General features: G+C 33.7%; 108 protein-coding genes, 1 other RNA gene and 3 pseudogenes (1 of these 112 running past the window's edge). 59 read left to right on the top strand and 53 right to left on the bottom strand.

Translation table 11 applies throughout. From position 1 onward, the window contains the following. The 4 genes in view from LY01_RS13690 to LY01_RS13675 are tightly spaced (at most 38 nt apart) and all read right to left on the bottom strand, a layout consistent with a single transcriptional unit that may run on beyond the window. A protein-coding gene (locus LY01_RS13690) for an RHS repeat domain-containing protein (protein ID WP_104516561.1) crosses the window boundary here: on the bottom strand, positions 1-3,705 show its 5' portion. The gene continues 6,894 nt to the left of window position 1, outside the view; only the first 3,705 of its 10,599 coding nucleotides appear in the window; its start codon is at positions 3,703-3,705; its stop codon lies off the left edge, out of view. Then, complete coding sequence (locus LY01_RS13685) at positions 3,695-4,351, bottom strand: hypothetical protein (RefSeq protein WP_146080440.1); 657 nt, start codon at positions 4,349-4,351, stop codon at positions 3,695-3,697. The genes LY01_RS13690 and LY01_RS13685 overlap by 11 nt, the downstream gene beginning before the upstream one ends. Further along, positions 4,351-11,070: a hypothetical protein gene (locus tag LY01_RS13680; protein WP_146080439.1), complete on the bottom strand. Its 6,720-nt coding sequence runs from the start codon at positions 11,068-11,070 to the stop codon at positions 4,351-4,353. The genes LY01_RS13685 and LY01_RS13680 overlap by 1 nt, the downstream gene beginning before the upstream one ends. A 38-nt stretch (positions 11,071-11,108) precedes the next feature. Continuing rightward, on the bottom strand, positions 11,109-11,666 hold the full coding sequence (locus tag LY01_RS13675) for a hypothetical protein (protein WP_146080438.1): 558 nt from the start codon (positions 11,664-11,666) through the stop codon (positions 11,109-11,111). A gap of 638 nt (positions 11,667-12,304) precedes the next feature. Here LY01_RS13675 and LY01_RS13670 point away from each other — a divergent pair. Then, positions 12,305-13,206 (top strand): annotated as a pseudogene (locus LY01_RS13670) (IS982 family transposase). Here LY01_RS13670 and LY01_RS13665 read toward each other — a convergent pair. The 9 genes from LY01_RS13665 to LY01_RS13630 all read right to left on the bottom strand — a co-directional run bounded on the left by LY01_RS13665 (position 13,203) and on the right by LY01_RS13630 (position 19,539). Further along, entirely contained in the window at positions 13,203-13,856 is a 654-nt protein-coding gene (locus LY01_RS13665; RefSeq protein ID WP_104516553.1) for a P-loop NTPase family protein, read from the bottom strand. The pseudogene LY01_RS13670 and the gene LY01_RS13665 overlap by 4 nt on opposite strands. Before the next feature lie 2 nt (positions 13,857-13,858). Further along, on the bottom strand, positions 13,859-14,026 hold the full coding sequence (locus LY01_RS15185) for a hypothetical protein (protein ID WP_170034652.1): 168 nt from the start codon (positions 14,024-14,026) through the stop codon (positions 13,859-13,861). 91 nt (positions 14,027-14,117) lie between these two features. Next, a complete protein-coding gene (locus LY01_RS13660) occupies positions 14,118-14,771 on the bottom strand; it encodes a hypothetical protein (protein ID WP_104516551.1) in 654 nt (217 codons plus the stop codon). 132 nt (positions 14,772-14,903) lie between these two features. Continuing rightward, entirely contained in the window at positions 14,904-15,086 is a 183-nt protein-coding gene (locus LY01_RS13655; protein WP_104516549.1) for a hypothetical protein, read from the bottom strand. A gap of 18 nt (positions 15,087-15,104) precedes the next feature. Continuing rightward, entirely contained in the window at positions 15,105-16,268 is a 1,164-nt protein-coding gene (locus tag LY01_RS13650) for an AbiH family protein (protein WP_104516547.1), read from the bottom strand. Between the two features lie 2 nt (positions 16,269-16,270). Beyond that, positions 16,271-16,753, bottom strand: a complete 483-nt coding sequence (locus tag LY01_RS13645) for a hypothetical protein (RefSeq protein WP_104516545.1) — start codon at positions 16,751-16,753, stop codon at positions 16,271-16,273. A 256-nt stretch (positions 16,754-17,009) separates the two neighbouring features. Beyond that, positions 17,010-17,288 (bottom strand): helix-turn-helix domain-containing protein, encoded by a 279-nt coding sequence (locus tag LY01_RS13640; protein WP_104516543.1) that lies wholly within the window; start codon positions 17,286-17,288, stop codon positions 17,010-17,012. A 118-nt stretch (positions 17,289-17,406) separates the two neighbouring features. Then, a complete protein-coding gene (locus LY01_RS13635) occupies positions 17,407-18,336 on the bottom strand; it encodes a hypothetical protein (RefSeq protein ID WP_104516541.1) in 930 nt (309 codons plus the stop codon). 132 nt (positions 18,337-18,468) lie between these two features. Then, a complete protein-coding gene (locus LY01_RS13630) occupies positions 18,469-19,539 on the bottom strand; it encodes a site-specific integrase (RefSeq protein WP_262497527.1) in 1,071 nt (356 codons plus the stop codon). 804 nt (positions 19,540-20,343) lie between these two features. On the opposite strand from LY01_RS13630, the gene LY01_RS13625 reads away from it, so the two are divergent. From LY01_RS13625 to LY01_RS13595, 7 genes are read left to right on the top strand one after another with little or no spacing between them, the layout of a single operon-like run. Beyond that, on the top strand, positions 20,344-21,255 hold the full coding sequence (locus LY01_RS13625; RefSeq protein ID WP_104516537.1) for a MerR family transcriptional regulator: 912 nt from the start codon (positions 20,344-20,346) through the stop codon (positions 21,253-21,255). After that, positions 21,252-22,712, top strand: coding sequence for a phytoene desaturase family protein (locus tag LY01_RS13620; protein WP_104516535.1), 1,461 nt, complete (start codon positions 21,252-21,254; stop codon positions 22,710-22,712). Before LY01_RS13625 ends, LY01_RS13620 begins: the two co-directional genes overlap by 4 nt. Next, positions 22,712-23,551: a phytoene/squalene synthase family protein gene (locus LY01_RS13615; RefSeq protein WP_104516533.1), complete on the top strand. Its 840-nt coding sequence runs from the start codon at positions 22,712-22,714 to the stop codon at positions 23,549-23,551. The genes LY01_RS13620 and LY01_RS13615 overlap by 1 nt, the downstream gene beginning before the upstream one ends. Positions 23,552-23,553: 2 nt before the next feature. Then, complete coding sequence (locus LY01_RS13610) at positions 23,554-24,000, top strand: sterol desaturase family protein (RefSeq protein ID WP_104516531.1); 447 nt, start codon at positions 23,554-23,556, stop codon at positions 23,998-24,000. Between the two features lie 3 nt (positions 24,001-24,003). Then, entirely contained in the window at positions 24,004-25,470 is a 1,467-nt protein-coding gene (crtD, locus tag LY01_RS13605; protein WP_104516529.1) for a 1-hydroxycarotenoid 3,4-desaturase CrtD, read from the top strand. Further along, the gene (locus LY01_RS13600) at positions 25,467-26,084 is read left to right on the top strand and encodes a carotenoid biosynthesis protein (RefSeq protein ID WP_104516527.1); all 618 of its coding nucleotides are present in this window, start codon (positions 25,467-25,469) and stop codon (positions 26,082-26,084) included. The genes crtD and LY01_RS13600 overlap by 4 nt, the downstream gene beginning before the upstream one ends. Beyond that, a complete protein-coding gene (locus LY01_RS13595; protein ID WP_104516525.1) occupies positions 26,063-27,196 on the top strand; it encodes a lycopene cyclase family protein in 1,134 nt (377 codons plus the stop codon). The genes LY01_RS13600 and LY01_RS13595 overlap by 22 nt, the downstream gene beginning before the upstream one ends. Here LY01_RS13595 and LY01_RS13590 read toward each other — a convergent pair. Together LY01_RS13590 and LY01_RS13585 are read right to left on the bottom strand one after the other, a co-directional pair. Next, positions 27,188-27,895 carry a DUF3291 domain-containing protein gene (locus tag LY01_RS13590; protein WP_104516523.1) on the bottom strand — a complete coding sequence of 236 codons (708 nt, stop codon included), beginning with the start codon at positions 27,893-27,895 and terminating at the stop codon, positions 27,188-27,190. The genes LY01_RS13595 and LY01_RS13590 overlap by 9 nt on opposite strands. Before the next feature lie 105 nt (positions 27,896-28,000). Then, positions 28,001-28,561, bottom strand: coding sequence for a TlpA family protein disulfide reductase (locus LY01_RS13585; RefSeq protein WP_104516521.1), 561 nt, complete (start codon positions 28,559-28,561; stop codon positions 28,001-28,003). A 102-nt stretch (positions 28,562-28,663) separates the two neighbouring features. Here LY01_RS13585 and LY01_RS13580 point away from each other — a divergent pair, with 102 nt between their 5' ends. Together LY01_RS13580 and LY01_RS13575 are read left to right on the top strand one after the other, a co-directional pair. Then, positions 28,664-29,266, top strand: coding sequence for a M23 family metallopeptidase (locus LY01_RS13580; RefSeq protein ID WP_104516519.1), 603 nt, complete (start codon positions 28,664-28,666; stop codon positions 29,264-29,266). A 135-nt stretch (positions 29,267-29,401) separates the two neighbouring features. Then, positions 29,402-29,980, top strand: a complete 579-nt coding sequence (locus tag LY01_RS13575; protein WP_104516517.1) for an REP-associated tyrosine transposase — start codon at positions 29,402-29,404, stop codon at positions 29,978-29,980. Positions 29,981-30,189: 209 nt separating this feature from the next. Here the strand turns inward: LY01_RS13575 and LY01_RS13570 are convergent, their stop codons facing one another. The 6 genes from LY01_RS13570 to LY01_RS13545 form a co-directional block, all read right to left on the bottom strand. After that, positions 30,190-32,457 carry an aconitate hydratase gene (locus tag LY01_RS13570; RefSeq protein WP_104516515.1) on the bottom strand — a complete coding sequence of 756 codons (2,268 nt, stop codon included), beginning with the start codon at positions 32,455-32,457 and terminating at the stop codon, positions 30,190-30,192. Between the two features lie 184 nt (positions 32,458-32,641). Further along, a complete protein-coding gene (locus tag LY01_RS13565; RefSeq protein WP_104516513.1) occupies positions 32,642-35,422 on the bottom strand; it encodes a bifunctional aconitate hydratase 2/2-methylisocitrate dehydratase in 2,781 nt (926 codons plus the stop codon). A gap of 404 nt (positions 35,423-35,826) precedes the next feature. Next, entirely contained in the window at positions 35,827-36,780 is a 954-nt protein-coding gene (locus LY01_RS13560; protein ID WP_104516511.1) for an AAA family ATPase, read from the bottom strand. 25 nt (positions 36,781-36,805) lie between these two features. Beyond that, complete coding sequence (locus LY01_RS13555) at positions 36,806-38,272, bottom strand: peptidylprolyl isomerase (RefSeq protein ID WP_104516509.1); 1,467 nt, start codon at positions 38,270-38,272, stop codon at positions 36,806-36,808. Then, complete coding sequence (locus LY01_RS13550; protein WP_245890747.1) at positions 38,232-39,083, bottom strand: hypothetical protein; 852 nt, start codon at positions 39,081-39,083, stop codon at positions 38,232-38,234. The genes LY01_RS13555 and LY01_RS13550 overlap by 41 nt, the downstream gene beginning before the upstream one ends. Then, positions 39,076-41,055 (bottom strand): peptidylprolyl isomerase, encoded by a 1,980-nt coding sequence (locus tag LY01_RS13545; protein WP_104516507.1) that lies wholly within the window; start codon positions 41,053-41,055, stop codon positions 39,076-39,078. The genes LY01_RS13550 and LY01_RS13545 overlap by 8 nt, the downstream gene beginning before the upstream one ends. A 121-nt stretch (positions 41,056-41,176) precedes the next feature. On the opposite strand from LY01_RS13545, the gene LY01_RS13540 reads away from it, so the two are divergent. After that, positions 41,177-41,653, top strand: a complete 477-nt coding sequence (locus LY01_RS13540) for an SRPBCC family protein (RefSeq protein WP_245890745.1) — start codon at positions 41,177-41,179, stop codon at positions 41,651-41,653. A 3-nt stretch (positions 41,654-41,656) separates the two neighbouring features. Then, a complete protein-coding gene (locus LY01_RS13535; RefSeq protein ID WP_104516505.1) occupies positions 41,657-41,899 on the top strand; it encodes a hypothetical protein in 243 nt (80 codons plus the stop codon). Here the strand turns inward: LY01_RS13535 and LY01_RS13530 are convergent. Beyond that, entirely contained in the window at positions 41,892-42,611 is a 720-nt protein-coding gene (locus LY01_RS13530) for a hypothetical protein (RefSeq protein WP_104516503.1), read from the bottom strand. The two genes, LY01_RS13535 and LY01_RS13530, sit on opposite strands and share 8 nt — an antisense overlap. A 307-nt stretch (positions 42,612-42,918) precedes the next feature. Here LY01_RS13530 and LY01_RS13525 point away from each other — a divergent pair, with 307 nt between their 5' ends. Then, positions 42,919-44,298, top strand: coding sequence for an FAD-binding oxidoreductase (locus LY01_RS13525; protein ID WP_104516501.1), 1,380 nt, complete (start codon positions 42,919-42,921; stop codon positions 44,296-44,298). Here the strand turns inward: LY01_RS13525 and LY01_RS13520 are convergent. Together LY01_RS13520 and LY01_RS13515 are read right to left on the bottom strand one after the other, a co-directional pair. Beyond that, on the bottom strand, positions 44,264-45,022 hold the full coding sequence (locus LY01_RS13520; RefSeq protein WP_104516499.1) for a hypothetical protein: 759 nt from the start codon (positions 45,020-45,022) through the stop codon (positions 44,264-44,266). The genes LY01_RS13525 and LY01_RS13520 overlap by 35 nt on opposite strands. Before the next feature lie 290 nt (positions 45,023-45,312). Continuing rightward, positions 45,313-46,080: a 3'-5' exonuclease gene (locus LY01_RS13515; RefSeq protein ID WP_104516497.1), complete on the bottom strand. Its 768-nt coding sequence runs from the start codon at positions 46,078-46,080 to the stop codon at positions 45,313-45,315. Between the two features lie 149 nt (positions 46,081-46,229). Here LY01_RS13515 and LY01_RS13510 point away from each other — a divergent pair, with 149 nt between their 5' ends. Beyond that, positions 46,230-46,601, top strand: coding sequence for a hypothetical protein (locus LY01_RS13510; RefSeq protein ID WP_104516495.1), 372 nt, complete (start codon positions 46,230-46,232; stop codon positions 46,599-46,601). Here LY01_RS13510 and LY01_RS13505 read toward each other — a convergent pair. The 6 genes from LY01_RS13505 to LY01_RS13480 all read right to left on the bottom strand — a co-directional run bounded on the left by LY01_RS13505 (position 46,598) and on the right by LY01_RS13480 (position 51,964). After that, positions 46,598-47,902 carry an O-antigen translocase gene (locus LY01_RS13505; RefSeq protein ID WP_104516493.1) on the bottom strand — a complete coding sequence of 435 codons (1,305 nt, stop codon included), beginning with the start codon at positions 47,900-47,902 and terminating at the stop codon, positions 46,598-46,600. The genes LY01_RS13510 and LY01_RS13505 overlap by 4 nt on opposite strands. Continuing rightward, the gene (locus tag LY01_RS13500) at positions 47,903-49,012 is read right to left on the bottom strand and encodes a DegT/DnrJ/EryC1/StrS family aminotransferase (RefSeq protein WP_245890743.1); all 1,110 of its coding nucleotides are present in this window, start codon (positions 49,010-49,012) and stop codon (positions 47,903-47,905) included. Between the two features lie 34 nt (positions 49,013-49,046). Further along, positions 49,047-49,346, bottom strand: coding sequence for a hypothetical protein (locus tag LY01_RS13495; RefSeq protein ID WP_104516491.1), 300 nt, complete (start codon positions 49,344-49,346; stop codon positions 49,047-49,049). Between the two features lie 288 nt (positions 49,347-49,634). After that, positions 49,635-50,570 (bottom strand): hypothetical protein, encoded by a 936-nt coding sequence (locus tag LY01_RS13490; protein WP_146080437.1) that lies wholly within the window; start codon positions 50,568-50,570, stop codon positions 49,635-49,637. 36 nt (positions 50,571-50,606) lie between these two features. Continuing rightward, the gene (locus LY01_RS13485; RefSeq protein WP_104516487.1) at positions 50,607-51,404 is read right to left on the bottom strand and encodes a tetratricopeptide repeat protein; all 798 of its coding nucleotides are present in this window, start codon (positions 51,402-51,404) and stop codon (positions 50,607-50,609) included. Then, positions 51,401-51,964: an RNA polymerase sigma factor gene (locus tag LY01_RS13480; RefSeq protein WP_104516485.1), complete on the bottom strand. Its 564-nt coding sequence runs from the start codon at positions 51,962-51,964 to the stop codon at positions 51,401-51,403. Before LY01_RS13480 ends, LY01_RS13485 begins: the two co-directional genes overlap by 4 nt. 105 nt (positions 51,965-52,069) lie before the next feature. On the opposite strand from LY01_RS13480, the gene LY01_RS13475 reads away from it, so the two are divergent. From LY01_RS13475 to LY01_RS13465, 3 genes are all read left to right on the top strand, one after another. Continuing rightward, positions 52,070-52,456: a hypothetical protein gene (locus tag LY01_RS13475; protein WP_104516483.1), complete on the top strand. Its 387-nt coding sequence runs from the start codon at positions 52,070-52,072 to the stop codon at positions 52,454-52,456. 35 nt (positions 52,457-52,491) lie between these two features. Then, positions 52,492-55,209 (top strand): CHAT domain-containing protein, encoded by a 2,718-nt coding sequence (locus LY01_RS13470; protein ID WP_104516481.1) that lies wholly within the window; start codon positions 52,492-52,494, stop codon positions 55,207-55,209. 226 nt (positions 55,210-55,435) lie between these two features. Next, the gene (locus LY01_RS13465; protein ID WP_104516479.1) at positions 55,436-58,462 is read left to right on the top strand and encodes a T9SS type A sorting domain-containing protein; all 3,027 of its coding nucleotides are present in this window, start codon (positions 55,436-55,438) and stop codon (positions 58,460-58,462) included. A 153-nt stretch (positions 58,463-58,615) separates the two neighbouring features. Here LY01_RS13465 and typA read toward each other — a convergent pair whose 3' ends face one another. Together typA and LY01_RS13455 are read right to left on the bottom strand one after the other, a co-directional pair. Beyond that, complete coding sequence (gene typA, locus LY01_RS13460) at positions 58,616-60,421, bottom strand: translational GTPase TypA (RefSeq protein WP_104516477.1); 1,806 nt, start codon at positions 60,419-60,421, stop codon at positions 58,616-58,618. A gap of 383 nt (positions 60,422-60,804) precedes the next feature. Further along, positions 60,805-61,182: a PH domain-containing protein gene (locus LY01_RS13455; RefSeq protein ID WP_104516475.1), complete on the bottom strand. Its 378-nt coding sequence runs from the start codon at positions 61,180-61,182 to the stop codon at positions 60,805-60,807. A gap of 171 nt (positions 61,183-61,353) precedes the next feature. On the opposite strand from LY01_RS13455, the gene LY01_RS13450 reads away from it, so the two are divergent. Further along, entirely contained in the window at positions 61,354-61,785 is a 432-nt protein-coding gene (locus LY01_RS13450; protein ID WP_104516473.1) for an FKBP-type peptidyl-prolyl cis-trans isomerase, read from the top strand. A 192-nt stretch (positions 61,786-61,977) separates the two neighbouring features. Next, the gene (locus LY01_RS13445) at positions 61,978-62,409 is read left to right on the top strand and encodes a hypothetical protein (RefSeq protein ID WP_104516471.1); all 432 of its coding nucleotides are present in this window, start codon (positions 61,978-61,980) and stop codon (positions 62,407-62,409) included. A gap of 174 nt (positions 62,410-62,583) precedes the next feature. Here LY01_RS13445 and LY01_RS13440 read toward each other — a convergent pair whose 3' ends face one another. Beyond that, a complete protein-coding gene (locus LY01_RS13440; protein WP_211289302.1) occupies positions 62,584-63,948 on the bottom strand; it encodes a peptide-N-glycosidase F-related protein in 1,365 nt (454 codons plus the stop codon). Between the two features lie 277 nt (positions 63,949-64,225). Between LY01_RS13440 and ffh the strand changes: the two genes are divergently transcribed. The 11 genes from ffh (at position 64,226) to LY01_RS13385 (ending at position 73,138) form a co-directional block, all read left to right on the top strand. Beyond that, on the top strand, positions 64,226-65,554 hold the full coding sequence (gene ffh / locus LY01_RS13435; protein WP_104516469.1) for a signal recognition particle protein: 1,329 nt from the start codon (positions 64,226-64,228) through the stop codon (positions 65,552-65,554). Between the two features lie 188 nt (positions 65,555-65,742). Then, entirely contained in the window at positions 65,743-66,630 is an 888-nt protein-coding gene (locus LY01_RS13430) for a bifunctional 5,10-methylenetetrahydrofolate dehydrogenase/5,10-methenyltetrahydrofolate cyclohydrolase (protein ID WP_104516467.1), read from the top strand. Between the two features lie 244 nt (positions 66,631-66,874). After that, positions 66,875-67,438, top strand: a complete 564-nt coding sequence (locus tag LY01_RS13425; protein ID WP_104516465.1) for a DUF2059 domain-containing protein — start codon at positions 66,875-66,877, stop codon at positions 67,436-67,438. Further along, a complete protein-coding gene (locus LY01_RS13420) occupies positions 67,438-67,932 on the top strand; it encodes a YkgJ family cysteine cluster protein (RefSeq protein WP_104516463.1) in 495 nt (164 codons plus the stop codon). Before LY01_RS13425 ends, LY01_RS13420 begins: the two co-directional genes overlap by 1 nt. Before the next feature lie 105 nt (positions 67,933-68,037). Next, a complete protein-coding gene (locus LY01_RS13415; RefSeq protein ID WP_245890741.1) occupies positions 68,038-68,514 on the top strand; it encodes a TlpA family protein disulfide reductase in 477 nt (158 codons plus the stop codon). Then, complete coding sequence (locus tag LY01_RS13410; RefSeq protein WP_104516461.1) at positions 68,511-69,209, top strand: thioredoxin family protein; 699 nt, start codon at positions 68,511-68,513, stop codon at positions 69,207-69,209. Before LY01_RS13415 ends, LY01_RS13410 begins: the two co-directional genes overlap by 4 nt. Positions 69,210-69,306: 97 nt before the next feature. Continuing rightward, complete coding sequence (locus LY01_RS13405; RefSeq protein WP_104516459.1) at positions 69,307-70,722, top strand: MBL fold metallo-hydrolase; 1,416 nt, start codon at positions 69,307-69,309, stop codon at positions 70,720-70,722. A gap of 3 nt (positions 70,723-70,725) precedes the next feature. Continuing rightward, complete coding sequence (locus LY01_RS13400; RefSeq protein WP_104516457.1) at positions 70,726-71,043, top strand: rhodanese-like domain-containing protein; 318 nt, start codon at positions 70,726-70,728, stop codon at positions 71,041-71,043. Continuing rightward, the gene (locus LY01_RS13395) at positions 71,043-71,444 is read left to right on the top strand and encodes a rhodanese-like domain-containing protein (RefSeq protein ID WP_104516455.1); all 402 of its coding nucleotides are present in this window, start codon (positions 71,043-71,045) and stop codon (positions 71,442-71,444) included. The genes LY01_RS13400 and LY01_RS13395 overlap by 1 nt, the downstream gene beginning before the upstream one ends. Before the next feature lie 12 nt (positions 71,445-71,456). Beyond that, positions 71,457-72,275, top strand: a complete 819-nt coding sequence (kdsA, locus tag LY01_RS13390; protein WP_104516453.1) for a 3-deoxy-8-phosphooctulonate synthase — start codon at positions 71,457-71,459, stop codon at positions 72,273-72,275. 380 nt (positions 72,276-72,655) lie between these two features. Then, positions 72,656-73,138, top strand: coding sequence for a GIN domain-containing protein (locus tag LY01_RS13385; RefSeq protein WP_104516451.1), 483 nt, complete (start codon positions 72,656-72,658; stop codon positions 73,136-73,138). Positions 73,139-73,219: 81 nt separating this feature from the next. Here the strand turns inward: LY01_RS13385 and LY01_RS13380 are convergent, their stop codons facing one another. Then, on the bottom strand, positions 73,220-73,975 hold the full coding sequence (locus LY01_RS13380; protein ID WP_211289301.1) for a glycoside hydrolase family 25 protein: 756 nt from the start codon (positions 73,973-73,975) through the stop codon (positions 73,220-73,222). Next, on the bottom strand, positions 73,972-74,337 hold the full coding sequence (locus LY01_RS13375) for a DUF1801 domain-containing protein (RefSeq protein WP_104516447.1): 366 nt from the start codon (positions 74,335-74,337) through the stop codon (positions 73,972-73,974). The genes LY01_RS13380 and LY01_RS13375 overlap by 4 nt, the downstream gene beginning before the upstream one ends. A gap of 134 nt (positions 74,338-74,471) precedes the next feature. On the opposite strand from LY01_RS13375, the gene LY01_RS13370 reads away from it, so the two are divergent. The 15 genes from LY01_RS13370 to LY01_RS13305 all read left to right on the top strand — a co-directional run bounded on the left by LY01_RS13370 (position 74,472) and on the right by LY01_RS13305 (position 84,498). Continuing rightward, complete coding sequence (locus LY01_RS13370) at positions 74,472-75,107, top strand: hypothetical protein (protein ID WP_104516446.1); 636 nt, start codon at positions 74,472-74,474, stop codon at positions 75,105-75,107. 38 nt (positions 75,108-75,145) lie between these two features. Then, positions 75,146-75,895: a hypothetical protein gene (locus tag LY01_RS13365; RefSeq protein ID WP_146080436.1), complete on the top strand. Its 750-nt coding sequence runs from the start codon at positions 75,146-75,148 to the stop codon at positions 75,893-75,895. An 8-nt stretch (positions 75,896-75,903) separates the two neighbouring features. Beyond that, positions 75,904-76,194 carry a winged helix-turn-helix domain-containing protein gene (locus LY01_RS13360; protein ID WP_104516442.1) on the top strand — a complete coding sequence of 97 codons (291 nt, stop codon included), beginning with the start codon at positions 75,904-75,906 and terminating at the stop codon, positions 76,192-76,194. 144 nt (positions 76,195-76,338) lie between these two features. Further along, positions 76,339-76,878, top strand: coding sequence for a hypothetical protein (locus tag LY01_RS13355; protein WP_104516441.1), 540 nt, complete (start codon positions 76,339-76,341; stop codon positions 76,876-76,878). A gap of 4 nt (positions 76,879-76,882) precedes the next feature. Next, on the top strand, positions 76,883-78,295 hold the full coding sequence (locus LY01_RS13350) for a DUF4153 domain-containing protein (protein WP_104516439.1): 1,413 nt from the start codon (positions 76,883-76,885) through the stop codon (positions 78,293-78,295). After that, positions 78,279-78,590, top strand: coding sequence for a hypothetical protein (locus LY01_RS15045; RefSeq protein ID WP_105023043.1), 312 nt, complete (start codon positions 78,279-78,281; stop codon positions 78,588-78,590). Before LY01_RS13350 ends, LY01_RS15045 begins: the two co-directional genes overlap by 17 nt. Before the next feature lies 1 nt (position 78,591). Next, the gene (locus LY01_RS13345) at positions 78,592-79,263 is read left to right on the top strand and encodes a DUF1361 domain-containing protein (RefSeq protein WP_245890740.1); all 672 of its coding nucleotides are present in this window, start codon (positions 78,592-78,594) and stop codon (positions 79,261-79,263) included. After that, a complete protein-coding gene (locus tag LY01_RS13340) occupies positions 79,241-79,630 on the top strand; it encodes a ribosomal maturation YjgA family protein (RefSeq protein WP_104516437.1) in 390 nt (129 codons plus the stop codon). Before LY01_RS13345 ends, LY01_RS13340 begins: the two co-directional genes overlap by 23 nt. A 252-nt stretch (positions 79,631-79,882) precedes the next feature. Continuing rightward, positions 79,883-80,335 (top strand): YHS domain-containing (seleno)protein, encoded by a 453-nt coding sequence (locus LY01_RS13335; RefSeq protein ID WP_104516435.1) that lies wholly within the window; start codon positions 79,883-79,885, stop codon positions 80,333-80,335. 2 nt (positions 80,336-80,337) lie between these two features. Continuing rightward, complete coding sequence (locus LY01_RS13330) at positions 80,338-80,997, top strand: LysE family transporter (protein ID WP_104516433.1); 660 nt, start codon at positions 80,338-80,340, stop codon at positions 80,995-80,997. Beyond that, positions 80,990-81,475, top strand: coding sequence for a DinB family protein (locus tag LY01_RS13325; protein ID WP_104516431.1), 486 nt, complete (start codon positions 80,990-80,992; stop codon positions 81,473-81,475). Before LY01_RS13330 ends, LY01_RS13325 begins: the two co-directional genes overlap by 8 nt. Beyond that, positions 81,463-82,185 carry an NRDE family protein gene (locus LY01_RS13320; RefSeq protein ID WP_104516429.1) on the top strand — a complete coding sequence of 241 codons (723 nt, stop codon included), beginning with the start codon at positions 81,463-81,465 and terminating at the stop codon, positions 82,183-82,185. The genes LY01_RS13325 and LY01_RS13320 overlap by 13 nt, the downstream gene beginning before the upstream one ends. Positions 82,186-82,189: 4 nt before the next feature. After that, positions 82,190-83,233 (top strand): ATP-grasp domain-containing protein, encoded by a 1,044-nt coding sequence (locus LY01_RS13315; protein WP_104516427.1) that lies wholly within the window; start codon positions 82,190-82,192, stop codon positions 83,231-83,233. 2 nt (positions 83,234-83,235) lie between these two features. Then, a complete protein-coding gene (locus LY01_RS13310; protein ID WP_104516425.1) occupies positions 83,236-83,808 on the top strand; it encodes a hypothetical protein in 573 nt (190 codons plus the stop codon). 3 nt (positions 83,809-83,811) lie between these two features. Next, a complete protein-coding gene (locus LY01_RS13305; protein WP_104516423.1) occupies positions 83,812-84,498 on the top strand; it encodes a hypothetical protein in 687 nt (228 codons plus the stop codon). Between the two features lie 107 nt (positions 84,499-84,605). On the opposite strand, the gene LY01_RS13300 is transcribed toward LY01_RS13305, so the two are convergent. Next, positions 84,606-85,838: an NAD(P)-dependent oxidoreductase gene (locus LY01_RS13300; protein WP_104516421.1), complete on the bottom strand. Its 1,233-nt coding sequence runs from the start codon at positions 85,836-85,838 to the stop codon at positions 84,606-84,608. Between the two features lie 155 nt (positions 85,839-85,993). On the opposite strand from LY01_RS13300, the gene LY01_RS13295 reads away from it, so the two are divergent. From LY01_RS13295 to LY01_RS13280, 4 genes are all read left to right on the top strand, one after another. Further along, positions 85,994-86,398 (top strand): plastocyanin/azurin family copper-binding protein, encoded by a 405-nt coding sequence (locus LY01_RS13295; RefSeq protein ID WP_104516419.1) that lies wholly within the window; start codon positions 85,994-85,996, stop codon positions 86,396-86,398. 244 nt (positions 86,399-86,642) lie between these two features. Further along, positions 86,643-87,042, top strand: a transfer-messenger RNA (tmRNA) gene (gene ssrA, locus LY01_RS13290). A 140-nt stretch (positions 87,043-87,182) separates the two neighbouring features. After that, positions 87,183-87,503: a helix-turn-helix domain-containing protein gene (locus LY01_RS13285; protein ID WP_104516417.1), complete on the top strand. Its 321-nt coding sequence runs from the start codon at positions 87,183-87,185 to the stop codon at positions 87,501-87,503. After that, positions 87,503-88,765 carry a type II toxin-antitoxin system HipA family toxin gene (locus LY01_RS13280; protein WP_104516415.1) on the top strand — a complete coding sequence of 421 codons (1,263 nt, stop codon included), beginning with the start codon at positions 87,503-87,505 and terminating at the stop codon, positions 88,763-88,765. The genes LY01_RS13285 and LY01_RS13280 overlap by 1 nt, the downstream gene beginning before the upstream one ends. 379 nt (positions 88,766-89,144) lie before the next feature. On the opposite strand, the gene LY01_RS13275 is transcribed toward LY01_RS13280, so the two are convergent. From LY01_RS13275 to LY01_RS13245, 6 genes and pseudogenes are all read right to left on the bottom strand, one after another. Further along, positions 89,145-89,864: a phospholipase D family protein gene (locus LY01_RS13275; protein ID WP_104516413.1), complete on the bottom strand. Its 720-nt coding sequence runs from the start codon at positions 89,862-89,864 to the stop codon at positions 89,145-89,147. A 217-nt stretch (positions 89,865-90,081) separates the two neighbouring features. Further along, complete coding sequence (locus LY01_RS13265; RefSeq protein ID WP_104516411.1) at positions 90,082-90,534, bottom strand: hypothetical protein; 453 nt, start codon at positions 90,532-90,534, stop codon at positions 90,082-90,084. Next, positions 90,534-90,917 carry a helix-turn-helix domain-containing protein gene (locus LY01_RS13260; protein ID WP_104516409.1) on the bottom strand — a complete coding sequence of 128 codons (384 nt, stop codon included), beginning with the start codon at positions 90,915-90,917 and terminating at the stop codon, positions 90,534-90,536. Before LY01_RS13260 ends, LY01_RS13265 begins: the two co-directional genes overlap by 1 nt. Before the next feature lie 37 nt (positions 90,918-90,954). Beyond that, complete coding sequence (locus LY01_RS13255; RefSeq protein WP_104516407.1) at positions 90,955-91,491, bottom strand: hypothetical protein; 537 nt, start codon at positions 91,489-91,491, stop codon at positions 90,955-90,957. A 249-nt stretch (positions 91,492-91,740) separates the two neighbouring features. Further along, a pseudogene (locus LY01_RS15405) lies at positions 91,741-91,983 on the bottom strand (hypothetical protein); the annotation flags it as partial. A gap of 426 nt (positions 91,984-92,409) precedes the next feature. Further along, positions 92,410-93,270 (bottom strand): SdiA-regulated domain-containing protein, encoded by an 861-nt coding sequence (locus LY01_RS13245; RefSeq protein ID WP_104516405.1) that lies wholly within the window; start codon positions 93,268-93,270, stop codon positions 92,410-92,412. Between the two features lie 314 nt (positions 93,271-93,584). Between LY01_RS13245 and LY01_RS13240 the strand changes: the two genes are divergently transcribed. Next, complete coding sequence (locus LY01_RS13240; protein WP_211289299.1) at positions 93,585-93,941, top strand: hypothetical protein; 357 nt, start codon at positions 93,585-93,587, stop codon at positions 93,939-93,941. 225 nt (positions 93,942-94,166) lie between these two features. Here the strand turns inward: LY01_RS13240 and LY01_RS13235 are convergent, their stop codons facing one another. Continuing rightward, positions 94,167-94,463 (bottom strand): hypothetical protein, encoded by a 297-nt coding sequence (locus tag LY01_RS13235; RefSeq protein WP_104516403.1) that lies wholly within the window; start codon positions 94,461-94,463, stop codon positions 94,167-94,169. Between the two features lie 202 nt (positions 94,464-94,665). Between LY01_RS13235 and LY01_RS13230 the strand changes: the two genes are divergently transcribed. The 3 genes from LY01_RS13230 to LY01_RS13220 all read left to right on the top strand — a co-directional run bounded on the left by LY01_RS13230 (position 94,666) and on the right by LY01_RS13220 (position 97,549). Then, positions 94,666-95,151, top strand: coding sequence for a GbsR/MarR family transcriptional regulator (locus tag LY01_RS13230; RefSeq protein WP_104516401.1), 486 nt, complete (start codon positions 94,666-94,668; stop codon positions 95,149-95,151). 41 nt (positions 95,152-95,192) lie between these two features. Continuing rightward, positions 95,193-96,320 (top strand): mechanosensitive ion channel family protein, encoded by a 1,128-nt coding sequence (locus LY01_RS13225; RefSeq protein ID WP_104516400.1) that lies wholly within the window; start codon positions 95,193-95,195, stop codon positions 96,318-96,320. Between the two features lie 188 nt (positions 96,321-96,508). Next, the gene (locus LY01_RS13220; RefSeq protein ID WP_104516398.1) at positions 96,509-97,549 is read left to right on the top strand and encodes a flavin monoamine oxidase family protein; all 1,041 of its coding nucleotides are present in this window, start codon (positions 96,509-96,511) and stop codon (positions 97,547-97,549) included. 136 nt (positions 97,550-97,685) lie between these two features. Here LY01_RS13220 and LY01_RS13215 read toward each other — a convergent pair whose 3' ends face one another. After that, entirely contained in the window at positions 97,686-98,258 is a 573-nt protein-coding gene (locus tag LY01_RS13215; protein WP_104516396.1) for a CopD family protein, read from the bottom strand. 153 nt (positions 98,259-98,411) lie between these two features. On the opposite strand from LY01_RS13215, the gene LY01_RS13210 reads away from it, so the two are divergent. Next, a complete protein-coding gene (locus LY01_RS13210; protein WP_104516395.1) occupies positions 98,412-98,672 on the top strand; it encodes a uroporphyrinogen decarboxylase in 261 nt (86 codons plus the stop codon). A 15-nt stretch (positions 98,673-98,687) separates the two neighbouring features. Continuing rightward, positions 98,688-99,446: a patatin-like phospholipase family protein gene (locus tag LY01_RS13205; protein ID WP_104516393.1), complete on the top strand. Its 759-nt coding sequence runs from the start codon at positions 98,688-98,690 to the stop codon at positions 99,444-99,446. 61 nt (positions 99,447-99,507) lie between these two features. On the opposite strand, the gene LY01_RS13200 is transcribed toward LY01_RS13205, so the two are convergent. From LY01_RS13200 to LY01_RS13175, 6 genes are all read right to left on the bottom strand, one after another. Then, a complete protein-coding gene (locus LY01_RS13200) occupies positions 99,508-100,134 on the bottom strand; it encodes a carbonic anhydrase family protein (RefSeq protein ID WP_104516391.1) in 627 nt (208 codons plus the stop codon). 4 nt (positions 100,135-100,138) lie between these two features. Then, positions 100,139-101,767, bottom strand: a complete 1,629-nt coding sequence (locus tag LY01_RS13195; protein ID WP_104516389.1) for a SulP family inorganic anion transporter — start codon at positions 101,765-101,767, stop codon at positions 100,139-100,141. A gap of 105 nt (positions 101,768-101,872) precedes the next feature. Next, positions 101,873-102,157: a hypothetical protein gene (locus tag LY01_RS13190; protein WP_104516387.1), complete on the bottom strand. Its 285-nt coding sequence runs from the start codon at positions 102,155-102,157 to the stop codon at positions 101,873-101,875. A 199-nt stretch (positions 102,158-102,356) separates the two neighbouring features. After that, positions 102,357-102,878 (bottom strand): OmpH family outer membrane protein, encoded by a 522-nt coding sequence (locus LY01_RS13185; RefSeq protein WP_170034650.1) that lies wholly within the window; start codon positions 102,876-102,878, stop codon positions 102,357-102,359. Between the two features lie 198 nt (positions 102,879-103,076). Continuing rightward, positions 103,077-105,692: a T9SS type B sorting domain-containing protein gene (locus LY01_RS13180; protein WP_104516384.1), complete on the bottom strand. Its 2,616-nt coding sequence runs from the start codon at positions 105,690-105,692 to the stop codon at positions 103,077-103,079. 147 nt (positions 105,693-105,839) lie between these two features. Further along, positions 105,840-107,189, bottom strand: a complete 1,350-nt coding sequence (locus LY01_RS13175) for a DEAD/DEAH box helicase (protein ID WP_104516382.1) — start codon at positions 107,187-107,189, stop codon at positions 105,840-105,842. 183 nt (positions 107,190-107,372) lie between these two features. Here LY01_RS13175 and rlmF point away from each other — a divergent pair, with 183 nt between their 5' ends. From rlmF to LY01_RS13160, 3 genes are read left to right on the top strand one after another with little or no spacing between them, the layout of a single operon-like run. After that, positions 107,373-108,206: a 23S rRNA (adenine(1618)-N(6))-methyltransferase RlmF gene (gene rlmF, locus LY01_RS13170; protein ID WP_104516380.1), complete on the top strand. Its 834-nt coding sequence runs from the start codon at positions 107,373-107,375 to the stop codon at positions 108,204-108,206. Between the two features lie 36 nt (positions 108,207-108,242). Further along, on the top strand, positions 108,243-109,583 hold the full coding sequence (locus LY01_RS13165; protein ID WP_104516379.1) for an ATP-binding protein: 1,341 nt from the start codon (positions 108,243-108,245) through the stop codon (positions 109,581-109,583). Then, the gene (locus LY01_RS13160; RefSeq protein WP_104516377.1) at positions 109,583-110,836 is read left to right on the top strand and encodes a tetratricopeptide repeat protein; all 1,254 of its coding nucleotides are present in this window, start codon (positions 109,583-109,585) and stop codon (positions 110,834-110,836) included. The genes LY01_RS13165 and LY01_RS13160 overlap by 1 nt, the downstream gene beginning before the upstream one ends. A gap of 13 nt (positions 110,837-110,849) precedes the next feature. Here LY01_RS13160 and LY01_RS15355 read toward each other — a convergent pair whose 3' ends face one another. After that, the gene (locus LY01_RS15355) at positions 110,850-110,978 is read right to left on the bottom strand and encodes a hypothetical protein (RefSeq protein ID WP_262497523.1); all 129 of its coding nucleotides are present in this window, start codon (positions 110,976-110,978) and stop codon (positions 110,850-110,852) included. Between LY01_RS15355 and LY01_RS13155 the strand changes: the two genes are divergently transcribed. Then, positions 110,977-111,141, top strand: coding sequence for a Lacal_2735 family protein (locus LY01_RS13155; RefSeq protein ID WP_104516375.1), 165 nt, complete (start codon positions 110,977-110,979; stop codon positions 111,139-111,141). The genes LY01_RS15355 and LY01_RS13155 overlap by 2 nt on opposite strands. 108 nt (positions 111,142-111,249) lie before the next feature. On the opposite strand, the gene LY01_RS13150 is transcribed toward LY01_RS13155, so the two are convergent. Together LY01_RS13150 and LY01_RS15180 are read right to left on the bottom strand one after the other, a co-directional pair. Further along, a complete protein-coding gene (locus tag LY01_RS13150) occupies positions 111,250-112,146 on the bottom strand; it encodes an outer membrane beta-barrel protein (RefSeq protein WP_104516373.1) in 897 nt (298 codons plus the stop codon). A gap of 12 nt (positions 112,147-112,158) precedes the next feature. Further along, positions 112,159-115,343, bottom strand: a pseudogene (locus tag LY01_RS15180) (hypothetical protein); the annotation flags it as partial.

The following is a 115,343-nucleotide window of genomic DNA, read 5'->3' as shown; positions in this document are numbered from 1 at the left end:
TAAGAAGAACTCTGTGGTTGATGCAATAGGACATTTCCCACTTTCATAATAGTTTTGATAATTTGCTTCATCTTGATATTGATCTAAAACGTCTTGTAAATCACTTCCTGCTGGTATGATTACATCGATAGGTCTGTAAACGCGATACATGTCATTTAAAACAGAAGAAGTATTTTGATCACATACGGGAAGATTACTTCCTTGCGGGAAAGGAGGTAAATTAACTAAATTATATAATTCATTGTAAGCTGCAGCAGTAACTCCGTTATTGAATTCACTCAATAAAGCTCTATAATCATTACTTCCTATATCATCAATACAACCATTATAACAACCATTATTTACTGCGTTAATACTTGCATAAACATTAACGATTCTAGATTTCAATTCATTATAATTCATTAAAAACAATTGCCAAAATTGCTTTTTATTTTCTTCGATTTGAAATACACCACCATTAGAAAGATATGAATTTCTAACCGTATTATGATTTATTGTGTTTGCACTATAAAGCAATGGATCTACCGAAAAGAGGGTTTCATAAGAATACAACCAAAGGCTTTTACCATCGCGATAATCATAACTAATAGCGTCAAGCATAATCGTTCTTCTTGATGACAAGTCATCTACGATAGTATTAGTACTATAATCAAATTGAAAAAACGGATCATACTTCATAATGGCGGTACCACCAACACCAGTAGTAGTTGCCTCTAGTAAATCAATATCAGATCCATTTACATGAACTTCAGAATTTTCTAACATCAATAAAGATTCATCAAATGCCTTAGAACTTATGAGCCCTATAATATCAACAGCTACCTTTTTTGTGCATAAAGGATCCATAACCTCTATGTAACAGTTTTCTGGATGGTATTGTAAAAGTGATTCTGCCCATTGTGGTTCAAATAAATCTCTAAATGATTCTTCACTTAAGTCTTGAGGTTCCACAATAAAATAATTCGAATCATTTGGATCTAGAGCAGGATTTGATATATCAATGGCTGGCCTGTAAATAGGATTCCCTTGAGTATCATATGAATCGATGCTTACTCTAATTGTAGATTGTCCACCGTCACTATTCATATAACCTATACCTCCAACAATTTCAGGTTTTTTCCAAGGCGCAATATTATTCGAATCATTTGGCAAACTACTATTGGGATTGAAAATAGAGTACGCGTAGCCTGCAGATCCATCTGGCTCTGCATATTGTTCTCCTGGCATAAAGTGAGAGGTTAATAACATTCCATTTGCCACGCATTCAGCCTCGTAAAATGAATCCCATAAATCATAATCAAACTGACTAGCAGCACATAAATCATCATATGTTTCTGAATATGCTAAGTACATTTCGTTAAATAAAGACATTAAACTTGCTCGTTCAATTGCTGTCTTATCATAAAAATTTGGTATAAGACCTATCTTCTCTTGAGTAAAAATATCAGTCGTCTTTTTTTCTTTCTCACAACTCAAATCGCAATCATCTAGTAAATAGCGTACATCAAAATTCTCAATGGGCTCTATACAAGATGAAGATAAGTAAGCGGCTAAAGCCGTTTCTAGCGCCTGTTCATTAACTACTAATGTTTTTGAAATATTATATTGACCCAATTTCAAACCATTTAAGTTTAATGATTTTGGAAGTATATCGCTAGTACCTGCGTTATTAAAAGTATGAGTTCCTGATAAAGGATCTCCACTGTCGTCGACAGCAAATTCATTACCACAATCATCTGTAATACTGATCTTATAATCCACGACGGCATCATAAGTTTCTTCACAATGTTCTGGAGAAAATGGAGAGCCATCTGCAGTATAGTTCAAATTAATAACCCCTTCATTATTCTTATCTAAGATAAGTTCTTCACCATTGAATATTAATCCATTGAAGTAGGAACTACCATTTGAGTAAAACAGATTGTTTTTATCTACATTTGTGTCTACTGCTGTATCATTTACTTTACCTAAAAGATCTTTATTGAAAAGAGAAAATCTTCCTACTTCAGATAAGGTTAATAAATTTTTTGGAGCATTTTCAACTAACGCAGTCGCAATCGTCTTTCCTGAAGGATCTACATAACTGATACTTGCCTGACCATTGGGATCTATAACTACGTTACGCTTGTAATAAGTTGAATACCCCACATTAACCCCAAAGAGGCGGTTCAAATATTCTTGATCAGGAGAACCATAATAATATTTCATTTCATGACCTGAATTCAAAGCATGTTCTTTACCTACTCCGGATTTCCTTTTTACTCTACCAGTGTTATCATTTGTGTAATCTGTAACAGAGAAGGGAACCCCATCTGCGTCTGGTATGTAATTATCCTTATTAGTAGTTTTAAGAGCTGTATCATTTGAATAATAAAGTGCCGCACCCTTGGATTGAGACATTTCAGCATAAGGCATTTGAGTGTTTTCTGGATCACAATTAGCATCTAGTATGGGATCAGAAAATTCAAAATCAAGGAAACTATAACTTTCATCTTGATCATTGATATTAAATTTAGGATGATAATCTAAAGGACCCCATTGTGCTGGAGCTGGTAGAATTTCAACAGCTGGTCTTCCAACATGGTCATAAATAGCTTCACCTACTATAGCCTGTTGGTCTGTATTTATTTTGGTAACAGTTTGTCTATTACGCAGGCTACCATCCATATAACTTATTACATCTTTCTTTTTGCCTTCTTCGGCATAAGAGGTTTGAATTTGCCAGTTTTTAATTTTTTGATGTGAAAAAGTTTCAATAGCATAATAGTCAGCTGCTTTTGTAGGGTTTGTTGCTCCTGTCCACTTACCATAGACATAACTAGATCCATAATCTTGGGCCTGGTCATTGTAACCGACTCCTCTTACTCGAAATAGGAGATAACCTCTCTCGTATATAAGTGGTAACGTATAACTACTATTTTTTAATAGTAAACTCGTATTATTATTATCAAAATCTTTTGTGTTCCATTGAATATCAGCTGGAACTTTAACATCATTTGAACTTATCCCATAATTATCCACCCAAGTCCATTGTAATTCATAAAACTCGGCACCAGTAATTGGAGTCCAAGAAACTGTAACCTCTTGAGGTGCATCTTGAATGGAATTTCCGGTAACGATGGGAGTAGAAGAATTATTGGGGTATCTGTAAAAAACGCTGCTATTAAATGAAGATGGTTGTGGGCTTAATAATTGTGAGTGGTTAGAAACAAATTCTAAGTTTAAAAATACATTTTGTACATCTGAATTGGATAAAGAACTATTGTTATCCAAATTTGATATTGCTACATTTAAAATTTCGATTGTAGCTTCATATGCGTTTTCAATAACTAACACATCTCGATCATTAATGATATCAGAAATATTTCCTAAAGGGCTGTAATTAACTTCTAATGTTCTGGGAAATGCCTGATTCCAATTACCTGTTGATAAATTACGAGTTTTAATCTTAAAATCAACTGTATATTTAAATCTAAGAGGTTCAACATTAATCACATCGTCAAGTATTCCAAGAGTCAATTGCATAGATGCAAATTCCTTGTCTGAATTAGGAAGAAAGTAATCAGGATCGGTCTCTATCATATGCCTTCCTGGAACTATTTCATTTGATAATGCCGGTCGCGATGTAATGATTTGAGAAATCCCATCTTGAACAGATAAAAGTATGAGTAGTCCAATAATGTATTTAAATAACCTATTTTTCATCGTTCGGTTGTATTAGTTGATATGTTTTGTATTTACTTAATAGCTCTAATGAACCATCCGTATTGATTTTAAAAAAGTTGGAAACTTTTATTTGAGATTCTTTAATTTCTGTCCTATTAGAAATTTTATAAATGATTTTAGAAAGTCCATAAGAATTCCATTTGTCAAAAAAAACGATAACCTCTGTGACTCTTTTTTCTTTGTCTGTTTTTACAAACATCTTGTTTAAATATTGGGACATATTCTCAATAGGATCAAGTTCAAAAGAGTAGCCTGAACTCGTTTCTTTAGGCTTTTTAAGAAAATAAAAAAACTGCAAAGTTTCAAAGTCTATGGTAAGACCTGTATTTGTGTTAGGATTTTTAACTTTTGAGTATAAGACTGTTTTCTCAGGATTTACTACCTTAATCTGATGTTTGTCAAAACTAAAAAACTCAGTATCCTTTAATTTTGTGTAAACAACATCATCAGATATGATCGCTTTTCCCTTCACAACGCTTGTAACACTATCTAAACCGATAATAGTCATCTCAATATTTGATGCGTATGATTTATTTGCTTCTATAAAACTTTTATAGAAATCATTTTGTGCCTGCAAGCTCCAGCCAAACAACCAAATAATTAAAATTACAAATAGTTTATTCATTAGTTAGATAATTTGCTCATTCCCTGTCTTGATTCTTGAATCGTCATGATACCACGACTGGTTTCTTTTTTGATTCTGATCAAATTACCTTCCATATCATACTCGTAGAAAGTCGAATAATTATTATCATCTAACTCTGCACGAAGTCTAAAATTATTCTTGTCATAAACAAATGATTTCATACTTCCATTAATAGGATGAATACGTAAATCATCAAGTAAAGATGCTGAATTAAGGTTAGAATTTTCAACAATGACCTTCATTACATAAGCATCATCACCAGCTATAAATCGCCCGCTTAACTTTTGCCATCCATTAATGATTTTACCTTCCGGTTTAAACCTGAATGATTGTAGTTGGTTTTGATTTGAATCATAAAATGAAACTATTAATTTTACATCTTCATAAGTTACTGGTTGTTCATCCCTTAAACCTTCCGGAGTGGTTTCGTTTAAATAATTTCCAAATTGATTTACCCAAGCAGAAACGTAATATTCTTTGTTACTATGGGGTGAAAAAGAAGTACAATCAATGCAATAGTCATCAAGTTCTATCATTCGATGGTATAGTGAAAACTTTTCTTCCTCATCATAATTACATTCAGCATCAAAATTAAACGAAGCTTGTGAAAAATTATAAGGATCATTATTACCTAAAACAACATTTTCTAAGGGTGCATTTTCACCGCAATCAAATGGGCTAAACGATTCAAAGACAAAATTTATATCATTTTTTAACTCCAGACTATTTATACCTTGATTAAACTCTAAATTTGAATAAAAGTCAAAGAATATTCCTCTTTCCTCATCAATAATAATATTGCATATAATTGGTATTCCTCCTTCTGGATTGTTAACGATGAATGGGCGTAAATCATTAAAGCCTGGAACGGCAAAAAGATCTGAAGGTTCATCAATACATGAGCCATCTTCATAAAGCTCTCGATTCATCCATAAATAATTAAGAATTCTTCGCAGTGCATCACCTGGATTACCTTTCGGGCAGGGTTTCATGCTTTTTTCTATTCCGTAACGCTCTCCTCCTCTCAGCACCAAAGAAGTTTTTCCAGTGTGTGCTGCCTGATCAGTTAAGTGAAATTTAATATCAAAAAAATTGGAGACATCGCTAATGTATTCATCATCTGCATTCACGGTTTGGTGCAATGCATTTGTGAAATCAAAATGTTCTTCACCTGAATGTTCTATATAATCATAATCTTCAAAACTATCAAAAGCAAGTTCCCTATACTCAGTATTAGAGGCTACTGCAGTAGGAAATTTTTTATTAAATCCATACATAGCTGAGCTAAACCTAGGGGTATCCAGTGGATCCTTATTTTCCAACTCCAGACCGTAAGGACTTATTTTACTTACTTGAGAAGCAAAAGTCCATGAATTTCTCCCAGAAATTGTCGATTGATATTCTTTTCCTGTAGCTTCCCATTTACCAGTTTGATTATTTATATTATAAAAAGGCACAAAATCTGAATAAAATCCATCTGTTCTCAAAATAGGTTTCTCCTCATTATCTGAGTCTCTACCAGTTAGAAATGCATAAGATTTTATCGGGCGGTATTGCCCTTTGAGATTATTAAAATATGGATTTATAAATTGACCTGCAGGATCATTATAAATAGGCCCAATAGAATCTTCTTCAATTTCTTCAAAGCCACATTCACATGCTGGATCCCATCGATCACTCATTTCGATTGAAGATGCATTATAGACTTGATAAGATTCATTAAAGGCAAAATTGCTATTTGTATCGCTAGTAATAGGTAACTTATTAAGTAATGCTCCAGTTGTCAAATCTCTAATAGGATTTCGCGAAAGCGAAATAGAACTAATGGCTTGTGCCTGTTTATTATCGTAAGCAGATCGAACAACTTTAAACTTTTGAGTACCACCAAGCGTTGAATTGTCTATATACTCACCGGCCTTATTTATAAGATCTAAAGAGCCAGTTAGCAAATCAACACTATCTACCCAAAAAGAATCTCCATTTGAAAATGACCTTATCTCATCTCCATTTATAAGGTATTGTAATCCAGAGTCTAAATTGATTAATTTCTCGCCAAGTGTATTTGTGGCGCCGTTTTTGAAATTATATCTATTGTTTGCATAAGTTAGTTCAAAAACCATCCCATCATTAAACGAACTATTTCCCATCTCATCATGAACCCAGTGACTAGGAATATCCATATTATAAATTACATCATTAAACTCATTATTTACTTGAGTAATGATAGGTTTCCTGCTATAGTAATCATAAGCAAGATGCTCTGTGGATATTTTTGATTCTCGATCATAAAGGGTAGTACTTTTTAATATACCAGTTCTATGGACATGTTTTGCTGTAGCGACAGACCTCATTTGAGAATTGAAATTACTGATGTTAGGCATCCCAAAACCTGTTACAAACAAAAATGGAGGAAGAGGTAAAGCGGTAAAATAAATATTTGCATCCATTCCCGCAGAGAATGAAGAAGACTCAGAGTATCTAAAATCATTGATCACATCATATTCCACTCCTACCTCTTGTTGAACAATATTTCCTTTCTTATCGATTTGAAGGACTTGATTATTCAGTCCATCTTCATCTACCTGATATTTATATTCTGTTTTAGTGATAAATTGATCATCACTTGCTCCTTCTTTATAAACACTTTGAGACTTAGGTTTGCCATTCATATCATTTGTCTCCACATAAAACGCTTGAGATGCTATCAACCTTTCTGTCTGTACTATATTTGAAGGAACCCCTATTAAATCAGCTGCAAAATCAAGTGTGCTTCTAGGTGGTGTAATGATATCTAACACACTATTTTTTTGAATCGTAGGGAAATCTCTGGAAGTATAAAATTTATGAACTACTTTACCGGTAGCTTTCTCGTCAAGAGTAAATGATGATGTAGCATCAGGATTCTCTGGTTTGTGGTTTTTTACCGTGACTCTAGAATAAGTAATTGAAGGATTAGGATAATAATCCTTCATTATAGGACCATTTACATAGTTTGAAGAAGCTGGAGCTAAAAATTTATCTATTAAACTACTAAAATTATCAGAACCTAGTCCAGCTACTTTCCTACCTCTATCTTCAAAAGGAAGCATGAATGGGTTTTCCTCACTTAAATGAGGTTCAAATGTTGCCACACCACTTGAAAATAAACCATTTTCTGATACATAACTATAATCTTGACCATATTTAGGTTCTATATCGGAATTTGAAGAACCTGTCATTAAATCCCAATTACTATTTACAGAAATGCTATTTACTCTTGCTCCACCGCCTTTTTTAAATCCACTAGGCTCTCTAAGTCTTAACCAGGATTTATTGGTGTACATAATTTCACCAGACCCACCCTCTCTGAGCAACGAATTAGGTGACCTGAACATTTCTAATAAGGATTCAAAAGTATCTGCAGCGCGTCGCACAACGCTTCCAATTGAACCTAAATCTGCTGATAACTCACGACCATTAAATGCAACTTCTGGCATGTAGTGACGCCCGTATAACCATGTTGCTTTTGAAAAAGGATGTGCTGAACCTCCATTATTTCTTCCATTCAAAGTAGGTAACTTAATAGGTATAGCTACATACAATTTATTAGCTATTAAATTAAAATTTGAATTGCTAATTGAACCTGGATCTTCTAGATATATATATCCTGAAATGTACTCATTAAATCCACCGCTGTGGACATTCATTAATGTTTTAAAAAACAAAGGTTCATCCATTAAATCATCTAGATATTCTTCTCTAAATTCTTCTAAATAATCATTATTTGATAAACTACTGTCTTCAAAAGAGTTTTTGTCTAATTCAAGGTATAGGTATTGCTTTGCTCCTAGAGTATTATTGTAAAGTTGTACTGAAGTGTTACTAACATCACTATTGGCAATGGATTTGTCATAACCAGCACCAGCAATTCTAAACATTTGCATGTTTTTTTGATCTTGGACGTAAGCATAATCGTCAGACTCATAATCTATGTTAATATTTCCACCACTTGGTAGTTTAATCTTTGATAAAAGAAATTTTTGGGCTAGTTGATCGGCCTTTGTTGCTCCATCAGTCAATTGCTTATCCTGTGGTGTATATGGAAACTCTGTGTTGCTAGCAACGTCAGTAAGAGCGTTACTACCTTCAAACGGCTTGTAATTTCCCCAAACATCTTTGTTCATAGGGTGGTAATTAAAATTTGAATCTTGGTTGTATTCAAACTCATATGGAGTATATCTACCCATTTCGGAAGATCCATAAGTAAAAAACACCTTTTTTAAAGTTAATTTTCCGTTGTTACTTACAGAATTGGGTAGACCAATGTTATTTCCACTCTTAGATTGTAGACTATAGTCATAATCAAAATGCGCCGTTTTAAGTGGTTTTATACCTGGATGAGCTGCTGCAGCCGCAGCTGGATTGAAATTAGTATTATCCAGCAATCCTATTTGCTCGGCCTGTTTTAAACTGTATAAATAAATTCTTTTAAGATATCTAGATCTGGAATCACTACTATTATTTACACCACCGTTTTCGTCGATTGGAGCTAGATTATCTTCTCGCTTTTCAGTAATAGGATTATTCAATTCAAAAAAAGCCACATGCGTTTTTGTAATAATCCGATCTAAAAAGGCTTGCTCTTTCTCCCCATAATTGTAAGAGGCTTTGTTATCTCCTTTTAGAGAGTTTAATCCTTCATTAAAATTAGCTGTATTCGATTGTACGGGAGTTCTAAACTTACTAAGGGTCGTAGACTTCTTATAAGTAAATAAGGTATAAGAACCCAAATCGTCAGGAGAAGCTCCATCACCCTTTCTATCTCTATAATCACTGGATAATACACTTTTAATCAAACTTGTATGTACGTAAGCTGGTATTTCTTTGCGTTGCACAGAATGATCTTGCCCTTTATTATTTGATGTAGTGGGGTCACTGTTGTCATATCTGATCTGACTATTATCAAAAGTCAAATTTGTAGAACCTACACTGAAGCTATTATTAATATTCTTTAAATTATATAAGGGCTGGATGTAATTGTAAATAGATCCTGACTCGTCAGTAATTCTAAAACCTGCTTGATGATGGTCTTTTGAATTAGTATTCAAGAAAACCTTATTAAGATTTGCATATTCGTTATTTGCGCTCGATAAATCGGAATTGTAATCTTGAAGTTCTGAAACGCTAATAGACTGAATGCTCTTACCTGTTGGTATCCTATCTTCTTGCACAATTTTTTCTGTTAGCGCGACCGATCCTTCTGAACTAGGAGACTTTTTATACTTCCCCCAATTAATGTCCTTGTTACTTGCCAATCCAAAATTTACAGGGCTTTTTCCACCAATTTCAGTAATATATTCATCTGTAACTGTTAAATCATTTTTTAAACTGTTCTCACCTACCATTTTAAAATACAGCCTTTTAAAGTTAGGATTCAAAAGGTCGACATTAACAGGGTCTAAATGTGATTGAAAACCACTTTCTGGCCATTTTCCAGATTCAGAATTAGAAAAAGAGCCACTTGTTTCTACCGCAACACCAACACCATCTGGACCTGCAAGAAAGTCAAAGCCTCCTCGAATATCATTTGAGGCATTTCTTACAAAAGGATCAAATACATAGTCCACTTGAGACTTCATCGGTTTAAATGATCCTGATAAGCCTTGTCCAGATATATTATACATATCAAACATATGTTGTGGAACAGGTAAAACAGAAGTATTAGCATTTACAGGACGATCAAATGAGCGAGTAAAGTCTAACATACCATCTCCTGCGTTCATATAATTATTATTGTAACCGAATGCAGAAAACGATCTTTCTATATAACTGTCACGTATTTGCTGAACTGCAACACTCGCATAGACTTCTGCCTGCGCTCCAAAAATCAAATATTTAGTTCCCGAGCCTACTTCGAACCTTCCTAAAAAATTAGTTAACCCTAAATTATAAGCGGGCGTAAAACTCTTGGGAGCTCCTAAGTCTAATCTAGAAGTAAATGAACCACTTGCGTTGACGTTACGTTGTTTAAACGGAACGGAAACATTAGAAGTTATTGAAGTGTTTAAACCTTGAAAGCCTTGAAATGAATTATAATTAAATCCTGCTCCTAAGGTTAAACCAGGTATAGCAGATATCCCTAGATTACCTCCTATAGAAACGCCGTTAGCACTAGTAGGAGCAAAATTAAGAGAAGGTGAAAGTTTATTATGTATGTTTAATGCAATACCTAACGATGGCAGTACGGATAAACCCCTATAATTATTATACTCCAAGGCTAAACCCAAATTTAACTGAACAGGTATTAACGCATCATTACCCGACACGCTTGGATGTATATTAGCACCTAGTACATAGGTTTCCTCAGGTCGTTTGTTATTTTTAGTTTTGATTTTATCAGTTCCATCAAAATCATCAGGTACCACACGCATGGATCTATTAATTTGTCCAGCACTTAAATCCCATCCATGACCTACCCAACTCGATGGGCTATCAAAATTTGTAGAACTACTGTATCCTAAACTCAAAGGATAACCACCAACATCCATCACTGGTATACTGTAGTTAAAATCCCCACTAGTCAAATCTACCATGTCTGATGCACCGATAGGTGTAAAACTATTAAATTCTGGTTGTGTAGGGCCTTCTGGGAGCGCCCAAGCTGCTGATGGATAAATACCAGCAAATATTAAATTAATGGCTAAACAACTAATAATCATTTTTGTTGATTTACTAGTTCTGATAGATTCAAATCTAATCATAGTTCTATTGATTTGTTTAGTAATTGATGCGTAATAAGACCGCTATTAAATAAACGATCTGTATAATTGATTCTAACGATTGGACTATCATTAGGTCTTTTAAAATGTAGAATTAATCTTTGTTGCGGCCTTACATTAAAAGTTCTTTCATGAATAACACCTTCACAAACAACTTCTTCTCCTTTTTCATTAATCGCGATAAAATCTTGGCTTATATTTTGTGAGAAATGTTGCACTGCTTTATCGTAAGTAAGATCTGTTCGTGTTTTTAAAATATTAGTTTGATCACTTGCTAAAAACTCATATATAAAGACATCATTATTCTTTAGAGATGAAATTATCTGCTCATCCTTCTCATTCTTTAATAAAAACTCATTAGGAACTTTTATTAAAGTAAAATTAATATTATTAGAAAACTCGCTTATCGGTATAGAAGTAAAGGATTTACCTAGATAGAAGAAAGACTCCTTACTATCTGAGCATGCTAATAATAAAAAAAGAGAGATTGTAAGGAAACTTAATTTCCTTAATAACATTAAAATTGGGTGACTCAATGGTTTGGTTTGGTTTGGTTTGGCTTGGTTTGGCTTGGCTTGGCTTGGTTTGGCTTGGCTTGGCTTGGCTTGGCTTGGCTTGGCTTGGCTTGGCTTGGCTTGGCTTGGCTTGGCTTGGCTTGGCTTGGCTTAATAAAGTATTAAAGTTACTATAACACCACACTAAAAAACAATTATAATAAGTTAAATTTTTAATAAAAAAAACAGAGTTTAGCGATAATCATCTTGAATCCATTATTATAACTATGAATTATTGTCTAGCTTATTTTAAAAAACTGTTTTAACATTAACAAATTTTAATCGTTAATCTAACATTGTACAAATTCCTCTTCCACAAGCTTTGTGATATAGCTCACTGAAAATTGTACTTTAAAATGATTCTTGTTTTAACAGTTAAACTACAATCTACTTGGGAAATCCATAATTAACAGCTAAATATTAAATTACTCCTTTTTGCTTAAATATTAAGAGCATTAAATTATTCAATAGCATCATTAATATCTATGGATTTCAATGAAGTTGAGATATTAATATTAACGTGAGTTCGACGTAAGAAATATTAATTTATTATAGGAAAAAAGAGAGATAATCAGCATGTTAATATACTGAAATACAGTTGATTAACTAAAAACTCTCTTATGATTTCTGATCTTAAAATTATTGAAATTTTCTGTAAAATAGACGATTTCATGCTTGAAAATAATCAAGTTGTGGCGCAATCAGGCATTTCTACTGATAAAATCACAAAATCAAGGATAAGAAAGTTTACTATGTCCGATAGTGAGGTGATGACTATTATGATTCTATTTCATTTAAAATCTTACAGAAATCTCAAAGACTTTTACAAGACTTATGTGTGTAAGAATATGCAAGACTACTTTCCAAAACGTGTATCGTATAATCGATTTGTTGAGCTACAAAAACGTTTAGTTCAACCTTTAGCTGTTTACTTAAAACTATATGGTTTGGGCAAATGTACAGGCATATCTTTTATTGATTCTACAACATTAAAAGTATGTCACATAAAAAGAGAAAAACAGCATCAAGTTTTTGATGGCATTGCAGAAAAGACCTTTGGAACCATGGGATGGTATTATGGTTTTAAACTTCATCTTATTTCAAATGATAAAGGTAAAATCATTGATTTTCTTATTACTAAGGCTAATGTGGACGACAGACAACCACTAAAGGATAAGACTTTTCACGATAAAGTTTTTGGAAAAATATATGGTAATAAAGGCTATTTAGGAAAAGACCTATTTGATAAACTTTTTATTGATGGCATTCATTTGGTAACCAAAATGAGAAAGAATATGAAAAAAAAATGGCGTTTATGAATCGAGTCATTCTAAGAAAAAGAGCTGTAATTGAATCTATAAATGATGTGCTTAAAAATACCTGTTACATCGAACATTCCAGACATAGATCATTCGATAATTTTATAGCAAATCTTGTAACTGGATTAACTACATATTCTTTCTTAGAGTCCAAACCATTCATAAATATCCAAAGATTTTTACCTGAAGTAAGAATTCCTTAGATCGAACTCACGTTAACTATCAAAGATTCTAAATTGACACATTCAAATAATTCTGGTATTTCTAAAAAGCTAGTCAAATCACTTTTACCGATATCTAAGGCCGTTTTCTTTGAGAGTAAATTATTTTTAATTTTGGTTTTAACCGATTCTAATCTATTTGTACTAGACTTGATAATTGCATTTTCCAATATATATTGAATACCTTGATAGTCATGTTCAAGATTCCCTGAAATATAAAATACATCTCTAATGCCTTTCATTAATTTAAATAAATATGCCTTATAGCTTAAGTCTATTTTGTTTTGTATAAACAAGTAAACTATTGCATTTGGATACCTTTTCTTAATTATTCGTATACTTTCTTGATCTTCTGCTGAACTAATTACAACTAGAAAAATTTGAATTGCTTTACCTTTATAAATGCCCGTAAAATTTTCAAAAGAATTTACAGAAACTTCATCAATAGATAACTTGACAGAATGATTTCCATCTGTCACATGTTTTACAAGTACAAAATCATCTCCGTTCTTTACCTTATTATCAGTAAAAAACAAATTTTTAATTAATTGTGTTTTACCTGAACCTTGTTTTCCAATAACATACAGATGGCAATAACCATTTGTAGTTTCAACAAAATTTATGCTATTCATATCTACTTCACTTTTTTATAATCCCCATCTCCCTCAGGAACCATACTCAAACCACTATCTACATCACCACCATTACTAGAGTTCACTTGTGCCTGATCATTCATTAATATAGACAAAAACCAGTAGCGCAACTCGGTGAGTTTTTGTTTGTCTTTTTTATTTTTTCCCATCCCTAACTTTTCTCAATTATTTAAATCTTTACAGCAAGCTTCCAAACAAATTATTAATTATCTGGTTCGGTATTTTTCAACTATCTAGCTTTTATTTAAAAAAACTATTTTTTTTTCTATTACTCCAAATATCTTCATTTTGGTAATCAGAATTAAGTATAGGGTTACGCATGGTAGTTTTTCCATTAGATAGTTCTCCAGTTAGATGGCAGTAATTCTCGCCAAAATCTAAATTCTTCCACTTATTCCATTCTCTCCAGGCATCTACTGAAAGTGGTTGTGCAGGATTGAATCGTATTTGAGAAGCTGTTCTAATACAATAACCATGTTTTGGTTTTTGTTCTTTCGCTGATGGAATAGTTTTCACCTCCTTCTTTTTTTCAGATAGCTTAATTCCACTTTCATTGCGCTTTTCAGATCTCGATTTTAAACTTTTAACAGCATCTTTTTCATCTAGCTCAACAATGTCTACATCTTGATAAACTATCCTCTCATAATTTTTACTTGTAGGCTTAAAGGAATCAAAAATATCTAATAAAACTTCTGATCTTAAATAGTTCTTTTTCAATCCTAATAGCCCCTTTTTAAAAACAGGACGTTTTATAAATATACAATGTGCACTTTCTTCTAGTAAAGTCATATGTTGAAGAGTGTGATCTTCATATACACTTTCTACTAATTTTTTAGCACTGAATGCAATTCCATATTCAACATTATTCTCTGCAGAATAATCATATAGATTCATAGATGTAATAATGCCTTCTGTCTCATTGACATAACTTTTTGCATGTAATCTAGGTTCGTATATTATGGAAACATTTGGAAATGATTTAAAATACTCTAAATCCTTACTCTTGATACTGCGATAAAAGTCTTTTTAATTTTTACCAAATAAAATTTGAAGGTATATACTAGGATCACCTTTTATTAAATCAAAACGCTCTTTAAAGTGATTATCTAACTTTATATACGGTGATGTTATATAGACGAATTTTTTCGCATCTACAATAATGGAGTCAATTGCATCATTTAATGCATCTCCTGTTAAAAATGTACTCATTATTAATAACTTTAATTTTTATTCTTGTTTTAATATCTCCTTAGCCTGTGGTATTCTATTCTTTTCATCGTATTCGACTATCTTCTTCCTCATGAGCTGATTACTTTTAAAGTGCCGTGAAATATCCATCGTCTTGTTTATAAACTCTTGCTTGTCGTAAAAGTGGATTTTAATAGACTTACAGTTATCATGTTCAAATATTTCATTAAGCATAACTCGATCTGATAAACCACAGGAATGACCATATATCACTACTTGGTAATCATCAGAATTTAAAAACCTTAATAGATCTCTATATTTTCCATTTTCAGCGTATTTGAATGATTTAATACCTTGAAAGTATTGATTATCATTTGAATCTTCAATGCTTTTGTAATCCGTGTCCATTTCATCACCATAACCAAAAATCATAGAATCGACGTCTTCTAAATCACCATGAATATGACATATGTTAATTTGTGGAAAATTATCTTTCAGGGAAAAGCCATATTGTTCCCCTATGAAATTCAGAACATTTGCAACAGTTTTGGTATAATTAAAATTGATAAAGAATAATTTTTCTGTTTTTACTTCGTCTAGTTCATTGAATCCATCTATCAAGTCAGTTTGGTCAATTTTTGAAATAAATTGAGAGTTGTACTTTTTTGCTACATCTTCAAGATCAGAATTTGAAATGTCTAATTGATTTAAATATTGATGGAGTAAAGACTTGATTCTAATTAAATCCTTGTTTAATTGATCTATTTTCAAATCATTTTTTTTGAAGCTATCCTTTAATAAATCAAAATAAGCTTTCTCTATATCAACCCAACCAGAAATTGAATATTTGAATATTTTCTCTAACAGTTCAGATTTGAATTTGAAAACTATATGTTTTGGATTTCGTGTAATAAAATTCTTAACATCCTCATAGCTACTAAAATTCTCCTTTACTTGCCAAAGAACATTATGCAAGCTAACAACACGTATTTTACTATAAATTATAAAGAATTCATCTTCAAATAAATGTAATACTCTATCTCCTTCACTAGTGGACTTATACTGATTATTTTCTAAAGCATTAATGAGAGATCCTTTAAAATACCAAAGCAAAAAATCTTCGTAATTGGTTTTCAAACCTAATGCAAGATCAAAACCATTACCAACTAGAACTAATTTGTTTACAATTTTCTTCTCTCCCATCCCTAACTATTCTCTACAATTTTAATCTCCTCATCACTCAAACCATACAATTCATAAACCATTTGATCTATTTCTTTCTCGGTTTGATTGATTTGTGATTGTAGTTGTTGGACTTCTTTTTTCTTTTCTTCAAAAAGCTCCATCCATTCATACTCATCTTTTTTAGTGAGTTCTGGAATGACTTGATAAGGTGTCGTTTCCTTTTGACCAGACGGATCTCCTAGATCAATGACAGCAGCTTTTGTAGCAGCTCGATTTGTGGCTTTTATCGCCTTGTTCAACTCTTTGATAAAATCGGCAAAGTCCAACTCGTGCCAGTTTTGTAGTTTTTTGGAGAGTTTTTCCAATTGGAATTGAGATTTTAAATAAGTGGTAAACTTATTCTCGCCTGAATTAAGACTAGAGGTTAAGGCAATTAATAATTCAGCTTTCTTAGCAAGATTATGTTCTATTTCTGGTAAATTACTTGAAATAGGAATTGTCATTATCTTATCTCTTCTGAAATCATAAAAGCCACCTTGTAATGTAACATTGATGAAATTTGTTTTTAAAGTGTATGTCAGCTTAATAACCTTATTGAATTTTTATACACTAAATCTTGATTAGACTTATATTTTTAAATTAGGAACTTAATATGTTTAGTAAATTGTGCGTAGTATGAATCTTCAAAGTGAATTAAATTAATTGTTTGAGCAATTCACTAGAATAAAACATTGAAAAAAAATCAATAAGTTTTAATCTTTAGCTATTTCTATTTTTATTCTCAGCGATCCTAGATATTTCTTTATTTGATAATTGCTTATTTCTAAGCATCCATTTATCTAGATCGTCTTTGTGATAATAATTATGTCTGCCTTCAGGTTTGTAAAAAGTGATGTTCCCTGAGCTTGTATGCTTATATAATTTACTTTGGGCAATTCCTAAATAGCGACTTGCTTCAGAATGGGTAAAAATTTCTTTGTAGATTAAATATTCTGGTGCGAAGAAATTTTGAATAATAGGTGTTTCTGCTTTATCCATTTGTTTGATTTATACAATTGCTTAGTTGCTAATTGCATTGCAAACATATTTTGACATAAAGATTCGTACAAGGGAGATAGGGAGATATAAAAATTGATACTATATCTAAAGCCCTTATTTAGCTAGATTTATTTAAAAAAGTTTTTTCAAAGAAATCGTCAAATAACTTTTTTCTTCTAATACTCGCACTGCCTTTATCAAGCTTGTCGGCCATGTTATACCAATTTATTGATTTGACATCAAAACATGATTGAAGAATATCATATTTTCTATACGGCACAATTAATAAATTATAATCATTAAGTAGATAAAACAAATAACTTAGCTCATTTGGTTTCTTTAACCATTTCACAGATTCATAATCATATGTAAAAGAAAATAATTTGTAAAATGAGAGTAAGTCTGTTTTGATACATCCATTTTTAAGCAAAAATTCATATAAAAATTCAATCTCACTTGAGGCATTAATGTCATTTCTCCATTGGAAACTTTTATGCTTTTTTAAGTAGAGATAGTCCTTTGGTAAAATCAAATTGAATCCTATGGAGTCAATCGTATCTTTAATATTATTGTAAATATTGCGTTTAGGTTGACTAATGACATGAAAAACTTCATCATGAGATTCTATTTCTTTATCTACTTCTCTCAATAAATTTTTGTCATTCCAATGTTCCAGGTCAGAACTCATAAAACTGATGTATTCTAAATATTTTGAATCTATTATGTGTAGCGCAACAACGTTGCAAATTTCGAGAAGCTTAACTACAAAATATTTCCTTGCAACATTTGTCTTTAAATGTGAAAACACATCGTACTGAAAATATTTCCAGGTATTTAAAGCCTTTTTAAATGACTCCAATTGTAAGTATTCATCTTCAGGCGCAATCTTTAATTGTAAAGATTCTTTATGTAAAAAATTAGGGACTTTGACTTCTCCAATATGTTCAAATTTAAATGCCTCATAAACATCTAGATCAATTACTTTATAATAAATCCTTTCATCGAAATTCTCAGATATATATTTTTTGAATTTGAAAAAGGTTTTCAAAACTTCATTATCCAGAGTTTCTTTTAGATCCCTGAGATCCTTCTTGTTCCCAATAATTAAAGTAGAAAATCTTTCTTCGTAATAAAAACTATATTAATGATATTCAAACATAATGCGGTATAAAATTAAATTTTATAACAAGGTAGGAATATTATCGATAGAATCATCTTTCAACTTTTCAACATAATTAAGGTATTTTAAAGTAGTTTTGATTGAGGCATGCCCCATGGCATCTGCTACGCTTTTTAGATTTGCTCCATTAAATAATAACAGAGTTGCAAAACTATGACGTGCACAATAAAATGTAATATTTTTTTCAATTTTAGCCTTAAACATCCAATTTTTAAGATTTTTCTTAATAGCAACGTTACTTATGGTAATGTCAAATATTAAATCATCTTCACCTTTCCTTGAACCGATTAACTGGGCCGCTGTGCTATTCAATTTGTTATTGATAAGACTACCTGTTTTTTCTCTGCGTATTATTAATCGATCCTTTTTAATATGTGACCATCGCATTTTTTTTATTTCTGCTAGCCCCATACCAGTATAACAACAAAATAAGAAAGCTGATTTAACAGCAGCATTTCCACAATGTGTTCTAAATAATAATTTCAACTCTTCGACATTAAGCACCTCTTTCTTTAATGTGTCATCTTTATTCGGATTACTAAATCGAATATTTTCAGTCGGCATAGATTTAATTAAGTCCTCTCTTAATGCCCCTCTTAGAATTTTTTTAAAACGAGTAAAATAATTATGTGGGGTCTCTCCTGATAAAGAATCATCTGAAATTAGAAAATTTTTAAAACCATCCATAACTTTAAAATTTAGATCAGAAAGAGTGTATTCATTTTTATTAGCATATTGCTTGAATTTGTTTGTAGCAGATAATAGCATTCTTTTATCCTTCTTTTGATATTTAGATATGAACTGCTTTGTATAATCTAGTACTAAAATATCTTTGAAATGCTGCGGTGTGTATGAAGTACCTATACTCAATAATTCAAGCTCGCGTTGAGCAGCCATAGATTCAGCAATTCTTTTCTTCTCTTTTTTTTGAGATAGGTCATCTTTATTTGATCCTTTAGTATAATATTTGATATTTAAAAACTCATATTTGCGTTTGCCGTTATGATAAATATCTAAATAAAAACTTTTACCTCCATTAGATAAGTCCTTAGTCCTAAGTTTAACGCTAATTTCCTACATATTTTGAGCTTGCAATATAGTAACAAAATAGTAACAAATTATCTACTAATTGAAGAAAACACAGGAAAGCAACCGAACATTATCATACATCAATATTCTAATAATCAAACTTTTAATATCATTTAAGTTTCCTCAACTTACTAGGTTCAAATCCCATTCCAGGTACAACACAAAAGCTAGATAATATTTATGTTATCTAGCTTTTGAATTTTAAGACCTTTTCTTAATCATTTTTACATAAACCCCTGTCGCATTCCATATCTATTTTAAGAACCATAGAGACACTTTGTGATTTTATAAAGTTAATAACGTAACATATGTTAATTAAGCGGTTAAAACACCTTAAACGCTCTGCATACATAAATACTCATTCCTACCAATAGATCAACCTGCTTTATACTATCATCTATTTAATAATTGATTGCTTTTAAATGAAATCGGTACTTGATTTTTGCTAGAATCCGGTTTACCATGACCATGTTAGCAATGAGACTCCTCTAATAAGAAGTTAGACCTTATTTATACATAGAACATTTGCAGGAGATGTACAATTAGACGACTATAGTTACTAATTGAGTTACGCTTTCGCGAAAGCGAATTCAAAACCATCACTGCACCTAATTATATAGCAAGGCCTTTTTTACTCTAAACAGAAAACCAGTTCATGCAAAATCAATAAAAATGAATCGCATATAGTTTATCAATAATTTACTTTAATAGTTAATTAAATATCAATTTAGTTCGTGATAAGTAATTTTGTTTAACTTTACCGAGTAATAAGTAAACAAATTAGTTTTGATAAAAAGTAAGTTCAGTATTAAAGACCTAGAGAATTTGAGTGGTATCAAATCTCACACGATAAGAATCTGGGAGAAACGATACAATCTATTAGAACCAGACAGAACAGAAACTAATATAAGAACTTATGACCTCAGTGCATTGCGCAAGATTTTAAATGTTAGCTATCTTAAAAATGCTGGTATTAAAATATCTACAATTGCTAGTTTAACGGGCAGTGATATTGAAAATCAGGTGCGTAATCTAGCTATAAGAAATAATAAAAACGACCACGCCATACAAGAGTTAAAACTTGCGATGGTTAACTTTGACCAGACCATGTTCAGTAGAGTTTATGACTCTGTACTGCAAGAGGTAGGCTTTACAGGTGTTTTCTATGATTTGTTCATTCCCTTTCTAGAGGAATTAGGTTTCTTATGGCAGTCTAAAACTATCAATATTGCGCATGAACATTTTATCAGTCATTTGATTAAACAAAAGGTTCTTATCAATTTAGAGAAAGTTCAATATCGATCTAAAAATGATAGCGATAGTGTTTATGTGCTATTTCTACCTGAAAATGAAATGCATGATCTAGGATTATTATTCTTAAATTATGAGTTATTAAAAAGAGGTAACAAAACTATTTACCTAGGTGCCAGCATGATACTAGATGATTTGCCTTTCTTCAAAAACAAAGGTGTTAATCCTACGTATATAACCTACGTAACTGTACAACCTGTAGAAAAAGAGCTGCCATCTTTCTTAAAGAAATTTAACCGTAAAGTGAACCGAGATAGTGATATAGAACTTTGGATTTTAGGACAAATGGCTCAAAAAATAAAATCAGAACAGTTATCTGATAATCATAAGGTCTTTAAAGGCATATCAGACGTTATAAATAATATACCTCAATTAGTAGAAGCATGAACAAAGTAGCAGTTATAGGATCTGGGTTTTCATCACTTGCAGCAGCTTGTTATCTAGCAAGAGACGGCTACGAAGTTACTATCTATGAAAAGAACGACACTGTCGGTGGTAGAGCGCGCAGACTTGTTAAGGATGGTTTTACCTTTGACATAGGTCCATCATGGTACTGGATGCCAGATATTTTTGAGAGATTCTTTGCAGATTTTAACAAAAAACCTTCTGACTATTATCAGTTAGATAAGCTTAACCCTGCATACTCTGTTGTTTTTGAAGATGATAAAATTGAAATAGCAGATAATCTAGAAGACATTAAATCTACTTTTGAAAAAGTAGAAAAAGGTAGTTCAAAACCTTTACAACAATTTATGTCTAAGGCTGAGGAAAACTATGAGATCGCGATTAAAAATCTTGTTTATAGACCTGGAGAGTCTCCACTAGAATTAATTACACCACAAACTGCTCAAAAAGTAGGAGCATTTATAGGCAACGTTTCTAAAGATGTAAGAAAGAAATTTACTAACCCTAAATTAGTTAGTATTTTAGAATTTCCTGTTTTATTTCTAGGGGCTACACCTCAAAACACACCTAGTTTTTATAACTTCATGAACTATGCAGATTTCGGTCTAGGTACATGGCATCCTAAAGGTGGTATGTATGAAGTAATTCTAGCTATGAAAAAACTTGCCGAGGATCTAGGTGTAGTTATCAAGACAGAGAGTCCTATAGAAGAGATTCTTGTTGATGAAAAAGGTAGAATAGAAGGACTAATTACTAAAGGACAAAAACACCTTTACCCTATTCTTCTTTCTGGTGCTGACTATCATCACTCTGAAACACTATTGCCTAAAAAACACAGACAGTACTCTGAATCCTATTGGGATAAAAAGACTTTTGCTCCTAGCTCATTGATCTTTTATGTAGGTTTTGATAAGAAGTTAAAGAATATAGATCATCACAATTTATTCTTTGACACTGATTTTACAAAACATGCAAATGAAATCTACGAAGACCCTAAGTGGCCAGAAGAACCTTTGTTTTATGCAAATTTCACGTCCCTAACAGATCCATCTACAGCACCAGAAGGCTGCGAGAATGGTTTTTTCCTTATTCCGCTAGCACCAGATTTAGAAGATACTCCAGAATTAAGAGAAGAGTATTTCAATAAAATCATGAAAAGATTTGAATTGCGAACAGAACAAAATGTAACAGATCATATTATATTTAAAGAATCATTTTGTGTTAATGATTTTGTATCAGAGTATAATAGCTATAAAGGTAATGCCTATGGAATGGCAAACACTTTATTACAAACTGCTTTTCTTAGACCTAATTTAAGAAGTCGCAAAGTAAAAAACCTATATTTTACAGGTCAGTTAACAGTACCAGGTCCTGGAGTGCCACCGTCACTTATATCTGGAAAACTAGCAGCTGAACTTATTAAAAAAAATGACCACTAATGAAGAGCTTATTTGACAAAGTTTCAAGAGAATGCAGTAGAGCTGTAACACATAATTACAGCACATCATTCTCATTAGCCAGTAAAATGTTAGGACCTAGCATACGTCAGGATATCCATAACATTTATGGATTTGTAAGATTTGCAGACGAGATCGTGGACACTTTTCACGATTATGATAAACGCGACTTACTAGACCGTTTTGAAGAAGATGTAAAAAGAGCTGTCGACGATAAGATCAGCCTAAATCCTATTTTGAATTCGTTTCAAGAAACAGTTAATAAATACGATATCACACCAGATATGTATGGTGCCTTTATTCACAGTATGCGTCTGGATCTAGATAAATCTATTTATCTAACTGACGAAGAATATAGAAATTACATCTATGGAAGCGCAGACGTCGTAGGACTTATGTCTTTAAAAGTCTTTGTAAAAGGTGATATGGAGAAGTACAACGATCTTAAAGATGACGCCATGAGATTAGGTAGTGCCTTTCAAAAGGTGAACTTTTTGAGAGACCTTAAAGCAGATCTTGACACGCTAGAACGAAGCTATTTCCCAAATACAGATCTTCATGATTTAAGTGAAGAGGACAAAGCCAGACTTATTCAAGAAATAAAGGAAGACTTTGATGCTGGTCTCAAAGGTATTCAAAGATTACCTATAGAAGCAAAATTAGGAGTTTATACCGCATACACGTATTATAGAAGACTTCTTACTAGATTAGAACGCACTCCTTCTAAAGAAATTAGAAACGCAAGAATACGCGTGCCTAACTACGAGAAAATATTTTTATTGTCCAAAGGCTATATGGCCTATAAACTCAATATGATCTAAACATGGATGTACTATACTGGATAGCCATATTTATTGCCACATTTTGCATCATGGAATTTAACGCCTGGTGGATGCACAAATATGTCATGCACGGTTTTTTATGGAACCTGCATGAAGATCACCATCATAAACAACACGATAGCTGGTTTGAAAAAAACGACTTCTTTTTTGTCTTTTATGCTGCAATAAGCATAGGTTTAAAACTAGTCCATAGTTTTTATGACATCTGGTGGACATTACCTTTAAGTGCTGGTATTCTAGCATATGGTATTGCGTACTTTATAGTGCACGATGTTTTTATACATCAACGTTTTAAGTGGTTGCGTAAAGCAAATAACAAATATGCCAAAGGATTGCGTCGTGCACATAAAATGCACCACAAGCACTTGGGTAAAGAAGATGGCGAAAACTTCGGTATGCTAGTTGTCCCGTTCAAGTATTTTAAATAATTTATGAAAACAGCCATAGTTATAGGCGCTGGAATAGGTGGTCTTGCCATAGCATTAAGGCTTAAAAAACAAGACTATCATGTTATAGTAATTGAAAAAAATGACTATGCAGGTGGTAAACTACATGCCATAGATCAAGATGGATATCGATTTGATTTAGGTCCATCTTTATTCACATTACCTCACCTTATTGACGATTTATTACAACTGTTTCCAGAACATGAAAACTTATTTTCTTACCGTTCTAAACAAATAGCTTGTCATTATTTTTGGGAAGACGGCACCGTTTTTAAAGCCAGTACAGATTCACAAGAATTTGTCCGTACTGCGGCTGCCATATTTAATGAAAATGAGAAAACGCTATACTCCTATCTTCAAAAAAGCAAAAAGAAATACAACCTTACCAAAAGTCTATTCTTAGAAAAATCACTTCACAAAGCATCTACTTACCTATCGATGGACACGGTAAAAGCATTAATCAATACCCCTTTTTTAGGGATTTCAAATACACTAGATCAGGAAAACCGAGTTTTCAAAAACCCCAAACTGACTCAGCTATTTAATAGATATGCCACTTATAATGGATCTTCTCCTTATCAGACACCTGGTATTATGAGTATGATTCCTCATTTAGAATTGGGTCTAGGCACCTATTATCCGCACGGTGGTATGCACAGCATTTCACAATCATTGTTTGAAATGGGTGAAAAGGTGGGAATAGAATTCCGCTTTCGCGAAAGCGTAACTCATATCAATCACCTCGATAATCAAGTAACAGGTATCACAACCGATCGTGCGACTTATGAAGCAGATCTCGTTGTTTCCAACATGGATATTTATCCTACTTATCGCAATCTAATGAAGGATATTAAAGCGCCAGAAAAGACACTTCAACAAGAACGATCTAGCAGTGCACTTATTTTTTATTGGGGAATCGATAGAGTTTTCTCAGAACTGGACCTGCACAACATTCTATTTTCTGAAGATTATCATACAGAATTTGAACATATATTTGAGCACAAGACCTTGTCAAAAGATCCTACTGTTTACATTAATATAACTAGTAAAGAATCACAAGAAGACGCTCCTGCAGGACATGAAAATTGGTTTGTTATGATTAATGCACCAGGAGATTATGGTCAGGACTGGAAACAAATCGTGCAAGAAGCTAAAAAAGACATCATCAAAAAAATTGAAAAATGTCTAGGTGTAAATATTTCAAATCATATTAAAACAGAATATATCCTGACACCTCAAGGTATCGAGGCTAATACCAGTTCTTATCGCGGTGCTCTTTATGGCGCAGCTAGTAATGATAAATTTGCTGCATTTTTAAGACATCCTAATTTTAATAAACAAGTGAAAAACCTTTATCACGTAGGTGGATCTGTGCATCCAGGTGGTGGAATTCCTTTATGTTTATTGAGCGTACAAATCACAGCAGACCTTATCTCTAAAGCTAATTCATGAGAATAGCAATCATCTTTTTATGGATCATTCATATAGCTGCCATTATAGGCATCGCTTTAGGATATGAAGATTTTTTCTTACCTAAGTCACCGTTTACGATGATTTACTTGTTATTTCTATTGATATTCTTTTTCAAGATAGAATCACGTAAGGCTGTACTGTTATTTATCGCTTTTATGTTCACCGGCATTCTCGTAGAATGGATAGGTGTACATACCGGCACCTTATTCGGTGATTATTATTACGGTATAAATTTTGGTCCTAAAATAGATGGAATCCCTGTACTAATAGGTGTCAACTGGGCTTTGCTTACCTTTACCACACATCTTATTTCAAAGAAGTTTTTTACATCACCTATAGCCATTATAGCTAGTGGCGCGGCACTTATGGTAGGTCTAGATTTCTTTCTAGAACAAATATGCGATTTTGCTGGATTCTGGCATTTTAAAAATGGTGCCGGCTGGTATAACTATATTTGCTGGTATGTGGTAGCTGCTATTTTACATGCCATAGCGTTACATTTTAAACTTAAAGGAAATAAAATTCTTTCTTATCATTTATATGGTGTACAACTACTTTTTGCAATAGGTCTATGGATAGTCATTACGATATAGCCATAATAGGCATGGGGTGCGCTGGCAGCCACATTGTGCAAGAATTACTGCGCCGTAAAACCGATCTTAACATCGTTATTATAGATGATTTTAAGGCTTTGTCGTTAGATAAAACTTGGTCTTTTTGGGAAAAAGGAAATGGTAAATGGGATCATTTAATCTCTCACAGTTGGAAAAAAGGCAGCTATATAATGCCTGATGATTTTATACCTCTCGATCTCGATCCTTATGTGTACAAGACTATTGAGAGTCGTGATTTTATCGCTTTCGCGAAAGCGGAATTACAACAAAAATCTAATTACACTTTAATTGAAGAGAAAGTTCAAAGCGTGTCCGGCGCCGAGATTAAAAAGATAGTTTGTGAACAAGCTACTATCAACGCTTCTATAGTTTTAGACAGTCGTATAGATCCCAAGTTTTTTAAAGATACTGAAGCCACAACTTTACAGCAACATTTTAAGGGTTGGGTGATTAAAACAGAGCGACCTACTTTTGATCCAGAGGTGTTTACCATGATGGATTATAGATTAAGAGATGCTGGCACGACTAGCTTTACCTACGTCTTACCTTATTCTACAACACAAGCTCTTGTAGAATTTACCTATTTTTCTAAAGATGTGGTAAGCGATGATACTTATGAAAAGTATCTCCAAGAATATATTGCAAAGTACTTGCAGCTTACTAACTATTCTATTGAAAAAACAGAGCAAGGTGTTATACCTATGACCTCCTATAAATTTGAGCAGCACCATAGAAAAAACCACTTAAAAATAGGCACCGCTGGTGGTTGGGTAAAACCATCTACTGGTTATAGTTTTAAAATGAGTGAGAAAAAAGCAGTACAATTAGTAGATAATATTATTTTAAAACGAGAGCTGAATCATGGTATGATTTCTAAGAAATTTCGCTTTTATGATGATATCATGCTCGATGTATTACACAGTGATAATGCTCGAGGACCTGAGGTTTTTCATACTTTATATAGAAAAAACAAGATACAGACTATATTCAGTTTTCTAGACCAAGAGACTAGTTTAAGTCAGGAGCTAGGTATTATGCTGCCCATGACATCAGTACCATTTTTAAGTGCTTTCTTTAAAAAGTTATTTTAAGCTTTTAGGTATTTCAAAATCTGCCCATGTTCCTTTAATTCTATAGGGTTGGAATCTAGTAAATAACTCTTCTTTATACCATTGCAATGCCTGTGTTTGTTGCACTGCATGTCTGTGATTCTGACTGCGGTAAGCAAATTTCTTTAAAGCTCTTGCGTCATTCCAAAGGCTGAAAGTAGCCATTTGAGTTACTGGTCGCTCTCCTACTCCTGCAGTGAATAGTAAGTTAGGGTTATCAATTAAATCTACTTGTGATTTAGGTACATAATCCCAAAACTTCTTAAGCATATTTAGTTTAATAGTGGCTCTAGTAATAACGGTTATAAACTCGTTATGTTCATCTAAGTTCTCACTCACCTTAAACGGATTTTTCTTAGACCACTGTCCATGCGCTTTTATACATTTCATATAGAAAGTCAGCTGATTAGAACTGTGCTTTAAGTATCTACTGTATAAATTTGAATTGGCAAAAAAGCTTTTTGCAGACTCTTCATTCTCCCATACTTGTAATAATCCATAAACACTCCAGTCTGGTTTTGGATCAAAATTCTCCTTTCCTGAACCTAACAACTTATAGAACTCTAGTCCAGCTGTCTTTTTTAATGGACCGTGTGCAAATTGCATCATTCCAAAAGCCCAAACTTTTTGTTTAAAGCTGGGATATTTAAAAAAAGTAAGCGTTGTGATTTGTTGAGACATAATAACAAAGATAGATGCCTCTTACTTTAAATGAATAAAATGTTATGGTAAATTAATATTTGGAAATAAAAACTTATAGCATCGTCTTTTATAAGTCTGCCTTCATTAATTGATAATCAATTGATCTATTACTTCTCTTATTTCGGTACTATTCCAGTCTACCGCACCTTGTTCTTTAATTATAATTTTACCTGTTGCATCTATAATATAGCTGGTAGGTATGCTAGATTCATACAATTCTTCAGGTGTATTCATTTGTGGTAACACAACTGGTATATCAAACTCTTTTTCTTTTAAAAATCGTTTTACTATTTCTGGATCTTCATTAGTAATTAAAAGAAAATCTATTTCATTACCATAATCTTTAAACAATTTATCGATACTAGGAAATTCTGCAATACAAGGAGGACACCATGTCGCCCAATAACTTATAAAAGTCACACGTCCTTGTCCTATTTCAATTCCTTTGGAAATTCCATCGAGCGACCTCAAATGATAAGTAAAAGGCTCTAACTGTTGTTGATCTTCTTTATCTAAAGTAGACGGAGAAAACAACTGTACTCTTATTTTTTGCAGAGCTACTTGAATAGGCTTTCTAGTTTGAGGAATAATAAGTAATGCTATTACAACAACAAAAATTATATTACTGAGAGACAGCTTTTTCATAAACTATTCTATAGATTGCTATGACTTAGCTAACAAAGATAAATGGCTGTACAATTAAAATCGTTAATTTACTGTTGTAAATATGAACCATCCTTTTAAATAATGAAACACATATTGATAGTAATAGTACTGTTTTTACTTTCTTGTAAGCAATCCGATAGTGACAAAGAACCTATTTCCGTTATACATGAAACTGTTGTTATAAAAAAAGAATTGATAGTAGAACGTAAGAAATCGATTCCGACTGCAACTCATTTTGACTATCCAGTAGGGAAACCAAATGGAAAGGGGTATTACAATGCACAAAAATTTGGTGAAAACGATCATTTAGGTGATGACTGGAATGCTGTAACTGGTGGCGATTCAGATTTAGGAGACCCTATATATGCAATAGCAAATGGTCAAGTCACTTTTGCAAAAGATATAGGCAGCGGTTGGGGAAAAGTAATTAGGATATCACATAAATTACCAGACAGTACTTATATAGAATCACTTTATGCTCATTGCGATCAAATTTTAGTTTCAACAGATAGCATCATTAAACGCGGAGATCAAATAGGTACTATAGGAACTGCAAATGGTGCTTACCTCGCACACTTACATTTTGAAATTAGAGATAGCCTAGAAATGCATATCGGTGGTGGTTATTCCGAAACTACGGAAGGTTATTTGAATCCAACTAAGTTCATTAAGGACCATCGATGAAATTAAGTCAGGTTGCAAGGCATAGTGAAAGCGAATACAAAGACAACAATCAACAAAAAAGCCTTTTGGTTTCTCAAAAAGCTTTTTTTTGTCGCGCGCGTTTGCAACGCGTGCTCAACAAGCTGAGCATTTGTAATGCGATTCACAATAAGCTATCTTGCTACTATGTCGGAACGATACAAAGTAAAAGATCAAGAAGAAAATTATTTTATCACATTAACGGTTGTAAAATGGATTGATATATTCACTAGAGATCGATACATTCATGTTTTAGAGGACTCATTAAATCATTGTATTAAAGAAAAAGGACTTATTGTTTATGCCTATGTCATAATGCCCAGTCATGTACACATGATAGTAGGAACTACTGGTAAACCAATAAATGATATTATTAGAGATCTTAAAAAGTTCACTTCTAAAAAAATAATTGTTGCTATCAATGAACCTGGAGAAAGTCGCAAAGAGTGGTTGTTAGGTACTTTTTCTTTTCTCGCTGATAAGTCCAAAAGACATTCTAATCATAAAGTTTGGCAAGATGGCTTTCATCCTAAAATAATGGATAGAGTTAAAAAGTTAGAAGCCGCTTTTAACTACATCCATTACAATCCTATAGAAGCAGGTTATGTGAAGGAAGAACGCCATTGGATTCATAGTAGTGCTAGTGCATATTTAGATGATGGAACTAGTAATGTTGAAATTACTAAATGGTATTAAAAGTTGAATTAACTTTGTGAATCGCATTGCAAATGCTTAACTTAAAACGAACGCGTTGCAAACGCGCGCGACGAGAGAACCAGAAGATTAAAATTTGATCTTTAAAAATGTCTTTAAATTTATTCCGCTTTCGCGAAAGCGGAACTACAACAAACAAAAATGCCTCTTGAAATCTCAAGAGGCATTTTAATATAATAGAAAACGTGGTATTAAGCAGCGTTATCTTCTTTAATTTTATTCAATGCACTTCCTTTACGGTACCACTCAATTTGAGCAGCATTATAGGTATGATTTACTTTTATGGTATCCTTAGAACCGTCTGCATGAGTTACCTCAATGGTTAATGGCACATCTGGCGTGAAGTCTGCAAGGTCTACAAAGTTGAAGTTATCATCTTCTTGGATCAAGTCATAGTCTGCCTCGTTTGCAAACGTAAGACCTAACATTCCTTGTTTCTTCAAGTTCGTTTCATGAATACGTGCAAATGATTTTACGATCACAGCAACTACACCTAGATGACGTGGCTCCATTGCAGCGTGTTCACGAGAAGATCCTTCTCCATAATTGTGATCTCCCACTACTACTGAAGGGATCCCTGCTGCTTTATAAGCTCTGGCAGTTGCTGGTACAGCTCCATACTCGCCATCTAACTGATTCTTAACAAAGTTAGTCTGCTTATTATATGCATTTACAGCACCTATTAAACAGTTGTTTGAAATATTATCTAAGTGACCTCTATAACGCAACCATGGCCCTGCCATAGAAATGTGGTCTGTGGTACATTTACCAAATGCTTTGATCAATAATTTTGCTTTAGAAACATCTGTCCCAATAGGTGTAAATGGCTCTAATAACTGAAGACGATCAGAGTCTTCGCTAACTTTTATCTCCACACCACTTCCATCTTCTTGTGGAGCTAGGTAACCATCATCTTTTACTTCAAAACCTTTAGGAGGCAATTCCCATCCTGTAGGCTCGTCTAGCATTACTTCTTCTCCATCTTCATTAATCAACTTATCCGTGATAGGATTAAAGTCTAGTCTACCTGCTATAGCAATGGCAGCAACCATTTCTGGTGATGCTACAAAGGCATGTGTGTTAGGATTTCCATCGGCACGCTTTGCAAAGTTTCTATTAAATGAATGTATGATAGAGTTTTTAGGCGCATTTTTAGGATCTTCATAACGTGCCCACTGACCGATACATGGCCCACAAGCATTGGTGAATATTTTAGCATCTAGATTTTCAAATATTCCTAAAATACCGTCACGTTCTGTCGTATAACGCACTTTTTCTGATCCAGGATTTATACCAAAATCTGCTTTAGTTTTTAATTTTTTATCAATTGCTTGTTGTGCTATCGAGCTTGCACGAGAAAGGTCTTCATAAGAAGAGTTCGTACAAGAACCTATAAGTCCCCATTCTACCTTAAGTGGCCAGTCATTTTCAGTTGCTTTTTCATTCATAGAACCAACTTCAGTCGCTAGATCTGGAGTAAATGGCCCATTTAAATGTGGCATTAAGGTATCTAAATCGATTTCAATTACTTGATCAAAATATTGCTCTGGGTTTGCATACACCTCATCATCACCGGTAAGATATTCTTTAACTTCATTTGCAGCGTCTGCAATATCAGCTCTATCAGTTGCGCGCAGATAACGTTCCATTGAGGCATCATACCCAAATGTAGAAGTCGTTGCTCCTATCTCTGCTCCCATGTTGCAAATTGTTCCTTTTCCTGTACAAGAAAGGTTTGCAGCACCATCACCAAAATATTCTACAATTGCGCCTGTACCACCTTTTACGGTAAGGATTTCAGCTACTTTAAGAATTACATCTTTAGGCGCTGTCCAACCTGATAATTTACCAGTTAGTTTAACACCTATAAGTTTAGGAAATTTTAATTCCCAAGCCATTCCTGCCATAACGTCTACAGCATCTGCTCCACCTACACCTATAGCTACCATTCCTAATCCGCCAGCATTTACGGTGTGAGAATCTGTCCCGATCATCATACCTCCCGGGAATGCATAGTTTTCAAGTACTACTTGGTGAATGATACCTGCTCCTGGTTTCCAAAAACCGATACCATATTTATCTGATACGGACTCTAAAAAATTAAAAACCTCGTTAGAAGTATTCAAAGCATTTTGAAGGTCAGAAATAGCGCCGTTTTTTGCTTGAATCAAGTGATCACAATGTACTGTGGTAGGTACAGCAACTTCTGTTTTACCAGCCTGCATGAATTGTAATAAAGCCATTTGTGCAGTGGCGTCTTGACATGCGATACGATCTGGTGCAAAATCCACGTAATCTTTTCCTCTAGTGAAGGGTTTTCCTGGAATTCCATCCCAAAGGTGTGAATACAAAATCTTCTCAGCGAGTGTAAGGGGCTTACCAGTTAGTTCTCGAGCTTTATTAACACGAGACGGTATCTCACTATACACTTTCTTAATCATATCGATATCAAATGCCATAAGGTATATTATTAGTTTTATTAGTGTTTTAAATATACAAAATTATAGAAGTACTATTTATAATATAAATATAAAATTGACCACTGCACTGATAGTTAAAATTAATAACAAGTAGAAATAATAGCAATTAAAAAAGCCTGAATCTAATGATTCAGGCTTTAATTCTATTAAATAGTTTGTTGTTTTAAGCAACAACTAAGTTCTTAGTAGAAGGCTTGAATTTAGTTAAAACTATACCTTCAACTGCTGCTTCATATTCTTCCATTGTAGGTGTTCTTCCTAAAATTGTAGATAATACAACTACTGGAGTAGAAGATAATAAAGACTCACCTTTTTTACCATCTGTATCTCTTACCACTCTACCTTGGAATAAACGAGTAGAAGTAGCCATTACCGTATCACCTGGCTCTGCCTTTTCTTGGTTACCCATACAAAGGTTACAACCTGGACGCTCTAAGTATAACATATTTTCATACTTAGTACGTGCTAGTCCTTTAGGCGCGTTATCATCAAATTCAAAACCTGAATATTTAACTAAAACATCCCAGTCTCCCTCTGCTTTTAATTCATCTACGATATTGTATGTAGGAGGAGCCACAACTAGAGGTGCATTAAACACTACTTTTCCTTGTTGTCTCTCGATATTCTTTAACATCTGAGCTAAGATTTGCATATCTCCTTTATGAATCATACATGACCCTACAAAACCTAAATCTACTTTCTTAGTACCACCATAATAAGATAGTGGTTTAATATTATCATGCGTATAACGTTTAGAAACGTCTTCATTATTTACATCTGGATCTGCTATCATAGGCTCTACAACCTTATCTAAATCGATAACTACTTCAGCATAATACTTTGCATCTCCATCTGGCTTTAAAGCAGACTTCACACCTGTTTTAATCTCAGTAATACGGTTATTTGCTTTATCAACTAGACCTTTAAGATCTTGTTTTGGGTTATCCATACCCTTATCAATCATAATCTGAATACGATCTCTAGATATTTCTAACGATTCAATTAAAGTCTCATCTTCAGAAATACAGATAGAAGCTTTTGCTTTCATCTCTGCTGTCCAGTCTGTAAACGTAAATGCTTGATCAGAAGTTAAGGTACCAATATGTACTTCAATAATCTTTCCTTGGAAAACGTTTTCTCCTTCAAATTGATCTAACATTTGCTCTTGAGTAGCATGCACTACATCACGGAAGTCCATGTAAGATTTCATTTCTCCCTTAAAGGTAACCTTTACTGATTCTGGAATAGGCATAGTAGCCTCTCCTGTAGCAAGAGCTAAGGCAACGGTTCCTGAATCTGCTCCAAAGGCAACACCTTTTGCCATACGAGTGTGAGAATCTCCACCGATAATAACATCCCAGTCATCAACTGCAAGGTCATTAAGTACTTTATGAATAACGTCTGTCATTGCATGATACTTCCCTTCTGGGTGACGTGCTGTTACTAATCCGAAGTCGTTCATGAACTTCATTAATCTAGGGATATTAGCCTTAGACTTATCATCCCATACAGAAGCTGTATGACAACCAGATTGATAACCACAATCAACGATAGGAGAAATAACAGTCGCTGCCATCATTTCTAATTCTTGTGAAGTCATTAAACCAGTAGTATCTTGAGAACCTACAATGTTTACTTCTACTCTTACATTAGAACCAGCGTGTAACGTTTTTCCTGGTGTTGAACCTACTGCATTTTTATTGAATATTTTTTCAACTGCAGTTAAACCTTGTCCTTCTACAGATACTTCTTTTGCAGTAGCATATACTTGAGGAACGTCTATATCTAAAACTTTACAAGCAAAGGTTTGTAATTTTTTACCAAAAACAACTGCATAAGATCCACCAGCTTTGATAAACTCCATTTTAGGTGGAGTTAAAGCTGTAGAGATATCTTTTAATTCTTTATCTCCGTTATATAATTTCTTGGTTTTTGTATTGATAGTAAGAACCGTACCAGTAGCTACAGAATATTCTTCTTTAAGAATAGCCTCACCATCTTCATCGACTATCGTATTACCGTCTGCATCTTTTTGCTTTACCCAGTTTTTTAAATCGATACCTATACCACCAGTTACTCCTACGGTAGTTAAGAAAATAGGTGCAATACCGTTAGTACCTGCGATTACTGGAGCGTAATTAATAAACGGTACATATGGACTAAAAGGAACACCAGTCCATAGCGCTACATTATTCACACCAGACATTCTTGAAGAACCTACTCCCATAGTTCCTTTGTCAGCGATTAACATCACTCTTTTATCAGGATGTTGCTCTTTTAAAGCTAACAATTCATTCTGCATGTCTTTATTATGCTCAAACATACACTGACCATGTAATTCACGGTCTGATCTTGAATGCGCGTCTGCACCAGGAGATAATAAATCTGTAGAGATATCACCTACACCTGCTACAAAAGTTACGATCTCTATTTCTTCTTCTACATCTGGTAACTTAGTAAAAAACTCTGCCTGTGCATAGCTCTCTATAAGTTCCTTAGCAATAGCATTACCATCGTTAAAAGCTTTTTCTAACTTTTCTGTATCTGCTTCATATAAGAATACTTGAGTTTTTAAAACTTTGGCAGCATCTTGAGCAATTTGAGCATCATTACCTAAAGCAAGATCTAATAAAACCTCTACAGAAGGTCCACCCTTCATATGAGATAATTGTTCAAAAGCAAAAGCTGGTGTAATTTCTTTTACCGCTTCCTGACCTAAAATAATTTCTTTTAAAAACTTAGCTTTAACAACAGCAGCACTAGTCGTACCTGGTAAAACATTATAGATAAAAAAGTTAAGAGACTGCTCTCTAAACTCGTTATTTACGTCTTTAATTTGCGATATAATTTCGCTTAATAATTCAGCTCCATCTATAGGTTGTGGGTGAAGTCCTTGTTCTTTTCGGTCTTCAATTTGCTGAAGATAGTTCTTATAAGTATTCATATATTTTATAATAGTATTCGGTTCAATGTAAATTAAGATATGTCTTTATGATGTAAACTTTTTCTTACTGACAGTCTATCATCAGAAGCCATAATCATAAAAATAATTTATCATTTTTAATGGATTGCGAAGCTACAAAAATGAGCCGTTAAATGAAAGTTTAACACAGTATCACAGTAGTTTAGACATTATCAAAATAGCGAGGTTTTAAAAGGATAGATTTTATCAAATTGACAATTTAAACAACCTTAAATTATGAATTTGATAAATAACTATATCGATAGTAGTATTTTAGCTTTCGCGAAAGCGTAATTGTTTATGCTTATACCGCTATTAAATAATATTGAATATAAAAAAAGCACCTCGTAAAAGGTGCTTTTATATAATTTAAGTCAGAAAACTGATTATAGAATCTGCGCGATAATACTTTCTTCTGTATGACCTTCCGCTTCTGCTTTGTAATTTTTAATAATTCTATGTCTTAAGATACCTGTAGCAACCGCTTTTACATCCTCAATATCTGGACTGTATTTACCGTTAACCGCAGCATGTGTTTTTGCAGCTAGAATTAAATTTTGCGATGCTCTAGGACCGGCACCCCAATCTATATATTGCTTAATAATTTCTGGAGCCTCATCACTTTTAGGCCTCGTTTTACCCACTAATTTAACTGCATACTCAATAACATTATCTGCAACAGGAATGCGCCTTACTAGTTGTTGAAAATCTACTATTTCCTTTGCCGTGAACAGTGCATTTATCACCGGTTTTTTATCACTAGTAGTCGCCTTTACTACATCCACTTCTTCTTGATAAGAAGGATATTGTAAAAAGATAGAAAACATAAATCTATCTAACTGTGCTTCTGGCAATGGGTAAGTACCTTCTTGCTCAATAGGGTTCTGTGTAGCCAGTACAAAATAAGGTGCATCTAACTTATACTTATGACCAGCCACTGTTACAGATTTCTCTTGCATCGCTTCTAGAAGAGCTGCTTGAGTTTTAGGTGGTGTACGGTTAATCTCATCTGCAAGGATTATGTTAGTAAACACAGGTCCTTTAATGAATTTAAACGTTCTATTCTCATCGAGAATTTCACTTCCTAAAATATCACTAGGCATTAAATCTGGTGTAAACTGTATACGTTTAAAATCTAATCCTAGAGCTTGCGATATCGTATTAACCATTAAAGTTTTAGCCAGTCCTGGAACACCTACTAGAAGTGCATGACCACCAGAGAAAATAGAAATCAATATTTCATTGATTACGTTCTCTTGACCTATTATTACTTTGGCTATTTCTTTTTTAAGTTCCTGATGTTTTTTTACCAGGTTATCAATCGCAGCTACATCTGACATGTGGTGGGGTTGGTTTATTAACTATTTAGTTCCAGGCATTCAGAATATCGCACTCATTATATTCTGATCCTATTTTAATATAAGTATCGGCTATTTTTTCATTACGCCATTTATTGATAGCTTTTACTTGCTTATCTTTTAATGCAAGATCCTTAATCTTTAAATAATCTTGAGCATAATTTGCTTTATGGTCTGGAATTTTATCGATAACATAAACTAGCTTAAAAGATTTTGCTCCTGTTGGACTTTTTTCTTCTATAATACCACTTACATCTCCTTTTTCAAGAAATTGTAATGTGGATGCCATATCAGACTCTAGCCTAGTGATCTCTACTCTACCAGTTCCTGTGTTAGGATTAATAATTTTACCACCATTTTGAGCTGTTCTTTCTTCGTCACTTATTTCTTTTGCAGCCTCGCCAAATTCGATCTCCTTAAGAATGATACGATCACGCATAGCATTTAATTCTGCTTTTGCTTTTTCTATCTGACTTACCGATATATATGGTATTAATAGAATGTGTCTCACCTGTCTTATCTGTCCTATAACTTTCTCTACATAAAGAATATGCCAGCCGAATTGAGTCTCAAAAGGCTCACTGATTTCTCCTTCTCTTAATGAAAATGCTTGATCTTTAAATTCTTTTACAAATGGACTAGATCTCTGTAATTCTAAAACACCACCAGCACGTTCTGTCCCAGTATCATCAGAATAAAGAGTTGCCTTTGCGGCAAAATCTGCACCATTATCAAGAACATCTTCTCTATATTCTTTAAGTTTATTAACGACTATATCTATTTCACTTTGTTCAGCCTCAGGAATAACGACTATTTGCGCCATTTCTACTTCTGTATTAAAAAGAGGCAATTCTTCTTCAGATATTTTACTGAAAAACTCACGTACTTCTTCTGGTGTAATCTCTACCTGCTCTGTGATTCTTTCTTGCATGCGTTGTGCTAGCAACACATCGCGATTTAATCTATTAAGAGCTTCTCTTACCTGAGCTATATTATCCTTTTTATAGAAATCGGCTACTTTTTGCTCATCAGTAGTCTGTAAACCATTCTTAAAATATTGAATAGTTTGCTCTGTTCTACCTTCTATCTCACGATCGCTTATGGTTATACTATCTTGAATTGCATGGTGGGCATACATTTTTTCTGACAGTAGGCTTTCCATTAATTCACAATTTGAAATATTAGCTATTCCAGACTGTCTATTTGCTTGCTGCTTAGCACTTACAATATCAGATCCTAAGATTACATAATCTCCTATCACACCAGCGACACCTTCTATAAGGAATCGTTTCTTTACAGGTTTTACACTATCCATAGCGGCTAGAGTTTCTGCAACGATCTGGTTATCTACATCTACAACATCATTATCTGTCGTAGTTGTTTGTGCGGTTACCGCTTTCGCGAAAGCGAGAACGATAAAAACACCTAGGTATTTAATTGTTGATTTTAAGTTTATCACTGTTAATAGCGTCATTTAATAAATCTTTTTCTAATTTTTTAATATAGGCAAGCTTGCTTTTATTGAGCAAAACCTGTTTTACTGTAGGCTTAACATAAGATAAAGGCGCACGATCACCGCGTTTGAGCACTTTATTGAAGCGCACCAAATATACACCAAGACTATCTTCTAGTTTCCAAATTTTATTCTCTTTTATATATAACTTTTCATTTACAGGGTTGATTACATTCATCGCGTCAAAAAGATGGCTCTTTTTAACCCATATGCTATCATTTAAAAAGTAATTGCGGTACGATAATTTTAAACTATCGATCTTTCTCAACGAAGGTACATCTCCTTTATTGAACCATTTAGTTATTTTTTGCAAATCAGTGTTAAGAGGATCTAATTGCAGGTATCTAAACTGTACTAAATCTTCATTTAATTTAAAGTCCTCTTTACGTAATTCATAAAATGCTTTAATTTGATTTTCTGAAATTATAGTATCCAGATTTTGCTTAGTTAGATCTTTTAAATATTCTTGAGCATATAATTCTACACGATAATTCTCTACTAACTCTTCTAGTTCTTGCTGGCGATTTTGACCTATATTATCTCGAGCATTATCTAACAACAGATAATCTGTAGCCCATTTATTGATATAAACATCCATAATTCTTGTGCTATCTGCCACGGTATAATCAGATGGCAGGATGCGCATTACATCACTTTTATCTAAATAATGCTTTCCTAAACTAACTACAGCGTCTGGCTCTGTTTCTTTTTCAAAAAACTGACAGGATGCTAGACTAGCTGCTATTAATATGTATATAAATCTTTTAATCAAGTTGATTTTCTATTGCTTTTTTTACTTTTTTAAACACTTTTTTACTCACCTTAATTTGATGGCCATTTCTTAAATTATCTAACCAGCTCTTTTCTAGTTCTTGCTGGTAGTCATTTACCACACTACCTCTAGCCTCTTCTAGTGTTTTATTTGTAGGCTCTTTAATTTCTTTAACATCTATCACCTTATAAAAGCTATCGCCGGCATCGTGATAAACAGAAGAAACTCCCAGTTTTATTTCAAAGTTATCTGGCAACCTATTATAAGTTTCTTCTACCTCTCCACTAGAAACAATGACTTGAGTCTTATTATCGATATTTAAACTGCTTTTTATATCATCTATCGCTACTTTTTTAATGAGCTGCTGACGTACGTTTTCAGCTATATCACGAGATACATTTTGAGTTAATACGATGTCTAGTCTTCGTTTCCATTTATAATCCTCTCGGTGATTATTAAAATATTCGTTTAAACCTATAGAATCGTTTTTTGCCTTGTTCCATATTTCTGTCTCAATGAGATCAAAGACTAGAAAACCTTCTTTAAATTCATTATACAAAAATCTAAATTCTTTGTTATCTCTCTCCAGATTTTTATCGTAGTATGACATCAACTGGTCGTTGCTATATTCTGTATAATAAGCATCTAACTTTGCTTTCTTAGATGGATAAGGTTTAAAATCCTTAGCCATTTTAGTTTCTACATACTTTAAGAAATCTCCTATTTTATAAGAAGCCTCGTTGATAGTAAAAAGCTTTTGATCCAGACCTGTTAGCTGATCATCAAATTTATACTTTCCAGAAAGTAGTAACGTATCGTTTACCATCGTATACACGTTTTTTGGCAACGCATTTTGATCTTCTATGTTATAGAGGGTCTTTAATTTATTTATAAAGCCTTCTGTTATTTTTCTAGATCTTGGAGATTTTTTAATTTTATTCTCTAACTCCTTTTTTAAATCATCATAAGATTTAACAGGATGTTTTTCTAACAATTTAATAATGTGCCAGCCAAATTTAGTTTTTATAGGCTCACTATAATCTCCTAAATTTTTCAATGCAAACGCAGCGTTTGCAAACACCTCGTCCACACCACCTGTGCCAAATTTATTTAATTTACCACCACGAGCAGCGCTATTACCATCGTCAGAGAATTCACGAGCTAATTGTTTAAAATCTTTGCCCGATTGTACCTGTTTATAAATCTCTAGAATACGCTCTTGAGCATTTTTACTATCAGAATCTTTTTTATCAAAAGCCATGATATGCGCCACTGTTAACTCACCAGGATTAGGTCTTGTATCCTTAACATAAAGTATATGATAGCCAAAGTCTGTTCTAAATGGTTTAGAAAAACTGCCTTTTTCTGTTTCAAATGCAGCATTTTCAAATTCATATACCATTCTAAAAGAACCGAACCAGCCTAGATTACCTTCATTACCTGCGCTAGGGCCCTCACTTTTAGTTCTTGCTAGAGAAGAAAAACTAGCACCATTTTTTAATTCTTGTTCGATATCATGGATTTTATTCCATGCCTTTAAAGTGTCTGCAGGTGAAGCTGCACGATCTACTTTTATGAGAATATGACTTGCATTTACCTCTTTATTACCTCGATCATAAGCCTCTCTCACTAACTGATCTGACACCTCGTTATCAGTTAAATATGCCTGTGCAATACTAGAACGAGTGCTCTCTATTTCTTTAAGGTAATCTTCTTTTTTATGTAAATCTAGGCTATAAGCCTGCTGCAATTTAAGACGATAATCAATATAAAGATCGAGATAATTATCAATGTTTTTTTGATCTTCATCTTGTACTATATCTATGTTTTTAAAGTAAAACTTCATAAATGTTCCAGCGTCATAATCTGTACCATCTATGGTAAGCAACGTTTTATCTCCTATGTCTTGTGCCGTTGCTTTTACCGTCAGAAAAAAAACACTTATCAATAATAGACTACTTATATACTTCATATAGTTCCTTTTCAAGGATTGCAAAAATAGTTATTTAAGATTGCCTTTCAAAACGCTAGAAACTAGCAATTATTTTAAGGTTACCGTATAAGTTTTAGATGCATTTTACGACTGCTCTTCTATGATAAAAAGTGAGAATGTAATCGAGATACTTTTACCCATTAATCAGGTGATGGAACTATTTAAAAATGAAGACTTTTTTCAACACTGGCAAAAAGGGTTAGTAAGCTCAAGACCTCTATCTGGCGAGCCCGGAAAAGTAGGTAGCACTCGTGATATGAAAATTAAGGTAAGCGGTGCTATTATTAACATGAAAGAAGAGATTACTGCTGTAGACTTGCCACATCTCTGGGAAGCCACTTACCGTACTAGTGGTGTACTTAACTTACAGAGTAATCGCTTTCGCGAAAGCGAAACTATCATAAAAAACAAAGTAGTAAAATCTACCCTATGGAACGCCACCAGCATTTTTAAATTTACAGGTATGATGAGAGTAATAGCTAAAACAAGACCACAACTCTTTACCAACCAAACCTATCAACACATGAAAGATTTTAAGATATTTGCAGAAAGTAAAATACCAGTAAAGCAATACTAATTTATGAGACAACTAAAATTAATTTGGGATTTTAAGGGCCCTGATGCTCAAAAAACTGCAGCTCACCATCTTATTCATCTAGATGAATATGTAAAGGAAAATAAAGTAGAATCTCTAGCAACTGGTACGGAACAAATAAATGAGAATCATTTTATAGCATTTCTAGCACTAGAAGAGTTATTCATGCCTGCGGTGCGAGATGCACTAAAACCACACCGCGGACAATTATGGCAACCGTCTAATTAAGTTTATTCACTTCTAATTTAGAAAAATGCTCTACTGCTCGTCTACCCAATAAATGAACTAAAGATCCCCATACTAAAAAATAGAAAATACGAGTGAGGTAATAAAAATCTATGATATCGCTGTAAAAGGCCACTAGAAGAAAAGTGTTAGACAGTAAAAAGCCGAATGATATATATAGATAATTACCATTTCCTGTACGATCATCTACTTGTAAAAATGATATTATTGTAATAGAACAATATATCATTCCTGTTATCGCATAAATATTATACAGATGCAATAGCCAGCCCTCTATATCTAGAACTACAATTTCTAATAAGTAGTTTAAGAAATAATACAACCCTGCATTAGTTAAAATTAAAAGTAATACGGTAGTCTTACTAATTGATTTCCATTTAATAAATTGATTAATAGAAATAACAAACAATAAAAATGCCGCCGTAGAAGCTACTAAATACAGTAGATGCGTTACTGTGAAATTGAGATAGATGTAAAAAACATCGGTAAGCACTAATAATAATGTACCTAATAGAAATCTGGGTATTAAATATATTTTATACCTAGACACCAAATAACCGCACCCCACAACACTTGTTAATAACCTACTCCATCTTATCAAAGATAAATCTTCAATATAAACGGAAGCAAAGTTTAATAACAATAAGGTTGCTATTATTACTATAAATTCTTTATGTAAAAACTTGCTAGGCAACTATTAATTCCTTTTGGACAAAAATAAATTATTAATCCTTTGTGTGGTAAATTACATATAAAACCTGAATTAAACATCGTTTAAAAACCTATTTTAAAGATTAAACGTTGATAAAGATTTATTACACACTCTATAGTCATTAAAATTTTATAATGAAAATATACAAACTTAATAGATAAGCTTGATTTTAATTGATCTATAGAGTATTCTAAAGAGTCTTGTTTTAATTAATAAACTTTAGATTTGAAACTATATTATATTTTCATACGTTTCATAGATTTTCTGTTTATTTAATTACTTTTCTCAAATGTCTATTACCTCCTTATTCACTACCATTTTAAAATCAGATCAGATTTTAGGGCCTGATGATCTATCACATCGATATCATCATATATGGCACATGGATCAACCATTAAATGCTCTATGCGTTCTCCTACCAGAAACAACGCAACAAGTAAGTGAGATCATGAAAATTTGCTATGCACAAGAGCTGCCGATAGTCGTTCATGGAGGCCTAACTAATCTAGTAGGTAGTACAGAGACAACAGGCGACGAGGTAGTTATTTCTACAGAAAGATTAAATAAAATTGAGGAAACAGATACAGCAAGCCGAACAATGACTGTACAAGCAGGTGTTATTCTAGAAAATATACATAACGCAGCTACAGAAAAAAGCCTCTTATTCCCTTTAAATTTTGGAGCAAAGGGTAGCGCACAAATAGGTGGCATTATTTCTACTAACGCTGGTGGATTAAGGGTTCTCAAATACGGCATGACTAGACAACTTGTATTAGGCCTCGAGGCAGTAACCGCAGACGGGACTATCATCTCTTCTATGAAAAAGATTATTAAAGACAATAGCGCTTATGATCTAAAACAATTATTTATAGGTAGTGAAGGGACACTAGGTGTTATCACTAGAGCTATACTTAAACTAGAAGAAGCTCCACAAAGCCGTAATGCAGCCTATATCGCATTTGATGAATATGAAGATGTGGTAAAATTTCTTAAATACATGGATAGCCATCTAGCAGGAAAAATGAGCGGCTTTGAACTGATCTGGAAAAACAGTTATCAGCAAATGACAAGTGTAACTGATGCAGTAAAACCACCACTACCTTATGATTATAATTATTATGTATTAGTTGAAGCCTTAGGTAGTGATCAAATAAAAGACCAGGAAGAGTTTCAACAAATTTTAGAAAACGCATTAGAAAATGATCTTATTCTAGATGCCGTAATGGCGCAATCTCCTAGTGATATAGAATGGTTTTTTAGAATTAGAGAAGACGTTAATAATCTAGTAGACTTCATGAAACACGATCAACACTTTGATATAAGTCTACCTATACCATTAATAGGTTCTTATATAAAAGAAAGGTATGAGACGCTTGCATTAATAAATGGCGTTGAGCAGGTATATGCCTTTGGCCATGTGGCAGATGGTAATATACATTTCATGATAGGCAAAGAGAATTTGAGCAATGACCTTAAAAAGAAAATCGACCACTGTATCTATGGTGGTTTAAAGGAAATAGGTGGTTCTGTAAGTGCAGAACATGGTATAGGAACGCACAAAAAAGATTACCTAGAACTATGTAGAACAAAAGAAGAAATATCTTTAATGAGATCACTTAAAACATTAATGGATTCTAAAGACTTATTGAATCCTGGGAAGATTTTTTGAGTATTGCCGCCGCTTTAGCTGCTTCTTTTTGCAAATATGCCATATAAGCATGTCGTACTAAAAAGAACAATGCAAACAAATAAGCTGCTCTATCGATTAGAAAAAACAGTTTGGGCTCAATTTTATAATAAAATGCAAGCATTGCAACAAAATCTGAAAATATTAAACCAAATAAAGCATACATAAAGTAAGCTGTTCTAAAACTCAGACGCGTTGCATTCAAAAACGCAGACAATAGACAAGAAACCAATCCTGTATAACCAGTTATCTTTATTAAATAATAAGCTAGTCTAGTTTCAAATAATTCCCTTATATCTGACACTGTGAATTCTAAAATGTAAATATTAAAAAGAAAAACCAATATAAAAACAATGTAATCTAAGCTAGTAACACGCCTCCATTGTATTTTTCTTAAAGCAGAAATACTTAACGTTAGATAAATAGCGATAGACCACAAAGTATATGTGATTAAACCCAAATAATGCTCATAAAAAACCATGGAAACATCAGAACAGACTAACATGATGAAAATACTATATATAATTCTGTTTTTATAACTTATGTAAAAATGAAAGTACAGTAATGCGGTAATTGAAGATAAGAGTCTAACTAACCTAAATTCAATAAGCTCAAAAAAGAATATGGTTATGATGTTTAAAACAATGAAAATCATTGCTATATAAAGCATCTGTTTATTTTTAGATAGTCTAGCTAATCTATTCATGGACCTCTGTCTAATAAACAAAAATAGTCATAAAGTGATATAAATTACATGAATACAAAGTGCTTATTTACCCTTTAAGATTATTAAGAAACATTCTAAACCTAACGCTGCATTATACCTCTTTTCTATAATAAAATAGTCTTTTTAAAAATTACCGTTTATCCGACTTTGTGTTTTTAGGCGATAAAAAGAATCAACTCTAGCCACATAAACAGCTCAAATAATTAAACAAAAAAAAAAAGGATGTCTCTTATAAAAAACATCCTTTTTTTTGATTTATTAGGATAAATCTACCCATTAAAACCTCTCAGCTTTATAGCCGTAAGAACTTTCTTTGTGTATAGAGGGAAATCTGCATTCTGAATCCAGCTGTAATAACCAGGTTCTTTTTCTAGAACATCAACAATTCTTTTTCCTTTATGTTTCCCGAAGTTAAAACACTCTTCTCCTTGATCATTAAACGCAAGCATCCCAGCAAAATCTACAGGTTTTCTACGTGTAGAGAATTCTGCAAGCGATTTCATATCGTTATCTAATTCTGGATAGCGATCTAACTGTCCTTTAAGAACCTCATAAGTAGCGATGGTATCAGCCTCTGCACTATGTGCGTTAGTAAGATCTTTGTCACAGTAGAATTTATAAGCAGCCACTAGTGTACGTTGTTCCATTTTATGAAAGATGTTTTGCACATCTATCGCATTGCGATTACCCATATCAAAATCCACACCGGCGCGCAGCATCTCTTCAGCAAGAAGTGGTATATCAAATCTATTAGAATTGAAACCAGCAAGGTCAGAGTCTTTGATAATATTATGTACCTCGTGCGCTCTTTCTTTAAAAGTCGGTTCATCTTTAACCATATCATCGCTTACACCGTGTATAGCAGTAGTTTCTGGCGGGATAGGAATAGTAGGATTCACCTTAAAAGTATACGTTTTTTCTTCTCCATTAGGAAAAACCTTATGTATAGAAATCTCAACGATTCTATCTTTAGAAATATTGGTTCCTGTTGTTTCTAGGTCAAAAAAGCAAATAGGTCTGTTGAGTTGTAAATTCATAATAATACTGGATATTTATTTTAAAGGATCCGCTTTCGCGAAAGCGGAACAACCACTATCACTGATACAGAAATTAACTAACTTTACAAATATAAGTTTGTGCAAGGCAGCTAGGCATAAAATTTGAATGCATTTATTAAAATATTATCATGAAACTCATTACTATTCTTTTTTTACTATTATTCATTACACCAGAACAAAATTCTCATAAAGGCATAGATATCACTGTGCGCAATGAGCGTAAAAGTATTGTGTATGTAGCAGAGAATACGACTGGAAAGGATATAGACCTATTCTTCAGGGTAGAGAGTTCTGGTTTTAGACGCAGTGCAGACCGACCTATGATTACCACCATACCAGCAAAAAAGAAAATAGACCTAATAGAATTAATACCTCTTAAAGGTGCTGACACTGTACATTCTTACATGGCAATAGTTACTGAAAAAGATAACAGCATGATGTTTAAAAAATCAGACACAGTGGTTAAACAAATAAGACGCGAGGCATCTAATGGTAATTAAACTACTTTTATTTTACTAAATAGTTCTTTGCGCAGTAAAACTAACAAAACGACTAGATAGAATAAATAATTACCTAAATAGGCTATTACCACACCTTCTTCTTGATAAATAGGTATAAAGTATATTGATAGCAAATAAAAAGATAGAATACTTAAAACCTCAGCAGTTAAGTAACGCCACAAGTCATTAATCGCAACAAATCTGAAAGCGATTACTGTGGTGATTACTCTTATAAAATCTCCTAATAATTGCCATTTAAATAAGGGTTGGGCACCATTAAACTCTTCAGTAAAAAGTATGGAAAGAATTAAATTTCTAGAAAGATAAATAGTCACTAGTCCTGCTATAACTATAGGTAGCATCGTTTTATAAAAATGTACTATCGTTATTCTATAATTCTTAAGGCTGCTATCTTTACTTAGATTAGGTAATACATAAAGACTCACTAGGCTGGTTACAAAAAGCATGTAATAACCAGAAATACGCACTACAGCTTCCCACCACCCTGCAGCTACATCGCTCACTTCTACCCTAACCGTATTACGTACTAGAATATTAACAAAAGGTATAAGCAATGTACTAAATAATGCCATCGCACTATATTTTAATAGTTGCCCACTTGTGCGTTTATCAAAATTTAAAGCTAGCAATTCTTTAAGTGCTATTTGAGCTTTTACCCTAGTAAACCAAAACAAAACTCCTACTAAACATTGTGTAAATGGAACTAACGCAATAGCATAAAGTGCTCCAGTTAAATTATGCTCAAAGCTTAAATAAGCTGATATTAAAAAAACAATTAAGCTAATTATAATATTGAGCGTTATGAATTTCTTATACCATTCATATCCTTGCATTAAGCTAGTTATAAAAATGAAAAGAACATAAAATGGCAACCCTATGGCAAACAATTTAAATACTAGAGAAAAATCTGCATCTACAGCAATGAGTTCTTGATCCAGCCATCTTGCCGAAAAAAATATAACAATAGCAGCAACCATGCTTGTTACAATAGACATGGTCCAACCAGTATTTATAACCTTTTTTAAAACTACTGGATTCTCCTTATGTTCTGCAGTGTTTTTAACGAGTCCATTTTCAAGACCTAAAGAGGCAAAGCTCCATATTCCTTGTGTAAAATTGCGCAAATTACCTAAAACACCCATTCCTGCCGCACCTACATAATTTGCAAGAACCCAAGACATAACGGTACCAGTTCCTATTTTTATAAGTATATAAATAGAATTGAATCCTGCTACTTTAAGAAGTAGGTTTTTATTAAGTTTATCGAGCAGTCTTCTCATTTAATAAGCATTTACTGCTTTTACAATAAATTCTACATCTTCTTTACTCAATAAAGGATGACATGGTAAACTCACCTCGGTACGATGTAATTCTTCGGTAACAGGAAAACTAAGATGATTCAACTCTTTAAATGCCGCTTGTTGATGTGGCGGTATTTCATAATGCACACTTGTTCCTATACCTATATGATCTAAGTAATCCATAAAAACTTTTCTATTAGCAACATATACAGGAAAAACATGTGACACACAGTTGTTCAAAAAATCAGACGGTAATAGTTTTACTTTTACGTTATTGATATGCTGGTAATAATAGGTAGCTATTTCTATTCTTCTGGTATTATCTGCATCCAGCATTGGTAATCTGTTAGATAAGAAAGCCGCTTGCAATGGATCTAATCTAGAATTAACACCTATAATATTATTTACAAATCTACTCTCTCTACCATAATTAGCCACTTTACGACACATGTTTGCTAGTTCAAAATCGTTGGTAGTTATTGCACCTGCATCACCTATTCCACCTAAATTTTTAGTAGGGTAAAAAGAAAAAGCGCTAGCCCTAGCTAGATTTCCAGATCGTTCACCTAATTTATTTGTAGCACCATGAGATTGTGCGGTGTCGCAGTAAATGGGTAAAGAATTATCTTTTGCAAAAGCATACACCTCATCATCTACTAATTTTCCATAAATATCAACAACGATGATCGCATCATACTCTAGAGTTACCTTGCGCAACACATTTGCAGTTAAGGTAAGTTCTTCTACATCTACAGGCACAGGTCGCATACCTGCATGGATAACACTTAAAAACGTAGCTATGTACGTATGTGCTGGTACCAGTATAGAAGCGTTTTGTGGTAAGTTACCTAGAGCAACTTCGGCCTTTAAAATAATAGTTAAAGCATCTAATCCATTCCCAGTTCCTATACAATGACTAGTACCACAATAGACTGAAAACTCTTTTTCAAATCGGTCTACATATTCACCTCCTATAAATCTGCCAGAAGCATGAATTTCTTTAAATGACAAGAGGTCTTCCTGAGCAAACCTATCGTTTAAAGGTTTGAGGTCTAAGTATGGAATGTAAGGTGGAGTCATCTCGGTCATGGATATTTAACGAATATATCAAAACAAAAGTGCTTTAACTAAAAGCATTTACTATGTCTACCAGATTACCCAATAATCCTATGACTAATAAAATGAAGAAAAAAGTATTGATCCCTATACCCACGTACTTTTTCCAATGGTACTTTTCTTTAATACTCAACAAGCTTAAAACAAAACCCATAACCACAGTAACGAAAAACAAGGTCATCAGATAACCTGTAATATCATTAATATTATTTCCTGCAGTTCTAGTCGTATAAGATAGTAAAGTAAAGACTAACAGTAGCACACTAGAAATAATGGCCATGTGAAAAGATCGCTTTGTATTCTTCATTTGTTAATATTCTGTTGCAAACATAACTGCTTTTTTCAATTTTATAGATAACACTACTTAACATTGCTTAACGACACGTTAGCATCTTAAACTTGGTCATTGTATTAAATTTGTACCATCATAAGATAAGAAGTTCTTGTTTAGATTATTGAATTAGCCTTTAATTAATTATAAACACCTCGATATATTATGAAAAAGAAAAATAAGTTAAGTTTGGTTGGTAAACCGCTAGTGAATAAGTGTCTGATAGCACCTTTTTACTAGTGGTTTTTATCATTTATAGAGTTTTTAAAGCTCAATCACCCATCTTTTCCACTCTTCTTCTACACAACCCAATTGCTTCTTAAAACGCAACAATCCCTCATTAATAGCTCCGTCACGTTCATTTACAGGCCCATAATCCATTATAGAAAATCCTTTTTCTTTAAACTCTTTCATCGCTTCCATATAAATAAAGCCCACTGCATCGGTTTTCATACCTTTTAATGAACTAGATGCATATTGCGATTTCACTACTTTATCTTTTATAAAAAATGTAATTCCGGCCAGTAATTCTCCATCTCTCCATGCGTTGTGTTGAATTATTTGTTCAGGAAATCTAGAGTGCAATAATTCTATCTCTTCCACATTATGTACTGGCTTAGATGCATGTCTAGATTCTAGTTGTGGTACAAGTACAAAGTCCCAAAAAGATTTAAAATCACTTCCTTTATGAATTGATAAACCATCAAATTTCCCATTACGGTAACCTATACTCTTTTTAGGAGAAACATTAACCTTTTCCTTTAGGTTCACATATTGATTATGTAAAACACGATTTATCTTAAACCCATAATTTTTTAAAGATTTTGCTATTTCACTATTTATAGTATTGTAGGATAAAGGTGGCTGTTGTAATTCCGCTTTCGCGAAAGCGGACTCTCTAAAATACTCTAACAAAGAACCTACTATATCATAAATAAAAGAGCTTCCTTCTAGATTTAAAATCAAACCACCATAGCTCAAACCTTGATGACTGTAAAATATATGATTATTAACATGGGCTGGAACGCAGCAAAGCAACGTGTTATTTTTATAAATCAGTAGACTATGATCTTCAAAGCGATCATTGTGATAATCCATAAAGTTACGATGGAGTAAAAAAGTACCGTTTATAGAAGATTCAACAAATAGATTCCATTCTATCTGGTTTCGACTAGTATATCTATGAATTTTATAGTTCAATTAAAAAAAATATTTTTACTCTATCAAATGTAGTGACTATTCTAGAGATTCTAATATTTCTGAAGCTTGTTCGAAGTTATACAATTTCTCTTCTTTAATCTTCATGAAAATATTTTGAGCATTTTGTTTTTCTCCTTTTTTCAAATAAAGAAGTCCTTTGTACCAGTATCCTTTTTGTGCATCTAGATAATCACTAGCAATAAGTTGATCAAATACAAGCAACGCATCATTATATTTTTTTAATTCTATGAGAGATACTCCTTTCATTAAATGAAAGGCAGGAAGGTCTACTCCTGGCTTTTCCATTTGTAATTGAATATACGGTAGTGCTTTTTTATATTTCCCTTTAAAGAATAATTGTTGCGCACTATCCACAGACACATCATTAGATACACTTCTTACAACAGAATAAGCAAGTTCTCCTTTATCTAGATAATTAGAGTAAAGCTCTTGAGAACTAGTTGTAGAATTATTAAATGATGAAACTCCTATGAGTACCAAAATTACTGCAGCGGCAGCATAAGCAAATGGCTTCCATACAAATTCATTCTTAAAATCAACCGTTTGATTATTTCTTATCTCCTCAAGAGTTGATTTCAAAATTATGATTTCTGGCGCTTCAAACAGTTTCTGATATTTAGTAACGTTCTCACTATTCAAATTTTGAGCAAAGCTCCATTCTTGATCTCCTAAACTTTTAAAAAGATGTTGTTCTAGGATAAAACGATCATTAAACTCTTGATCGAGTTTTCTTTCTTCAAGAAAAATATTCTCTTGCTCATTTAAAGATTCTCTAAAATACTTTTCTATTAATAAATCATCTTGCGTACTCATAACTCTTTCAAAGCATTAAAACTGGAACTATTTTTAACCAGCTCAATTAATTTTTTTTTGCATTTAAAGACACGCTGCCTTGCTACTGTTTCTGAACTATACCCTAGATCTACAACCATTTGAGAATAAGATATTTTTTTAAAAAATAGCTTAAGAATCGACTTACAGCTATCCGAACTTAAATCCAGAGCTGCTTGAAATAATTCCCATCGTTCCTGTTCTAGTAAAGCGAGTGCATCTTCATTTTTTTCATAGAGTTGTTCCTCTAGTATATCTTTTGTTACCCATCGAGATGATTTATTTAACTCGCGTCTCCATAAATTTTTACAAGCTGTGAATAAAAAAGCATGAAAACTCGATGTTACAGAGAAAGGATTCTTCTTGTACCGTACAGCAATTTGTATCAACGCTTTTTGAAACACATCTTCAGCATCTTGAGGAGCACCTTTGTTTTGGAGAACAAATTTTTTAATCTTAGGCAAGGATTCTAAATAAAGTTCAGAAATAACTTTTGAGTCACTGTTTATGAGGGCTTCTAAATACTTTAAATTATCTGTCATTTATAAAAACATAGATGAATCAAAAAATACTTTAAATTCATGGGTAACAAATGTAACATGCTTTGAACAGTAATTCAAGAACCTATTATTTTAAAACCCAATTTTATGAAAAATTCCTTATTAATCTCATTGTTACTTGTTTTTATTTCTCTGACTACTTTTTCTTGTAGTGTTGATTCATTAGAAGAAGATAGTGTTACCATTAATGAAAAATCCAGTGTCATATCTAGCCCTGTTTTAAGAGCTCCAACAACTACATTATATATAAAATGGGAACGAGATGTGACTGAAAGAGAAAAAAATCAACTGAGAGAACAACTAATACGATCAACTATGCATATACAATTGCATTCTTTTTCTATAGATACTTCACTACGTAATCATGAAAAATGGGAAGTAACTTTTCCATGTTTAGGATGTCGTTCTACAGACCCAATTTTATGGTTAGAAGATGAAACGGTAATTGATGTTGCAAGTACTAATCCTCTTTAATATAATTATATGTAACTTTAGAGAACTAAAGTTACATGTTGAGATTCAAAATACACCATTTACTTTTCTGGCTACTTGCAATAGGCTTCTCTAAGTTTGCAAGTAGTCAGTATTTTCATGACACATTTGATGAGATTAAAGAAAATAAAGGCATCGCATTTCTTCAACCAGAATTAGATAAATTACTATTAACAGCTGATAGTCAAGAAACATATGCTAAAATGGCTCATGATTTCTCTGTTAAACTCTATAGATTAAAAAATTATAAAGCTGCTATAGAATATGCTTTAAAGGAGATAAAATCCTACGAAGACCAGCAGCTAAAAAACATTAGTTATAATAAAGCATTATACCAGTTAGGTTATTTTTACGAGCAGACTTCAGAATTAGAAGTGGCTATTAATTACTATCATAAAGTAATTAGTAGTGAGATCTATTCAATCGATACAATTCAATCTTATGAAAAATCTGGGGATTGTTATTTTAAATTGGGGAGTTATTATCAAGCAGAAACCTATTACCTTAAATCCATCTCTCTATTAGAAAATCACAATAAACCTGGTATTCTAGCTAGGTTACATCTAAGTTTATCAAAGGTATACCACACTTTAAACACTGATAGATCTCGTAAAAAGGAATTAGAATCATTAAGTAATGTTCTAGAAATAAAAGAAAAAAGCGGCCTTAACGAGCGTAGACTTTCTATTTTATATAACAACTTAGCTAACTACTATAACAATTCTAAAACTTACGATTTTGATAATGCACAGTATTATTACAAAGAACTACTTAATAATTCTATTAAAAACAATGACTCCATTGCAATAGGAATAGCTTATGGAAATTTAGGAAATTTGTATGTAAAACAAAAAGAAGATAGTGCACATTACTATCTGAAAAAAAGTTTTAACTATCCACTTCCTGTTGAAACACAGTCTAGAATCTTTAGAAACCTTACCGATTTTGAACTTCAAAAAGGTCAAAAAGATAAAGCTATAGAATATTTAAATAGTGCTATACGTATACATTTTTCTAATAAAGACATAGACTTGAATCATCCCACACTTGTCGATCTTAAAGAAGCTGGTGATCTTATAGAAGTTATTTCATCTCTTTCCAAAAAAGGTGAAATATTGCTTCAAAAACATGAGGTTTCAAAAAATAGTGATCTAGCAATAAGTGCATTTAAAAATCTACAAACGGCTGATTCTTTAATTGATTATATACAATCCTCTAATAGAGAAGAAAACTCCAGATTATACTGGCGTAAAGAAGCATCAAAAGTGTATCACAATGTAGTCTATTGTTCCTATTTACTCGACATTCCAGAACTAGCTTTCTTGTATAGTGAAAAGAACAAAGCCCTTCTCTTAACAGAAAACATTATAGAAAACTCCGCAGGTTTACCTATCTCCATTAAAAACAAGAAAAATTTCTTGAAAAGAAAACTTCTTCAAGATGAACAAAAATTAGACGAATCGTTAGATTCCATTTCCTTAAAATTCTATTCCAACTCTATTCTTAATCAGAAACTTGAATTAAAAAGATATAATGATTCTATCATTAAGGTTTACCCATCCATCTTTGCAAACAACTTTGATAATCAATTAACTAGTTTAAAAGAAGTGCAACAAAACCTTCAAGATGATGAAATAATTATTTCCTATGTGTGGAATCAAGAAGTGGTATTTAAAGATCATCTTATGTGCTTAATTATTACACCTAAAAACACTCAAGTCCTTGAAATCAAGAATGCGAGTTCCTTAAAAGACAATATCACTCTATATCTTCAATCTTTATTAACCTCATTTAAAACTAAAGAACAGAGAAGAAAATTTGAAAAAACCGCACATAATTTATACAACAAACTATTTCCCAGCAAACAGCTACAGAGTCAATTAAAAGGAAAAAAAGTAACTCTTATTACTGACAGTCAATTACAGAATATTCCTTTTGAATCACTCGTAACCGATATTGAAAAAGGCACCTACTTGATAGAACAAAGTCAAATCAATTATGCATATTCCAATTCCTTCTCAAAAAATAACAACGCGTTAAAAAGAGTCCATTCTAAAAATCTTATAACCTTCTCCCCTACAAATTTTGAACAAGTTGGACTTCCTAATCTTTATAATACTAATGAAGAGGTAACTTCTATAAACAAGTATATTGAAGGAGATAATTATATAGATAGTCTAGCCACAAAAGAAACTTTTCTTGAAGAAATAAATAATTATAAAGTCATACACTTAGCTACTCATGCTAGTTCTGGAGAGGATCCTTTTATTGCATTCCATGATCAAAGATTAGAGATTAAAGAGTTGTATGCATTGGAGAACAATGCACAACTTGTATTTTTAAGTGCTTGTGATACCTCAGTTGGAGAACTGATTCAGGGAGAAGGGACTTTAACACTTGCCAGAGGCTTTTTTCATGCTGGATCGCAATCTGTAGTGGCCTCACTTTGGAAAGCCAGCGATAAATCTACCTCTATTATAGTAGAGGATTTTTATAAAAACATCAATGAAGGCAAAGGTATCTCTACCGCCTTACACCTCTCAAAACTTAAATACATTAAGGAACATCGCCTGTCTGATGCGTCACCTTATTACTGGTCTTCATTAATTGTTATGGGAGATGACCATTTAATTACTCTAGAGGATAATCATCTTTATATCTGGATAATTTCAGGGATTCTAGTTCTTGTTTTAGGAATCATTTCCTTGTGGCTTTATAAAAAATCATTTAAATAATTCTATTTTATTATTTCTGTTCCGCTTTCGCGAAAGCTTACTCTCATTACATATTCTTCTTGAAAATGATCTTTTTAAGTTCTTCTGTTTTTTCTTGAAAAATAAAAAATATCATTCTTAGGGTAACAAATCTATATCTCATAGAACAAGATAACGAATGCATTCATGGGCCTTTTTCTGAAAACCCTTTTATAAATAGAGTAGGAACGTAACCAAATTACAAATCATGAAAAAATTATATTCATTAGCACTCTTATTAATAATGAGTTGCTGTGCAGGGTTAAATGCACAAGAATTAAACGACAATGATCGTTATCAACAACAACTAAAAGTTGAGAAAAAAATAGCGGCTTACATTCAAGAAAATTTTGAAACTGCTGTCCCAGAACAACATCTCTATAATTATATAGAACAACTTAGAACTGCAGATGAGCATACTAAAGAAGAACTTAACGCTACTCCTCTTGAAGAACTAATTATTGTTTTTAAAACAGATTATTTAAGAAGTCGTTACTTCAAAGAAAATCCTAATGAAGTAGCTCTTTTTAAAGCGATTATGGCACCATTATGTGTTAACGGAGATTTTGAAAGTGGTGGAACTACTTTTGGAGGATTCGGTTCAACATACTCCGGAGAATCAGCAATGAATTCTGGGATTATAGGTCAAAATCAAACAGAATGCGATATCATTCCAGCAGTCGGTAACGGTCTAAATTTCAATCCTGAAATCTTAGGATTAGATTCAAATACATTTCGTATTATGAATGGAACAGATGTAGATGATGTAATACCAGCTTTAGACCCAACTAATGGAGACAACACAGGTCATTCGGCAAGAATTAATGCTCCAATAGGGCATAATGGTGCTAGTACTGATTGTTCACCAAGTGGTGGGACAAATAAACTGGTTAAATTAATAACCTTACAAGAAGCCGGCAACCAAGAAATACAATTTAATTATGCTTTAGTTTCTGAAACACCTGGTCATGATCCTCGATCGCCAAGTTTCGTAAGCCGTAACCCATTCTTTACTGCTAGAGTATTAGACGCAAATGGTAATGAATTAGATCGTTTTTGTATAGAATCAAACCCTACAAGTAATCCTTTTTTTACTGTTGTAAACAATCCACCATCTGTAGATGGTTGTAATTTTAGTCAAGGAGTTGTTTGGCAGGATTGGACATGCGCAAGTTTGAATGTTAATGGAGCGGTTAATGATGTGTTGACATTAGAAATAATCGTAGCTGATTGTGGTGCAGGTGGACACTTTGGTTATGCTTATGTAGATGACATTTGTACTGATACATGTAGTGGCGGTACTAACACACCAGGGAATATAGAATTAACTCCTATGGATCCTTGTCAAGATCTTCCTTTACAAGTATGTGGAACTTATACATTACCAGAACTGAATGGTAGTACAGGTACTATTAGTAACCCTATTGAATTAGATATACTTCAAGGTGGTGTTTCTGTAGGAACTACACTTACCACTGTTGCCAGTAATGGAACTTTTTGTTTCACTGTAAATGCTGCTGACATGGTTGGGCAATCTGGAGGTTATGACTTCCAAGTAAATGCAGATTTTGGTATTAACGGAGGTACTCAAGCAGATTCAGACGTTCATACTAACCCTGGTCAAGACAACGATTACATTTTTGATAATCCAGACTGCTGTCCTGAAGATGCTACATTCAATGCATTTATAGATACTGGTGGTTTATTAGCTATCTCAAGCTTTACTGATTATAGCGGCTTTAACCCAACACATGAATGGTATGTGCTTTCTAGCCCTAATGCTAGTGGCGGCCCGTATACTCCAGTTTATAGTGTACAGGATAATGGTCCTGCAACGATAAATTTGATTTCAAATGCACAATCTGGATTATATTACACCATTATTCATATTCTTAAATCAAAAGATTGTCCTGATGTGTGTGAAAGTAAAGTGTTGTATTACAATGAATTTACAAGAATAGGTGAAGAAGTTAATCTAAAATCAATTGTAGATTGTTGTCTTGTTTATCAATATTGGGCAAATGGACCTGGAGATACTAGTGAATTATCTGGGGAATTCCAAAAAGCTTTGGATTTTAACAATAATATTACAACCAATGTATTAAATCCATATAGTAATCACCCTGGTATTACTCATAGCTGGGAATTGTATTCTAGCCCAAATCAGAATGGTGGGCCTTATACCTTAGTAGATTCACAAACTGGATTAAACTATTCATATGGTCCGATAACAGATGGTATTTTCTACTTTATATTACATAAAGTGCAAACTGATTGTGGTGAAGTATGTTACGTACAAGATATTTGTTCAAATTGCACAAACTCTAGAGCAGCAGGTATTTCAGGAGAAATAGATTGTGACTTCTTTACAGTAACAACCTCAGATTGTGTTGTAACACCTAAACATGAATACAGTTGTAGATCTAATTCTTTGGATTGGGCTTCAGTACCAGGAGCTTTAGGTTACATTATTGAGATAAACTATAACGATCCTGATTGTTGTATTAGGTCAACAACTTTACCAACTAGTCAACGTTTTGAGGTAGGTCCTTCTACCACAACACTGTCTATCCCTGTAAACAGCACTGGTTGTTTTAGTTACAGGATAGGAACTATATGCGCTGATTCTAAAGAACTTAAATGGACAACAAAAGAATGTGTACAATGTCCTGTAATTCAAGAAGCTTGTGTAGCACCTGTACGTACAAGTTTTGATTGTAATAAAGGAATCATCTCTTGGAGTGGATCATCGTCGTACAACAATTATGTAGTAGAGTACACATACAATGATCCTGACTGCTGTCGTTCCATAATGAGACCAGTAACTCAAACAGTTAATGTAACTGGTACTAGCCTACAAATTAGAATTCCTGTAGGTAGTTACTGTTTAAGCTACAGAATAGGAACTATATGTCCTGATTCTAGAGAACCTAAATGGACAGATAAGGTATGTAAATCTTGTTTAGGTATTTCAACACCTAAATCAACTAGTGTGAGTCCTAACCCTAATGATGGCTTAATGAATCTTAACTTTGAATCTGAATCTGAAAAACTAAAAAAAATAGATATTCATACTATTAATGGAGTTCTAGTTAAGTCTATTCAAATTACTGACTATAAAGGAACTACTTCAAGTTCTCAATGGGATGGCGCCGATATTCTTGAAAAAGGAATTTACTTTGTTAGTTTTCATACGGCACAAGGTAAAACAACTGAGAAAGTGATTATTAAATAGGTTCTTCTATTAATTTAGGGTTTCACTTTCTAAAAGGCAGGAATAACTCCTGCCTTTTTATTTTTAGAATCTAAAAATAAATCTTCCATAATTAAACAAAAAAAGCAGATTCTTGCGAATCTGCTTTTTCAATATAATTAACTTAATCCGTGATTAAGAAAGTTGTTTTCCTGCGCGTTTACGCTCACCCTCATCAAGAATAACTTTACGTATTCTCAAGAAGTTAGGAGTAACCTCAACATATTCATCTTTCTGGATGTATTCTAGAGCTTCTTCTAGAGTAAATTTCACTGGTGGAGCAATCTTTACTTTATCATCATTACCTGCACTACGCACGTTAGAAAGTTTCTTAGTTTTAGTAAGATTAATTGCTAGATCATCTGGTCTAGAATTTTCACCTACTACCTGACCACCATAAATCTCTTCACCTGGTGCGATAAAGAATCTACCACGATCTTGTAATTTATCCATAGAATAAGGAATAGAAGTTCCTTTTTCCATAGAGATCATAGAACCGTTGATACGACCAGCGATTTCACCTTTATAAGGTTCAAAACCTACAAAACGGTGATTCATAATAGCCTCACCAGCAGTAGCAGTGATCAATTGGTTTCTTAAACCTATAATACCACGAGAAGGGATTTTAAATTCACAAACCATACGCTCACCTTTAGGAGCCATACTGGTCATTTCACCTTTTCTCAAAGTAACCATTTCAACAGCTTTACCACTTACCGCTTCTGGTAAATCGATAGTAAGCTCTTCTACTGGTTCACATTTAACACCATCTATTTCTTTTATGATAACCTGTGGCTGTCCTATCTGTAATTCATAACCTTCACGACGCATCGTTTCAATTAATACAGAAAGGTGTAATACCCCACGACCGAAAACCATAAATTTATCTGCACTACCAGTATCGTGTACCTGTAGAGCAAGATTCTTTTCTAATTCTTTAGTAAGACGGTCATTAATGTGACGAGATGTTACAAATTTACCATCCTTACCGAAGAAAGGAGAATCATTAATAGTAAACAACATACTCATTGTAGGCTCATCGATAGCGATAGTTTCCATCGCTTCAGGATTTTCAAAATCAGCAACACTGTCACCTATTTCAAAACCTTCTAGTCCTACTATAGCACAAATATCACCAGCCATTACTTCTGTTACTTTGGCTTTTCCCATACCATCAAAGACATAAACTTCTTTGACTTTAGTTTTAGTTTGAGAACCGTCACGCTTACAAAGAGTCACGTTTTGACCTTCTTTAATAGAACCTCTTTTAATACGTCCTATCGCGATACGACCTGTATAGTTAGAGAAATCTAGAGAAGTAATTAATAACTGAGTAGTTCCTTCTTCTACAACAGGTGCAGGAACATGCTCGATTACCATGTCTAGAAGAGGCTCGATGTTAGTCGTCTCATCTTTCCAGTCATCAGACATCCAGTTATTCTTTGCACTACCGTAAACAGTAGGGAAATCTAGTTGCCATTCTTCAGCACCTAATTCAAACATTAGATCAAAAACAGACTCATGTACTTCATCAGGAGTACAGTTTTCTTTATCTACTTTATTTACAACAACACAAGGTTTTAAACCTAGGTCTATTGCTTTTTGTAACACAAAACGAGTTTGTGGCATCGGTCCTTCAAATGCATCTACTAGAAGTAGCACACCATCGGCCATATTTAATACACGTTCTACTTCACCACCAAAATCGGCGTGACCAGGAGTATCAATAATATTGATTTTAGTTCCTTTGTACATTACCGATACGTTCTTTGCTAGGATAGTAATCCCGCGTTCACGCTCGATGTCATTGTTATCAAGGATCAATTCTCCAGTGGATTCATTCTCACGGAAAATCTCACAGTGGTGTAAAATCTTGTCTACTAACGTAGTCTTACCGTGGTCTACGTGAGCAATAATTGCAATGTTTCTAATGTCTTTCATAAAAATAACGCTTGTTAGCGGCTGCAAAAATAGGCTTATTTATTGGTTTTTAGCGGTTTATTAGCATAATTAAGCCATTTCTCTCAAATACCTGATTTTCAACCATATTTATTGTTATTAGTTTCGCTTTCGCGAAAGCGTATATTTAATACAAAATAGAAATACCTATCAAACTTAATGCAGGTGCAAAAAATCTGTTAGGTAAAGTGCTTACCTTTTTATAATAAGACTAATGCAAACTCATTAAAATATACGTAATCTGTAAAAGTTAGAATTCTAGAGAGCTATCGAGGACGTTTCACTACTCTAAAGTTTCAATGTGCTCATACTTTTTATCAATAGCTCTACTGCCACTCGATTTTTGAACTAAATCTATAAATCAATTAACAGGTCTTACTAGCTAGTAATCGTTGTACTTTATAAACATCTACACCTTTTGAAAATTTCTTACTTACACTAGGTAAATTTTCACTGCTTATCCATATTTTAAGTTCGGCATCTAAATCAAATGTACCAGCAGTTTCTAGCGAAAACCTAGAAACACTCTTATAAGGCATGGATTTCATTTCTATTTTCTTACCTGTTAGACCTTGCTTATCGATTAAAATAAGTCTGCGACTGGTAAACATGAATACATCTCTCATAAGAATAAATCCCATTTCTATAACCTCTTCATTGATTAACAAATGTCCATACTCTTTCATTAATTTATCATGCTCTACCTCTCCAGCATTGCCTAAAATCTTATCAAATAATCCCATCTTAATTTTATTTCTAATCTACCATAAAATAACAACATCTCACAACCACTATTTTCATAAATAAGACCTAATCGTTAAGTCTTTATTAATCTAAGAAGATTGTATGCATATAGTTTTTCTTAGGTATTTGTAAATCATACCTTTGCAGCTGATACAAAAATATCAATTTTTATGAGTCAAGTTAAAGCAGATGACACTATCAAAGTGCATTACACAGGGAAATTAAAATCTACCGGACAGGTTTTTGACAGTTCTTTAGACAGAGAGCCATTAGAGGCTCAACTAGGTCAAGGAGCGTTGATACCAGGTTTTGAAAAAGGTCTTGTGGATATGAAGGTTAATGAAAAGAAAACTATTGAAATCCCTAAGGAAGAAGCTTATGGAGAAATCATTCAAGAGCTTTTCCATAAAGTACCTAAAGACCAATTACCTCAGGAAGTAAAGCCAGAAGTAGGTATGGGATTGATTTCTCAAAACCCTGATGGTTCTGAGCGTCAGTTGCGTGTTGCACAGGTAGAAGAAGATCACATTATAGTAGATGCAAATCACCCACTTGCAGGTCACGACCTTGTATTTGAATTAGAGGTTTTAGAGATTAACTAATTCTCTATTTATTTCATAAAAAATCCCATCGAGTTTATTCTCGATGGGATTTTTGTTTTTTTTTTATAATTGACCTTTTTCTAAAAAAAACTTGTTATTGAGTGAAAAATTAAAGAAACATCCCCTGTAAAGGGTATTTTTAAACAAATAAAATCAATGTAACTTTGTAGCCCACTTAAAACCTTTTAAATTATGAAAAAATGGATTCTTACAGCATTAATTATATGCTTGGCTAGTAGTAATATTTATGCGCAGGCAAAGAACTTTGATGGACTATGGGAAGGAAATATTGAAAGTACGGATGGCGAAAGTGTTTTCATACGACTCTTTATAGAAGATAATAATGTCTACCTGACAGATACAGATGAGGATGGTGACCTAGCCAAAAATTTTTCTAAAGAAGTTATAGTAAGTAAAGGTTACGGCGGTCAACTTAACGCATTCTGGATGGATTCTGGTGGTGTATGGACAGAAACTCAATTCTATTCTTTATCATGGACCTCTAGTAATAAATTATCCATCTATCACACTAGACATGTTTCTAATGAGTCTGACGATACAAATGGCTATACAGACTGGGGCTACTCTGCAGTTGGGACCCTTATCAGAAATGATGATTATTAAATAAAATTAATTAAGAGCGTTTATAATTTATATAAACGCTCTATTTTTTTACTCAAATAACATATTTTATACTTGTTCCGCTTTCGCGAAAGCGAGATTAAAATAAAAAAATCTTAATAGACACGCATAGAGAACACATATCCATTAAGAATTAAAAATTGTATTGGATTAAATCTAATCAATAACCGTTGCTCTTGTTATAGGAGTATCGCTTTTTACAACAACAAAAGAAGATATAGGATAAAAAGACTCATCTGTAGTAGTGTTAGTCCAGTCTTCAAAATCATATTCAAAAGTAAACGTAGTCCCAGCCATACTCGATGTAAAATCATCTATTCTAGTAGGCACTTCCATACCGGGACACCATCCTGCTCTATCTGGCATCCAGTTTCCTGGTGCCTGGTTATTCACAGGATTACTGGCACAGCCTAATGGTGCTAGGTCGTGTTGAAACATATTTGCTCCATTAATTAATACGTCATGAGTTCTGAAACACCACTCAGCACAGGTACGACCGTCTGCATCTCCAGATGCTGCCTGTCCCCAACCTGAGATAATGGTTCTTAAATGTGTGCTTTGTGCATTTGCAGGTACAGAAATAGACCTAGTTAAATCTTTAGTATGTGCCACTCCATAAGGAACACCTGCTGCAGAGCCGTTATCATAATTCAACACGCGTGTAATACCATAATAAGCATAATCTGGAGTACCTTCTATATAATCAAAATCAACACTTACCTCATAACCTCTAGCATTCCAGCATTCTGTTCTTATTCTTAATTCTACATTACCATTTAATAGAGACTTAAAATCGGTAACATCAAATTCAAAACCTCTAGCAAGTTGGCTATTATCATTCCAATAAGGAGTAATAAATCGCGCTAACTCATAACGCTCTCCAGACGCTACATCAGTCACTTTTACATTTGCATAAACATCCCACTCATCACAACCACCTGTTGGACAGGTTAGTTTTACATACATTTTAATTGTCTCAATATTAGTAAGGTCATTATGTAAGTTATATGACTGCACTGAAGTTTGAGAAAAACCACCACCGAATGCCACACGCTCTCTATTAAAGGTTTGGTAATTATGGATAACAGGTACTCCATTACCACTTAATGCCACTTGTAAATCGGTAGAAACATCAGCACTTTGAATGGTTACAACACCTTGAAAAGCACTTATCGCATCAGGAAGGAATTTAACATAAATCGTGTTAGATCCATTTACATCGTTAGGAACGATACTTAGGTTGCTGGAAAAATTAACCGCATCACTAGAAATTTCAAAATTTCCAGTAGCAGAAAGATCTATTTGTGACACAAGAGAAGAACCAGTTATAGAAAAAGATCGATCTTGTGAGGTTTCATTTGCAGCTGTGTCACTAAAATTTAACTGACTTACTGATGTTGTTAAAGTAACACTGTCTGTAGTACCATCACCAGCAGTGTCGTCATCACCACTACAGTTTATAATTATGAAACAAAGAGTGAGTAAACTGAGTAAATTAAAGGCTGTTTTGAGAGTTTTCATTATAGTTTTTTAAGTTTCTGCAATATACGCAAATTAAGGTTTTTAACATTTATTATAAGTATTCTTCAATAATTTAAGAGTACCATTTCGTTTTCAAAACTCACTTATTCTCAATAAAAACCTCATCAAAAATTATTAGTTTATTTAAGATGAATTTATAATCGCAACAAAGACATCTTATTCTCTTTTATTTCATTGATAACAAAGCACTTTAAAATCTTGAACTTAAAGGCATGAAATAGTATCTTTGCTATCTTCTAAAATTGAGTCAAAAAATATGTTTGATAATTTAACTGACAAACTCGATAAAGCGATGCACGTCCTTAAAGGACATGGAAGCATTACCGAAGTTAACGTTGCAGATACTCTTAAAGAAATACGTCGCGCACTAGTAGATGCCGATGTTAACTATAAAATCGCAAAAGAATTTACATCTAGAGCTAAAGAAAAAGCTATAGGTCAAGGTGTATTAACAACTCTTAAACCAGGACAGCTACTTACAAAAATTGTAAAAGACGAGCTTACTGAATTAATGGGTGGTGATGTTGCTGGAATTAACTTAAGTGGTAATCCTAGTATTATTCTTATGTCTGGTTTACAAGGTTCTGGTAAAACTACTTTTTCTGGTAAACTCGCAAATTTTCTTAAAACTAAAAAGAGTAAGAAGCCTCTTTTAGTAGCCTGTGATATCTATCGCCCAGCGGCAATAGACCAGTTACACGTAGTAGGAGAAAGTGTAGGTGTAGAGGTTTTTTCTAATCGTGAAGAGAAAAATCCGGTTAAGATTTCTGAAGCGGCTATCGCATATGCAAAACAAAATGGCTTTAATGCTGTAATTATAGATACAGCTGGACGCCTAGCTGTTGACGAGCAAATGATGACCGAAATTGCTGACGTACACGCAGCGATTAAACCACATGAAACTCTTTTTGTAGTAGACTCTATGACAGGACAAGATGCTGTAAACACAGCAAAAGCCTTTAATGATCGTCTTAACTTTGATGGTGTAATCCTTACAAAGTTAGATGGTGATACTCGTGGTGGTGCTGCACTTTCTATTAAATCTGTTGTTGATAAACCTATCAAATTTATAGGTACTGGTGAGAAAATGGAGGCTATCGACATTTTCTATCCAGAACGTATGGCAGACCGTATTCTAGGTATGGGAGATGTTATCTCGCTGGTAGAACGTGCCCAAGAACAATTTGATGAAGAGCAAGCTAGAAAGCTGAGTAAAAAAATCGCAAAGAACCAATTCGGTTTTGATGATTTTCTTTCTCAAATCCAGCAAATCAAAAAAATGGGTAACATGAAAGATCTTATGGGTATGATTCCTGGTGCAGGAAAAATGCTTAAAGATGTAGACATAGACGATGACGCATTTAAAGGTATTGAGGCTATTATACACTCTATGACTATAGAAGAGCGTACAAAACCACAAGTAATCAATGGTTCTCGTAAAAAACGTATCGCAAAAGGTAGTGGTACTACAGTTACAGAAGTAAATCAACTGCTCAAACAATTTGACCAGATGAGCAAAATGATGAAAATGATGCAAGGTGGTAAAGGAAAAGCGATGATGAATGCTTTAGGAAAAATGAAATAAACAACATTCTTTCACCCTTATCAAATAAAAATTCAATCCCAAGTTAACGCTTGGGATTTTTTTATCTCATTTATATAGTAACGCAAACCTTATCGTTAACAAGTAGATAATAAGTGTAGACGATTAAATTTCTTAATTTCACTCTTATTAACCAATTTTACAACGGAATTAACCATCACACACAACTTATGATTATTCTCGACGGAAAGAAAACAAGTAATGATATTAAGAACGAGATCACAGATACCGTTCAAGCAATGAAAGATAACGGTGAGAAGGTACCTCACCTAGCAGCTGTTATCGTAGGGAATGATGGCGCAAGTCTTACATACGTAGGTTCTAAGGTACGCGCTTGTGAACGTGTAGGTTTTGAAAGCACTATGGTGCGCATGCCTAACACAACTAGCGAGACAGAGCTACTTAAAGAAATTAAAAAGTTAAACGATAATCCAGAAATAGATGGGTTTATTGTACAGCTTCCTTTACCTAAACAAATTGATACTCAAAAAGTGTTAATGGCAGTAGATCCAGATAAAGATGTTGATGGCTTCCACCCTACTAACTTTGGTAGAATGGCACTAGACATGAGTACTTTTATCCCTGCAACACCATTCGGTATTCTAGAATTATTAGATCGTTATGGTGTAGACACACAAGGTAAACATACCGTGGTAATAGGTAGATCTCACATAGTAGGAAGACCTATGAGTATCTTAATGGGTAGAAAAGGATTTCCTGGTAACTCTACAGTTACCCTTACACACAGTCATACAAAGAACATTACTCAAATTACCTCACAAGCAGATATTATCATAACAGCATTAGGAGTTCCTGGATTCTTAAAGGCAGAAATGGTAAAAGATGATGTAGTTATTATAGATGTAGGTATTACTCGCGTACCAGACGATTCTCGTGAGCGTGGTTATTATATCACTGGTGATGTAGATTTTGAAAACGTATCAAAAAAAGCTAGTTACATCACACCTGTTCCTGGTGGTGTAGGCCCTATGACTATCGCCATGTTATTAAAAAACACGTTGCTTGCTAGAGAACGTCACAGAGCAGCAAACAGATAATCAACAAGAGTTTTGTACAAAGTGCCTGTCTAGAAAGTATTATAATTCTAGACAGGCATTTTTATTATTATAACTTACCACATGAATTGAAGGCACTGAATAAAATCAAATTACACTCATTAACGTGATTTATCAACTCTTTATCGCTATAACCACTACTTATACCGATTAACAGAATAAAAAGAATAAATACTCACCTATAGTGCTCCATTAAAATTATTTTTGTCCTCAACACATTTATAATATGAAAAATACTTTTAAACTCATACTAGCTTTATTATTTGTAACCACTCTTGCCAGCGCGCAGAAAAAAGAATCTTATCAATCTCTAATGATGGAATACTTTTCTGTCAGTGGTATTGATGCAGAATATGAAGGTGCTTATGATGGTATGGTTAAAATGGTACAAGATGCCTATCAAACTCAAGAAGTACCAGCAGACACATGGCAAAAATTTTACTCCAACAAAAATGCATCTGTTGCAAAATTTAAAGGAATTCTAGCATCAGAATACCGTGCTGTTTTTGAAGATAAAGAAGACCTACGCAATTTGATTAAGTTCTACTCTTCTGATACTGGTATCCAATACAGAAAAAACAGAGAAGGAATGACAGATAGTCAAAGAGCAGAATTGCAAACTTTCAAAAAATCTAATACAGGATTAAAACTATTCGGGCGTATTGCTCAAATTAATAAAGCAAAAGAAAGTGCAAGTGTATACTGGTCTAGAGAGTTAATTTGCTCTGTTACCACCCAACTTAAAGAGCAAGGTTATCAAAGCTCTATGCACATGCCTAGCTGTAATTAATGGAAGATTTTCTTAAGAAACTGCCACATCTAGCGCAGCAAAACAAAAAAGAAAACACAGATTACTTTAAAAAACTACGCAAGAAAAAACCTAAAGGTCTAGACGGCGCAGTTCAAGAAATACACAACGAGGTATTTGAAGAAGTTGATTGTTTAAAGTGTGCCAATTGTTGTAAAACTACTGGCCCACTTTTTACGCATATAGATATCAATAGAATTTCAAAACACTTCAGAATGAAACCTAGTGACTTCATCGATCAGTTTTTAAAAGTAGATGAAGATCAAGACTATGTCTTACAACAAACTCCATGTCATTTTTTAGGTGCAGATAACTATTGCTCTATTTATGAAGTAAGACCTAAAGCATGTAGAGAGTACCCACATACAGATAGAAGAAAAATTTATCAAATAGGTACACTTACCGTTAAGAATACGAGTATTTGTCCAGCTGCTTATAAGGTCGTAGAACTTATGAAATCACGTATTAAATCCTGATTACAAGAAGTTTCTGACATTTAAAATGTTATATTTTTTCTAAAACATAGCTAAGAATAGTTAAACCATGATTAATTATTCGATCACAGCGCTATATTTGTTTAGATGAACAAGTTACTAACTCTTTTTGTACTCCTAATTATTTGCACAGCCTGTGACAACAGACCTATAGCAACAGTTACAGCTATTGGTCAAGACGGTCTTAGAGAAACAGTTTTACCTGGTGATAAGGTTAAAGTGATTAACTTTTGGGCCACATGGTGCGCACCTTGTGTAGAAGAATTACCTTATTTTGAAAGTATAGGAAGTTCTTACCTAGAAGATGTAGATATGATATTTATCTCTCTAGACGAAAAGAAAAATATTCAAACTGCCGTAGAGCCATTTCTTAAAAAGAAAGAAATTAAATCTACGGTCCTCCTATTAGACGACCCATATGCTGCAGAATGGATACCCATAGTAGACCAGCATTGGGATGGTGCAATTCCTGTGACTTTAATCGTTTCAAAAAATAAAAAACAATTTTATAATAAAGCTTTATCAAAAGCTGATTTAGAAAAAGCTATAAAGGAATTCTTATGAAAACTTTAAAAATCTTAACTGTCGCGGTGGTAGGCGCCATTGCCATCGCAGTAGTGTCGGGCATGTTAGATACGCACGAGCGTACTAACCTATTTGCTGAGCGTCCAGTGCCTAATCAAAATAAAAAGCAAACTCCTGTAAAAGAAAAAGCAACTGTTCTTAAAGGATATCATATAGGTGATGCTGCAACAGACTTCTCACTAATAAACATAGATGGAGAAAAAGTTTCCCTTAAAAATTATGACGATGCTAAGGGCTTTATGGTCATCTTCACCTGTAATCACTGCCCGTACAGTGTCGCATATGAAGATCGCATTATTGCACTAGATAAGAAATACAAAAACCTTGGCTATCCGGTAATAGCAATTAACCCCAATAATCCTGATGAATATCCTTCAGATAGTTTTGATGCAATGAAGGTTAGAGCAAAGCAAAAAGGGTTCACCTTTCCTTATTTAGTAGATGCTGGTCAGAAGATTTACCCACAGTACGGCGCCACAAAAACGCCACATGTTTTCTTACTTAAAAAAGAAGGAGATCAAAACATCGTTAAATATATCGGTGCGATAGATGATAATTATCACGATGAAAATGCAGTGAAAAACAACTATCTAGAAGACGCCCTGCAGTCTCTAATACGTGGAGAAAAAATAGCTGTAACCACCTCAACAGCCATAGGGTGTCGCATTAAGTAAACAACTATAATTAATTTCTATACTAGCCCATGATGTACTCATGGGCTTTTTACATTTCTGAGCGTTATAAATCGTATTTTTGCATAAAATTTAACTAATGATTCTTGAACAGTATTATACGAAGTGTCTCGCTCAAGGAACCTACTATATCGCTTCAAATGGTGAGGCTGTAATCATAGATCCTTTAAGAGAAGTACAACAGTACATTGATCGTGCAGCACAAGATGGTGTAAAGATTAAGTATATTTTTCTGACACATTTTCACGCAGACTTTGTTTCTGGTCATGTAGATCTAGCAGATAAAACAGGTGCTACCATTGTAATAGGGCCTAATGCTGTTACTAGTTACGCTTTCGCGAAAGCGGAACACCTACAAACTTTTAACGTAGGAGACATAACTCTTCAATTACTGCACACCCCTGGACATACCATGGAATCTTCTTGCTATTTATTAAGAGATGCCGAAGGAAAGGAACAAGCGCTTTTTAGTGGAGACACTCTATTTATAGGCGATGTAGGAAGACCAGATCTTGCTGCAAAATCAGATCTAACTACTGAAGATCTAGCCGGTCATTTATACGACTCTCTTAGAAATCATATCATGCCATTACCAGATCACGTGATTGTATATCCAGCACATGGTGCAGGTAGCGCTTGTGGTAAAAGCATGAGTAAAGAAACTAGCGACACGTTAGGTAATCAAAAGAAGACCAACTATGCGCTTAATCCACAACTGGACAAGCAGGCTTTTATAAAAGAAGTAACCGACGGTATCACGCCTCCACCAGGCTATTTTCCAAAGAACGTATCCATGAATAAAGGGGTAAATTCTAGCATAGATGAGATTATCGCTAGAGGAATCACTCCACTTAAACTGAACTCTTTTAAAGCACTGGCTGAAGATGATGACTATCTAGTTCTAGATGTGAGATCACCACAAGAATACACCGCTGGCTCTATTCCAGGATCATGGTTTATAGGTCTCGATGGACAGTTTGCTCCATGGATAGGAGCTCTTATTGAAGACATAGATCAAAAGATAATAATCGTTGCACCTAGTGGTAGAGAAGAAGAAACAGTGACTAGACTTGCTCGAGTAGGTTATGATAATGCTCAAGGTTATCTAGAAGGTGGTTTTGATACTTGGAAAAATAGTGAGAACGAAATTTCTAAAATAGAAAATATTACGGCTCAAGATTTTATAGACGGCCTAGAAGATGGCAGTATTAAAAATCCTATCGACAGTCGCAAACCTGGAGAATATGAAGCTGGCCACATAGGTAATGTGCCTATGCATACTCTAGACTTAGTTCATGAAGAGGTGAAAAAACTTAATTCTCAAGATACCTATCACGTACATTGTGCTGGTGGTTATCGCTCGGTAATTTTTTCTAGTATAGCTGCAGCTAACGGTATACCACATATGGTAAATGTAGAAGGTGGATACGGAGCAATCAAGAAAACAAATCTAAAAAATCAAAAAATAGTTGCTACGAGCAGCTGTTCCCTATAAATTATGACAAATTTAAATAACCAAGAGTGGAAAGAGCAAACAGCTCAAGATGATAATTCTATTATACTAGATGTGCGTACCGATGACGAGGTGAGTGAAGGTATGATTCCTGATGCGCTACATTACGACATCTTTAAACCACAAGAGTTTATGGAGGCCGTTAATGGAATGGACGCAGATAAAAATTATTATGTTTACTGTCGTGCTGGTAGTCGCAGCATGCAAGCCTGTCAGGTTATGGAACAACTTGGGATTAAAAATACATTTAATCTAACAGGAGGTTTTAGTAACTGGGATGGAGATACTGCAATGAAATCATAATGAAAAGGTTACTCAACTTCATTATTGTATTACTGCTAGCGCTAGCATTTCACAGCTGTGTAGAAGAAAAAGATGGTACCATTAATAAAGTATCTATACAACAAGCTGAAGAAATTATCGCTGTAGAAGGTGTAAAGGTCGTGGATGTAAGAACTAAGTCAGAGTTTACTGAGAAGCACATCAAAAATGCTGTAAATATCGAGGTAGAAAATGACGATCTTAATTCCTATCTAGACACTATGGACAAAACCCAACCTCTATTAGTGTATTGTAATAAAGGTGGTCAAAGCGCTAGATGCGCAAAAATCTTGCAGGACAAAGGTTTTACTCTCATATATGATATGAAAGGTGGTATAACCAAATGGGAAGAAAGCGGTAGAGAAGTTATCGTTAAAAACTAACAAAAAGCATTTATGGAACTTAATAAAATACCTAACATAAAACATACAGATTCAGACAATTTCTTTTTACTTGCTGGACCTTGTGCCATAGAAGGTGAAGAAATGGCACTGCGCATTGCAGAAAAAGTCTTGAAAATTACAGACGATCTTAAGATTCCTTATATTTTTAAAGGAAGTTTTAAAAAAGCAAACCGCAGTCGTATTGATAGTTTTACTGGAATAGGTGATGTAGAGGCTTTAAAAATATTACGTAAGGTTTCTGAAACTTTTCACATACCTACAGTTACCGATATCCATGAGGTAAGCGATGCCGCTCTAGCAGCGCAGTATGTAGATGTTTTACAAATACCTGCTTTTTTAGTTAGACAGACAGACTTAGTGGTCGCAGCCGCAAAAACTGGTAAAGTAGTAAATCTTAAAAAAGGTCAGTTCATGTCTCCTGAGGCTATGAAACATGCGGTACAAAAAGTAAAAGATTCTGGTAGTGATAAAGCATGGATCACAGATCGTGGTACTATGTTCGGTTATCAAGATATGATCGTAGACTTTAGAGGTATTCCTACCATGAGAGAGTTTGCTCCTACTGTACTAGACGTAACGCATAGTTTACAACAACCTAATCAATCTAGTGGTGTTACCGGTGGTAGACCAGATATGATAGAAACTATAGCAAGAGCCGGAATTGTAAATAACGTAGATGGGCTTTTTATAGAGACTCATTTTGATCCTGCAAATGCAAAAAGTGATGGTGCAAACATGCTAGACTTAAAACATTTAGAAGGATTATTGTCTAGATTAGTTACTATTAGAAAAACGATTAATTCGTTTTAACAAAAACCTTGATTTATTAAGCGGTGCTATTTAACTTATTAAATAGCACCGCTTTTTTGTGCTTATTATTCTCAAAAAGTAACATTAAAAATTATGTTAAATAGAATAGAACTAGCTTAAATCTGCCGTTTTGATAGTTTTCTACCACCTAAATGCGCTCACTTTTATTGTAATAAAAAGGTGTAAACTGCATATTTTAAACATTTTAACAACTTTTAACAAATCGCCTGAGCCTCACTAAAATAAGGTGTTTAACATTTCATTTGTTGCTAATTTCACATAATAACGTGAACAAATTGTAAAGCTCTTACACAACGATGAAACAAAAGAGATATTTGCATGTCTATTAAGTAAGCTATTAACACTTAAAACTTTAAAACATGAAAAAGCTAATTTTATTAACCGTTATTCTTTTTGCAGGTTTAACTACTGCACAATCTATTCAAGAAGTAAGTAACTTCTCAAAAATCAAAATTGATACCGATGCACAGGTAGAAATAGTTTATTCTACAAAAAATCAAGTTGCTATCAATAAAGACACTCAAGATCTAAGTATTTCAACAGAAGGTAAGTCCTTAACAATAAAGCAAAATTCTAATGCTAAAATTGAAGACTTAAAAATCAGAATCTACACAAATGATTTGACAGCTCTTTCTGTAACAGGAGATACTAAAGTAACGTTATCAAAATTCAAGTATCAAAATAAAATGGTAATTCTTGTAAAACAAGGTGCTATCGTTGACACTGGAGATACAGAAATTAAAGATTTACAAATCATACGTACTGACGACAGTAAAGTAATTGCAACAAATGCAAAAAACACTAAAGAAACAGTAGATGGTGTTCTAGTTGCGTTCAACTAGAAATAAATACTTATTCTTAATTAAAGGCTTCTTGTAAAATCAAGAAGCCTTTTTTTATGTGCAATTCATTAGATTTCAAAGTTAAGGAACGAGCAAGGCGTTAAATTTACTTTGAGATCCTTTAAACACATTTGCATCTACTAAGGTTTCTACCCCATTTACTGGCATTCGATCTGTATACTGCCAGAAATCCCAGTCTGCGTCAGGTAAATCCACACGATTATAATTTGCTATCCATATATTAGGATACGATTTAAAATAACTGTCTGGTTCTAGAAAAGAATTATAAAAACTATCACCTGTGTAAATAATGGGTTTTACTCCATAATGATCTTCTACTAGTTGTATCCAGTTTTTCAATCCTTTTCTTAACGAGGTTACATTTTGAATAGAGCTTATATCTTCTATATCCAGCACAGGAGGTAAATCTCCCTTTACTAGTTTTACCGTTTCTATAAAATGATTTGCTTGCGTGGTACTATTTACATCGCTCCAGTAATAATGATATGCGCCTCGTGATAATTGTGTATTACCAGCGCCGTTCCAGTTTTCTGTAAAGCGATTATCGCTATCTATTCCTACTGTGGCTCTTATAAACACAAATTTTAATTCTTGTGTAGTATCAGGATGTTTTATCTCTTCCCAATCTATCTCTCCTTGATGGTGTGAGATATCTATCCCTTGAATTTTATATTTTTTAATACGGCTATGCAAATAAGCATTCGTCGGTTTTCTAGAAGAATTGTGGTACGAGTAACGCTCCATGACCACTATCGCTGTAATAGTTGTAAAGATTAAAAACACAACAACCAGCAAGATCCATTTACTTCTACTCATTTCTTTTTCATGGATTTGCGTATGACACTTAACTCTTGTAAAGTCTCAATAATAATAGTGTCATTGATATCCTCTAGATTTTTAAATCTTAGAGATCTCAACATTTTTCTACCTTCTCCAGCCATTAAAACACCGTGCTGATTACTCAACCTATCTCCATAACTCAGTCCCAAATCAACAAAGGTCTTCCTAAAATTAAAAAAACAAAACATCGTTTTATCGTCTAGATAATAAAAAGGCATGTGCCATTTATACTTCAATTGCATCTCAGGAAAATTTGATTCTATTAAAAACTGCAAGTGTAGCATTACCGCACGATACGGCTCTGGTTTGTTATTGATATACTCTTCGGCTGGATTCATGGTTTAAAGTTAGAAGTTATTCCGCTTTCGCGAAAGCGAGATCTCAACAAACTTTACTCCACTTAAAATAAATAATAAAAAGCTTTCATACTATCCTGAAATACATTTACTTTGTATTTCAAAGTACTTTAATTATGACAACAGATAAATATCTAGACGACATTAAAGAGATTAAATCGCTCATGAATAAATCTACCAGATTTATATCTTTATCAGGTATGAGTGGTGTCATGGCAGGTATTTATGCATTGATAGGTGGTGTTTTTGGGTACTTTATCATTGAAAAAGCGAGAGAAAATGGTACAAGAGACACTCTTAGCAGGCTCACCACTACCCCATGGGATCAAAATCCATCTTTACAAATAGTAGTTGTGGCGGCTATCGTTTTATTCATGGCTGTACTTACTGCATTTTTTCTCACTAAGGCAAAAGCATCAAAACACAAACAAAAAGTATGGACCAAACAGTCTATAAGACTGGTCGTTAATTTTATGGTACCTCTTAATATAGGAGCGTTATTTACACTGGCTTTATTACAATATAATTTAATAGGTCTAGTAGCGCCAGCCATGTTAGTTTTTTATGGACTAGCCTGCATGAATGCAGCACAATTCACTTTGGGAACGGTAAAGTACTTAGGCTTGAGCTGTGCAATTTTAGGGTTAATCAACACACAATATATAGGCTACGGATTGTATTTCTGGACAGCTGGTTTTGGATTGTGTCACATCATTTATGGTGCAGTGATGTATTATAAGTATGATAAATAGTAGTGAAGCTTTCAGTTTTAAGAATTAAAAATTACACCATGAAAAAACATTTTAATAAAACAGTATTCATTCTTTGTATAGGGCTGTTATTCATGTCTTGTGATACAGAACAGAAAACTACTGTTGCAATAAACGACACCGTAGAAAGTGCAGAAGATTTTACAATAAAAAAAGATTCTACAGCTATAAAGGTTTTAAAACTACCAGTGCATATAGATAGTACTCAGTATTTGTATCATGCTATCGCTATAAAACGTGTAGCTATTGATGACGATTTTTCTATTAGTAAAAGTAGGTATGGATCCTATGGAGCAGCATCTACTTCTTATAACAATTATACTTTTTCTGGTGAATATGCAGGGTTTATAGTAGAAGATATACAAACCGGTAATAAAATTAATGTGATCAATGAAGAGATTACTATTACTAGCGCAACTATATATAATAAGTTAGAGAATAATCCTCGTGTAGAATTTGTCCTGTATAAGGGTCATAATCTAGATACTAATAAAGATAAAAAACTTAATCACAATGATTTATCAGCTTTATTCATAAGTGATCTAGATGGGTCAAATTTCACAAAATTGACAGAAGATTTTGAGGAATTTAACGGTCAGCGATTTATAGTAGAAAATGATAAATTATATTTTCAAACTCAAAAAGATGTAAATGGTAATGGTATTTTTGACAGCAGTGATAACTACCGTAATTACGTAGTAGATCTAACAGCACCAGTTAAAAAAGCTGTGCGCTATGATGAGCAGTTAATGAATATTACAAAGCAGTAAACCGACTCATGAGTCTCATAAACAAACTAAATAAAGCATTTGATCACCGTATACGACTAGGCATTATGTCTGTGCTCGTAGTAAACGATCATGCCGATTTTAAAGAACTCAAGGAGCTACTCGATGTGACAGATGGTAACCTGGCCAGTCATACTAAAGCTCTTGAAAAAGAGGCATACATAAGAGTAGAAAAGAGCTTTATAGGTCGTAAACCGAACACTAAATATATCGCTACAGATGTAGGTAAACTAGAGTTTAAAAAACACATCGAGGCGTTGGAAAAATTAATAAGTGGTTAAAGATATATGAATACTTAAAAGCAAGTATCTGTTCCATAACATTAAACAGTGAGATATCTGTGAAACTTAAATTAGAAATAAAACTGATTTAGTTGTACTGCCCATAAGACTCGGATCAAAAACTATAACCCAAATTAAAACAGCATGAAGAATCCATCACACATACCCAAAATCAAGAAAACATTTTTTTTACACCTTTACTTTGAAATTCAAAGTACTTTAATTCTATACAGAGAGGTCTTCGTTAATTTTTCTTTTGAGCTAGCCAGTACGGTTTATATAAGATTTAAAACAGGTTCGTCATGGAATGTGCATTCTAAGCAACTACTCTCCTATCCGCCAGATAGTTTAGGATATCACTTAGGCTGCTTTTTAATTCAACATAAATTAGAACCTCAACCTAGATGTGAAGATCACGATGTCTTTCATGTTCTTACAGGTTATAGAATAGATACCGCTCAAGAAATAGCTATGCAATACTGGTTATGGGGCAATGGAAAGCGCAGTCCTTTTGTACTGCTTGCCATGCTCGTAGGTGTCATTCTTTATGTAGATCAATACAGCTTATTCATTCATGCCATCGAGGCAGGACATAAAGCATCTCCTATTCATGATATAGATTTTAAACAAAATTTATACTCTCCTATATCTCTTATCAAACCCATTAGTATCACTTCAAACTAAAACCATGAAAAAAACAATTATCATCACTCTAGGCGGGATCGTATTCTCGACCTTATTTTACACACAAGATTTAGGAATTAACGCCTTCATTTATTCCCTATTTCTCATCATTGCATTAGCTATTTCTAGGCATCAAATACTATTAAAAAGCACCATTATATTAAGTGCATTAGGAATGCTGGCCAGTGCTACCGCAATAGCTGTTCATGGTTCTGCATGGAGTATTGTTGGTTATTTTCTAAGTACCTTATTATTTATAGGTTATGTTGCTAGTCATCAAACCAGTATATATTTGAGTTGGCTCAATGGAATTTACAATACTGTTTTAGGTGTTTTTCATTCGTTTTTTTATCAAATAGAAGAACCTGAAATCACAACACCTAAAAAAGCCGTAGATGTAGGACAACTAGTTAAAGTGATTTTTGTTCCTCTAGTTCTAGTAGTAGTCTTTACTCTTTTATATAGTACAGCAAATCCTGTTTTCAGTGATTTCCTTACGGCTATAGACCTATCGTTTATTGATATATTCTGGGTGTTTACCGCAGCTTTAGGCGCTTTAATTATGGCAAATATTCAATCGCCGCAACCTATAATCGAAATTACAGATCAGGATATCAATTACCCAAATGAACTGGCTCCTAAAAAATTAAACGATCTACAACTGCTCACTGTAAAAAACGAAAAGCAAATAGGCTTTATCTCTATCATTTGTCTTAACATCTTACTAGTAGTTGTTTTAATAACTGAGGTTTTATTTATAACCAACATGTCCGGTTCTAGCAAAGCAAGCGTATTATCTGACGCAGTACATCAAGGTGTTTATGCCTCAATAGTCAGTATTATACTAGCCATAGGTGTAATAGCTTTTATATATCGCGGAGACCTAAATTTTATCAAGAACAATGAAAAACTGAGAATGTTAACCTATAGCTGGATAGCTCTTAACGCCTTACTAGTAATAAGTATCTTCATTAAGAACTATGCTTATATAACAGACCATGGATTAACCCATAAACGTATAGGTGTGCTGGTGTATTTACTACTTACCATTATAGGGTTAGTCACAACATACTTAAAGGTTAGTTACCGTTTAAACTTTGTTTATTTAATAAGACGCAACATGGCCATAGGATATACAGTCATCGCTATCTACGGCCTTATTAATTGGTCTGCTATAATTACCGACCACAATATTAACGTACAACAGGTAGACCGTCCTTATCTAGAGAGTCTATTGCCTCAAAATGCGCTAGTCCTTAAAGATCATGGCCTATATGAAGAGTACACAAAACAAGTATACCGCAGTGGTAGCAGTCGCGATAGATATTATGAGTCTAAATTTTTAAATCGCAACTGGCAAGAGTTTAATTACATCGCCTATAAAATTAAACAAGACCAGCATGAAGTTGCCCAATAAACTGACTGCTAGTTGTAGATTATCGATACAGTTTGCTCTGGCTTCTTTTGCATTAGGAACCCTAATCCTAGGATTGTATTTAATCACGGCAAATAATGTATTTGCCGTCCTAGGATTTGGTTTTCTGGTAATAGCCGTTCCGTTTAATTCATTAATACTATTAAGCGTTTTTATACAATTATTGACAGGTAAATTAAGTATCAAAGAGTTCTTTTTCAGCAGTTATGTATTATTACTTAACGTACCTATCGCCCTGTTTTATTTTCACATTGTCACCACATACACACGTTTATAAAATGAAAGAATTTATCTCACATCGGTTTACAGAGTTTAAACAAGTTAGTTTACTGACCCTATTAAGTGTTTTTCTACTCGCATTGCGCATGAAAATTACACACGACTTCTTTTTACTTTTCTTAATCTGGAATTTGTTTCTTGCTTTTATTCCTTATTTAATGGTGGTTAGGTTACGCTTTCGCGAAAGCGTATCTACAACAAACATCATTCTTACTGGCATATTATGGCTCGCCTTTTTACCTAACGCGCCTTACATCATTACCGATTTAATTCATGTACGACATGCGAGTAGTGAGTGGATGGTTTATGAAGTATTAATGCTAGTTAGTTTTGCCATTACAGGATTATATCTAGGATTTTTAAGCCTGAGAGATATGAGCGCCGTTCTCCAACAAAAAGGCTGGATTACTACCTCAAAATACCGCTCACTTTTTGAATATACTATTCTTGCACTGTGCGGTTATGGCATTTATTTAGGACGTGTATTGCGATGGAATAGTTGGGACATTATACAACGTCCAGAAAAATTATTTTATGACATGGGAAATCTTTTTATACATCCCTTTTCAAATCAAAAAGCATGGTTGCTTATTATGAGTATGAGCTTATTTTTAATCGTTATATTTTCACTTTTCAAAAACAACACCATTGTTACTAAAACTGCACCGTAAACAAAAATCACTCTACATAGCTGCTGCCGTATTTCTATTAACCATAGAAATACTTATAGAACGCTATGTGCACGATAATTTTGTAAGACCTTATTTAGGTGATCTACTTGTAGTGATATTGATCTATGCCATAGTCATGGCCTGTAGTAAAATTAAAGTATGGACCGGTGCGATAGCCACCTTACTATTTAGCTATGCCGTAGAAACAGCACAATATTTACAATTAGTGAATCTATTAGGACTAGAAGAAAACAAATTTGCCCGTATAGTTATAGGTACAAGTTTTTCTTGGTGGGATATGCTCATGTACACTCTAGGTTTTATAATGGTTATTATACTAGAGAAAACTTTAAGGTTTCAGAAATAAAATCAAATTATCCCAAAAGATAGAATACCTGATAAACAATCTTTTACTATGACTGAAATTAAAGGCTTATAAATATACTGCATGATTATTTTTAAAAGAAAAAGATTTTAATTTTTATGGATACACTTTATCTATCGTCCTAAAGGATTAATAAAGAATTTTACTGATTTATTAAAATAATGTGCATTCTGTTAACTTTTTGAGATATTTTTTAAATATCCTTACACTATGGAATTTTAGCAATAACTCTAGATGAGAAATTTAATTTATTTAACCTTCATACTTTTTGTAGGGTGCGCTAGCACTTCTACTGGCAAATATTATACATTAAACAATGTGGCTATAGAAGGTTATGATCTGGTAAGTTATTTTGAAAAACAACCTATTCCAGGTAATGAAAATCATTCTTATATTTATGACGACACGACTTTTCTTTTTTCCAGTAATTCAAATTTAGAATTATTTAAACTTAATCCATTAAAGTACATTCCTCAATATGGTGGTTATTGTGCATATGCTATGGCTCAAGATGGTAAAGCGATTAAAGTAGATCCAGAAACTTATGAGATAAGAAATGAAAAATTATATTTGTTTTATAATCAATGGGGAAATAATACTTTAAAAAGTTGGCTTGAAGAATCTCCTGAAGATTTAGTTACTAAAGCTAACTCTAACTGGAAGATTTACTTGAGTAAAAATAATTAAGTTTGAAAAAGCAATTCAAAACATTCAGCTCTGGATATGGAGTAAGTCTCATTGGTGCGTTACCATTAGGAGTATTAAATGTTACCGCATTTAAAATAGCTATAACTAAAGGTTTATGTGATGCTCTACTATTTACAATTGCTGTAGTTTCTTTAGAAATTGTTGTAGTAAGAATATGTTTATTTGCAGCTGGTCGAATAAGAATTAATAGTAAATTATCTTACTACCTTTACCCTATCGCTATTGCCCTACTTGTCTATCTAGCAATAGACATTTTAAGATCCATTCAAGAAATTACTACCATTAAAACTGATGGCATTTTCTTTCCTGAAATAAAGTCATCCTTTTTACTAGGTTTATTATTAAGCGCTCTAAATCCATTACAATTTCCTTATTGGATAGGATGGAATAAAATTATGTTAGAACGTAAGGTTTTAAAGGTAACTACTGTATCTATCTCTTCATATCTTATAGGTATTGGATTGGGCACACTAACCGCATTATTACTATTTATATTTATAGGCCATTATATCTTTAAAGACTTTGAACAATATAATTATATTGTATCTCTCATTTTAGGGTTAATCTACATATGCTTTGCCATTTATTTAATGGTATTATTTTATAAAAAGCATTTAAAATCTATGAAAAATCATGTTTAAATCTTCTTTAAATACACTAGAACAATTTAAGTCAGTTCTAGAACAATTAACTGTAGAACATTTTTCGCAACCTTGTGACGTATTATTTAACTCTACTATCGGACAACATACGAGACATATAATTGAACTCTATCAATGTTTGCTTAATGGCTATGAAGAAGATGAAGTTTGTTATGATAAAAGAGAGCGTAATAAGCATATAGAGGAAGATTTGCACTATGCAATAGAACAGATAACCGCTATACAAAACACATTAAAACGTCCGGATAAGGACATGATGCTTATTCAAATATTTGGAAAAGATCAAATATCAATCAAATCTAATTATTACAGAGAAGTCTTGTACAATTTAGAACATACTATACACCATAAGGCGCTTATTAAGATAGGTATCAAACATTTTTGTTGTATTGATATTCCATCTTCCTTTGGTGTAGCTCCATCTACAATAGAACATAAAAAACAATGTGTACAGTAAGCTTCATACCCCTTAAAGATAAATGTATCATAACTTCAAATAGGGATGAGCACATTTCAAGACCTCTGTCTTTTCAACCTAAAGAAGAAGTATCATCTGGTGTTACATTAATATATCCTAAAGATCCTAAAGCTGGTGGTACTTGGTATGCTATTAATGAATATGGCACAGTAGGTGTGCTTCTTAATGGGGCTTTTAAAAAGCATGAATCTAAAGGTAATTATGCTCGTAGTCGAGGATTAATCTTAATAGATTTAATAAGTAAACCACATTCATTAGATTATTTAAGATTAATTAATTTAGAAAACATAGAGCCCTTTACATTAGTTCTTTATGAAAATAAAAAATTAATAGAAATGCGTTGGGATGGAGACTCCAGACATATTAAAGATATGGATGTTAACTCATCTCACATATGGTCATCTTCTACATTATATAATAATGAAGTACGTGAAAAAAGAGAGAAATTATTCAACGATTTTATAACTCAACAAAGATTAAGTCAAAAATCTATTTTAAACTTCCATTCACATACATCTAATGATCTTGAGAATGGTTTTGTAATAGAGCGCAAGACTGGCTTAAAAACTTTTAGTGTAACACAAGCAATTGTGGAATCTAACATATCATTTATGGATCATCACGATCTTATTAACAACAAAACGAGTTCTATGCAACTAACAACACATCCTCCTTTAATGACTTTATAAATAGATGAGTTATTTAAAATTAAAACTATACCGTGTTCTCCATTGGGAGTACTGGCCTATGCAGTTTATATATTATCCTATATTCCCTGTATGGCTTTATTTTGCAATGAGAGCGAGATCGTTTTTTTTCTTCAGCGTTTCTAATCCTAGAATAAAAAATGGTGGTATGGCAATGGAATCTAAGAAAGACATCTATGATATGATGCCTCTCGAACATTATCCAACTACAGCTTATTTAAAAAGCAATAGTAGTATATCAACAATAAAAGATTGCATTGATAAATCAGGCTTTACATATCCACTCATTGCAAAACCTGATATAGGATTAAAAGCATTAGGTGTTGAAAAAATAGAAAATCTAGGACAACTCAATCTCTATTCTCAAAAAATAGAACAAGATTTCTTGATTCAAGAATTAATTACTTACCCTAAAGAAATAGGCTTATTTTATGTAAGAAAACCCAATGAAAAAAAAGGCCGTATAACAGGTATTGTTGCAAAAGAGTTCTTAACCGTAACTGGTGATGGAACTACTCCTATTGTAGATCTAATAAAGCAAAATCCTAGAGCGCATTTTCAACTAGCTTCTCTTAAAAAGAAGTACGGTTCCTATCTAGGAAAGGTCTTAGAAAAAGATGAGGAATTCATTTTAGTACCTTTCGGAAGTCACACTCGTGGTGCAAAATTTATAGATGACTCTCATGAGATAAATGAACAAATGGAAACTATCATAGATACTATTTGTTTACAATTACCTGACCTACATTACGGTCGTTTAGATATCAGGCTTACCTCTTATGAAGATTTAAGTCTAGGTAAAAATTTTAGCATCATTGAGATTAATGGAGCTGGCAGTGAACCTACCCATATTTATGACCCTAAACATTCTATATTCTTTGCCTGGAGTGAAATTATAAAGCATTGGAACTTTCTATTTCAAATCAGTGTGATGAATCATAAAAAAGGACATCGATATCTAAGTTACAAAAACGGTATTAAGATGCTTAAAGATAATAGCTTATTAGAAAAACGTTTAAAATCAATCTAACCATGAAAAAAAAGACCAACTTCTTAATTATCGTAACTCTATTATTTTTAACATGCATATCTCATGCGCAAAATGATAATGTAAATAAGAACAATTATCTAGGTGCTTCTATACAGGCTTATCCTGCCGGTATTATCCCTACAATAAATTTAGAGCATTTTACAAATGAGAATTCGTCATTTGTATATCGAATAGGAGCAAATTTAACAGATCGTCAAGATTTCAGTGAAGAAAATGATCATGAGGAAGGATCTGGCTTTGGAGGTTCTGTAGGTTATCGTAAATATTTTAAGTTTAAAAAGGGAGACTTTTTCATAGGTGCAAATATAGATTTATGGTATCTATCAATAGATTGGGAAAATAACCTAGGCTTACCTACTGAAACTATTGGAAACACAAACATACTAGTCGTTCAACCATGGTTAGAAGGCGGTTATTTTTTTAACCTTAATGAAACATCGCGATTAGGACTTGCACTAGGATTCGGTCGTGAGATCAATGTAATTACTGATGGTAATGATGTAGCTCAAGATTTCATAGGTTCTATTAACATACAATACATGTTCAAAATTTAATCCATGAAAAGCTTTAATAAATTAATCTCATTAATCTTATTTATTTTTAGCTTTTCAATTAATGCCCAACAACCTAAAAAACAACTAGCATTAAACGACTTTAATGAAGTCGACTATAGTTCTTATGAAATAAATAAGGTTATCCCAGAAGAAATAAGGCCTCAAGTATTACTGGCTTTATCTTATTATCCAGAGTTAAAGGATATAAAAATTGTTTTTAGATTCAAAAAAAGGAACACACCTCTTACCTCTAGACCACGTATTACTCATGTTTTTAAAAGAAAGAAAAACAGAACTCACGTTATCACTATAAGTACAGAGACTTCTTCTAAGTTCTCACCCATTTTATTTAAAAACCTGCCATTTAATGCTCAAGTAGGTGTTTTAGGGCATGAATTGGGACATATTACACAATATATAAAAACAACTAGCCTGCAATTAATAGGCTTATCTCTTCAACTTTTTAATAATCAGTTTGTAGATGATTTTGAATTCCAAACAGACCTTACTTCTATTAATCATGGATTAGGATACCAACTATACAGCTGGAGTAAATTTGTTAGAAAAGAATTAAACATCACAGAATGGAAAGGAACATCACATAATAATACACTAGAAAAAAAGAAAGAACGTTACATGAATCCACAAACAATTCTTAAACATATAGAGTCCTCATCAATTTATAGATGACATAATCAACATTACTTTTGAAAGAATAATCCATAGAAACACCTGAGCATCTATTTGAAATAGATGCTCAGGTGTTTTAATACCATATAAGAGAAAAGTTATAGTTTTTAGAACTTAGTCTGCTCTCCATACACATAATCATGCAGGTAAGAAAAGCGTTCCGTTAATCGACCATCACTAGTTGTCATTTGTGCTCTCTCTAGAATACCGTCTTTGTCGCCATTGAAAAATGACGGTATCACATACTTTTCAAACATCTCGCCAAAACCTTCACTCGCATCCTTAGGTAACTCACATGGTAAATTATCTACCGCCATGACCGTAATCGATCCTGGAGTTTTAAATTCGACCTCTTTTTCACCTTGAGCGTCATAACCATAAATAGGGTCGGCTATGGTGCTAGGTCTTAAAGTAGATGCAATAGGACCATCTATATCACAACTCACGTCTGCCACTAGGCTTATTTTAAAATCAGATTGTTTTGCATCTTCTCTTGTAAACAAATAAGGTGCGTTATTTCCATAAAAATGCCCAGTGATTAACATATCAGTCACTTTGGCAAATTTCACAAAATCACTTGCCAGTAATTCAGGATTATTATAACACTCTGTTTTAGTAGGCTGTAAACCGTCTTTGCGAGTATAATAATCTTCTACGTCTAGTATGGTAAAAGTAGTTTGATCATTTTTAAACTGACCTAGTTGTAAAAATTCTTTAGGCTTTAATTCTTTAATTTCTAGCTCTTGTAAAATCTCTAGAATACCACCGGCAACTTTTCCATTACCTGTCATTGCTATATTGATAGCTGGCAATAAATTTTTAATACTTTTTAATTGTGCTTTAAGAGCTGCATAATCTGGCAAGGATTCTACCTTAGGTAAATCATATAAACCATCTCGCAAACCTAGTGCTCTAAAACCGTTGTACGCTCCTACTATACCAGCATATCTACCAAAACCGATTAATCGCGCACCATTTTCTCTAGTAATGGTTTCATGATCATACAGTTCTATTTTTTTATCCAGTATGGTTTTAAGCAACTCTCTATTATAAGGTTGCTTTTTAATAGTATGAGAAAAGAAAAAATACTTTTTATTGGGTATCAGCGCCTCTTTAGGTACTTCTTTTACACCTATCATAACATCAGCCGCAGTTACATCTTCTTGTACTGCAATACCATGAGATGCGTACTGACTATCTGGAAAGATTCTTATCGGTGAGGATTCTACTATAAATTCCGCTTTCGCGAAAGCGAGATCTAAACGACTCAATTGCTCTGGAGTAAAGACTACTCTTCTATCCGGCGGGCTCTTTCTTTCTCTTATGATCGCAAATTTCATGGGCTTGGTTTTATTGCAGCAAGATAAGGAAATAGGCCAAAGATTACGAGTAGGGAAAAAATGAATAGTAGTAGGGAAAAAAGACCCAATATCGCACTGGTAAAGCGTCGCATCTTTGCCATGTAAATAAAAACAATAATTAAAATAAATAAATCATGAAAAAATTAATAACACTAGTAGTAATCGCTTTAGGAATGGGTATGACATCACAAGCTCAAGATAAAATGATGAAAGAAAAAATGATGGACCAGACGGTAAAGACTATCGCTCTAGAACAAGTAACTGGAGAATTTGTACAAAAACAAATTACGGTAGACGCTGGTACATATGTATTTGACATTAAAAACAACAACGTAGGTCACAATGTAGGTTTTGTACTTGTAAAAAAAGGACAAGATATTTCTAATCCGAAAAACCACATTAAAACTGCTTATGTAACAGAACAAGTTGCAAATAACGGTACACAACATTCTAATGCGACAAAATTAGAAAAAGGTGAGTACGTATATTTTTGCCCATTAAATCCTACTTCTACAGATAACTTACTTATCGTAAAGTAATACGAGTGAAGTAATAGCTTTCCCCTCGATTGAGACTATTAGTCTGTTTAACTAGTTTCAATTTTAAATCCCAGTTTTAATTAACTGGGATTTTTTTTATGTAGGTATTTGGCATAGTTTTTACAGTAGTATGTGTGGTAGATTCTTATATTTGCCATCCGTGTTTTGAAATGTAAGTTTTATACGAGCATTTTAAAACAGGTGATTCATTTTCTTTTTATCATTAATGAGAATGAAAAAAAATGGGGTCGACTGGTTTTGACAGCGAGACCGACTTGATTGTAAGCATGTAGAGCGCTGGGAAACAGCTCTTAAATCTCATTTTTCAAACTTTTTTAAACGGCGAGAATAACTACGCCCTAGCTGCATAATCCGAATTACAGTAGGATAGTGCCTCGGTCTACTAGGTAGACAAGCAGGAAATCTCTCAGGAGCCTTGATTTACGGCGACTGATTTTGAGATTTCGTAAAAGTAAATCTATTCTCATCAGGGCTTTGATGGTGAGAAGAAACTCAATTGAAGACAAGCGTAAAATTGGTAGTTCTTGACCGGCTTTACGACTGAAATTAATTAAGAACTAAACATGTAGAAAGCGATGAATTCGCTCGTTTGGACGAGAGTTCGATTCTCTCCGACTCCACAAAACCTTATAATCAACAGATTATGAGGTTTTTTTTATATAATGTTAATACTACTCTCCTTACTTACACTTATTAATAAATCGATATTAATGTTTCATAAATGAAACCAATAACAGTATATTTGTGTTTTATATGAAACATTATGACTAAAAAGAAAACAATATTGTTACCAAAAGCAGAGAAAATTCTCTCTCAATTAGGAGAAAATATCCGCTTGGCACGATTGCGTAGAAAATTAAGTGCAGTACAAGTTGCCGAAAGAGCAAACATTGGTAGGTCTACACTTTGGAAAATTGAAGAAGGCAAAGGGTCTGTATCTATGGGTAATTATTTGCAAACCTTACTAGTTCTAGGTTTAGAAAAAGATCTCTTAACGGTAGCAAATGATGATGTTTTAGGGCGAAAAATTCAAGATGCTGATTTAACAGTTAAAGAACGAGCTCCAAAGAAAAACAATAAATAATGAGTGCAGAAAGAAGAGAAATATTAGTCTATGCTCACTGGGTAGGTTTTAATGAGCCTACCTTAATGGGAATATTATATGCTTCTCTCAATAAAGGAAAAGAACTATTTTCATTTGAGTACAATGCAGAATGGTTAAAACTCAAAGAAGCTACAGCTATCGATCCAGATTTACAACTGTTTTCTGGACCGCAATATTTAAATGTTGATAAGTCCAATTTTGGCATTTTTCTAGACTCATCTCCAGATCGCTGGGGAAGATTATTAATGAGGAGAAAAGAAGCAGCATTAGCTAGAAAGGAAGAGCGTAAACAACGTAACCTTTTTGAGTCTGATTATGTTCTTGGTGTTTTTGATGCTAATAGAATGGGAGCACTACGTTTTAAAACAGCTATAGATGGAGCATTTCTAGATGACAATGCACAAATGTCTGCTCCACCTTGGACAGCTCTAAGAGATTTAGAATATGCTAGTTTACAATTAGAACGAGATGATGCACCAGATGATCCAGAGTATTTACAATGGTTAAATATGTTAATGGCTCCAGGTTCTTCTCTTGGTGGTGCTAGACCAAAAGCTAATGTTCAAGATACAGACGGTTCCTTGTGGATAGCAAAGTTCCCTAGTGGTAATGATGATAAAGATATTGGTGCCTGGGAACAGCTTATATATGAAATGGCTATACAGTGTGGTATTGATATGGCCGAGTCCAGAATACAGAAATTTTCGCACCATCAACATACTTTCATTACTAAACGTTTTGATAGAACTGCAGATGGGCAACGCATTCATTTTGCTTCTGCCATGACCTTATTAGGCTATACCGATGGTGTAGACCATCAAGACGGCGTAAGCTATTTAGACCTTGTAGAGTTTTTGATGAAAAATGGTGCAAAAATAGATGAAGATTTAATAAAACTATGGACTCGCATCGTCTTTAATATTTGTGTTTCTAACACCGATGATCATTTACGTAATCACGGTTTTATTCTCACAGATGCAGGCTGGATATTATCACCAGCGTATGACATTAATCCCATAGAAGGCGGTAATGGACTTAAATTGAATATAGATAGTGAGGATAACTCTCAAAATTTAGATTTAGCGCTTTCTGTAGCGCCCTACTTTAGATTGGATCAAGAAGATGCCCAATTAATTATCGACCGTATTCTTAATGTTGTTTCTAGCTGGCAAGTTTTCGCTAAAAAAATAGGTCTATCAAGAGCAGAAATAGAAAGAATGAGTGCTTGCTTTACATTTTAAAACTGTTTGACGTTGAAATAATTAACTCAATATCGTGAGTCAAAAAAATCGATATCTGTCGCTTGGAGTCCACAAACAACGCCGCTATCCTAATGATAGCAGCGTTATTTAATTATGGTTGACAAGTTAAAAAGTGAATTTTAATCCTTCTACAAAATTCTTAAATCACGACGAAAATTATCTTTATTCTCATAATCTGAATTGAGTATAGGATATCTCATGGATGTTTTACCATAGCTATTCTCTCCTGTTTGATGACAGTAGTTTTCAGAATAATACATGTTCTCCCATTTGTTCCATTCATAGTACGCCTCTTTAGAAAGTGGTTGCGCAGGATTAAAAGGTATTTGCGTTCCTGTTCTTATGCAATACCCAAAATCTAGAGTCTCTTCTTTTTTACTAGATGAACATTTTTACTGGTTGCAGTTGATAATTTATCTACAGGTTTTTTTCTTCTTCGTTCTAATGTTGCCTCATCACTTTGAGTATTAATCACTACAGGATCGTGAAAAGTAGTTATAGATACCTTCTTATAGTTAGGACAAGAACTATCAAAATCTTTTGTGATGTCGTATAAAGTTTTAGCTCCATGAAAGTCTTTAGCTAGACCAAATAGTTTTTTCTTAAAAAGTGGACGCTGAATAAAAAGACAATGTGCTTCTTCTATTATTCTTTCAAAAGAATTATAACAATAAATAAATGAGTTGCTATTACCTATCATGACCTTTCTCAAATGAACACCAGCTTCTACATTATTATTTGCAGAGTAGTCATATAAGTTCATAGAAGTTATAACCGCTTCATTATAATTCATATAACATTTAGCATGTAATTTTGGCTCATATAGAATCGATATATTAATATGTGATTTAAAATATTCTAAATCATCTTTAGAAATACTTCTGTAAATATCATCTTCATTTTTACCTATCAAAAGTTTTAAATGAACATCATGATCTTCTGTAGCTTTATCAAGTACTTTTTTATATTGATCATCTAATTTGATGTAAGGTGATACAATGATGATTTCCTTTTTTGCTCTTAAAAAAACATCTTCTATTAGATCATTTAATTTATCTCCTGTGTAGAAGTCACTCATAATACTATTCTTATCTATTCCTTTTAAAATTCTCTGCCTGATCTAATATCTCTTTGCTACTTGCTGCATCTTATTTCTACGAAACAAAATGGTTTTGACTAATCTATTAGTCAGCTCTGCTTATTTAATACTGCTTGGTGAGCCGTCTGGAAGAAATATTTGTATGGTTTGTGGTCTTGTCATAAAACTATTACCGGATAGTTAGAATCTACAACCTTTAGATACTAGGCTCTTTAATAATTTTAACAGGGTTAACAATTGGTAGAATTAGACCTTCAAAAAGTGTATTTCTAGTGAAAGTTAAAAGCATTCCTCTAGAAGTTGAAAAGGAAAGACCAACCAGAGTTGCTGCTAACAAAATATTCATCTTGACAAGATCTTTATCTGAAGTCAAATAATCTTGTAAATTTTCAATGTGAAATAAGAATAAGAGTTCAAAAAAACCTTTCCCCATTAAACCGTTGTTAGTAGACCTTGCGTCTGCTTCTATTAATAGAGTAAGTGCAACACGATTATTTGTATCATCCCAAGATAAGTTATGAGCAAATCTTAAATCAAAACCTTCAGCACCAGCAACTATATTTATATCTGGGCTGCGTTCAAGTTTTGCATTGATGGTTTTAATATCTTGAAGATGTATTTTTTCTGGTATTATTTTAACCGCTGCCATTATGAAGCTATTTCTAGTGACCTACTACGTGTCGTTCCTAAACCTGTAAAATTTGTCATATCAATTTCTTGAGATGGTTTTACAGGTATAGTAAGCTGAACATATTTACTATACTTTGATTGCGCTTCATCACAAGTCATTATGATTTTTTCTCCTATCGCAACCTCCATTTTTGAGATAGTAGGTGTTGTAAGATTATGAAAACCGCTTAACCATTTGCTTACCTCACTAGGACTTTTACCTAACTTAATAGCAAGGTCTTTTTGTGACATACTTTTGCGCTGTAAAAGTAAAAGCACTTGATTTGCTATAGCCATATTATTTGCCATAGTTGCTTTTTCTTCTGGAGTGATTCTGTTTTTTATTCTTTGTAATGCGTTCATAAGTAGATGTAATGTTGTTAAGATTTAAAAAAGTAAATTAAAACTCTATTTTTAAATCTGGTAAAAACGTGATATCTGTAAAATCATGATTCCATTGTATTTCTTCTTGTTCTATTATTAAATCATCAATAATGCCAGCTATTTTATTTGCTTGTAGAAAATAATCTCTGACATTAGTACATTCTTGAGCCGTTTGTGCAGTTTTAACGCCACCATTAAATAAGATGACGACACTTTCATTCAATCGTAAAGTATATAATCGTAATTGAGTTCCTATAAATAAAGCTTTGAATTTTCCTTTATTAGGTGGTAATGCGGTAAGGTCGCTATGAAATTGCTCTGGTCTAAAAAAATGTTCTCTTGCTCCATATTTATTACCTATTTCTTGTTCTAAAAATAGAATGATCTTATTAAGATCTTCTAGATGTTCTTTGTATTGCTCCATGCGATTCAAAAAGTCATAAAATTCACTTCTTGTCTCGTCATGCGTAATTTCATTTAACACTATAGAATAGTAAGTCACCTTAGAACTTTCTAAACCTTTAATACGTATTAATGAGGCAAATATATTCACTTTAAAGTTAATTATGGTGTAATTATAGTTATTTTAATAGTAATTATCGATGAATAGCAAATTAAATTATACTGAATTATCATCAATTTGTTATGCTCAGAATTGAAATCATCATACCTCAACCTCTTTTCCATCCTCAAAAACCTCCTTCAAAACACTTTGCATCATCATCTCGCTATGTTGCTGGCTTTGTTGTACTTCTTGCTCTAGCGCATCACATAAAGCCATTAAAGCATTTATTTTTTCTACAATGGCTTTCTTGTTGTCTTTTGCTTTAATAATCGCAATAGGAATGTTTGATTTGTAATAAAGTATATAATCAGCTCGTTTGCTTTTACCACGAGTATGCAAATTACCTTGCACAATAATTCGACCATCTGTAAAAGAAACCTCTTCTCTTACTTGCGTGCGCATATTCCATCCTGCCTTTTGAATTGCTGGATTAATAAATTTAGTGCAAATATCTCTTTCCGATAGATTCTTTTTGTTCATAGCTGGTGGTTGTTACCGCTTTCGCGAAAGCGAAACACTTAAAATTAAAAACCCTAAAACACACTTATCCAGCGTTATAGGGATAAGTGTGTTTTAGGGGTCTGTGAATATAAGAATTTATAGTATAAATCCTTTTCCATAGATCTATAAAACGCATGTATATAGATGCCGTTTTAATCGTGCAATGTGATAGAAAATATGCCATGTTTTAAACTCGTCTTCCTTAAAGAGTTTAAAATTAATCTATCGGTTTACCATTTTATTGAGGGAAACCGTAATGTGGCAGTTTTATTATTTCAGCACAACGTGATGCCGCACTTTATCAACTATGTATTTCTTAATAAAGAAGCTTTCAAATTATCTATTTAATTATAATTTAGGTGATTTTAAACAAAATAAAAGAAATTCCGTAAAAAATTAACAACTCTATTTATCGAGTGTCACTTCTAGTATTGCGCCGTGGTTGCCCTTACCTTCTGTAGAGATATATAAAGTGCCGTCAGGAGCAAACGTGATGCCTTCTGGTTGTGGAAAATTCTTTTTATCTAGCTTATAGAAATTCTTTATCGCACCTGTTTTATCCATTATAATAAGTCTAGGTGTTTTACCTTCTAGCACATAATAATCTCCGGTAATGGGATGTATCGCCACGTCAGAGGGATTAAAACTTTTATAAGCTTTCTTCTTTTGATACTCTTTTAACGCGTCGTCCTTCATGCTTATTTTTAAAATGGGATTCGCGTCCATTTCTTTAGTGTCCAACGGTATTTGATACAGTCCTTTATAGTCGTCACTGTATGGATCGCGGTCTTTAGTAATAGTGATTAAACGATTGTTTTTACTGTCCATGGTAAGACTCTCCATGTTATTCTTGATGGTAAAAAGGGTTTTAAAATGGCTGGTCTCGATGGCATCACTACGGTACTGAGCTACTTGAAAAATAACGCCGTCACTTCTCAAAATATAAGCGTCTTCTTTGTCTACTGCTATGCCTTCATAATCTCCTGGAGTACCAAATTTGATTTGCTCCTCGATTTTTTCTGTATTGAGGTCATAAATAAAAATGATACCATCTTCATCTTCTATACATGCCAGCTTATTATTAGGCAACCATGCCATGCCACTTATCTCTTCTAGAGAGGTAGGTAACTTCCACAATCGATTAACGGTATACTCTTTTTTATCTGAATTTTCTGGATGCTCTACTGCCATTTTACAAGAGATCATGCTAAGCATAAAGGCTAAAACAGCAAAAAAACCGATGACGTATTTCTTAATCTGACTCATGATCTTTGATTTTTAAATAATTTTTTAACTTTTTTAGTTCATAAATTTACGAACTAATATTATATTTGTGCGGTAACTTAACAGTACTTTAAATTTGAAATTAGGGGATTTTATGTTTATAATCTATAAGTTACTCTTAAAATTAGTGGTTTGAATAAAAGAAAGTTCTTAAGGTCTTCTTTTTTCTTACCACTTTTTCTTTTTTATAACAGTTCTTCTAGCGGTTATTTGATGGTCTAGATAGATCTTTGCAACCGTTATAAAAAAATAGCGATCTACGTTATTTAAAACCGCAACAGCTTTCTAATTATTTTATGGAAAAGAAATTGAGCAATTCCTTATTGTACTTAATGAGTACATCTGCCGGTCTAGTAGTTGCAAATCTTTATTACAACCAGCCTTTGCTGCACAAAATGTCTGTAGAATTACAAGTAAGTGAGGCGTGTTTAAGCGGTCTGGTAGGTGAGCAATATGGATGGAGAGTCATGTATTATGCAGCCACCATACTCATAGTATTGTTATTTACACTCTTGCATTATAAACTACCTAAAACAACACCAGTTTATAAAGGCAACTACGGTAGTTTACTTAAATCCATAGGTTTTTATTTTAGGACAGAGCCCACTGTGAGACTAGCAGCATTGCACGGTGCACTGACGTTTCTACTTTAGGTATTGCGTTATCTCTCACGATAGTACTGGCCCATTAAGTGTTTAAAAAAAGGCTCTTTAGATATAACAGAGAGGTTATTTTTTATATTTTAGTTGACGAACTCATAAAGTTGATAAATAATCATTTTAGGAAACCTATTCTTATTTAAAGGGCTTTATTTTCGACTATTTATGAATCAACTTAATTAAAATTGTAACTCTGTTATGTTTAAGACTAGTGCAATTCTAGTTTTCTGATTCTGTTGCGATCTCTTTTTCAAGTTGCTTTCTAATTTCTCGCATTTCTTGCATTTGAGCTTCTCTTTGATCCTTTTCTATCTGATATAAAGAATCCCTTTTACGAGTCTGATCAGCTAGTTGAGTTTCATACTCTAGATTGCGTTGATTCTCTATGAATTGTTGAGCATGCTCTTGTGATATCTTTGATTCTACTGGTGCCGCAGCATATTTTTTATACAATTTACCTGCTGTTACCGCCGCAATCAGCAAAACAATCCCTACTATTCCCCAGGTTTTTTTCATGACTTAACTATTGATTTTCAAAGTTATGGAAATTATTTACCATTGCTTATACCCTTTTTAGGGGAATTTTAGTCGTTCCGCTTTCGCGAAAGCGGAACAACCACCTACTTTAAGAACCTAAATAACGATAGTTCTTAAGGATAGAGTTCGCTACTTGCCGAACTAGATGTATATTAGCTTTTTTTAGAATAAAACGATTTTAATGTCAGAGCAAACTGAACAACAATTACTGATTGAGGAATTAGGAATAGGAATTCAAGATTTATTGAACTTATCACCTCTAGCCTCGCGCATATATGCATTACTTATATTATGCTCTTATGACGGTCTAACCTTTGAAGAGATAAGAACAATCATCAAAGCTAGTAAAAGCTCTATATCTATAAACATCAATGTATTAACACAGTTAAACTACATTACTTACCAGACTAAACCTGGTGATAGAAAACGATACTTTAAACTGGCCAGATACTCTTCTATTATATCGCTAAATGCATATCATACAGCGATAGAAAAGGAAATTAAAATAGTAGGCGAGGTAAATGCCTTTAATGAAACCTACCATCCAGAAAAATTTAACAATGAAGAGTCTCTAGGAATCATCTATCAAGATTACCTTAAAGAAAAGCTGCAATTAGTTAAAAAAACAGCCGATAAAATGACTCGCTTTCTAGAAAATGAAAAATAGAATCAAGTTTTAAACAGACATCTAGCGATACTACATAAATTATGGAAGAGTTTATAACCACGTATAAGTCCCAAATTATCTGGATACTGTCTGTTATAGGTACGGTTGTTCTATTACATTTTATAACTAGATTTTTATACCGCTGGTTATTAAAAAAAGAAAAAGAACGTTTTCCTGGTGAGAAAGCTACCTCTATTAAGCTAGTGAGAGTCATACTTAATGCGTTATGGATCGTTTTAGGTGCTATCTCTATAGGTTTTGTTTTTGTGGATAAAGAGGATAATGACGCTATGGTGGCCAATTTTAAACTGGCTCTTTATCTAGGGTTTTTATCTGTCATTACTATAGTTATCGCGGCGACTATTAACATGTGGTTTCTAGGTACTATAAAAAAGAAAATAAGAGCAAATGAAGACCCTACCAGTTATAAATTCTTCAGGTATCTGGTTGTTATTATAATTTACTTTACTGGTACTCTTTTTGGTTTACTAGCCTTTCCTTCTTTTAGAGGCGTCGCACAAACCGCATTAGGTGGTGCTGGTATTCTAGCACTAGTCGCTGGTATTGCATCACAAGAAGCACTCTCTAATCTTATAGGTGGTATTTTTATAATCTCTTTTAAGCCTTTTAAAATAGGTGATATTATACGCGTTACCGACACCATGGTAGGTACGGTTACCGATATTACTTTGAGACATACCGTAATACGCAATTTTGAAAACAAGATGATCGTTATTCCTAATGCGATAATTAATAAAGAAAAGCTGATTAATTACGATCTAGGAGAGCATAAATGTTGTGAACATGTAGAGATGGGAATTTCTTATGATAGTGATGTACAAGTTGCCAAAACTATTATGAGCGAGGTGTGTGAAAACCACCGATTGAGCATTGATAACCGCACACAAGCTCAAATCATGGATGGTGTCCCTATGGTAAGAACTGCCATGACTAAAATTAATGACTCTACCTTAACTATAAGAGCCTGGACCTGGTGCCGCAATTTTCAAGACTCCTTTGACTTGAGATGTGATGTAAATGAAACGATCAAAGAAAAATTTGACGCGGCTGGTATTGATCTAGCCTACCCTACTCGTACGGTTATATTAAGTGACAGTGAGTTAAAAATTAAAGATAACAATGTGCCTATAACTAAGGATAAAAAATAAGTCTTTCTTACTTTTTAAAGCTTTTGTGTACGCTACAAAACATTGAAAATAACAAATTGTTTATTAGGCTACCGCAATGCCGTATACTAACCCTTTACTAGATAACAACTTTTACGTAAATGTAACTGCAATGTATGATCCACTAGAACTGTCATAGCTCACGATAGCATTTAATGAATAACTGATTCATGAAACATTACAAGTATATTATTATAGGTGCTGGACTATCTGGTCTTACCACTGCTTTTCAATTAAAAAGACTAGGCGAGAATGATGTTCTTATTCTAGAATCTCGTGAACGCATAGGTGGTAGAATTCTCACCCAAAAAGGCATAGACCTAGGAGCCACTTGGTTTCAAGGTCATCACACTCATGTAAAAGATGTACTCCAACTTTTAAAAATACCAGCTTTTAATCAGTATGTAGATGGTAACAGTATACTGGTTTATAACGCCATGGCACCAGCTCATTATTTTAAAAGTGATTCTAATGCTCCTGCTTCTCAACGTATAGTAGGTGGTAGTACTTCTATAATAAAAGCTTTATCCAGCTCGATAAAAGACTGTATTAAGACCAACACCACAGTCCATAAAGTTATAGAAAAGGACAACTTTCTTGAGGTGCACACGGCTAATGAAAATTTTACCGCAAACAAAGTTGTAGTAACTATACCGCCGCGCATTGTATCTCAAATAGATTTTAAACCGCAGTTACCTGAACGTCTACAAACTGCTATGAACGCAACGCACACCTGGATGAGTCATGCCATTAAAGCGGGAATAACTTTTAAAAAACCATTCTGGAGAGAACGAGATTTATCTGGCATGCTCATAGGACAGATAGGCCCCATGACAGAGCTTTATGATCATTGTGATCCATCAACTGGAATTTATTCTTTAATGGGCTTTGTTAATGAAGGATTAAGAGATCTCCAGCCGGCAGATAGAAAAGCTATTATCTTGAAACACATTGCGACGTACTTAGGTCCAGAAGTGTATGATTATCTAGAATACGTAGAAAAGGACTGGTCTATAGATCTCCACACATCTTCTAGAACTCTTAAAAATGATGGATTAAATCCAGGTTATGGCAACCCTATTTATCAAGAAGAATACTTCGATGGTAAACTGATATTTTCTGGCACAGAAACCTCTCCTCTAAATGGTGGCTATATGGATGGCGCTATTTATTCTGGGATTCATGCTGCAAATAAAGTTGCTGTTTCTTAAAAAGCAACCAGCAAACGTATCCATACCTCAGCTCCTTTTATTGTATAAGTGCTAGAACACTTGCAGGTATTACTTTAATAATATAGAGATAGATGGTTTTTATCTCGCTTTCGCGAAAGCGGAACAACAACAAACCCTAACTATTATTCTTCTCTCTTATTCTTTTATATAATTTAAATAAGAGCATTAAAATAACTGCAAAAACTAAAAGACCAACCAGACCATAAATCCAATTGATAGCACTTTGAACAATGACTAAAAACACTACTGAAAATAAAATTAAAGTTGCTCCCTCATTGTAAATGCGCATACCGTTAGAAGTCCATTTAACAATATCCGTTTGCAGTTCTTTTTGAATAAAATGAGTTTTTATGTGGTAAATAAATAGTAGTAAAACAAAACCTAACTTAATATGCATCCAGCTGTACTCTAGTAATCCTGGTCTCAAAATTAATAACCAGACAGCAAAAAAAACGGTTAGAACAGCACTAGGCCAGGTGATAATAAACCACAACCTACTGGTCATTATTTTCAATTGTTTAAGAAGTATGCTTTTATCTGGTTCTGGCTTTGCATGTGCTTCAATTTGATACACAAAAAGTCTAGGAATATAAAACAAGCCTGCAAACCACGTCACTACAAAAATGAGATGTAATGATTTTACATAGTTATAAAATCTGAATTCTAATATCTCATTTAAAAAGTCCATAACCTTCCTTATCTAGTTGCAAATTTAAGTCATAAAGGGTAGAATACTGCATCTATAATAGTGGCAGTACTTTATTCTTATCTCTATTATAAATTATAATTGAATAACTTAATTAGGTTTAATAACGGTAATTTTGCAGTTCAAATTTGAATTATGGATTTTACCTTCGGTACAGAAACATTAGATTTAGTAGGATATGCAGCGAGTGTAGTCGTATTAATATCCTTTTTTATGAAAAACATCAATACATTGCGTATTGTGAATTCATTAGGTTGTGCGATATTTATACTTTATGGTTTCTTATTTGACACCGTTAACATTCCCATCATCATTACTAATCTAGGTATTTTAGTGGTGAATGGATATTATTTATTGATTAAGAAGAACGACGAAATAAAAGAAGTAAAAGAGTAAAAAAGAGTAAAATAAATGAAAATAGGTATTGCACTTTCTGGAGGTGGTGTTAGAGGTATTGCTCATGCTGGTGTTATAAAAGCACTGCAAGAGAATAATATTACTGTCCATCAAATAACTGGTACAAGTGCTGGTGCGCTGGTGGGTGCTCTATATGCTATGGGAATAGATGTAGATGATATATTCAATTTCTTTGAGCAGTCTAATCTTTTTCACCCTAGAAAATTTGCTTTTAGACAGGCTGGTTTTATCAACTCTTCTGTATTTATAGAGAGTTTATCTCATTACATTCCAGAGAACAGTTTTAAATGCCTAAAAACGCCATTATCTGTTACGGCTACAGACCTCAATACAGGTAAACTTAAAGTATTTAAAGAAGGAGAAATATATGCCGCAATTCTAGCCAGTGCTGCTTTTCCTGGTATTTTTACACCTATAGAAATAGATGGTAATCTCTATGTAGATGGCGGCGTTATCAATAACTTTCCCATCGATTTATTAGACGATTGTGATCTTAAAATAGGAAGTTATGTAAATAAGGTAGACCTAAAGAGTCGTAAATTAAAACACTCTTATGATGTGGCTAGTAGAGCCTATGCGATTAATCAATACCATCAAGACAAAATAAAATTTACACAATGCGATCTTCTTATAGAACCAGATAAACTATATAATTATGGTTTATTTAATTTTAAAGCCTTGCGAGAAATATTTGAGATAGGTTATGAAACAGCCTCTCTAGAACTGGAAAAAACAGATATTTTTGATAGATAAAAAAAGCGTCTTTTACAACATGTAAAAAACGCTTTTAAATATCAACAAAGTAAAGTGCTATTTATAAAAAATCTACTGCTCCTGTTGCAACATTGTACATTGCTCCTACTATTTTTATATCACCATCATCTTCCATCTCTTTAAGAACAGGACTTTCTTTACGTATTCTATCTATGGTCAGTTCTACGTTCTTTGCAGAAACGGCATCCACAAATTCTAGATTTTTAGAATTACGTTTTTCTTCTTCTTGAGGTTCTTTTACAGCGTCTACTGCTGGTTCTATCTTCTGTATTAACTTAGTAAGATTACCTAGTCTCGCATGGTCACAGGCTCCTTTTATCGCACCACAACTTGTATGTCCTAGAACGACTATTAATTTAGTACCAGCTAGTTTTGAGGCAAATTCCATGCTTCCTAGAATATCCTCATTTACAAAGTTACCTGCGATACGTACACTAAAAATATCACCTAGACCTTGATCAAAAACAAGCTCTGCAGACACTCTAGAATCAATACAACTTAATATGGTAGCAAAAGGAAATTGTCCCTCACTAGTATCGTTAACTTGTTGTAATAGGTTGCGATTTGCTTTTAAATTATTTTGAAATCTCTCGTTTCCTTCAGATAAAAACTGGACTGCTTTTTCTGGTGTCATGGTAGATTGAGATTCTTTAGTATGTGCTTTCATCTTTTTATCTTTTAAATTTAAATTTATCTTGAATAGGTCTTAATTTGAAAAACTCTAAGAAACTATCTGGATTCTCAATAATACCTCTTTCAGATATCAATTTAATATTAATTTTACGGTTTTTTGCCTTTTCTTTAAAATCGTCAAGTATTTCTATAACATCATGATCTAGATAATTAGTTTTTCTAACATCTAATTCTAGAAATGTATTTTGAGGTAAATTGTCCAACTCCTTTAAAATAGTTGCTTTATTAAAGAAGGTAACCTCTTCTGCCAGGACCATTTTCACTTCATTTCTACCATCTTCATTACTTTGTGTAGCATGAAGAAAGTGAGAGTTTTGAAAACTCTGATAAAGTGTAACTATAATTCCTATAGCAAGCCCTACTCCTACTCCTAACAAGAAATTAAAATACAATAACACAACGGTTACAATAAATGGTATAAACTGTCTCCACCCTGCTTTCCACATTTGTTTAAATGTTGACGGCTTTGCTAGCTTGTATCCTACTACTAGAAGTATGGCCGCAAGAACAGACAAAGGTATTTTATTCATTAAAGTCGGAATCAAAATTACTGATGCCAGTAACAAGAAACCATGTAAAATAGCACTCATCTTTGTTCTACCACCAGATTGAATGTTTGCACTACTTCTAACAATAACTTGTGTTATAGGTAATCCACCGACTAGACCTGAGAGTATATTACCAGTTCCTTGTGCTATCAATTCTCTATTAGTAGGTGTTACTCTCTTACGCGGATCTAATTTATCAGTCGCCTCAACACATAATAAGGTTTCTAATGATGCTACAAGGGCAATAGTAAAACCAACTAAAATAACATCACCTCTTAAAGCCTGAGAAAAATCTGGAAACCTAAACTGCCCTACAAAAGAATCAAAATCTTCTGGTACGGGAACTTTTACTAAATGATCTGTAGAAATACTCCAATATCCTGCATCCATTGTAAGAACATAATATATAATCCCAACAACCACGGCAACTAATGGTCCTTGAATAATTTCAAAGACCTTTGACTTACCATTCAAGACGTTATTCCAAAGTAATAGTATCCCTAGACCTATAAAACCTACAAGCGTAGCTCCTGGACTTATAAACTCTCCTATTCTTAAAATCTCAGTAATAGTATTCTCTCCATCTTCTTGAAAGAAATCCCAAGCTCCTTCATAATTTTCATCTAGTCCGAAAAAGTGAGGAATCTGTTTAGATATAATAATAACTCCTATACCAACTAACATCCCTTTAATAACTGATGATGGAAAGTAATAACCTATGATTCCTGCTTTTAATATGCCTAGAACAATTTGTATCACTCCACTCATCACCACGGCGACCAATAAAATTTCAAAACCTCCATTATCTAGACCACCAAAGTCCTTAATCGCAAGGGCAACTATAGAAGCAAGTCCAGCAGCCGGACCACTGACACCTATATTAGAGCCACTTATAGAACCTACTACTATACCACCTATAATACCAGCTATAAGTCCAGCAAATGGTGGCGCACCACTAGCTAGTGCAATACCCAGACATAAAGGTAAAGCAACAAAAAACACCACGACACTAGCCGGGATATCATTTTTAAAATTTTTAAACGGATTTGAATAATGCATAAAATTTGTGTTATCCCCTATAAATAAAGGAACTTTAAAAATTGATTTAACTGTAAAATCAATTCATTGATAAATATAAAATTTGAGATATTACCTCTACGGATGTTATGCTAGCATCCCTTTAGGCGGCGGTATAAGAATTTCTTGAGAATGACTTTCCCAAACTAAATCGATTAAATAATTTAAAACAATTTTATTTAGAATCTCGTCATTTGAAGCTACAAAATAGAAGTCATTAAAAGTTGACTCGTCCTCTAGCTCTTTTTTTGAGTTCTCTTCTACATCAAAATCACTGTCCACATCTGTATCGATAACGGTAATATTATTATCAAGTTTTACAAATACCTCTATCACCGGTTGACTTAAAACCAAAGCGCATATAATTATCATGCACGCATGCATGAAAAAATTAAATCGTTTTGTAGGTATTGACATATGTTATGTAAAGGGGACTATTGTATAAACAAATATAATATGGTTCTCCATCCATATTAAACAATGTTAAGAAATTTAACATAATCTACCTTAAGAAAATCCAAAAAAAAAGTCACTTCTATAGAAGTGACTTTTAAATAATAACGATTAAGTCTTAGTTAGACGGCATAGGAATACCTAATTCTCTAGCTACATCCTGACTGATGTTAGTTTCTTCAGTTGCAAAAGCGATAGAATTAATATCTACTACTACTTTATAACCTTTGGCAAGAGCTACTTTTTTAATCGCCTCATTCAACTTAATAGTAAGAGGAGTGATTAATTTGTTTTGTTTCTCACCAAGTCTTTGCTCTGCGATTCTTTTACTATTCACTAACTCGCTCTCGATAGCAGCTGCTTGTGTTTTGTAAACCTCTACTTCTTTGTTAAAAGCAGCCTCATCTGTTGCTGTTTTAGAAAGCTCTTGTACTTTTTGTTGCAACTCTGCCATTCTAGTTCTAGCATTGTTTTCTGCTTTTACATCGTCAGCTTTAATAGACTCTGCATATTTAGTGATTTCTTGTTGCGCTGTTTGAAATTCTGGCATAGATTGAAGAAGAGCTTCAGATGCTACATAACCAGTTTGTGCCATTGCTGTTCCAGCGGCTAAAAATAATACTAAAAGTAATTTTTTCATTTTCTTTAAATTAAGGTGTGCAATATAGTTAAGTCCTCTTACACTTTCGGACATATTCTACCATCACTTTTCAACTATTAGACCACTTTTAAGTCGTTTAGTGTTAATTAGTGTTATGGTTGTTGAAATTCCACTTTCGCGAAAGCGAACTTATTAAAATAATCATTTCTAATACGAGAGATAAATTGATCCACCGTCTTAACGTTTTACTGCAAAGAATCCCTTTTCTAAAACTGTAACACCATCATAGGTATATTCAAAACTATACCAATAACTAGAAGATGGTAATGGGTTATTATTATAAGTAGCGTCCCAACCTGGCCCGTCTATGGAAAGTTGTTTGAGTAATTTACCGTACCTATCAAAAATATAGATATTACTGAACTGAACGGACGGTTCAAAAACCTCTATTTGCCAGTAATCATGATACCCATCATTATTAGGTGTCATGTAATCTGGCACATGAAACAATTCAACCTCTGGCTCTGGGATAATTACATCTTCTGTTATTACCAGATTAAAACTAACCTGATCACTACAGCCTGAGGCATTTACATCATAGGCATAAATTGTAACTGGATAATTAGCAAATTCTATTCTATCTATTACATCTCCAGCATTATAAGCTGTTCCTAAGCCGTCTGGTTGTGTAAAGAACATCTCATTACCGCTCAAGTTCATACCCGTAATAGTAGGAAATGTAAATGTGGTGGTGCTATTTTGATTATTTATTACATCAATAACTGGCACATCTATTACATTAATTGTTATGGTAGAAGTTGCCGTATTATTAGTAGTTAATCCACTATCTGTCACCGTACATTCATATACTGTATTTACTAAAGGTGTTACCGTTAGAGTATTACCTGTAGATAAAACGGCCGTTGTGCCTTGCTCTACCCATTGATAGGTGTACGTTCCTTGCGCCATTGCAGGATTAGGTGTGGCAGTTAAATTTGTTATTTCTCCGGCACAAAAATCATTTGCAGTAGCGTTTATAGAAACCGTTAACGATATAGGTGTATCAAAGTTGAGTACAAAACTTTCTTGATCTTCACATGCACCGTTAGTGTCATACATATAAAGGGTTACCGGTAACGTTGTAAAATCTGACGCATTAACAATATCACCTGCATCATATACAGTTCCCATACCATTAGGTTGTGTATAATAACGCTCTGCAGTGGTTAATCCGGTTCCATTAATAGTTGGAAAAGTAAAAGTAGAAGTCGCAGTCTGATCAGTAATAGCTGTTATATCAACTGGTGTCAAGACATTGAAATCTGTCATATCAAATCCCATATCTACACCGTTTTCTACACCAGAGTCATTTACCATTACCGCTACCGTAGTATCTACTGTTGCCGTAAAAACTATAGTATCTGTATTAGGATAAACCGTGTTTTGAGAATCTGTCCAATTATAAGTGTAAGTTCCGTATGCTGTTGCTGGTGTAGGTGTGGCAGTTAGAGTCACTGTTTCTCCTGCACAAATATCTTGTATACCGCCTGGTGTTATTGTTAATTGTACGTCTACAAATTCTAGATCAAACTGTCCTGTTATTTCACAACCGTTAGTCTCATCTCCATAAATATATAAAGTGACCGGATTAGTTATAAAATCAAGTTCTGTAACTACATCTCCTATATTATATAGTATCCCTGTTCCATTAGGACCTGTATAATAAGCACTGTTAGCAGGCACATTAGTTCCTGTAATTCCAGGTAGTGTATAGGTTGAGTTTGCATAGATATTACCTAGTGGCGTCCATGTAGGCAAAGGTTCTACAATTATAGTAATCGCATCTACTGCAAAGTTATCTGGTGGTGCAATACCACTATCTGTTATCGTACATTCATAAACAGTAGTCGTATTAATGTTTATAGGTAATGTGCTGTTAGTTCCTATAATGGTAGTACTACCTTGCTCTCGCCATTCATAAGAATAAGTTCCTAATGCTACGGTAGGATCTGCATTTGCACTTAAGGTCGTAGTTGCCTGACTGCAGTAAGAAGTAGGATCAGGACTCATGCGTGTGGTATCAATAATTTCTACATTGATAGGACAAAGTATGTCTGATGTTACCTCTGCAGCCCCAAAAATATCTGAAGGTGAAAAACTAGTACAGTTATTAGTCGTATTACCGTTAGTTACATCAACAAATTTAGTAGTACGTCCACCGGTTGCAACTAGTTCTATGGTAGGTGTAGCAGAGCACGGATTTGCTGTTATTATAGTTACTACACCAAAAACATTTCCAAAACCACTGCTAGCCATACTACCTATTAAGAAAGAGGCACTTGGGTTTGCTACATTAACTTGTACCAGTTCACTATTTGTCGCACTTAGATAAAGATCTCCATCAAAGTAGGTTAAATCTCCTGCGCTATTGAAACCTGTTGCTCCTAAATTAGTAGCGGTAAGTGCAGCTACATCAATTCTAAAAAGTTCTCCTTGGCCATTTTTATTCACTCCTAGTAAAACACCATTTTGCTCTTTTACCAGCGAGTCTACTCTAAAGCTACCACTATGTCCTATGACGGTAAGACTACCTAATAAGGTGAAATTAGCTGTATTAAGATCTATTAAATACAACTCTGTGTCACGTATTCCATACAGAGTAGTAGCGCTATCACCTTGTGCTATATCAAACATGGACTGACTATTTGTAGCTACGACAGTAGAACTACAGGTACTTAAATCTGCCAGAACCACATCTCCATTACTTAAACACAGATATGCCGTGTTTACAGCTTGTGCATTTACTAACGTTGCACTTAGAATTATGAAACAAAAAAATAATAGCTTCTTCAAATTAATTTAATTTTTCGCGAAAATAAGATTTTCAGACGCTTACATAAGTAGATACCTACATTAAGAAATTGTTACCAGAATAATGACACCACTTTAAAAACGCAAATTGCTATAATTAAATAAAGAACAAAGTAATCTCTAACCAGACTATTTTTTACGACGTCTATTAACCCCTTTATCTCCACGAGTCTTAGGCTTCTTATATTTTGCTGCTATGATACGACGGTAACTACCACCTTCATTAGTCTTTGAGTTCTTCTCACTTTTTTCATGAAAAGCTGCTCCACGTTGCTCTTCTATTACTTTATGAGGGTTAAAAATCTCACGTACTACAGGTTTCTCTTCTGGTGTTTTTTGTTTTGAAATCTCAACTTCTTCAGGAAACTCTATTTCAGGAATTTTATAACTCATCAATTCCTCTATGTTCTCCTTATCTTCTTTTTCTTTTTCTGTGTAGAACAAGATAGATCTACCCTTTTCTTCAGCACGACCTGTTCTACCTATACGGTGCATATAATTTTCAGGAAACGCAGGTACATTTAAGTTAATAACGTGCGATATTTTATCAAGATCCAGTCCACGCGCCATCACATCTGTAGAAACTAGAATACGACTCTCACCACTATCAAAGAGTTCAATAGAACGCAATCTATAATTTTGTGTCTTGTTAGAGTGTATTACAGATATTTCTCCACCATAATGGGGACTAAGCACTTCTTGTAATCTATCTGCGCTTTTCTTATTACCCACAAAGACCAGTACTTTGTGAAACTTTTCTCTATCACTCACTAAGTGCATGAGTAGATTTGCTTTAGTGTAAAAATTCTCTACAGCATAAGCAGTCTGTTCTATATTCTCTAAACGTGTACCAGAAACAGCAATAGAAATCTTTTCAGGATTATAGAAATATTCCTTAATAAAACCTTCTATCTGATCTGTCATCGTTGCAGAGAACATTATATTCTGACGTCTCTTAGGTAAGTGATCAAAGATATTAGTTAATTGAAATCTAAAACCTAGATCCAGCATTACATCTACCTCATCTATTACTACCTTTTTACAGTTCTTTAAATTTACCGTTTGACTTATAATAAGATCATACAGTCTACCAGGTGTAGCGACTAGTATATCCACACCGTCAGCATATGCCTTTTTCTGCGTATTGATATTTGTCCCTCCATAAATCCCCAACACACGTAAATTAAGATACTTTGAATATTGATTTATATTTTCAGTTACCTGTACTACCAGCTCTCTAGTAGGTACAAGAACTAATACTCTAGGATCATTAACTTGAGCATATTTAAGTTCATGAAGCAATGGCAACATGTAACCTAGCGTTTTACCAGTACCTGTTTGCGCGATACCTATCATGTCTCGACCTGAAAGAATAACTGGAAAAGCCTCTTCTTGAATAGGCGTCATGGTCTCAAAACCTAATTCTTCTAATCCATTAATTAATGGCGTTTTAAGATTCAGATCTACAAAGGATTTCATACTGGTAATTTTTTGCAAAGGTAGTTTATTAGGTTGAAGACAGCAGTATGAGAAATGCAGTTCCGTTTTTAGTGAAATAACCAGTCTAGTATTGTTTTTTATCTTCATTAAAATTGAATGATACTAGAATAACTTTGAAGTACATTATAGGTAATAACATTTTACTTAAAGTATCTTTGCATCATGCATTTAAGAAACATACATAGATACGGTTACGACTTTAAAAAACTAACTGAATCACACCCTGAATTAGAACAACATATAATTGAAAGCCCTACGGGAGCAGCCACCATAGATTTTAGTGACGCTAGCTCCATACTAGAATTCAATACCGCTTTATTAAAACATCATTATAAAATCAAATACTGGAAACTTCCAGAACAATCCTTATACCCACCTATTCCAGGTCGTGCAGACTACATACACCACATTTCTGACCTTCTTGAAAAAGGTGATAGAACAGGTCTAGACATAGGCTGTGGTGCCAGTGCCATTTACCCTATTTTAGGTAATGCTATTTACGACTGGAAAATGGTAGGCTGTGATGTAGATGACGACAGTGTAGGATTTGCAAAAAAGAATACCTCAAAAAATGATGCCATAGAAATACGTCATCAAATTGATAAAGGAAATATTTTTAAAGGTGTTATTCTAGAAGGTGAAAACTATGATTTCACGATGTGTAACCCTCCTTTTTACACTAGTGAAGAAGAAGCTATAAAAGCAAATATCACTAAACAAAGAAAACTAGGTACTAGAGAAGAGATACGCAACTTTGGCGGTCACTCGCACGAGCTTTGGTGCAATGGTGGTGAAGCACTTTTTATAAAGCGTATGATTAAAGAATCTGTAGCTTTTAAAAATCAGGTAGGATGGTTTACGTGTTTGCTTTCGCGAAAGCAAAACCTCATCAAACCTCTCAAACAACTTAAAAAGCTCAAAGCAGACGTAAGAGTTGTAGAAATGACTACCGGTAATAAAGAATCTCGCTTTGTTGCATGGAGATTTAAAAACTAAAAATGCCCCTATTTGAAAATCTATTGAAGAAAATAAATGGACGATAAGACTATTCAAAATTTAAGAGAAGCACTAGAATTCTCTCCAGATAATATCCCATTGAGATTACACCTGGCCGAATCACTGCGACTAGCTAACATGCTAGAAGAAGCTGAGGAAGAATATGAAATTATTTTACAGTACAAGGCAGAGCCCAAAGCTAGAATAGGTCTCGCTCTTATTTCTTATAAACAGAAAAATTATTCTAAGGCCATCGTTATCTTAGAAAGCCTGATTCAAGAAGGTAATACAGATCTAGACACTCATTTATTCTACACACGTGCATTAGTGAGGTCTAATGACACTCGACAGGCGATAGATGCTTATCAAGATTTATTGAAATTTCATCCCGATTTTAGTGATGACGAGTTAGATAAACAATTAAGAAGACCATCTACTAGTGAAGGCGATTATGAAGACGGTGATGAATATGATGACGACTATGACGATGGATTTAATGAAGCAAGCGTCTTTATAGAAAAACCAGAAATAAGTTTTAAGGATGTAGGCGGCATGGATAATGTAAAGCGCGAGATCGATTTAAAGATCGTGCAGCCTTTATTACATCCAGAAATTTACAAAGCCTATGGTAAAAAAATAGGTGGCGGTATTTTACTTTACGGACCTCCAGGATGTGGTAAAACTTACATTGCCAAAGCTACTGCAGGACAAATCAACGCAAAATTTATATCCTTAAGTCTCAATGACATTCTAGATATGTGGATAGGTAATTCTGAAAAAAACCTACACCGCATTTTTGAAGTTGCTAGAAATAATACGCCTTGTGTTTTATTTATTGATGAAATAGATGCTCTAGGTGCTAGTCGTAGTGACATGAAACAAAGCGCAGGTAAAAATTTGATCAATCAGTTTTTACAAGAGCTGGATGGAATATCTAATGATAATGAAGGTCTACTTATTTTAGGAGCGACTAACATGCCGTGGCATCTAGATACTGCCTTCCGACGTCCAGGAAGATTTGACCGCATACTTTTTGTCCCGCCGCCAGATGCTCCAGCACGTGAAGCCATTTTTGACCTAAAACTAGAAGAGAAACCTACTAAAGATATAGACACTAAAGCACTTGCTAAAAAAGCTCCAGAATACTCTGGTGCAGACATAGAAGCTGTGATAGATATCGCAATTGAGAACAAACTAGAAGACGCAATTAAATTAGGAGCACCACAACCCCTGGTTACAAAAGATCTTTTAAAATCTCTCAAACAACATAAACCTAGTACTAAGGAATGGTTTACCACTGCAAAGAACTTTGCTGTATATGCAAATGAATCTGGGCTTTATGACGACATACTGACTTATTTGAAGATTAAAAAGTAATGATAGAAGCCTTATACGAAAGAGCCTATTTACTTTTCCAGCAAAGACGCTATCCACAGGCAGAGCAGTTACTTAATCAGGCACTGACTCAAGATCCTAATAGTATATCCTGTCTGCATTTACTGGCCGAAGTAAACCTAGCTCAAGACGACCCTAAAAAGGCAAATCACTTTATAGACATAGCTATAGGGTTATCACCATCTACAGATTTATTATACGCCACTAAGGCGAGAATAATGCTAGATGTAGAGCGTTATGATGATGCCGAAGAATTACTAAAAGAAGCGATAAGTTTAAATCCACAGGAACCACAAAACTATGCAATGTTGGCTCATATATCGCTTTCGCGAAAGCGGTATAAAGAAGCAGAACAACTGGCTGAAAAATCTCTATCTCTAGATCCAGCTAACTTGCTCGCTTTAAATGTAAAAAGTACGGCACAATTAAAACAGAATAAGAAAGCAGAGTCTGAAGAAACTTTAAAAGGTGCGCTGGGAGAAAATCCAGAAGATTCTTATACCCACACAAATTACGGCTGGAACAAGCTAGAAACGGGACAGCACAAAAAAGCGCTAGAGCATTTTAAAGAGGCTCTACGTTATGACCCAAATAACTCTTATGCTCAATCAGGAATGATGGAGGCGTTACAGGCTAAGTATTTTGTATATCGATGGTTTTTAAAATACCAATTCTGGATAGGTAATATGGCTGCAAAATATCAATGGTATTTTATCATAGGTTTTTATGCAGGGACTAGATTATTAAGATATGTTGCAGACTCAGTACCTGCGCTGGAGCCTTTTCTCTCTCCTATTGTAATACTACTAGCACTGGTTGCTTTGAGTACATGGATTATAGGCCCTATTTCAAAATTACTTTTCAGCTTTAATAAATATGCAAAGTTCTTATTAAGCAAGAAAGAAAAGCAAGCCGTAATATTTACCGGTACATGTGTATTCACCTCACTTAGTGGTGTGGCTGCTTATTTTGCACTAGAAGATGGTAGGTTTTTAATGGTTGCCATAGCTGGACTTATATTAATGATTCCGTGGAGCATGTTCTATCTAGAGACTAAACCTAAATACATGATGCCGCTCGCTGCTGGTATCATGACTATTATCGCTTCTGTTGCTTTATTTATAAGCTTTACTACTGGTAATGTAGATAACCCTTTTGTTATCGGTTTTCTAATTAGTTTCTTTGCTTTCCAGTGGTTTGCAAATGCTGTTAGTATTAAAAGGGGTAATATATAGACCTCAACTAAAATTAAGAAAGAGCAGTACGTATATCTACACCAGATATTCTTACTGCTCTTTTTTTTGCAAAAAATGCAATAGAAAAACTTAAAAGAAAGGTATAAGAATCATCACGACTACTTTTAAAACTACACACCATGTTCGGATTATTTAAAAAGAAAACAGAAATAGAAAAACTGCAGTCTCAATATGAGAAGCTCATGAAAGATTACCACACACTTTCTACAACAGATCGCACAGCGAGTGATAAAGCATATGCAGAAGCTGATAAGGTTCTTAAAAAAATGGGCGCATTAAAATAGAGTAAAAACAGAACTAATATCCTGTTTTTAAATTCTTCTTAGAAATAAAAAAAGCCTCTTCCAAACTTAATTTGAAGAGGCTTTTTAACGTTAGTAGATTTTTAAAATCTAGATACCAAATTCATATTTGACACGCAACCCTACCATATTAAGAGTCACTTTATCAAATAATGGTGCATTACCTATAGTAGAGTTTAAACTACTGTTATTGATAAAATCTGTAGGTGTATTCTGGTTGTATTCTATCAGATTAGAGTTATTGTTTTCCAACAAATCGTTGAGTCCATACTCTGCAAATAAACCTATGTAAACCCAATTATTAGAACCAAATTTTTCCTTCACTCCTATTTCTAGAAAAGCATTAAAACTGTTCTTAATGTCTAGGTCGTTTTCAGAAAATTGAATTTCATCAAAGGTTCCAAAACCAGCAAATGCCGGTGCAGTAAGTACAGCATTGAACCTTTCAAAGTAACCACTAGTAGTCAGTCTGTTTGCCCTACCTTCTACCTTAGGGCTAAGAAACACATTTACACTGGCACCAGCTTTAGAGTAAAATCTAGTCTGACTTCCTTTAGACTCATACTGTACTCCTACAGGAATAGATAGCATGGTGCTTTTCTGCCTTTCAGAATAATTCTCAAGCCTATATCTAAATTCAAAGTTTTCACCCTCAAAATCTGTTGCAGCCGCTTGGTCACTATAATTGGAACTGTTATTACTAGTTTCTATATAGCTTATTCCTATACCAGAATGTAAACTCCAGCTTTCATTAAGTCCATAAGATATGCCTAGATTAAAACCTGCTCCAGGATCTGTAGAGGTGTTTAATGTACTCTGGTCTGCTCTAAGTTCTGCAAAGGACATTTGCCCTCCTACAGATGCTTTCCAGTCCGACTGCGCATAAGAACTATACATTCCTAATAAAGCAATAGATAATAATGGTAATCTTAAAAGCCTTCTTTTAAACTGGCTCATAGGTACTATGGGATTTTGTTTGTTATACATAATAAAGTCAGATTAATTTTTAATGAAGTTTACAGATTCTGTTCTTTGTGATGTAATAAGAACTAGTCTATATAATCCCACAGGAAGACTCTCTGAAAGTCTAATTTGAGATTCTAATCCTTGAACACTAACCGCCTTAATAAACTGCCCATGAGCAGAATATATTTGATACATCGCATGGTCTAACTCTGCTGCAGGATAATCTGCTCTTACTTGTAACAAACGTCCTTGAATAACAGGATTTTCTAAAACAGTAAGTGAGAATGTATTCCCTAAACTCACACTAGATATACAAGTCTGTAAAACCTCACCAGCATCTGTAGTCATTCTTACATAATAACTTGCTGTAGGATCTAAAAGATCAGAAGCGTTATCACCTTCAGAAAAGAACTGTTCTGTACTTACTAGTCTACCGTTCTTAAACCATTCATAAGAAACGAAGTTATAACCTCCATTGTTATCAAAGTTATTATTGACTACTAGAGTATTGTTATACTTCTGCTCTACGATTTCATCAAACTCAAATCTTCTTTCTACTGTGATGATATAAGATCTAGTGTTGCGACCATTATCTGCAGTTACCGTTACTTCTTGAGTATAGATTCCTGGACGTGGCGTTGCAATACTAAAGGTTGCACCTGGAGTAAATGTTGCTCCATCAGAGTTTGATAAATTCACCTCAACAGAGTCTGTTCCACTACCACAGTCTATAAGATAATAGATCTCACTAGCTGGATTATTAGTAACCGTACCATCTATGGTAACCGCATCTAAATCTGCATTATCACCTAAATAGACTTCTAGAGTTTGTTGTACCACACTTGCAGGTAAGTAATTTGCATTACCAGCCTGGCTTGCAGATATAAGAACCTCACCTTCGGCAAGTAAGTTTACAAATCCAGTATTGCTTACCGTTGCAGCAGCTGTTGCACCTGTAAAACTGAAATTGTATTCTACTGGTAAACCTGATGTACTACTAGCTGTAAGCTGGAAGTCTGGATCTACATTTAATCTTCTACGTATGAGAGAATCAAAAGTAATGGTCTGTGGTGCTCTATCTATAACCATAGTAGCTGTAAGAACTACAGGATTACAACTAGAGGTTGCAGATGTAACTGTTGCTGTTACTGTATAAGTACCAGCATCTACCTGACCATTATTAGTATAAACTACCGTTGCTGTTGCTGGTATATTTTCCACTGCTATAGAATGAGTAGTACCGTCATAAGTAAAACTAGCATCGTTAAAAGTTGCTCCTAAAACATCGCTAGGTGTAATATTTACAACAAATGACGTCTCGTCGGTACAACTACCGCTCGCATCTTCTGCATATACAAATATGGTTTGTGTCGCATCGATCACTGTACCTGGATTCATTAGTGTACCATTTCCACCAGGGAACGTATAGTAATCACCAACACTTAATACTGGTAAAATATATTTCTCACAAATTGTGACATCAGCAATAGGGCTTAATACTGGCGACTCATTAATGGTTAATAAGAAGCTCGTTTCGGCACTACAACCTGTTGCAACATCTACATCATAAGCATATAATGTAACTGGATATACTGCAAAGTCTAGGTAATTTAATACATCCGCTTCCGCGAAAGCGATACCATTACCACCACTTTGAGTATAGTACATTTGAGAACCAGTTAAGAAATCTCCAGAGATGTTAGGCAAGGTATATGTATCACAAACCGTTACATCAGAAATAGCATCCATAGCTCTAAGTTCTACCACCACAAGTTGATCTTGAGAACTTACATTTCCATTACCATCATCATAACTCCAATTTACTAAAGTGGAAGATGTTAAAGGGAATATCACTGTATTAGTAGCTGTAATAGTTCCTGCACAATTATCTGTAGAAGTAGGCGCTGTTAATGCAGTCACTTCACAGTTAAAATTAAGTGTAGAAAGAGCAGCTACATCTGCAACCGGTGCAGTAACGTCATCTATAACTACATTTTGTGTTTGTGTAGATGTGTTACCGTTTCCGTCATCATAAGTCCAAGTTACTACTGTTGTAGTTCCTTCTCCTGTGATTGGGAATATCGCGTCGTTAGAAACAAGCACTGTTGCGTTTGCACAGTTGTCTGTTGCTGTTGGAGCTACTAAAGTAGTTACTTCACATTCTGCATTTACATCTGTAAGTGTAGCGACATCTGCTACTGGTGCAGTCACGTCATCTATAATTACATTTTGTATTTGTGTAGATGTGTTACCGTTTCCATCATCATAAGTCCAAGTTACTACTGTTGTAGTTCCTTCTCCACTGATTGGGAATATCGCGTCGTTAGAAACAACAACTGTTGCGTTTGCACAGTTGTCTGTTGCTGTTGGAGCTACTAAAGTAGTTACTTCACATTCTGCAATCACATCTGTAAGTGTAGCTACATCTGCAATCGGTGCAGTAACGTCATCTATAACTACATTTTGTGTTTGTGTAGATGTGTTACCGTTTCCGTCATCATACGTCCAAGTTACTACTGTTGTAGTTCCTTCTCCACTGATTGGGAATATAGCGTCGTTAGTTACCGTTACTGTTGCGTTTGCACAGTTGTCTGTTGCTGTTGGAGCTACTAAAGTAGTTACTTCACATTCTGCAATTACATCTGTAAGTGTAGCTACATCTGCTATTGGAGCAGTAACATCATCTATTATTACATTTTGCGTTTGTGTAGATGTGTTTCCATTACCGTCGTCATAAGTCCAAGTTACTATTGTCGTAGTTCCTTCTCCTGTGATTGGGAATATCGCGTCGTTAGAAACAACAACTGTTGCGTTTGCACAGTTATCAGTTGCTGTTGGTGCAGCTAGACTAGTTACTTCACATTCTGCAGTTACATCTGTAAGTGTAGCTAAATCTGCTACTGGCGCAGTAACGTCATCTATAATTACATTTTGTGTTTGTGTAGACGTGTTACCGTTACCGTCATCATACGTCCAAGTTACTACTGTTGTAGTTCCTTCTCCTGTGATTGGGAATATCGCATCGTTAGAAACAAGCACTGTTGCGTTTGCACAGTTGTCAGTTGCTGTTGGTGCAACTAGGCTAGTTACTTCACATTCTGCAGTTACATCTGTAAGAATAGTAGCATTTGCAACTGGCGCAGTAACATCATCTATTATTACATTTTGCGTTTGTGTAGATGTGTTTCCATTACCGTCGTCATAAGTCCAAGTTACTA

It is taken from the genome of Nonlabens xylanidelens (assembly GCF_002934445.1).
Lineage (GTDB): Bacteria > Bacteroidota > Bacteroidia > Flavobacteriales > Flavobacteriaceae > Nonlabens > Nonlabens xylanidelens.
The sequence above is the reverse complement of the archived record's forward strand: the minus strand, read 5'-3'. Positions and strand labels throughout refer to the sequence as shown.

Bases quoted from the DNA above. Each gene is read 5' to 3' on its own strand.
- LY01_RS13685 (WP_146080440.1), bottom strand. From the start codon at position 4,351: ATGAATAAACTATTTGTAATTTTAATTATTTGGTTGTTTGGCTGGAGC.
- LY01_RS13680 (WP_146080439.1), bottom strand. From the start codon at position 11,070: ATGATTATTAGTTGTTTAGCCATTAATTTAATATTTGCTGGTATTTAT.
- LY01_RS13665 (WP_104516553.1), bottom strand. From the start codon at position 13,856: ATGAATAGCATAAATTTTGTTGAAACTACAAATGGTTATTGCCATCTG.
- LY01_RS15185 (WP_170034652.1), bottom strand. From the start codon at position 14,026: ATGGGAAAAAATAAAAAAGACAAACAAAAACTCACCGAGTTGCGCTAC.
- LY01_RS13660 (WP_104516551.1), bottom strand. From the start codon at position 14,771: ATGAATCTATATGATTATTCTGCAGAGAATAATGTTGAATATGGAATT.
- LY01_RS13655 (WP_104516549.1), bottom strand. From the start codon at position 15,086: ATGAGTACATTTTTAACAGGAGATGCATTAAATGATGCAATTGACTCC.
- LY01_RS13650 (WP_104516547.1), bottom strand. From the start codon at position 16,268: ATGGGAGAGAAGAAAATTGTAAACAAATTAGTTCTAGTTGGTAATGGT.
- LY01_RS13645 (WP_104516545.1), bottom strand. From the start codon at position 16,753: ATGACAATTCCTATTTCAAGTAATTTACCAGAAATAGAACATAATCTT.
- LY01_RS13640 (WP_104516543.1), bottom strand. From the start codon at position 17,288: ATGGATAAAGCAGAAACACCTATTATTCAAAATTTCTTCGCACCAGAA.
- LY01_RS13620 (WP_104516535.1), top strand. From the start codon at position 21,252: ATGAACAAAGTAGCAGTTATAGGATCTGGGTTTTCATCACTTGCAGCA.
- LY01_RS13615 (WP_104516533.1), top strand. From the start codon at position 22,712: ATGAAGAGCTTATTTGACAAAGTTTCAAGAGAATGCAGTAGAGCTGTA.
- LY01_RS13610 (WP_104516531.1), top strand. From the start codon at position 23,554: ATGGATGTACTATACTGGATAGCCATATTTATTGCCACATTTTGCATC.
- crtD (WP_104516529.1), top strand. From the start codon at position 24,004: ATGAAAACAGCCATAGTTATAGGCGCTGGAATAGGTGGTCTTGCCATA.
- LY01_RS13600 (WP_104516527.1), top strand. From the start codon at position 25,467: ATGAGAATAGCAATCATCTTTTTATGGATCATTCATATAGCTGCCATT.
- LY01_RS13595 (WP_104516525.1), top strand. From the start codon at position 26,063: ATGGATAGTCATTACGATATAGCCATAATAGGCATGGGGTGCGCTGGC.
- LY01_RS13590 (WP_104516523.1), bottom strand. From the start codon at position 27,895: ATGTCTCAACAAATCACAACGCTTACTTTTTTTAAATATCCCAGCTTT.
- LY01_RS13585 (WP_104516521.1), bottom strand. From the start codon at position 28,561: ATGAAAAAGCTGTCTCTCAGTAATATAATTTTTGTTGTTGTAATAGCA.
- LY01_RS13580 (WP_104516519.1), top strand. From the start codon at position 28,664: ATGAAACACATATTGATAGTAATAGTACTGTTTTTACTTTCTTGTAAG.
- LY01_RS13575 (WP_104516517.1), top strand. From the start codon at position 29,402: ATGCGATTCACAATAAGCTATCTTGCTACTATGTCGGAACGATACAAA.
- LY01_RS13570 (WP_104516515.1), bottom strand. From the start codon at position 32,457: ATGGCATTTGATATCGATATGATTAAGAAAGTGTATAGTGAGATACCG.
- LY01_RS13565 (WP_104516513.1), bottom strand. From the start codon at position 35,422: ATGAATACTTATAAGAACTATCTTCAGCAAATTGAAGACCGAAAAGAA.
- LY01_RS13560 (WP_104516511.1), bottom strand. From the start codon at position 36,780: ATGTCAGATGTAGCTGCGATTGATAACCTGGTAAAAAAACATCAGGAA.
- LY01_RS13555 (WP_104516509.1), bottom strand. From the start codon at position 38,272: ATGACGCTATTAACAGTGATAAACTTAAAATCAACAATTAAATACCTA.
- LY01_RS13545 (WP_104516507.1), bottom strand. From the start codon at position 41,055: ATGAAGTATATAAGTAGTCTATTATTGATAAGTGTTTTTTTTCTGACG.
- LY01_RS13540 (WP_245890745.1), top strand. From the start codon at position 41,177: ATGATAAAAAGTGAGAATGTAATCGAGATACTTTTACCCATTAATCAG.
- LY01_RS13535 (WP_104516505.1), top strand. From the start codon at position 41,657: ATGAGACAACTAAAATTAATTTGGGATTTTAAGGGCCCTGATGCTCAA.
- LY01_RS13525 (WP_104516501.1), top strand. From the start codon at position 42,919: ATGTCTATTACCTCCTTATTCACTACCATTTTAAAATCAGATCAGATT.
- LY01_RS13520 (WP_104516499.1), bottom strand. From the start codon at position 45,022: ATGAATAGATTAGCTAGACTATCTAAAAATAAACAGATGCTTTATATA.
- LY01_RS13515 (WP_104516497.1), bottom strand. From the start codon at position 46,080: ATGAATTTACAACTCAACAGACCTATTTGCTTTTTTGACCTAGAAACA.
- LY01_RS13510 (WP_104516495.1), top strand. From the start codon at position 46,230: ATGAAACTCATTACTATTCTTTTTTTACTATTATTCATTACACCAGAA.
- LY01_RS13505 (WP_104516493.1), bottom strand. From the start codon at position 47,902: ATGAGAAGACTGCTCGATAAACTTAATAAAAACCTACTTCTTAAAGTA.
- LY01_RS13500 (WP_245890743.1), bottom strand. From the start codon at position 49,012: ATGACCGAGATGACTCCACCTTACATTCCATACTTAGACCTCAAACCT.
- LY01_RS13495 (WP_104516491.1), bottom strand. From the start codon at position 49,346: ATGAAGAATACAAAGCGATCTTTTCACATGGCCATTATTTCTAGTGTG.
- LY01_RS13485 (WP_104516487.1), bottom strand. From the start codon at position 51,404: ATGAGTACGCAAGATGATTTATTAATAGAAAAGTATTTTAGAGAATCT.
- LY01_RS13480 (WP_104516485.1), bottom strand. From the start codon at position 51,964: ATGACAGATAATTTAAAGTATTTAGAAGCCCTCATAAACAGTGACTCA.
- LY01_RS13475 (WP_104516483.1), top strand. From the start codon at position 52,070: ATGAAAAATTCCTTATTAATCTCATTGTTACTTGTTTTTATTTCTCTG.
- LY01_RS13470 (WP_104516481.1), top strand. From the start codon at position 52,492: ATGTTGAGATTCAAAATACACCATTTACTTTTCTGGCTACTTGCAATA.
- LY01_RS13465 (WP_104516479.1), top strand. From the start codon at position 55,436: ATGAAAAAATTATATTCATTAGCACTCTTATTAATAATGAGTTGCTGT.
- typA (WP_104516477.1), bottom strand. From the start codon at position 60,421: ATGAAAGACATTAGAAACATTGCAATTATTGCTCACGTAGACCACGGT.
- LY01_RS13455 (WP_104516475.1), bottom strand. From the start codon at position 61,182: ATGGGATTATTTGATAAGATTTTAGGCAATGCTGGAGAGGTAGAGCAT.
- LY01_RS13450 (WP_104516473.1), top strand. From the start codon at position 61,354: ATGAGTCAAGTTAAAGCAGATGACACTATCAAAGTGCATTACACAGGG.
- LY01_RS13445 (WP_104516471.1), top strand. From the start codon at position 61,978: ATGAAAAAATGGATTCTTACAGCATTAATTATATGCTTGGCTAGTAGT.
- LY01_RS13440 (WP_211289302.1), bottom strand. From the start codon at position 63,948: ATGAAAACTCTCAAAACAGCCTTTAATTTACTCAGTTTACTCACTCTT.
- ffh (WP_104516469.1), top strand. From the start codon at position 64,226: ATGTTTGATAATTTAACTGACAAACTCGATAAAGCGATGCACGTCCTT.
- LY01_RS13430 (WP_104516467.1), top strand. From the start codon at position 65,743: ATGATTATTCTCGACGGAAAGAAAACAAGTAATGATATTAAGAACGAG.
- LY01_RS13425 (WP_104516465.1), top strand. From the start codon at position 66,875: ATGAAAAATACTTTTAAACTCATACTAGCTTTATTATTTGTAACCACT.
- LY01_RS13420 (WP_104516463.1), top strand. From the start codon at position 67,438: ATGGAAGATTTTCTTAAGAAACTGCCACATCTAGCGCAGCAAAACAAA.
- LY01_RS13415 (WP_245890741.1), top strand. From the start codon at position 68,038: ATGAACAAGTTACTAACTCTTTTTGTACTCCTAATTATTTGCACAGCC.
- LY01_RS13410 (WP_104516461.1), top strand. From the start codon at position 68,511: ATGAAAACTTTAAAAATCTTAACTGTCGCGGTGGTAGGCGCCATTGCC.
- LY01_RS13405 (WP_104516459.1), top strand. From the start codon at position 69,307: ATGATTCTTGAACAGTATTATACGAAGTGTCTCGCTCAAGGAACCTAC.
- LY01_RS13400 (WP_104516457.1), top strand. From the start codon at position 70,726: ATGACAAATTTAAATAACCAAGAGTGGAAAGAGCAAACAGCTCAAGAT.
- LY01_RS13395 (WP_104516455.1), top strand. From the start codon at position 71,043: ATGAAAAGGTTACTCAACTTCATTATTGTATTACTGCTAGCGCTAGCA.
- kdsA (WP_104516453.1), top strand. From the start codon at position 71,457: ATGGAACTTAATAAAATACCTAACATAAAACATACAGATTCAGACAAT.
- LY01_RS13385 (WP_104516451.1), top strand. From the start codon at position 72,656: ATGAAAAAGCTAATTTTATTAACCGTTATTCTTTTTGCAGGTTTAACT.
- LY01_RS13380 (WP_211289301.1), bottom strand. From the start codon at position 73,975: ATGAGTAGAAGTAAATGGATCTTGCTGGTTGTTGTGTTTTTAATCTTT.
- LY01_RS13375 (WP_104516447.1), bottom strand. From the start codon at position 74,337: ATGAATCCAGCCGAAGAGTATATCAATAACAAACCAGAGCCGTATCGT.
- LY01_RS13370 (WP_104516446.1), top strand. From the start codon at position 74,472: ATGACAACAGATAAATATCTAGACGACATTAAAGAGATTAAATCGCTC.
- LY01_RS13365 (WP_146080436.1), top strand. From the start codon at position 75,146: ATGAAAAAACATTTTAATAAAACAGTATTCATTCTTTGTATAGGGCTG.
- LY01_RS13360 (WP_104516442.1), top strand. From the start codon at position 75,904: ATGAGTCTCATAAACAAACTAAATAAAGCATTTGATCACCGTATACGA.
- LY01_RS13355 (WP_104516441.1), top strand. From the start codon at position 76,339: ATGAAGAATCCATCACACATACCCAAAATCAAGAAAACATTTTTTTTA.
- LY01_RS13350 (WP_104516439.1), top strand. From the start codon at position 76,883: ATGAAAAAAACAATTATCATCACTCTAGGCGGGATCGTATTCTCGACC.
- LY01_RS15045 (WP_105023043.1), top strand. From the start codon at position 78,279: ATGAAGTTGCCCAATAAACTGACTGCTAGTTGTAGATTATCGATACAG.
- LY01_RS13345 (WP_245890740.1), top strand. From the start codon at position 78,592: ATGAAAGAATTTATCTCACATCGGTTTACAGAGTTTAAACAAGTTAGT.
- LY01_RS13335 (WP_104516435.1), top strand. From the start codon at position 79,883: ATGAGAAATTTAATTTATTTAACCTTCATACTTTTTGTAGGGTGCGCT.
- LY01_RS13325 (WP_104516431.1), top strand. From the start codon at position 80,990: ATGTTTAAATCTTCTTTAAATACACTAGAACAATTTAAGTCAGTTCTA.
- LY01_RS13320 (WP_104516429.1), top strand. From the start codon at position 81,463: ATGTGTACAGTAAGCTTCATACCCCTTAAAGATAAATGTATCATAACT.
- LY01_RS13315 (WP_104516427.1), top strand. From the start codon at position 82,190: ATGAGTTATTTAAAATTAAAACTATACCGTGTTCTCCATTGGGAGTAC.
- LY01_RS13310 (WP_104516425.1), top strand. From the start codon at position 83,236: ATGAAAAAAAAGACCAACTTCTTAATTATCGTAACTCTATTATTTTTA.
- LY01_RS13305 (WP_104516423.1), top strand. From the start codon at position 83,812: ATGAAAAGCTTTAATAAATTAATCTCATTAATCTTATTTATTTTTAGC.
- LY01_RS13300 (WP_104516421.1), bottom strand. From the start codon at position 85,838: ATGAAATTTGCGATCATAAGAGAAAGAAAGAGCCCGCCGGATAGAAGA.
- LY01_RS13295 (WP_104516419.1), top strand. From the start codon at position 85,994: ATGAAAAAATTAATAACACTAGTAGTAATCGCTTTAGGAATGGGTATG.
- LY01_RS13285 (WP_104516417.1), top strand. From the start codon at position 87,183: ATGACTAAAAAGAAAACAATATTGTTACCAAAAGCAGAGAAAATTCTC.
- LY01_RS13280 (WP_104516415.1), top strand. From the start codon at position 87,503: ATGAGTGCAGAAAGAAGAGAAATATTAGTCTATGCTCACTGGGTAGGT.
- LY01_RS13275 (WP_104516413.1), bottom strand. From the start codon at position 89,864: ATGAGTGACTTCTACACAGGAGATAAATTAAATGATCTAATAGAAGAT.
- LY01_RS13265 (WP_104516411.1), bottom strand. From the start codon at position 90,534: ATGGCAGCGGTTAAAATAATACCAGAAAAAATACATCTTCAAGATATT.
- LY01_RS13260 (WP_104516409.1), bottom strand. From the start codon at position 90,917: ATGAACGCATTACAAAGAATAAAAAACAGAATCACTCCAGAAGAAAAA.
- LY01_RS13245 (WP_104516405.1), bottom strand. From the start codon at position 93,270: ATGAGTCAGATTAAGAAATACGTCATCGGTTTTTTTGCTGTTTTAGCC.
- LY01_RS13240 (WP_211289299.1), top strand. From the start codon at position 93,585: ATGGAAAAGAAATTGAGCAATTCCTTATTGTACTTAATGAGTACATCT.
- LY01_RS13235 (WP_104516403.1), bottom strand. From the start codon at position 94,463: ATGAAAAAAACCTGGGGAATAGTAGGGATTGTTTTGCTGATTGCGGCG.
- LY01_RS13230 (WP_104516401.1), top strand. From the start codon at position 94,666: ATGTCAGAGCAAACTGAACAACAATTACTGATTGAGGAATTAGGAATA.
- LY01_RS13225 (WP_104516400.1), top strand. From the start codon at position 95,193: ATGGAAGAGTTTATAACCACGTATAAGTCCCAAATTATCTGGATACTG.
- LY01_RS13220 (WP_104516398.1), top strand. From the start codon at position 96,509: ATGAAACATTACAAGTATATTATTATAGGTGCTGGACTATCTGGTCTT.
- LY01_RS13215 (WP_104516396.1), bottom strand. From the start codon at position 98,258: ATGGACTTTTTAAATGAGATATTAGAATTCAGATTTTATAACTATGTA.
- LY01_RS13210 (WP_104516395.1), top strand. From the start codon at position 98,412: ATGGATTTTACCTTCGGTACAGAAACATTAGATTTAGTAGGATATGCA.
- LY01_RS13205 (WP_104516393.1), top strand. From the start codon at position 98,688: ATGAAAATAGGTATTGCACTTTCTGGAGGTGGTGTTAGAGGTATTGCT.
- LY01_RS13200 (WP_104516391.1), bottom strand. From the start codon at position 100,134: ATGAAAGCACATACTAAAGAATCTCAATCTACCATGACACCAGAAAAA.
- LY01_RS13195 (WP_104516389.1), bottom strand. From the start codon at position 101,767: ATGCATTATTCAAATCCGTTTAAAAATTTTAAAAATGATATCCCGGCT.
- LY01_RS13190 (WP_104516387.1), bottom strand. From the start codon at position 102,157: ATGATAATTATATGCGCTTTGGTTTTAAGTCAACCGGTGATAGAGGTA.
- LY01_RS13185 (WP_170034650.1), bottom strand. From the start codon at position 102,878: ATGAAAAAATTACTTTTAGTATTATTTTTAGCCGCTGGAACAGCAATG.
- LY01_RS13175 (WP_104516382.1), bottom strand. From the start codon at position 107,189: ATGAAATCCTTTGTAGATCTGAATCTTAAAACGCCATTAATTAATGGA.
- rlmF (WP_104516380.1), top strand. From the start codon at position 107,373: ATGCATTTAAGAAACATACATAGATACGGTTACGACTTTAAAAAACTA.
- LY01_RS13165 (WP_104516379.1), top strand. From the start codon at position 108,243: ATGGACGATAAGACTATTCAAAATTTAAGAGAAGCACTAGAATTCTCT.
- LY01_RS13160 (WP_104516377.1), top strand. From the start codon at position 109,583: ATGATAGAAGCCTTATACGAAAGAGCCTATTTACTTTTCCAGCAAAGA.
- LY01_RS13155 (WP_104516375.1), top strand. From the start codon at position 110,977: ATGTTCGGATTATTTAAAAAGAAAACAGAAATAGAAAAACTGCAGTCT.
- LY01_RS15355 (WP_262497523.1), bottom strand. From the start codon at position 110,978: ATGGTGTGTAGTTTTAAAAGTAGTCGTGATGATTCTTATACCTTTCTT.
- LY01_RS13150 (WP_104516373.1), bottom strand. From the start codon at position 112,146: ATGTATAACAAACAAAATCCCATAGTACCTATGAGCCAGTTTAAAAGA.